Source organism: Bacillus sp. RC252, assembly GCF_044909215.1.
GTDB classification, from domain to species: domain Bacteria; phylum Bacillota; class Bacilli; order Bacillales; family Bacillaceae_G; genus Bacillus_A; species Bacillus_A mycoides.
This window is the reverse complement of sequence record NZ_JBIYDV010000018.1, coordinates 1-112,330: the sequence shown is the minus strand read 5'-3', so window position 1 is coordinate 112,330 and position 112,330 is coordinate 1. Positions and strand designations below refer to the sequence as shown.

Sequence of the window (112,330 nt, the reverse complement as noted above, 5' to 3'; positions counted from 1 at the left end):
TTTAAACTCTATAAAACTCAAATGTATTTTTTTCTAGACATATTGCTTCATCGGAATTTTTGATAATAATATCAAAACATTGACTGTATGGATGCATAAACACTTCGTACTGAATCCGACGTTCTGCATGAGACCGCCTTAAATAATTGATATCGGCTCTCCTTTCAGCAATATCGCGGCTAGACCTTCTCATTAATTCTGTTTCACCATCTGCATAGAAGTAAATTTTTAAATCAAATAAATCGGGATTAATAAATGCGACACTCATTCCTTCTACAATCATTAGTTGAATAACCTAAGGCTGCTTCGGTAGCCATTTTTTTGTACCAACTGGCAGTTTAGTTTTCAATATGTGAAAAGGGATTTCTAAGTGATTAATTGAATATATATTTATTGTTTACTAATTTTTGAGAGGCCCCATTATGGGAGATAAACTTTACTGTATTGCTATCAAGTTCTTAATGAAGAAAGACTAAGAGCTTCGCACGGTTCTGTAATAACTTATAGTAATGCTGTGACGGGATCTCCTGTTAGTGAGATAGGGTGTTTTTTAATTTATTTATCATAATAACGTACCACGAAATTGCAACTCTCGTCCTCAAGAATTATTTCTTTTGGGTGAAAGTTTTTTTATTATATAAGTTTCATTCTGTCATAATTTAAAGTTTTCGAGAGGAGAAATGATATGAATTCTATTTTATTAGATGTTCCGTTACAAATAGAAACAGACAGACTAATTCTTCGAGCACCACTTCAAGCTGGTGACGGGAATGTCGTACACCAAGCTATTAAGGATTCAATTAATGAGTTAAAACAATGGTTGCTTTTATTCCAGTCAATCCCTACTGTTGAAGAAACGGAAATTATCCTGAGAAATGCCCATATAGATTTTTTAAAAAGAGAAAGCTTTCGCTATCTTATCTATCATAAGGATACTAATGATTTTATTGGAACTGCTAGCCTTCACGGAATTAATTGGAAGATTTCTAAATGTGAAATTGGATACTGGATTAACACGTAATTTAGTGGCAATGGATATATGACAGAGGTAGTAAGTGAGTTAACAAACCTTGGATTTCAGTTACTCAAATTTAGAAGGATTGAAATAAGATGTGAATCTACTAACACTAAAAGTCGTATGATCCCTGAAAAATTAGGTTTTGGGCTTGAAGGGATATTACAGAATTTACGATACGTGAAAGCCCACGCAGGACTTTAGTCCGTCTTTAGACGTGGGATGAAAGCATCGTTTTTGCATAGCAAAACATGGTATACTTTATTCATAGTCATGCAAAAGACGTAAAAACATTTGAGAACGAACAATCTGTACGGTATGGTCACAGTACCGTAGCCCACGAACCTATATGGTCTGTTGTGGGAGTGGTGATGGCACACCGCAATCTTGCACGTCAGCGATACCAGAAATGGACTTCGCCTTTGGTAGCAAGAATCCCACTGACGTTAGTCAGCTGGCCCCTTTAGGGGTGGGAGTGTCAAGTAATGAAGATCTTTCAGCTGACAGTAAAAAACTAACTGATACCTGCATCTATGCAAAGATAAATTAGATTAAAAGTTTAATACTCAATTGAGTATGTTTACACAGTTTATTCCCCTTCTAATCCGTTATTATGATTTGTTTAGAACTATAGTACATCAATATGTTTAAAATGAAATGTACTGAACTGGTATATTCTATTAAAACAAGAAGATTTACTTCTCATATTAATAACATCAGTATTATATGCAAATGTTACAATAATTTTATAAATAAATTACTTCATGAAGTTATAAAATTAGGACCGTACATATTAGACATATCTAAAATGTACGGTCCTTTTGTTTACTAGTGGTTCACTTATCTAACCTAAAGATAAGTATGTGGTCCTTTTACAATTTGAATTTCTTTTTAAGCTTCTTATATTTTCTATATGAACGTCGAACAATGTTTAACATGAAATACGGTATTTTAACAGGGAAAGGCAATTTATAAATGAAAGGCAAGTAAAATGTAAAATATGCCTTTTCTAAGTCTCTCCACTTACTATCTTCTTTTGTTTTTAAGAAATCAGATACATCGACTACATATCCCCTTCCATTTTCCATCATCACATTTTTTCCGTGAACATCACAAGGAGTTAATCCTTGCTCCCTTGCATACTCTATAGCTTCATTGATATCAAGGATTACCTGCTTAGGAATTTTAATCCCCTTATGAATAGCATCGTATAAGGTAATTTCTTTTAAACGTTTCAATACTATGAAATTTTCTCCTTTATATATAAGATTCGAATAAGAAGGATGATTTCCGATTCTTCGGTATACTTCTGACTCTTTTTCAATTCCTTCTCCTTCTCGCGCGTAAACTTTCACTACCCAATCTTTGTATTCTTTGTGCATAAATACTGCGGCATAATTACCTGTCCCTAAACACTTCCAAAGTCTAGGAATATCTTTAACTACTATAGGCTCGAATTCATCCTCACTTCTTATGCTTACCTCTTTTAATAATTCGTCCTTTATCAATCTCACAAAACTATTTATACTCATCATTTCCACTCCGGTTTTGCTACAAGGGGTACTACCCCATACCCATCAAGTTAAAAAGTACATTCTTCCCTAATACGAAAAAAATGAGCAGACTTCACTAAGTAACTAACTTTAGCGAAATAAATTTTTCATTTAGGGGGGTACTTCAAAATCTTAAAATGGATATTCTACGCAAATATATATTATTGATACAATAAGTTATGTTAACTTCACATGATTATATTATACAAAAACTCAGCAAATACCGTTACAAAAAGTGTACAAGCCATATCTACTCTCTCTAAATAGTTTATTGCGAATCTATTTTAAGGAGAATTCTTACATCACAATTTCATAAATCTAAGGTTTCAAACTATTCATTACGAAAAAAAGACCGTATTACTACGGTCTTTTTCTCGCTCTTATGCAAACACTATGACTGTGTAACTTTATTAGAAACAAGTAGTTTTTCAATACATATAGGTAACATGTCTAATAACGTTTCAAATGCATAATTTACGTCCAGACGCTCCGTCCATTGATGTGCATCTTTTCCTACTGGTCCCATATTTAATACTGGAACGTCAAACTCTTCTAATTCCTCTAGTGGAATCGAATAACCTTTATCCCATAATGGCATATTGTCTACGAGAGAACTCATTGAATCCAATGGGTTTTGTAAGCCCACATAGCTTAAATCTGAAATTCCGCCAAAATAATTTTGGTTTTCAAATGTAATGCTATGATTATAGTGGGCATACTTTTCCATTTCTACAACTACCTCTTTAATTAAAGGATTGTTGCGTGAACTCACAGCTGGATAGTATGGCGGTGCAAAGAAAAGTACAATCATTGGAGCCTTTTCTTTACATAAGATAGCTAATTTGTCTACTAAATCAATAGTTACCGCACGATCATCTTTATCTTCTCTATTTTTTATAATATCGGATTGAATTTCATCTATTTTTCCTTGCCCATGTTGTTCAATTGCATAAGCAATAAGCTCTTCATACGTTAATACATTTACTTTAAGATTAGGCGGTATGAACGGATTATGCTTAGAAAAATGATACGCTCGCTCCTCATACGATTCTTCAATTTTCTCTGCTACTTTCGTTACTTTTTGGCGTAACAATGAAACTACATCTGTCATCGTTTTTTCTAGTAAAAACAAGTTAAATAACGTGACTGCACGATGAGGAATTTGTACAGAATAATCCTCCTTTAAATCTCTTTGAAGCAAGTTAGTTGGTGGAGGACTCGCTTCACCATCTACAATATCGCAAAGGTCAGTATTCAACTCTAATTCAGCTGTTAATAATGCAGCCATATAACTCCCATTTAATCCTGCAAAAGGTTCGCCTACATGTGTCTCTTTTCCATAGCAAAGGAAACCAGGTAACACCTTACCAATAGAACCAGTATAAATATACTTATTTTGGTCACCAGGATGCCTTGAAAACATAGGCTCTGAATTTAGGACCGTTTTATACTCTAAGTCATGTTCTCTTGCTAAGTCTAATAATCTTGGAACAGCGGCTCTCATCCCTACAGAGTTCACTTCTTCATCTGGAACAGCCAATAAAAGAACATTCCCATCAAATCTTCCTTCACAAGCTTGCTCAACCATCGCCATTTGTAAGGCTAGACCACATTTCATGTCCATCGTTCCTCTACCAAAGAGCCAATCTCCTTGTTCAATATCTTCACGTACATGATCTGGTAGCTCATCTTTATGAGAATAAAACATAGATGTTAATTTTTTAGGGTTAAATGCATCTTCTTTCCACACTCCGTAATCTTGTACATCTACAACATCAAAGTGACTAACAAGAATTACAGTATTTTTTGTACTATCACTTTTCTTTACTAGAGCTGTAACAAAATATCGTCCATCCCCCGTCAGATTTTTTTGCAAATGATGCGGATTTTGTTTGAAATACTGTAAGTCAGATAGTTGTTCTACAACAAAGTCTGGCAATATAACTTCAGCTTCTGAACCTGTAATACTAGGAATTTCAACAAGATTGCTTAATAATTGAACCAATTGTTCTTTAGATTGCCACTTTGACATATAAATCCCCCTATTTTTCCGCATTATGAAATTCATTTCCAATATATGAATAAAAAATGACGACAGCTATCAAAATTATAATTTTGCCGTTTGGCAAGCTTATGGTTCTTTTTGTTTGCGGCAAACATATGCTTCCAGGATTTGAAGAATATTTTTAATATCGCTTTTAAATAAAATCACTGTTTTTATTTAAAAGCGCGATGTTTTGCCCCTTTGGATCTGTTTATCTAAAGAGATGTTTTTATAGTGAAAAGAAGATCTGAACTGAAAGGCGGATTAAGAAACTGCTGAGTAGCAATAAAGTTACTCCACTAAAGGGCCAGATTGTTGAGGAACGTTTTCAGGAAATTAGATTATTCGAGTTTGAATATATCATTGAGATTATGAAGGTTTTTTACTTAAACTGACGGGGCAGTAATACTCAATTAAAAATAATGGTAAAGTTAGCGAAAAGAAGAAGGATTGAAAATCGTATAGATTCATTCATTGTAATACATTTTAAGTTTTTGTGTGGCGAGGTATTTGAGAAGTAAGAATGATTTCATCAAAAAAACATTGAAGCTCCAACGGGTTTTTATATGACTATTTTTCCAGACCCAATTTAACATCACAAATTACAAATAAACATTCTATACTTTTGGTTAGATTTTTTATATAGTTTGATTGACAGCAAAACCTAAGAAAAGGGGTGTTATTCATTGAGAATCACTTGTCACCTTGATCAATCTGATTTACAGGAGTATATGCAAAAAGTCTTTGGTACCAGTTATTTGGTTTCTAGTGTAACGAAAATGCATGGCGGTGCACAAAAGGTAGTCTATAAGATTGACTGCAGCAATGGATTTTCCTGCGTTCTGTATGTTTGGGATCTTACCATGAATTATTTTCAAGAAGAAATAGCAAACCGAGATATACATGAGCACTCCTATAGTAGTGATTTATTTGAATTAAATAACAAGTATTTAATTCAACAAGGAATTCAAACTCCCCTTCTATATGATCTGAATAAGGAAAGAAACCGTCATCCTTATGATTATGCTCTCGTTGAATATGTAAATGGACAAAAGGCAGAAGTTTATTTTCAACATTCCGATTCATATGTTAAAGATAAAGTGTTTCAGCGGATAGGAGATATGCTGGCAGACATGCATGCCAACGAGAGACTTACTCATGGGAAAGTGAATCAAAGTGGGATCAACACGGAAAAATGCCATCACTTGCAAATGAAGAATGCAAAAAGAGATTTAGATTACGCATGCCAACATATTGACAGCATCAGGGCTAGTCATAGCAATCTACTCGATACATTGTACAAGCTTGAATCAAAAATTGAAACAAGAAGTCGTTATGGATTTATACATGGGGAACTCGGCCCTGATCATGTATTAATTAATGACAAACTAGAACCTTATTTGATTGATATCGAAGGAGTCGAGTTCTTTGATATTGAGTATGAGCACAGTTTTTTGCAGTTTCGATTTGGGGATTATTATCGATATTTAAAGAATGATACTCTCGACCCCAACAGGATGTTATTCTATCGATTCCATCATCATATATCCTTAACTTCAGGCGGATTGAGATTGCTTCACAGAGGATTTCCGAATCAACAATTTGCAAAAGATCTAACCGATCACCATTCCCGTTGTGCACTGCGTTTTATTGAAGGTTGAACTTATGTCATTAAAAATTTAAAGATAGACAGGAGTTAAATACAATGATAAAAGGTTTCGGAGGAATATTTTGGAGAACTAAAAATCTTGATGTTATAAAAAAATGGTACAGTGAAGTGTTGAAAATTGAAATAGAAAATTGGAACGGGACTGTGATTAAACCCGAATTAGGAACTGAGACTATCTTTTCTTTCTTCACTGAAAATGACAATTATTTTCCAACAGAACAACAAGTGATGTTGAATTTCCAAGTACATAATCTAAACGAGACTATTCAGCATCTTGAACATATTGGTGTACCTCTTGAAAAGAAAGAAGAGATTAATGAATTTGGAAAGTTTATTTGGATTAAAGATCCTGAAGGGCGATTGATCGAACTTTGGGAGAAATAGCCGGTTGTAATCATTTGCTATTAAGCTAACAGATGCTTTAGTTCAATAAGGTAAATAAAAAAAGTGCATCTCCGTTTATTAGACACAGTCTAACAATCGGAGGTGCACTTTTTTAATCTAAATTAATACTTTTAATAAAATCAAAATGATTTTCATCAGCTAATTTATCGATATAACCTGTTATATACAGATTTGCTTTAGATACTTCTGTATTCTTAAACTCAGAATAAAAATCAGGAGAAAATGATACTTCTAAAACAATACTATCCCCAGGTTTAATATTTAACTTATTACCTTTAGCTAACACTCTAAATGGATTTGTTGTTTGGCCAGAAACAGTAGGTGATTTAGGAAATGAAAACATAACATTATTTTGTACAATAATATAATCGGTATTATTAGTCATTTTTATTTTATAAGATATTTCAGTGTTCATATTAAGATTTTTAGAAATTAATTCATACACTATTCCATTTTCAACATCTGCTTGTTTAAAAGTAATATTATTTTTACTAGAACAAGCACTCAAAATAAAAAACAAAACCAATATGATTATTCCATATTCTTTTTTCATTGATCTATTACCACCTATCAGTAAACACTATATTCTCTTTGGATTGTCATAACATTTGAAACGTACGTAACACTAGTAATACTCTAAAAGCTAGAATTAGAACCGATAATGACAGTAGCGTCCAGTTCCTTGTTTCTAGCGACTTTTGTGCTAAGCCCAGCACCAGCAAAGATTTCAAAGGCCCGGGGTGCCTGAACTTCGCTCGTCTCTATCAAAAGATGTCCATCCAAAGCTAACCAGAGTAAAGCATCTTCTGCTACTCTTCGCAGAATGTTAAGACCATCTTCTCCTCCGTCAAGCGTTACATTTGGTTCATATAGGCGTGCCTTCCGGGGGAGAAACTTTATTATTTCAGTAGGAACGTAAGGTACGTTCGCAACTAGGATATTTACATGGCCCTTAAGTGAGTCTGGTAGAGCTTTATACAAGTCACCTTCAAAAGCACGACCGCCAAAATTCGTTACATTGCGGCTAGCGCATTGTACTGCGATAGGGTCAATGTCAACAGAATACAATTCAACTCGTCCCAAAGCTGCTGCCAGTGCGGCACCCACCGCACCTGATCCACAACATAGATCAACAATGATATCGCTAGAACGCGACAGGACCTCTGTTTGATGAACAAGGAACTCGGTACGTTTACGCGGTACAAAAACGCCTCGATCCACTTCTATTCGTAGACCACAAAACTCCGTGTATCCAACAACGTATTCCAGAGGTAAACCGTTGACTCGCATTTCTACCATTTTCATAAGGTCCTCTGGAGTTAGTGCCTCTGACATAAGTAACCGGGTCTCATCTTCTGCAAAAACACAACCGGCACTTCGAAGCTTGCTAACTATATATTTTTCCATTTTCATATCCAAAAATAAATTTGTTTTATTCTCTATATTATCTCACCACTTTTGATAAAGTTTGTTTGTAATTCAGAGTTCGTTAAAAATAGCTAATATCCTTTTTCAATAATCTGATTCTTACATAAACTGTCATTTGATGGGCATATTCGTTCTATGACCATCTCTTTCCCTTGTATATAGAGCATTCTTTTCAATTTCTGTTTTCGTTTATATCTAATTAACAGAGATATAAACGAAAACACATATTTTTACACTATTTCGATTTATATATACAAACTATATTTTTAACGTTTTGGGCTATTTGCTTTGCTTAAGTTGATTTGCATAGATACTACCCCTCTTTGAAATATTTCAGTTCAAAATGAAATAACATTTCAACATAGACTATTAATCTACCTAGACATTATGACAACTACCTTAGATATCTGAATTTTCTATACATTAAAGGTTATCACCTAAACATCCTCGAATATTGTAATAAACATACATAACATAAGGAGGTTAATCTATTTTGTTTCGTTCATTTACAAATGGATGTGTTGCTCTTATGCAGCGTTTCTTACCAGAACCGTTTATTTTATCATGTTTATTAACTGTTTTCGTTATCTTCTTCGGCATGTTTGCAACGCACCAAACACCGGTCGAAATGATTACACATTGGGGCAATGGAATTTGGGGACTTCTCGCCTTTTCTATGCAAATGGCTCTTGTACTCGTGACAGGATCTGCATTAGCAAACGCTCCTCTTATTAAAAAAGGATTAACGAGAGCAGCGAAATTACCGAAAACAAATGGACAAGGTATTATTGCTATTTCAATCGTAAGTTTACTAGGAGCATACATAAACTGGGGATTTGGTATTGTTGTATCGGTTTTATATGCAAAAGAAGTGGCCAGACAGTTAGAAGGATTAGATTATAGGTTAGCAATTGCTTCTTCCTACTCTGGATTTCTCATTTGGCATGCAGGCCTTTCTGCTTCTATCCCTCTTACGTTAGCAACAGGAGGCGAAACGTTAATCAAAACGACCGCTGGGAGTATTAAAGAAGCGATTCCAATAACAGAAACGTTATTCTCGCCATACGCTCTCGTTCCGGTTATTATCTTTCTCGTTACGATGCCTCTTATTAACCGAGCAATGCATCCAGATGAAAAGCATACAATTACTGTAGACCCTATCGTGTTCCATGAAGAGGCTGCCGCTCAAGAAGTGGAGCAAAATACGTTCGCTGAAAAAATGGAAAATAGCATAATTATTACACTTTGTATTGGATTATTAGGTCTTATTTATATTTTCAACTACTTTTATACGAAAGGCTTTAACCTTACACTTGATATCGTTATTTTCATGTTATTGATTGCGGGTCTTATTTTCCACCGTACTCCGATTCAATATATTCGCGCTTTCTCTGACTCAACTAAGAGTGCTTCAGGCATTTTACTTCAGTTTCCGTTCTATGCTGGAATTATGGGGATGATGATTGGAGTAAATAGTGAAGGGCTTTCGCTTGGAGGAGCTATTTCTACTTTCTTTATTAGCATTTCAAATGAAACCACATTCCCGCTCTTTACATTTTTAAGTGCTGGCATTGTAAATATTTTCGTTCCATCTGGAGGCGGTCAATGGGCAGTGCAAGCACCAATTATGATTCCAGCTGGCGCTGAACTTGGTGTACCTGCCGCGAAAACAGCGATGGCAATTGCATGGGGCGATGCTTGGACAAATTTAATTCAACCTTTCTGGGCATTACCGGCATTAGCGATAGCTGGTTTAGGCGCGCGTGATATTATGGGATTTTGTGTTGTTAACTTACTATATGCAGGATTTATCATTAGTCTATGTTTCTTATTTATTTAAACGAAAAGCTAGTTTTATACTAGCTTTTTTATATAATAAATCATTCGTTATCTATACAGCTTATTACCTTCCTCCACTCTACCTCTGCATTATTTAATGCTTCATATGTAAACAAATCTTCACATACTTTTTCAATCATATGAGGATTGTTCTTAAGGAAATTCCACTGCAATACTTTAGGAAGAAAATATGTTCCATATTCTTTACTTCCCTTTATTACCTCATCAACTTCTCTTTCACAAATCCCTCTTATTAAATAATCATTTCTTAATTGTATCTGAATTTGTTTTAACGTTTCACTACACTTCTTCAATTGGACTAAACACTTAATATACGTACGAAAAAGTTCGTCATCATACTTACAGCACTTTATAATACGATCGATTTCATTCATAATGTACGAGCCGCTTCTTCTATTTGTAACAGCCATTTTTCACGCTTCGTTACTTTACTCGTTTTCACAGATTGAAAAGCAGAACGTTTTATATTGCGAATACCACAAAAACGCAAAACCCCTCTTTTCATCATAATCCAATCCGCTGATCGATATAATAGTGCTACGTACCATAACGGTGAGTCTAACGTATTAATAACCCACGCCTTCTTACCTTTAAATAAGCCTTTCGGTAATGCCCCCTCATATTTATAAGCAAATCCAGCTACAAAAATACGATCGATAAATCCTTTTAAAATAGCAGGCATGCCCCACCACCATATCGGATATATGAAAAGAAGAATATCCGCCTTCTGCACTAATTCTCTATATCGCTTCGTCTCTTCTTCATTTAGTAAATCACGTCTTTTCTTCTCTTCATTAAATACAAGCACTGGATCAAATTGTTCTTTATATAAATCAAGTAGCGTAACAGAATGATTTGTTTCCTCAAGTCCTTTTTGCACATGCTCTAAAATTACCCCATTAAAGCTTGAAGGATTAGGATGAGCGTATATAATTAGTACGTTCACTACAAAACAACTCCCTCTTTAGTTAAAGTTTCCCCTTCTTTAACATCTTCTCTACGATTTGCACATTTTTCGAACTTTGTAACAAACGATTTAATACTGTTAGTAACTCTTCTTTTTCTAAACCGTTCAGTTTCTCTTTAACCGTACTCTCACCAGCACCTTGAATTTCATACACAACTGCCGCCATATGTTTACAATAATTTTCGTACGGACACTCGCAACTACTTTCTGCAAAATCTTCAAGATCAATAACCACTTCATAATTTCCTGCATTACCAGTCACAAAAGCAAATACTTTATTATCATGTACTTCAACATCTTCTACATGTCCCTCTTCATAATATTCATAACCTCTATCAACAATATATTTCGGAATATACCTATGTAGTTCTTTTAATAAATATGCGTACATAACAACACCTCTTCCTTTAATTCCCTTTTGACTTCCAAAATCCTGCATGTTATTCTAATAACTGTCAAGTAGCGAGTCTACGTGACAAAACGACTGACACCTATTCGGCGGAGGTGTCTCTTTTCATTTGCAGCCGATATGAAGTGCCTCTTTCAGGCACATTCAATCTTTGACACTACACACTCAACACCATTCCCTTGTATCAGGCTGCTTTAGCAGTCTTTTACGCTACATACTTCAAAAAAAAGAGAGCTCAGCTCCCTTTTCCCGCCTTATAAAATACCCCTTTTTCAGCATAGCGATATTCATCATCAGCTAAAGTAATTTTCCCATCCAGTTTGAGTTCATCTAATAGTCTTGATAAATAAAATTGATGTAACATTTTTTTAGTGAATTTTCCTTCATGATGCGAAACGATATGTTCTTGAATATCTAACAATGATATTGGCTTATCTTGCTCTATCATATATTCATAAACTGTACTACGCAGTTTTACGTATTTTTCGAGTGTCACAGTACTTCGCAACCCCTTTCTTCTTAATATAAATTTTCGTAATCGGTTTTTTTGCAACAAAAAAACCTCTCCGATAAGAAGAAGTTACGTATATCTTCGTCTTATCTCCCAGAACAAATATGTTCTGCTGGAATTAGCACCTGCATCGCGGTTGCTGGGTTTCATCGGGCCAGTCCCTCCACCTCTCTGGATAAGAAAATATTCACTTTAAATTTAACTATACGTAATTTTATTATAATTGTCAAATAAATATAAAAAATTATATTTTCTTATTTATTGTTCATACTACAAAAAGATGTACAAAAGGAGGCTACTACTTTGAAAAAGAATGCTCGTGGATACGTACAAGATTCTTTTCATTCCTTACAAGAAGCGAAACATTGTTTAGAAGATGCATTACAGACTGTTGAAGAAGATTTTAATCGCGCACGTATTGAACAATCCCTTTACGCTGTAGAGCAAGCTCTTCAACGTTGCGATTACACCGTTCACATTTTAGAACAAGAATGAAAACTTCCCATCAAAAGATGGGAAGTTTTTTTCAAATGGCATACTTCATCATTATTACCGTTATTATTAAAAAATATACAGAATTAACAATTTCTAAAATCCCTACTTTTAATATAGAAATCTTTTTGCCATACAACATAATGGCCCGAATTACACTTGGTACAAATATGAGTGAACACCATGGATTTATAGCAAATACAATTACCGTTAATACAATATGGTATCCCCAAGATATAAAACGATACTTCGGATTGTTTTTTCACGAATCATCGTTTTCACATAAAACGTACTTCCTAAAAAATATAGAAATGAAATAAGCGCAATGAATAATGCTGTTTTATCTATGAATTTCACGGAGAAATAATAACTGATTAAGCCGCCTATACAAAACACTATAATCGCACAAATATCATTTAGTAATGCTCTTTCATTTTTTTGACGAGCGTAATACATATTTACAATAAACAATGGAATCATTAATACTGCGAATAAAAGAATTCGCCATTCATATAATAAAGAAATCATCCCAAATATAAATGCAATGATAAAATAAACAATTGCAGCGTGTAGAAATTCTTTTTTTCGTCTTTGCCTTATGGATAAGTGGCTAGATAGATAAAGGACCAGGCTAAAAACAGTGGGATATGATAAAAAGTAGGTTTACCAAGTAATACACTTAATAGAAATGGTATGACAAGCATCGCCCATGCTCCATGTTGCTTCGGAATAACTAACTTCATTAACTATACACCTCCCTCTTGAAAATAATTCTCACCTACTATTATACAAATAATTTCATATAATAACGGATATATATTGAATCTATTTTTTGACAATAAAAAATGCTTCTTACAATATGTAAGAAGCATGAAAGAGGCAAACGAATATGTAAGTCGCGACCCTACCTTATATGAGTATGCTTTTCTATGTCACGTTATGCTCATCTAATATACCGTATTTCTTTTTAAATCTTGTGAGGATCGTAATCCATGACGTACTAAATAACAGAAGGAAAATAACATTCGATATCGCATGACTAAGATCGAAAGAAAAACTTGCGACATAGTAAGCAATAACTGTTTCCCACGTTGCTTCCTGTATAAAGCCAAGAAGACCCCAAAAATTCATAATCCAGCCAAATAGAAATCCAACGGCAAATCCGTACAACAGTCTTCCCCACAGTTTTTTCATTAAAAATGTATTACGTAATAGTCCAGCTATAAACCCGATCATGCCCCAAGAGAACATTTGCCACGGAGTCCACGGACCTTGTCCTAAAAAAATATTAGATACAATGGCAGCTGTTGCCCCAATCATAAAGCCAGTTTCACTTCCAAAAACAATTGCAGAAACGATAATGACAAAAGAAGTCGGTTGTACACTTGGTAAAATAGAAAATGGTACCCGGCTAACCGCTGCAATCGCCGCTAACACAGCAACGATAACAATTTCACGTGAAACAAACGCCTTCCTTTCAAAACGAATATAGAAAGGTAACATAATGACAGCTAATAAAAACAAACTACTTACCATGTAATACCCGTCCATAATAAAAGTCGTAAAGAGTAGTGTACATATTACAACGGCAAAAATAAATATTATAAATGCAACATATCGTTTGGACACGCTTCGTACACATCCTCCCACGTTAATGCAAACGGCAACTCTCTACGGATGAATCGATTAATAGATGTTGTATAAAAGAAGTTACCACTAAAGAACTCTTTCGGTGCTTCATTCATAATGACTTTCCCGTCAAATAACATCATACATTGATCAACGTATTTCGCTGCAAACTCAATATCGTGCGTTGCCATTACAATAGTTGTACCTTCTTTTTGCAACTGTTTAAATAGCTCTCCAACTCTTTCCTTTTTCCATGGATCTAGTCCCTTTGTCGGCTCATCCAGTAATAATAAAGTTGGCTTTGACAATAAAGTTGTACATAATGCGAGTAGTTGTTGCTCTCCCCCGCTACAATCATGTGGATGGCGCTCTTTAAGTGAATCTAACCAGAACTTTTTCAACATTTCTTCTGCTATTACTTTTCCCTCTTCTCCATATAATTCACGCGCGCGCTCATAAACCTCTTCCCACACTGTATCAAATGTAAAATGATAATACGGGTGTTGTGATACGTACCCTATACTTTTAAATCGTTCTTTCGAATCAATTTTATGTATCATTTTTCCATTCCACTTTACCTTACCTCTTCTAGCTTTTTGTAATCCTACTAAAATCGTTAACAGCGTAGACTTCCCGGTTCCGTTTTTCCCAACTAGAGCTGTCCATTTTCCCTTTTCGATGTTCACTGTTAAATCGCGTAAAATAAGTGGACTACTTTTTTCATATTGAAAAGATATATGTTCTGCACTTAAAATTACTTCTTGCTTTTCACATTGTTCTACTTGCCCATTCCTATATGATATCGCTGAAAAATCATTCATTTTCATTTGTGCTTCTCGCACTGTAAATGGAATCTCTTTCACATTCCACTCTAAAAACAATCTTGGAATTTGCGGAATGAATGGATGGAACTTTTCTACTTCCCACATGTTCGCTATCACACTTTTAGAAGTACCATCATAAATGATTCTGCCATTATCCATACAAACAACGCGTGTTGCGAGCGGTATAACTTCATCTAAACGATGTTCACTTAAAATAATCGTAATTCCAAGTTCTTCATTAATACGCTTTAACAATCCTAAAAACTCTTTCGCAGCAATCGGATCTAGCTGCGCTGTCGGTTCATCCAGTAATAGTAGCTTCGGCTGCATAACTAATACTGCTGCTAAATTTACTAGTTGTTTTTGACCACCAGATAACGTATGAACAGATTGGTGCAATAAATCTTGAAATCCTAAAAAGCTAATGAGTTCCGCTATTCTTTTTTGAATAATATGTGATGGTAGCCCAATATTTTCTAAAGAGAATGCTAGTTCTTGAATAACTGTATCCATTACGAGCTGATTTTCTGGATTTTGAAATACCATACCAATTTCTTGTGCAGATAATAAATCTGGTACATCTTCTAATAAAGCACCATCGTAATATGTATGCCCAGAACGCGTGCCAATTGGAAGTAACTCCTTTTTAAAATGTTTCAATAAAGTTGTCTTCCCAGAGCCGGAACCGCCAGCAAGTACGATAAATTCTCCTTTTTGAATAGAAAGAGAAATATGCTGTAACGCTTCTTCATTTTCATCAGTATATATAAATGATAATTTTTTTATTTCTGCATGCGCCACCATATCCATTCCGATACGATAAACTTAACTAAATCTATACAATTTAATCAAATTTACACAAGTTAGTGCTTCATCGTGTTCTCGCAACCCCGAAGGGACGAGGGGTATAACACTCCACACGAGGCAGTATCATTACCTCCTATTATCAAGCATTTATTTTACCCATCTTGATAAATTTATCGAAGCATTTACATCCCTATCGTGATGGCTATTGCACCCAACACAACACCACTCACGTATTTTTAAACTCCACTGTCCTTCTGGTTGAACTGAATGGTCGTATTTTACTCCACAACTTGAGCAAATCTTGCTTGAGGCGAACCATTTATCAGCTTTTACATACTCAATGCCATACTTCTCGCACTTGTATGATAAACATTGAAAGAAGAAGTTTAATTTTTGAAATGAAAATGCTTTCGATAGTTTTTTGTTTTTTAACAGGTTTGAGATATGTAAGTCTTCCACAACAATCCTCATTGGTTTGTTTTTCACCAATTTAGCTGTTGCTTGATGGATATGGTTATTTCGGATATTCATAATTATCCTAGATAACCGAAGGTGCTCAGTTTTAGCTTTTTCATATCCGGCAGATTGAATTTTCACACCTTTTTTAAATCTCCTAGACATATCTCTTTGTGCTGACTTTTTCCTTTTCAAAAGTTTTTTAACCTTGGCATCTTTGTTTATATTTCGTTCTTTCGTACCATTAGAAGCTACAAACAGCTCTTTTAAACCAACATCCACACCAATCGACTCATTGGTTAGTTCTTGTGATTCAAAGTCTTCTTGGAACCCTACACTAATCCACCAGTGACGACCATCAAATGTAACTCTTGGATTTGATGGTTTTTTGTTTCTTGGTAGTTGTTGGCTTGTTTTCACTTCTCCAATAGACTGAATATCAACTACTTTCTTTCCTATAATCAGTCTTTCATAACTGGCATAAAATCCTTGAATTAAATCTTTTTTGGATTTATAAGAAGTGTGATAACCATTTTTGTACTTTTTGAACGAATGTTTCCTCGCCGTATCAAAATCTTTTGAAGCCTGTTTTGGAACTTGTGCATTGATGTTATTTAACCACTCATATCGCTTTCGCTTCTTGATCTTTGTAAATTGTTTCTGTAAAGCTAACTGTGAAACAGATTTTCCAAATAGCTTATAGTATCTATCACTCATTCTTTTACAATAGTTATAAGCAAATCTTGCAGCACCAGCATGGTTTCTAAGCACTTTTTCTTGTTCAGGCGTTGGAATCAGTCTGACTTTCTTCGCCAATATCATCAGAAGTCAACTCCTTGATTATCTGTTTGGTCTTTTTAGAGCGCTTGCCTTGAAGTTTACAACTAAATACTGTAATGATTTGAACAAGGTCTTCTACGACCTCCTGTTCTTCTGTTTTAGCAGTATTGTCAATTACTTCAATCGCTGTTCCATGTAGTTGACAGATCTTTTCAACCAACTCATAACCGAACCTCACAAGTCTATCTTTGTGCATGACAACAATTTTTTCAACCTCATTGTTCTCAATGCGTTCAATTAACTTGTTAAAGCCTTTTTTCTTATAGTTGATTCCAGAACCAATATCTTCGATAATTTCAAATTGATAACCTCGCGCGTTAAGATAATTGCTTCATTCTATCGACTTGTCTTTCTAGGTCGTTTTTTTGACTCGAAGAACTGACTCTACAATAGCCAATTACTGTGCGATTATTTGGGCGCTCCCCTTTTAGATAATGAAAGATTTGTTCTTCTGAATAGTAGCGTGTTCCACCAGCAGTCACCTTTTCAGGTACTAATTCACCGCTTTTGTGCATTCTCCTAAGACTACTGGGATGCAAACCTGTTAATTCCGATACTTGACTAACTCGTAAAAATTTCATTATTATTCTCACCTCATTGGATTCACCATAGAACATACGTTCAGTAGATTCAACGAGATTTGATAGATTTAATTAAATTTATCTTGTTCAACTAAGAGCGCAAGTCCTTAGCCAGTTCTCTTATGAACTTCTCATGTTTTCACATGAGCGCAGACTATATGTTTATCTCTTTAGAGATAGAGGATTTTTCCATCACCATAGGCTTGTGATGTACTCTCGTCAGTTATACGAGATAGTCGTTGAACGTTCATCTTATCAATTTTAACTTAGATGATTCGATGCGGAAGACCCATTGTTCTAGTGTTTAGGATTTAACCTTGCACCATCTGATTGATTTTTTCTGCTTTCGCAACATTCACGCTCACCATTTCTAGCCACGTTGTAGTTCAATCAGCTTTAGGGATTGCCCGCAGTTAACCCTCACTACTAGCCAATCACTTGACTAGCAGGGCTTACTGCTATATTTAATTAACTTTAGTTATAATTGATTAAATAAATCGTAACAGTTAGTTACCCTTCCTTCCATTACAATCGGTAAACTAATAAACATCATAAATAGGAAAAACATAATTCCATCGTATTGCTGGAACAGTATTGATTCCACTTTCGGATAGATGATCAATTTCCCTCCGCCATAATAACTAAATATGAATGAGGATATAAATAGAATACTTAAATAACTTAGCGTGTACCAATCGCGTCTTTCCATTCTATACCTAATATAAGTCGTACGTTTCGTTACACCAAATCCACGAGCTTGCATAGAATCTGCTGTTTGTAGTGCATCTTCTAACGAACAAACTAATAACACTTGCAGTAATTTCATTCCATTTTTTATACGCTCAATGAGTGAACCTGAATCTAATTGTACACCTTTCGTTTTTTGGACGAGTGTAATTTTCTTTAACCGCCTAATAAACAAAGGAACAAATCGCACTGTAATCATCGTTAACAATGCAACTTTCGGTGAAATTCTTGAAAACAAATATAAAAATTTATGACTCGAAATAATATCGTTATAAGAAGCAAATGTAAACATAATTGCAACTAATAATAATCCCATAACAAGTCCATACATACAAGCCTCAAGCTTAATCCGGCTATCTCCTAAATAAAATAACGTAGTCGCTCCTCTATGTGTTAATAAAGAGTTAAATAAAATAACCATCAAAAAGAATACGATAGTACTAGGTAGCATCTTTCTGATTTTCTCACCATTTCCCTGTACTATATTTAAGATTACTATTAGTATAATCGCTCCAATTAAAAAAAGAGGATGAAGACACATCATACATAGTATCATCACCCCAATATAATAGAAAAAATTCACAAAAGGATGTAAAGAAGAAAAATTTATTTTCATAGTCCTTTACCGAAGATCCTTTCTTAATTTAGTATACATACACCCATTCAACTGTATCTCCTGGTTTAACTGTAACTACACCAGCACTACGGTTCGGAAATGCACCGTTCACACGGTATTTCCAACCACTTGTATCACTTATATCTTTTTCGTATAAATCATTAATCCCTTTTACGTAAACATCACCTTTAGATCCACTCGCATCAACATCTAATCCTGTACTCTTTAGCACACTATATACAGTAGCACCTTCCTGTACATCTACCTTTTTCGCACCTAATAAGTACCCTTCATTTCCTTTTACCGAGATAGTGACTTGTTTCGCTTTAGGTACTGGTACTGGTGTTACTGGATCTGGTGGTGGTACCGGTGTTGGCGGAGCTGGTACATTATTGTTCTCTTCTGGATTTTTCTTTTGCTCCTGCTTTGGTGTTTCTTTTGGCTGATTAACAACCTTTGCTTCTTCTTTTACTTCTGGCGCTTTCGGCGGCTGAGGTTTCTCTTCTTGTACTTTTTGTTGCTCTGGTTGTTTATTTGCAGCAGGCTGTTCCCTTGGTTTCTCTTCTTTCTTTACTTCAGGCTGTTCCTGCGCTTTTTCTTCTTTCGGTTTCTCTTCTACTTTTTGTTCTTGTTTATCTTTCTGCTCTTCTTGTGGTTTTTGTTCCGGTTCAGCTTGCTTCTCTTCCGGTTTCGGTACATCTTTTTGTTCTTCCTGCTTCGCTACTTCTTTTTGCTCTTCTAGCTTCGGTTCTACCTTCTTCTCAGGTTTTACAGCCGTTTCTTCACATCCGGCTAATAATCCCAATGAAAGAATTAAAGAAATGAACCATTTCATCTTACTCATGCTGCCCCTCACCTTTCATAATAAAATTAGGAGCAAATGATTGCTCCTAATTTTTGTTAAGCTGCTTTACGTCTCCATAATACATATGCAGAAGCGATACATAATACACCCATACCTACTTGTGTTGCTGCACTATGAGAAGATGCTCCTGTTTGTGGTAATTGATTCTTATTCTTGTTTGTTTCTTTATTAACTCGTTCGTTATCTACAACAACTTTTAGATTTTCATCTTTTGGTTGTTTTTGTAACTCTTCTTGTTGTTTCGGCTGTTCTACAACTTCTTTTTCTTCTACAGTTGTCTCTGGCTCTACAATTGGTCTCGTATCGATTTCATTCTCTACTACATTTGACCAATCATAAATCGATTTTCCAAGATCTTTAAACTGAAGTAACGCTAAAAATGCTTGCTCTGTAGCCATTCCGCTACCTTTTTGATCACTCGGTAACCATTTGAACTCACCATTTGGAAGCTGGTATGACATTAAATTTTGTACTGCTTTATTAAGACGATCTTGATCTACATCTTTAACTAGCGATAGTCCAATAATTGCTTGTGCAGTACTATTAGAATTCTCTTGTCCATCAGCGGCAAAACCACCATTACCTAGCTGCTGCTTGTATAAATAATCAACAGCTTTTTGAATAGCTGGCTTTACATCTGCTTGATCTTGATAAGGAGCTAATGCTGCTAATACCATACTTGTTACATCAACGTTACTAGCACTTTCTTTACTACTTGAACTATCATATGTCCAGCCACCGTCTGTATGCTGGGCTTGTAAAAGTGCTTGTACTAAAGCAGCTCGATTCCATTTTGCTTCGGCCGGAATCTCATATTTCTTTGTATCTAATGCAAGTAATGTAAATGCGTATCCTGTAACGGAATTCACTTTATCTGATTCAAATAAATTTTGTACTAAATTTTGTCCCTCTACCTTTGTAGGATCTACATTCATTGCATTCATCATAATAATCGTTCTAGCTAAATCTGTTGCTGAAAAACGATTTAAACGCTTCTTAACCTTTTCAGCTACTGGCTTAACATAGTTTATTTTCGTTTCAAGCGGAACATTTACACCTGAACGAGCAAGTCCAATCGCAACCCAATCACTACCAATTCCATCTTGTAACATCTTTTCTGATGTTTTAGAAATCGCTTCGTTTAATTGTGCTGCTGGAATTTCGACTTTCTCTTGCTTTGGTTGTTCTGTTACTTTATCTTCTGGTTTACCATCTGGTTTTTCGGTTTTCGGTTCTTCTGGCTTACCATCTGGTTTTTCGGTTTTCGGTTCTTCTGGCTTACCATCTGGCTTTTCTGTTTTCGGTTCTTCTGGCTTACCATCTGGCTTTTCTGTTTTCGGTTCTTCTGGTTTACCATCTGGCTTTTCTGTTTTCGGTTCCTCTGGTTTACCATCTGGTTTTTCTGTTTTCGGTTCTTCTGGTTTTGGCTCTTCTACAGTTTTACAAGTGCCAAATTTATCTAACGTTTGTTGCAACGTTTGTTGACTCATATTGCTCCAGTCTGCAACGTAACGAAATGCAACAACATCCCCAGACTCTAATTTATAACTATCCGCACTAACTTCTGCAGATTTATCATTTACATCATACAACCAACCGCTCGTTGCTCCGGCCATTAATCCATCGATGCCCTTTATATACGTTCCAAATGACATACTTTCAGATGTTACTTTGTCACCCATAACTTTTTGTAGCAAACTAAAAGCTGTTTCTCCATCTTCAATGGAAACTTCTTTCGGACATAACATAATTCCTTTTTGTGATTCACCAATAATTGCAAGTTTCGCTGTCTTTCCTTCAGCAAACGTAATATGTACTGTATTCGCAAAAGAAACAAATACAAGTGCCACTGCCATTAATGATGTAAGCAGCCATTTCTTTAACATTGCCATCCCAAAATTCCCTCCCTTTACTAACATTCACACAAAAAAAGACCCTTTAAGGGTATGCGGTTGACACTCTCTTTTTGTAAGTGTCGAACAAAAATGTACAACACCTCCTACCCGCATTAACGAGCAGTAAGACCCCCACCTCAAATTCAACGAAAGCAAAGAAGTTAGGTAGGGATCAACTGCCCGTAAATGCCCGATTGGTGAAGGCTAATAATCAGTGGGATGAACAAAATCCCCACTGATTAAAATTTCACTTTATCGTAAATACGATAAACCTATACATTCTACAAATTTTGATTTTCTGTATTATTTTACTATTGACAAAGAATTTTGTCCATGCTTTATCGGATTTATTTTCTAAGAATAATAGCTTAATAGCCTTCCATTATTAGAAGTCATCCCTCACTATGTAAGCTTTTATCACTAACAATAATTCCATCTTCATCTACATAAACATATTCATTCGGTTTCCATTCAACTTCACCAAATTGCACCGGAATATTTCTTTCTCCTTTTCCTTCTTTTACACTTCTATTTGGCATTGTCCCTAACGCTACAATACCAATATTAATATTTTTTAATTCACTAGAATCACGAACATACCCATTTACAATAATTCCTGCTAAGTTTCTTTCTTCCGCAATAGCTGCCAAATTATCACCGAGTAACGCACAATTTTTAGAAGCTCCGCCATCAACAACTAATACTGTACCTTCCGGCAGTGTTTGTAACCCCTCTTTTACTAGTACATTATCATCCTTCACTTTTACCGTTGCGATTTTCCCATAGAATTGTTTTTTCTTCCCGAAAGACCGAAAAGACTGGCGACATATTTGTAATTCCTTTTCAAATTCATCACATAGATCCGTAGTTTTCCACATCTCTTTCCCTCCTTTCTTTTCCTTTTATATTACATATTCTTGGATTTTTTTCGTTTCCCTGTCTAATGCTGCAACAATTTGTATGTGCAGAAAAAGGATAGAAAAACTATTGCCTTAAGAAGCCACCTTTATTATAATCTATTTCACAGATAAATTTCAGAATATTAAAAATTAACCAGGTGAAAAAGGAGGGGTTTTATGCAATTACAGACCGAGGTAAAAAAACAGCCGAGTAAACGAAAGTTTAAAATGCCTGACGCGTACGTACTACTATTTTTTATCGCCTTACTTTGCGCCATTGCTACATATTTCGTTCCTGCTGGAGAATTTAAAAGAGTTACAAACGGTACTGTTACAACGACAATACCAGGAAGTTATCATTCTGTTCCACAATCGCCGGTAGGGTTTGTTTCTTTTTTTACCGCTATTGAAAAAGGGATGACACTTGCTGCTCCGATCATCTTTTTAATTTTATTTACAGGTGGAGCTATTGCGATTCTTGAAAAAACAGGTGCTCTTGACGGTTTAATCTATCATGTAATTAACAAATTTCGGAATCAGCAATTACTTTTCATTTGTATTGTCGCCGCACTCTTTTCTATTCTCGGAACGACTGGTATTATCGTGAACTCAGTTATCGGCTTTATCCCCATCGGCATCATCGTTGCACGCACATTAAAATGGGACGCTATCGTCGGCGTAGCAATTATTTATTTAGGCACTTATGCTGGTTTTAATGCTACTATTTTATCTCCCTCACCTTTAGGCATTTCACAAAAAATCGCAGAACTCCCGATGTTTTCAGGAATTGGTTTACGTACGGCAATTTATATCTCTTTTTTAATTGCTACCGTTTTGTATATTAATTGGTATGTAAAACGCTTAAAAAAATTGAATAAAGGAAGCATACTCGGAGATAACTGGTTTCCAAGTAATGCTCTTTCAAGTGAGAAAGAAACAGAGAAAACAGAAGTTCCTTGGACAATACGTCATAAATTAATTTTACTCGTTTCAGCTTTATCATTAATTGCATTTTTAATAGGCGCTTTTCGTCTACATTGGACGGACGCAGAAATGACCGCTACTTTTATTTTCATAGCAATTGCAGCAGGAATCATAGGTGGCATGAAAGCAAACGATATCGCTTCTACTTTTCTAGCGGGCTGCCAAAATCTCATATACGGTGCTTTGATCGTCGGAATGGCTCGTTGTATTTCAGTCATTTTAGAACAAGGCAAATTACTTGATACAATTGTTAATCAGCTAGCACAGTCTCTCGAAGGACATAGCCCTGTATTTGGCGTTCTCGGCATGTATGTAAGTAGTGCCGCATTACATTTCCTCATTTCATCCGGGACAGGAGAATCTGTTATTTTCATTCCGATATTAGCTCCATTAGCCGATTTCATGCATATTACACGCCAAGTTACAGTACAGGCTGTTATGCTTGGAGAAGGTGTAGTGAACTGCCTCAATCCAACTTCCGGTGTTTTAATGGGCGTTCTCGCAGCGAGCGGCATTTCTTATGGAAAATGGATTCGCTTCATGGCTCCACTTGCATTCATTTGGTTTATCATTGGACTTATTTTTCTTATTGTTGGCGTGAATATTGAGTGGGGACCGTATTAAAAGACTCATATTATACTTAACTTAATAAAATATCTATTCTATTCTCCAATCCTATAAAAATCACTTATTCTAGTATAGATATAAACAGGGATTGATCATAGTGATCAATCCCTTCTCTCAAAGTAAAATACCTTTAAATATTTTAATTCCAAATTTTATTTACCCATTCTGGATGATCAATAAAAGGATTACGATTATGTTGATATTTCGTAAAAATCACTTCATTACGCTTTCGCTCTAAATCATCTACCGGGTCTTGTTCATTCCATTTTAGTAAAACGGATAGTTTACCCATGTACGGATCTTTATTGTTATTCACCTTTTCATTTAATTCTAAGTCTATTTCGCCGTTGTCTCCTTCATAACGAACAGCCATGTAAAATAGCATTCTAGCGATATCTCCTTTTACACTATCACGAGGTTCCCAAGAATCACTATCGTACTTACATTCTGTCGCTTCTGAATGATTCACACCACCATTATCAAAATCCAGATTTCCACGTGAGCTATTTACAGATACATCCGTCGCTCTTAAATGATGCAAATCTGTTCCAGCTCCTGCAGTCGTTCCAAAATCACCGTGAGATTTTGCCCAAACATGCTCTCGGTTCCAATTATCAACTCCTGAACCATTCGTAAGTTTCCCTTGCGAACGCCCAGTATATAAGAGTATCACATTGTTTTTATTATTTGGATCTTCATCAGTATCTCTTAGTGCTTCCCAAACCGCACTGTATGATAACTTTGTATGATCATCAATAATATTATGAAGTTCCTTCTTTAATTCTAAACCCGTTTTTCCTATTGCGTTATTATAATATGTATCATCATAGCTTTTTACAGTAATCTCTTGTGGTGATGCAGAAGCTACTTCACCGTGTATGATATCTGTGAATGATAGAGATGCAGTACCTAAAATAAAAAATGAAGATAGTGTAACCATAGCAAGCTTTGTATTTCGAAACTTCATATACCCATTTCCCCTTTAAAATATAATTTGAAGCTATTAACTAAAAAATGCTTTCTAACCCCCAAAAACTTTTAGAAAGCCATACCCATCCTTTTCTTTTTATTTAATACAAAACTCTATTGATTCTGTATTATTTCCACACTTTTTGTTTATCTACTTTTCACAAGGAATATCCTTCTCTAGTAAAGATTATTAAAATATTCTTTACAATTAAAAAGTAGTTTAATGTTAACTTATAAATTTCAATTTTTTTATGCAATTATGCATATTTGATAAATCGTTCGACTTTTCTTTTTTCTATAACTGTCTTTATTTTTTGGTGTAAAACCCTTCTTCCTCTGAAAAATAAGTACAAAAATAGATTGGATACCATGTAAGGAACCAATCTATTTTAATTAAAGAAATTTTGGTAATTCTGAGTTCACAACACATTGTGCAGTAATGATAACATTTTTATATTGAGACAGAACTACTACTATTTATTTGGTATCGAATCTATATACTTTTTAACTACTTCATATACATATTCTTGATTTGCCGCCGCTGTATTTGGATTGTATTTTCCGCCGTTTGTTTTATTGTTAGATAATACTCGAATCCCTAAAAATGGTACGTCATAAGCTTTTGCAATTTGCGCCGCTGCAGCACCTTCCATTTCTTCTACAGATGTACCGTATTTTGTATGGAACCACTTAATTCTATCAACTTCATTATTCCAAACGTCTGCTGAACCTATAGTACCTTCCACCACTTTACCTTTTGTATATTTATCTTTCACTGCATTAGCTGCTGCAAGTAAATCCTTATCTCCCTCATAGTATCGGATTTTCTCAGCATTTGGATCTTCTCCTGCACTTCCTTCAGAAGCCATTAAGTCCATAGATATCCATTTTGCCGGTTCAATCCCTTGGTTCTCATCCATATTTGTTGTTTTTAATGACCCTATATTCGCGACTTGTTTTCCTAAAACAATATCAAATACGTTTAAATTAGGATCATGTCCACCTGATGTTCCTTGGTTAATAATCGCTATAGGCTTATATTTTTCAATAGCCACTGCTGTAGCGGCTGCTGTATTTTCCATTCCTTTACCTGTTTTCGCAACGATTACAGGATAATTGTCTACAGTTCCTTTATAAAATACGAAACTCCCAGATTTTTCTTCTTTCACATTTTTTAACCTTTTTGCAAATTTTTCAGCTTCTATTGGCATTGGGCCTTGAATTAAAATAGGGTTTTGATTACTTTTTGCCTCAGCTACTTGTTTTGGACTAGCATTACATCCTGCAAGTATTGCGAATGACAATGCGATAGTAGTTGCTAGGGCACCATATTTTTTTAACAGATTTTTCTTCATAAATAATCTCTCCTCTTTCTCTTGTTGTTTTCTATACTCGAGGTTTTGGTCCAAAGAAAAAAGCTCTAGAAATTGTAGAAGAATCTCTACTTTCTAGAACTACGGTAGTCAAAGTTAATTAAGCAAAAGATGAGGCCATTGCTAAATTATAGATCGGTAGCGTCTCAATACACCGAACGACCGAATACTTTAACCCGTAGTCCAGTTCTTTCATTGGGAACTAGGTAGAAACGCTCGGACCATATTACCGAGTATATACGAGTGATGTTATTTAAAATTATTATATTGATAATATAACAAACTATTAGTGTATACGCAATCTGAAAGTTAACATTTTTAATAAAAATAATAAGAATGTTCGCTTTTACAACTTAGATAGTTAGGATTTATCATCCCTAAATGGATAACGACGCTAAAAAACTCATAACCCATATACTAAACTAGATTAACCTACAACAACCGATCTTTTACAGACAATTACTCTCCCTTCCAACTTCCTCACCTTCGCCTAATATTGAGCTGAGAGTCTTACTGCCCGCATATTGCGAGATAAAACGCGCATCTATCCAATTCACAATTATTTCTTCCAACTCTGGATGAAGCAGCTTATCTGCACTTTCCGCATAAATCTTTTTAAATTCTAACGCTTTAAAATCACCTTCAAAATATTTTAACGTATGATCCATATTTTTTATTACATGTACTTCGGAATCACCTTTAACATAATCACCAATTCGCTTCGCTTTTTCAGGATCTGTCTGAAAGTCTTTATCACCAGCAATTGCTAGTACTGGACATTTTACTTTCATTAAATCTTTATAAATGTCATGCTGAAAATGCTCTCTAAGCCATTTTGCATTCATTGGCTTAAAACCAATTTTAACAATATCTTTTTTGGAGTTTATCATTTTCTCTGTTGCTTTTTGCGCCTGCTTTTCTCCCCGTTTCTCAATATTGAGAAGACGCATTAACTTTCCTTTTATTCCTTTTTGCTCTTTTAACTCTTTATAAATAATCTCTCTTTGTCTTTTAGTAGCTTCTTCTAACGATTCCGCAGCTCCTGTAAGAAGTATGAGTCCATTAACTGGTGTTCTTGCGTTTACTACAGTCGCTAACATACACCCTTCACTATGACCAGCTAAAATGATATTTTCCGGATCAACAAATGGTTGCTCTTTCAAATACGCAATAACAGCTTCTATATCGGATACTAAATCCCACATCCCAGCTTTCATAAATTCACCCCTACTTGCTCCAACACCACGTTTATCAAAACGTAATGTAACTACTCCGAGGTTTGTAATTAGATGTGCCAAGTCTTTATACATATTCCCTTTCATATTCAGTGGCACTATCGTTCCATCACGATCAACTTCTCCAGATCCAGCGATAATGACAACAGCAGCATACTTCCCGTCAGCTTTCGGTTTAGTAATCGTACCGCGCAAAGTAAATTCACTATTTATCGCTACTTCATATTCATCAAAAGTCATTATATTTATCCTCCCTCTATTCTTTTATATCCAATTTAAACTTCAAACTCGCTATTATATTTTTGTACTCTCTTACATCTTTCATCGATGCGAAAATCGGGTTCTCTGCAATACCTTGTAGCATGCTTCGCTTTATAATATCCTCATTTCTAACCGTTTTAGCGCCAAGCGGAAATTCTGCAAACCATCCATCAATCGCATCAAAATATGAATCGCCGTGTAAATGCAGGCTATTTACTGTAAAGCTATCCGCACAAACTGCTGCATACTTCCGTAGCATTTCTAATGAACCTTCAAAATTTTCTTGCATGCAATATACTTGTGCAGCAGCATAGTATACTTTTAAAGTCATATTAGGATGTAGTTTTTCTATTTCATACATGTCTATTAACATGAAAGCTCTATTTAAAATTACCTCTACCTTTTCAGCGTTTGAGGCATTTACTACTACATAATTCGGTATTGTCGCAACGAGTTGTATTAAATGTTGATACATACTAATTTGCATCATTTCATTCGCCTTCTCAGTATTTCCAAGCATTTGATACGCCTTCGCGATTAGATCTTCCTCTGGAAAGTTAGGACGTATCGTTTCGCCAAGTAATTGAAGCACCTCATTTGGTCTATTGAGTATAAGATAGCAAGTTGCTTGAAACGATACCGCCTCTTTCACAAGAGAAACATCTTCACTTTCTTCCTGCACTCGGCTAAAGAGATACATTGCCTCTTCTAAAATTTCAGTTCTTTTATCCGTATCCTCTGTTAACATATGGTGGTTAATAAAAAGTAGCCCCATTTGAAGTAATAATGGAAAACAAGAATAATATTTTTTAATCATTTCTCTGCACTCCATCATTACTTCATCAAACGGTTCTTCACTAAAAGCTTCCGCTAGTCTATGATATAAATTTTTAATATCTTCCTGTTCCATTTGTGGTGTATAACAGATTAATTCATCTATACTTATGTTAAAGTACGATGCTAACAGTGGTAAAAATGTAATATCCGGATAACTCTGCCCCGTCTCCCATTTGGAGACAGATGCCTTCGTAATACCGATATACGTCGCTAACTCTTCCTGTGTAATTCCCTTTTCTTTTCTCTTATCCGCAATGATTTTATGAATATGAATCTCTCTCACTGTATCACCTCATACTTTTATTATATGTTCTTTATTCCACATAAAATATGGATTTAGAGTCGACTTTCGTTAACAAAATCAACTGTTAGGAAACATCTCTCTAACATAAAAAGAAGCTCCAAATTTTATTATATTTAGGTCATAGATGTTAAACTTAATAAAATCAAAGGCAGGAACATATTTGATATGTTCCTGCCTTTGATTTGTGAGGTACCGACACATAGCCATCTAGCTAAGATTTTGAAGTGCTTCAAAATCAAAAATTTCATCTCACCACAGTTTTCTATGAGAATCCAGTGAACAGCTTATTTACATAATTTTCGAAAGTGGAAGTTATTTTTCTTAAATAATAATATGTTTTTCTTGAAAATTAGAAGTAAAGCCTCCTACGTGAACATCTGTAATATTATTAAAATCAGTTGATACATTTACAATAATCTCTGAAGGCTGATCCATTACATATCCTTGCTCAAAAGTGAAGGTATTATGTTTTTTAAAATTTTTATTTTGTTTTATTAAATAACATGCTAGTGCTGCATTTGATGTACCAGTGGCACTTTCTTCTGGAACATTAAACAAAGGTGCAAAGTTTCTGCAATGAGCTGTAGAATTATATAGTGTTTCCAGTGTAAATACATGATAACCAATTACATTATATTTCTTACTTATTTCAGCAATCCTCTTCATATCAGGAATAATCTTTAACAAGTCTGAAAGTTTTCTGACAGGTATAATAATATCGTGTAAACCTGTAGATACGATTTGAATAGGCATATCAGGTATTAGTTGTTCTTCATCTAGATTTAAAGATTCAATAATTTCTTTACAAGGAAGTGTTGTAAGAAAATCAGGGAGATTTTGTTGTAAAGATATCATTTTATTTTCGTCAATTTTTACGTTAAGCATCCCCGCTTTAGTCTTTATTGTATACACTTTTGAATTTATTTCTTTCATTTGGGCTAATAAGGAAAAAGTGGCAATTGTAGCATGTCCACATATGGCAACTTCTTCATTTGGTGTAAAATATTTAATTTCGTAATCTGAATTTACAGAAGGAAGTACAAAGGCAGTTTCGGAGAAATTTAGTTTGTTTGCAATAGCTTGCATATCTTTTGTTGTAAGATCCTTTGTGTCTAAAACAACCCCAGCTGGATTCCCACCTTTTGTATTTTTAGTGAAGGCGTTTAACATATATGTTTTAATCTTCAATCCAATCACTTCTTTCCCTTTTTTCCCAGTATATCATGTTGTAGATATAAAAAGTGACATGTACATTCCATACATCCCTAATTAACATAACGTCCTATTATCGGGACTCAATGTATTTAGAAAATTATTAAAAGTCCTTCAGATTGTTTAACTGGAGGACTTAAGTGATTTTGAGTTGCAAGAGGTTTTATTTTTTCTCACTAATTTTAAGCCGTTTTGCATTTATGAAAAATGCGCTTCCAATTGTGAATATAACGGAAGAGATATACATTGTTATCCCTGAGTATTTATTATCAAACATTGTAATATTAAGTAAATTAATGAACATCATCAATATAAGTGATATGTACAATCCATTAATATATTTCACTTATGCCCCTCCTTTACTTTTTTTCTTTTTCATCTCTTTTTTTCGGTAACTTCTATGTGATAAATAGTGGTTTCTAAAGGTATTATTTAGAATACACTTCCCTTATTTTACCATTTAAGAGAGATGATATGTTGTTTGATTTTAGTTGCATATTGTATACATGATCAGTTAACGTAACGTCTCATTATCGGTAGCAAGGAAAAAGGAGAACCCTGCACTCACAAGGGAACCTTCTTTTTTAGTTCTATGAATCTATACATTTTTTTATACATTCCTATCCTGGCACGGTTTTAGGGCTCTTGTTTGTTACTGGATTAGCCAAAAAACTGTATAAAATCTTGCATGATCTTAGTTAGCGTAGGGTTTTTCCAAAATACTGGCATCCCCCAATATGTGCTTTCTTATGGGTATTTCTTGAACCCTCATTAAAACACTCTCCCGTCCTTTGTCTATCTTTAAAAGTAACTCTGCTTGTTTATTTAAAGTCCTTGCAACGAGGCATTGTACTCCTCCTAGAGCCAAACAAATGATTAAAATTACACATCCATATTATACTGATTAAACTAAAAATTCAATCTCTTTTCATTTCATTCATTATGTAAATAAAAAAGGATAATCCGCCCTCATAATGGACTAACTATCCTATAAATTATTATCTGAATTTAATAAAACTAGAACTTCTTCCTCTATGTATATTTACTTCGTTACCTCACCAAACTGCGCTCTCGTCACTTTCGCCAAGTCATCAACTTTCAGCTCAATTTGTATACCGATTTTCCCGCCGCTTACTATCATCGTTTCAAGTATTTGTGCGCTCTCATCAATGCATGTAGAAAATAACTTCTTCATTCCGACCGGTGAACAACCGCCGCGAATATACCCTGAAACTTTCGTAATATCTTTAACAGGAATCATTTCAATCTTCTTTTCACTTACTGCTTTTGCGGCTGCTTTTAAATTTAGTTCCTCATCTACTGGAATGATAAAAACATGATAATTTTTACTATTCCCTTGAGCGATTAACGTTTTATATACTTCTCTCACTTCTCGTCCAATTTTCTCGGCAACTGATACGCCATCAATTTTCCCATCGTCCGGATCATATGACATCATGGAATATTCAATTTTTTCTTTATCTAATATTCGCATCGCATTTGTTTTATCTTTTTTCATGAGCTTCTCCTTTTAATACATAGAAATTTATTTCACATCATTAATTTTCCTTTTATTATACACCTTTTTCAAATTCTCCTACAAAACTTCACATATTGTTCAATTTAAAGTAAAACTTTAATTATTAGGTTTTGACTCTAAACATCCTCAACTTAAAGGTACTAAGAGAGCAAAAAGAAAACCGACTCTCACCTTCAAATAAAAGGCTTGATGTCGGTTTTACATTTAACGTCCAAACTCCTTATTAAATATTTTATCCCTCCCCTCAATAACCTCTGGACCTACTGCATTGATAGCAGTTACTAAAATATGCTCTCCTCCAATAGGTCCACCGACCCTCGTTTCAAATCCATAAGTCCCACCAGCATGCCCCCAATATGATTGTCCGTCCGGTGTTTTTTCTTCATAAATTCCTAGTCCAACCTTACCTATAGGTGAATCTACTGTTTTGAACATCTGATCCATTAGCTCTTGATTTAGAAGCTTTCCACCCAACAGTGCACTGAAGAAGGTAGTCAAATCTTTCACTGTTGAAACCATATCTCCAGCTGCATTCGCCCATGACTGATTTATTTCTGTCAAATCATATAAACGACCCGATCTATCCATACTATATCCTGTAGCATGTTCACCTGGTATGTGCGGACTTGCTTCCATTACGAATGTCTCTTTTAACCCCAGTGGCTCAATGAATCTTTTTCTAATTTGCTCCGCATACGTATCTCCTGTTACCTTTTGAATAATCTTCCCAGCTATAACAGTATTTGTGTTCGAATAGTCCCAGCCCTCCCCTGGTGCAAATACAGGCGGCTTTGCAAGTGCTAAACTGATAAGTTCATCGGTACTATAGTACCGAAATGGGTTTTGGGGCAGTGTAAAATCTCGCATATCCTTATCTATATTGGTTGCAATTCCACTTGTATGATTCAACAACTGACGAATTGTAATTTTATTTCCATCATATCCGTTACCCTGTACGACTCCTGGCAACCATTTTTCGACTGAATCATCAAGGTTTAATTGTTTCTCTTCAGCCAATTGCAGTACAACAGAAGCTGTGAATGCCTTAGTGATACTTCCGATACGGAATGAAAAATTCGGTTCCACTGGGCGTGGTATTTCATAACTTGCCGTCCCTGTAGCATAAGACCACCGCTTTCCATCCTTTAATCCGCCAGCTATAACACTTGGGATTTTTTTATTCGTTACTACTCGATCCATTACGTATTTTACTTCTTCTCTATGCTTACTTTTCTTTTCCTTATCCGCAAGTTCCTTTTTTGATTTTTCTGCAAATTCTGAAGCTAATATATTGTTAATCTGTTTTTCTGCTCCTAATACATTAATGTTTATCGAGATAACATGTTGACCATTTTCCGTTCCACCAGCAAAGTTAGTAAAACCAGGAATACCACCACCATGTCCCCATACTTCAGTACCGTCTGGCAATTTTGTTGCGTGAATGCCAAGCCCATACTTTCCTAATGGGGTATCAACTGTGTTAGTCACCATTTCCTTCTGTATCTCCGGTGTCAGTAGTTTACCACTTAATAAGGCACGGAAGAACGTTGTCATATTTTCTCCTGTCGAAATCATTTCACCACTAGCATTAGCAACTGATGGATTAAACAAAGTAATATCTACTAATTTATCTCCCGTATTCAAGTAGCCACGGGCATTTTTTTTCGGAATATCCATCGAACTTCCAGGAAGGACTGTTTCTTTTAAACTAAGAGGTTCAATAATTCGTTTTTTTATCTGCTCGGTATATGATTCCCCTGTTATCTTCTGAATAATCAATCCTACAATAACCATATTCGTATTCGAGTATGACCAGCCTTTTACCGGTTCTAATTCTAAGGCACGGGAAATTAATTGTTCCGGTCTATAATTCTTACTTGGATTCTCTATTAATTTCGCTTTAAGATTTGGAGTCAAGTAATCTGCAATTCCGCTTGTATGATTTAATAATTGACGAATCGTAATTTTGTTACCATCATAGCCTTTCCCTTTTATAAGTCCCGGCAACCATTTCTCTACCGTATCATCTAGACTTAGTTTCTTCTCTCCAGCAAGCTGCAATGCAACTGTAGCTACAAACGTCTTCGTTGTGCTCCCGATCCTGAAAGCAAAGTCAGCATCTACCTTATGATTCCTCTCAATATTTGCTTCACCAGAAGCATATGACCAACTAGCTTCTCCATTTTTCACAGTAACAATGACTCCTGGAATATTTTTTGTATCGGCAGCTTTATCGACAACTTGCTCAGTTGATATCTTTTTGTTTACCGCATGTATGTTTCCATGAGAAGGTATCGCTAACGCTCCAACCAATATAGTCCCTGTTAAAGTAAGGGCCGTTCCTTTTTTTAAGAAAAATGACTTCATTATACATCGCTCCTATTATTTTGAATTTTTCTGTTGCCTCACTCCCTCACCTTAACTTCAATATTGTTAAATAGGATAGTGACAAAATGCTTTAATTTACTCGTGCCACTATGTGCACCTCTGTCACATAAAACATGTGATAAACTGTCAACTGCTTCATATGACATGCTTTGTTGTCTGTCTTTCTATTGACGATTTAAAAGATATGTTACATGATGAATCTGAATCATTAGATAATTAATCTTAAAATATAAGTAGGTGCATAATTTATGTTATCATTCACAAAAAAATGGTTTTGGTATGATTGGATATTTATATTAGTACGAACGTTTTGGCTATTCATTATCATCGGTACTAATTTTATGTTTCCATCATTCATTCATACGTCAAGTATAATCGTACTTGCTCTCGCTTTTGTCGTTTACCTTGTACCATTAATTATTCGATATAAGAAAACAGAATGGTACCCTGCATTCGATATTATCACCGCAGGTTGTTTTTATCTTTATTTAGCATCCGTAGCCCCAAATTTACTTTGGCCTTTCATTTTACTCGTAATCACTATTGGCCTATGTAGTAATCAAAATAATTATATATGGAGCGGTATTTTTTGTGGATTTGTATTCCCATTATTGAACGCCTTGATTGCCGGGCGGTCGCCATACGAAATGATTGTTAGTTGTAGTATCGGTTTTGCCATTGGCGTTTCTTTTAATATATTAATTCAGTATCATAAACAATCTCGAATTATTGAAGAGCAAAAACTACTATTAGAACAACATATTAAAAGGATTGAAGAGCTTACTCTCATAGAAGAGCGTAATCGATTGTCACATGAGCTACATGACACAATTGGTCATACACTTACTTCTCTCATCGCTGGCGTCACATCACTAAAATCATCAGTACCGAATTCACAGTTTGAAAGAATTGATTCACTTATCAGCATTGCTCAGCATAGTCTAGATGACATTCGAAAGCATCTACACGAGCTATCTCATAATCCACTTAGTAATTCATTAAGTGAATCACTGCAACAATTAACAGAAGAATTTATAAAATCTACAGGTACAACCGTTACTTTTCGTACGATTGGCAATGAAACTCTTGTGATGCAAAAAGTGAATTTTTGCCTATATCGTTGTCTTCAGGAGTCGTTAACAAACGCTGTTCGGCACGGTAAAGCGAGCACCATATCCGTTCAACTGCATTTCGACGGACAACAACTTCGATTGCAAATTGAAGATAACGGTATTGGAATGGAAGAAATTCAATTTGGCTTTGGCCTCAGTGGAATGAAAGAACGACTTGAACAATTTCATGGTACATTATCTGTTCATTCTAGTACTGAGCAAGGAACATTCATCGTTTGTAATATTCCATTACAAACAGAATTTGTACATAACATAATTCGCTTATTGGTCGTTGATGATCAGGAACTTATTACAAATAGTTTAGAGCAAATTTTAGAGCATCACACTGATTTTACTGTTGTTGGTAAAGCACACGATGGAGCTGAAGCTTTAAAATTATGTGAACAATTACAGCCTGGCATTGTACTAATGGACATTCAAATGCCAGAAATGAATGGTATTGAAGCTTTACTAGAAATGAAGCGACGTTGGCCTAATATGAAAATTGTTCTTATGACAACATTTGAAGATTCCTTACAAGCAACAACTGCACTAGAGCATGGAGCTGAAGGTTACATGTTGAAGTCTATTCATCCACAAGAAATGAAGGAAGCCTTGAAGCTTATTTATAATGGTGGGACTTGGATCGATCAATCGGTTGCTACACGAGTTTTCGAGGAAATGAAACTTCAACGTGAGCAATTAGAAAAAATCGGATCGACTAAACAAACTTACCCGTACGGACTTACAAAACGCGAAATGGAAATTTTAGAGCATCTATCAAACGGGCTACGTTACAAGTCAATTGCCGCTAAACTGCTTTTATCGGAGGGAACGATTCGTAATTACTGTTCAAATCTCTACTCAAAGCTTGGTGTCAACAACCGTGAAGAAGCAATTAAAATGGCACGAACAGAAAACATTCTGTAGGTAATGTAAAAGTAATATGTTTCTCTTGAAACTGAAAATATTGATATTTCGAAAATCATTTGTTATACTTTGTAAAAAACTTATTAAGGAGAGATTTGTAATGCGAACTTTTAATACTTCTTTCCAACTTCATCATCATACGTAACGCCGTGTATCCGAAGAAAAATTTTTCTTCGTGGGTACAGGGCTATTCCTGTTGACCCACGAAGCGTTCATAAAGCTATGTGGGTATTTTTATACCTGCATAGCTTTTTTTAATTTAAAAGAGGAGTGATTATAGTGGAAATGAAAAATGTAAAAGGAACAAAAGACTATTTACCAGAGGAACAAGTACTGCGAAATAAAATTAAAAGAGCATGTGAAGATACGTTTGAGCGATATGGATGTAAACCTTTAGAAACTCCAACGTTAAATATGTATGAACTTATGTCATACAAGTACGGCGGTGGTGATGAGATTTTAAAAGAAATATATACGCTTAAGGATCAAGGAAAACGCGACCTTGCCTTACGTTACGATTTAACAATTCCATTCGCAAAAGTTGTCGCGATGAACCCAAATATCCGCCTTCCTTTTAAACGATATGAAATTGGAAAAGTATTTCGAGATGGGCCAATTAAACAAGGAAGATTCCGTGAGTTCATTCAATGTGACGTTGATATAGTCGGTGTAGAATCAGTCATGGCGGAAGCTGAACTCATGAGCATGGCGTTTGAACTATTCCGAACGTTAAACTTAGAAGTAACGATTCAATATAATAATCGAAAATTATTAAATGGTATTCTCCAGTCTATTAACATCCCTACCGAATTAACGAGTGACGTAATTTTATCATTGGATAAAATCGAAAAGATTGGGATTGATGGTGTACGAAAAGATGTATTGGAGCGCGGGATTACTGTAGAAATGGCCGATACCATATGTAATACTGTTTTATCTTGCCTAAAGCTCCCTATTGCCGACTTTAAAGACACTTTCAATAATACACTTGTCGCCGATGGAGTAGAGGAGCTACAACAACTACAGCAATACTTACTCGCTCTCGGAATAAATGAAAATACGATATTCAATCCGTTTTTAGCAAGAGGACTCACAATGTATACAGGCACTGTGTATGAAATCTTTCTAAAAGACGCTAGCATTACATCTAGCATCGGTAGCGGTGGTCGATACGATAATATTATCGGAGCATTCCGTGGTGATAATATGAACTATCCAACAGTCGGTATTTCATTCGGATTAGATGTCATTTATACAGCTCTATCACAGAAAGAAACAACATCATCTACAGCAGATCTTTTTATCATTCCACTCGGGACAGAATTACAATGTTTACAAATCGCCCAGCAATTGCGTTCTACTACTTCCTTAAAAATCGAACTTGAACTAGCCGGACGTAAATTGAAACGTGCCCTTAATTATGCCAATAAAGAAAATATCCCGTATGTACTAATAATTGGTGAAGAGGAACTATCTACAGAAACAGTTGTATTGCGTAATATGAAGGAAGGTACTGAAGTGAAGATTCCCCTCTCTTCCTTGGAAAATAACACATTTAATAACTATATATAATAAGCGCCACCCTCATTTGGGTGGTTTTTCTAGTGAAGAAATAAAGTGAAGGCTTTTACTGCCCACAAATAGCGGGATTAAAAACCATTTAGTTTACATAATATAATTATCGATTGATATAAATATGATTTTCAACCATATAAAAAAAAGAGGGCAAATATGCATCTCCCTCTTTTTGTCTAACTCTTTTTATTATTATTCTTGTTCTTGCTCGTCCATAATCTTCTCGAACGCCGCAGATACTTTTTCAAATTCCTCGTCATTCTCTATGTATGAGAATTCATTATCTTCTTCTATTTTTAAAAAGAAGATATCAATGTCTTCCTCAGTTTCTGTTTGAATGTCTTCTACAAAGGCAACCGCAATGTATTCTGCACCTTCGACATCCATCGCTCCAAGCACTTCAACTTCCTGTTCTTCATTATTCTCATCGGTAAGACTAAAAATTTCGCCTACTTCAATTGCTTCCATATTCATTCTCCTCCTATCATACTCTAAAAAATAAAACGTTCAAATTGCACACTTACTAACATATCTTTCCATAAAAAAGTTGAATTCATACAGAAAGAACAACAAATTCTTGCTGATTCAGCAAAAGTATTCAACTATAAGGATATCATTTATGAATAGGAATGAACATATTTTAAATGAGATAATTGGATTAATTAATTTAAAATCCTTCTTTAGATTTCCGAAAGACCTCCATGTTCCATAATGGTTCTTTCATATAGGCAGCTGGAATGCCACCTTTCAATCTGTAAGTAAATACTAAAATAGCATCTCCTATCCTGATTCCTTTCCGTACGTTTTTAGGATGAGAGATAAATCCTTCTATATAAACTAAAGAGACTTATGCAGCAATTCCAATACATCTTTCATCGCAAAAGGACCGTCTTTTTTTACATGCTCAGCGAATTCAGAAACGAGACGTAACGTTTTCACACTTTCGATTGGATGATCTCCTGACGCACTTTCAGCAGAAAGCATAACAGCATTCGTCCCGTCCAATACAGCTTGAAATACATCTGTCACCTCAGCTCTTGTAGGAATAGAATGATCTACCATAGATTGAAGCATTTGTGTCGCTGTAATGACATATGTATTCGTTCGATTGCACTCACGAATCATCATTTTTTGTAACAGTGGAATAAATTGATACGGCAATTCCACACCTAAATCTCCCCTTGCGATCATAATGCCATCCGCTTCTTTGCATATGTCTTGAAAATTCTCGATTGCTTCCATCGTTTCTATTTTTGCAATTAAATTTGGGGAAGTTTCTTTATGTTCATGTATAAAACTTCGTATTTCCTTTATATGACTAGGTTTTCGAACGAAAGAACACGCAATAAAATCAACTTCCTCTTCTAGAAGAAATTGAATATCTTTTTTATCTTTCTCCGTAATAGCTGGCAAACTAACAATTGTACCTGGTAAGTTCACCCCTTTATGAGAGGAAATATTGCCACCTGTTTTTATTCTTGTTTCTATTTTTTCCGAACTTATCTTTTCAACGATTAACTCAACTTCTCCATCATTAATAAGAATTCTACTTCCAACTTTTACGTCATTCGCAATCCCCACATAATCAACACTTGCTTCTTCTTTATTCCCTTGCACTGGATTGGTATATAAAGTAAATAACTCCCCTGCTTCAAGTGTAATTTGTTCTTCTTTCATTTCACCCAATCTTATTTTAGGACCTTGTACATCCCCTAGAATTTTAATAGAATCGTCTAACGATTTTACTAAACGAATGATGTCTTTATGACTTTCATGCGTACCATGTGATAAATTTAACCGAACAATTTTCATACCATTGTTTATTAACTGCGCTAACGTTTCTTCATTATTACTCGCTGGCCCAATTGTACAAACTCGATCAATTGTCATGTCCCCACCATCCTTTTTTAAATGTTTCCCATAAAATAAAGAGAAGATTCTTTTTATAGGAAAGACCTTGTAACTAAGGGTGCAAAGAGGTTTTATATGAAGAGAATATTTTGCTGAAGAAATAGCTTTAATTTAACTTTTTGTGCCCAACATTTTGACTCAATCGTTATTGTTAGTTTCGTTGCAATGGGGTACTACTAATAATAAATCTTGTTTACATACGAACGTTAGATTGGGATATCGAAAACGACCTATGGAGGAACCACAATGACTACTCTTCGAAAAAAAATAATGGGACTAACATTAGCGGGAACGGTAGCACTATTTACATTAGCAACAGGAATCATAATGAACGATAATGAGGTAAAAGCTGAGGTAAAAAAAGCAGGAAAGCAACCTAAAAATGTGATTTTCATGGTTATAGATGGGACAAGTTCTTCTGCTACAACATTAGCCCGGTGGTACAAAGGTTCACCTCTTGCGCTAGATCAAATTGTATCCGGAGGTGTTCGTACATACTCAGCAGAATCGGCTATTACGGACTCTGCACCAGCAGCCACAGCTTTAGCGACAGGAAATAAATCAAATTCAGGCTACGTGGGCGTATTACCTTCTGTTGTGAATTCACCTGGTTTAGAACCAGTGAAAGAAGAATGCAAGTTTCGTCCAGTTGCCAACGTCTTAGAAGGCGCAAAACGTTCCGGTCGCGCGACAGGAATCATTGCTACATCAGAAATTCAACATGCTACTCCGGCTAGTTTCTCTGCCCACCACGTTAACCGTAAAGATTTCGAAGTACTTGGTGAACAGCAAGTGTATCAAAATATAGAAGTTGTATTAGGTGGTGGAAAAGCAGCACTTCAGCCTACGACAAGCAACGGAATTCGTAAAGACAACGAAGATTTAGTAAAAGTGATTCAAGACAAAGGGTACGACTTTGTCGAAACAAAAGATACGTTATTAAACTCCAAATCAAATAAAATCTGGGGTTCTTTCTCTAATACTGCCCTTGCGTTCGATATGGATCGTGAAGCAAATCATCCTGAGCAGCCCACTCTTTCCCAGATGACGAGAAAAGCCATTCAAACATTATCAAAAGATAAAGATGGTTTTTTCTTATTCGTAGAAGGTAGTAAGGCAGATTGGGCAGCACATGCAAATGACCCAATCGGGATGATTAGCGATATATTGGCGTTTGATGATGCGGTTACAGAAGCATTAGAATTTGCGAAAAAAGATGGTGACACTATGGTCATTGCTTTAGCGGATCATGGTAATAGCGGTATTTCCATTGGCAACAGCAATACTACAAAAGGATATGATACCACACCAGTATCAGCTTACATTGCTCCACTGAAAAAGGCGAAAATGACACTTGAGGGTGCTACAAATAAACTAAAAGATGATTTATCTAATATAAAAGAGGTCGCTGCTCTTTACGGTTTAGACGACCTAACTGAGGATGAAAGAGAAAAGTTAAACGCTGCACATAAGAAAGCTGATGTAGGTCCAATCCTTACTAAATTATTGGCCAACCGTGCGAACATCGGTTTTACAACTGGTGGTCATACGGGTGAAGATGTATTCTTATACTCTTACGGTCCTCAAAAGCCATACGGTTTAGTCCAAAATACAGACGTTGCGAAAATAATGGCCAAAGCAATGGGCTTTCAATTAGGAGAATTATCTAAGAAATTATTCTTAGATGCTGAAACATCCTTTAAACAAATTGGTGCAACTGTAACGATTGACAAAAAAGATGTACGAAACCCGGTGCTTGTAGTAAAACGCAATAATACGGCGGCCAAATTGTTTGTTAATAAAAACATTATCTATATTGGTGGGAAAGATTATGAATTAGGAGGCATCGTTGTAGAAAGCAACGGGAAATTCTATGTCCCTGAAAAAGCAATTCAACTATTCACAAAGCATTCTCGCTAAATTTAAAAACAGACATAAAAAAACGCTATCCTTTCTATAGAAAGGGTAGCGTTTTTTTCGTTATATGGATACAAATTTATCTTATTAAATCCATTCAACAATAGTATCCATAGTTTGTCTTGTTTTATTAAATTTTGGTTCTCCTTTACGGTATCCGAATGCAACCATAACTGACACCTCAAGATTATCATCTTTTAAAATTCCTTCTTGACGAAGTAAAGAATCTACTTTTTCTTTATCGAATCCTTCCATTGGACAAGAATCAATACCGATTTGAGCTGCACTAGTCATCATATTAGCTAAAGCAATATAAGATTGCTTTGATGACCAATCAAATACAGCACGTTCGGAGTCTAACAATTTAAAATCCGATTCTTGGAATTTTTTGAAGAATTCATATCTCATTTGTTGGGCTTCTTCAGGCAATCCAATAATATCTTTCATCATGTGCTGAATATACTCTGCATCATAGTGCATATCTTTGATGTTTCTTGAAAGAACAATGACAAAATGACTTGCTGTTGAAAGTTGCCCACCTGCTCCCCATGAATATGGTAATAGTTTTTCTCTTAATTCTTTATTTTGTACCACAATAAATTTCCAAGGCTCATATCCAAAAGAAGAAGGAGATAATCTTCCTGTTTCTAAAATAAATTTAAAATCATCTTCTGAAATTTTCTTCATAGGATCAAATTCTTTACATGCATGTCTAAAGTTAAAAGCCTCAATAATTTTTTGTTTTGTATTTTGTTTTGTGTTAGTCATAAAAGATCCCCTTTTCATTAAATTATTATTTAACCAAATTATATTTTTAAAGTAACAATGATACAAGTACGCACATTTATGTGCTATAGTATCAAAAAAGATACTATTGTTAAGGGAGAGTCTTTTTATGATTAGTTCAAAAGAAGATGATGTAAATTATCCATTTTTAAATAAATATTCTTGTCCAGTAGAAGCTATGGTCGAGGTTATTGGCGGAAAATGGAAAGGTGTTATTCTTTATCATTTATTAGATGGTAAGAAACGATTTAATGAATTAAAAAGATTAAAACCTAATATCACCCAAAGAATGTTAACACTTCAACTTAGAGAACTTGAAGCAGATGGCATCGTACATCGGGAGGTATATCGTGAAGTACCTCCTAAAGTAGAATATTCGCTAACCGAACTAGGCGAGTCGCTACGTCCAATTATCCTTTTAATGATGGAATGGGCGACTAATAATATGGAGCAGGTTTTGGAAAGTAGAAATAACACTAAATAGTATTTAAAACCTGTAATTAGCCATTACAAACAACTCAAAAAAGATTGCCTCTTAGTATACAGGCGATCTTTTTTTGAGTAAAAGGATTATTTGGGTCAGATTCTGGAAAAGTGTTAATATTCTTCATAAAGGAGGTCTACTGATGAAAAATTTATGGAAGAAAGTTTCTTTAATTGCTTTCATAGTAATTGTCCTTTTAATAATTTTATATTTTTGTGGTATGTCACTTTTCTGGAACCAACCCTAAATTACATTTAAAAATAAGCCCTCCTTGAATAAAATTAAATATTCCGTCAATACTATACATGACATTAGATTTTCTCCTTGTTCCCCCTTGGAGAGTCGGGCAGCTAGCTTTTGTTAGCTGCTTTTTTATTTTCGAATCATTGCCGTCATTACTACTGGTAGTCCATTTGTTCCGTATTTCATAATTTGAGCAATTGATTGTAACTGCTGAATGCCTTCTTCTTCATTATGTTCTCCCTGAACAATTGCTGACGAACAATATAATGGTTGAACAGCCACTGTATGGAGACTCTTCCGCTAAATAAAATTGTGCGACCATTGGAAGTTCTTCTCGTTTACATATTTCTAGGATTTTCTGCGATACTGGTGCAATTTCTTCATCATAAACTTCCTCTTTATCGTACATATCAATCCATTCCCCTTTTCTACAAAATGAAATTTTTGTAGAAAATAATGAACTTTAAAAACTACTAAATTGCAAATATAAATACAAGGGAGCGTTTTATATGACTTCCTATCAAAAAATATCTTTAATAGTTATCACTCTTTTTTATCATTGTGATGTTCCTTTCAAATGAAGTCTTTATTTCTTAACACCCAACGAGAATGTACACCAAACTAAAAAGGCCTACTCACACGAGTAGGCTTTTGAAACTATGAAAGCTTCGTCAATAATTGATTTAAATCCTTTTTCGTTTTCGTCGTTAATGACTTCATCTTATTAACATCTATCTTTTCTTTCTCCGCTCCTACAATTAACGGATACATACTTTGGCCAATTGTTTTATATTCAGTCGGATGTGATGCTTCTAACTCTTTTTCAATGACATCCCACTTCTCATTAATTTGTTTTCCAAGTTTATTAACTGTTTCTAATTTAGGATTTGCAGCTAATTGCTTGTCCAAGCTTTCAATTAATGTAACGACTTCTTTTACATTTGTTTTCACAGCGACGCTTTTCTTCGGATCTTTCGTTGTTTTTCCGTTATTGTTTGTACTTGTACTTTGATCTGTTGTTTTTCCGTTGTTGTTTGTACTTGTACTTTGATCTGTTGTTTTTCCGCTAGTAGTTTGATCATTCGTTTTTCCTGTCGTTTCTTTTTCTTTTGTTGTTTTGCCGTTACTTTCTGTTCCTGATGATTCCTTTGTATTTTTTGCATCCTTATCTGTTTTTTCATTCGAAGAAGTATTTGTGTCTTTTTCAGTATCTTTCGTTGTTTTTGACGCTTCATCTGCACTTGTCGTTTTCGATTGCTCTTCATTTTGTGCAGTTGCCTGATCCTTCTTCGCTGCATCTTTATCTGTGGAGGTACTACAAGCTGCCATTGTAAGCATTGTACCAATTGCTACTGATGCGATAGCGACCTTTTTCATTTTCATAAAAATCCCCCTATGTTTACAATTTTATCCTTCTCTTTACGATTCTATTTCCCCTTAAAAAATCCCTTTTCATACGAATCACCATCTTTCCGACAGTAATCTTCATAATAATACGTACAAAAAACGATAAATTCATTTTAATATTCGAGTTTTTTCTACTACATTTTCCTCCTCTGTAGCAAAAGAAAAAGAGTATGTTGTCACATGAAGATTTACAATCTACAAATGACAACATACTCCCCTATCAATTTTTTATCTTTCTTGACATTTTATTTATACAAAAAACAAAATAATTACTAATTTTTTTATTTCTCAACAATTGTTAACATAATATTTTTATGAATAACCACCGTTCGAATGAATGACTTGCCCAGTAACCCACTTCGCTTCTTCATTTACTAAAAAAGCAATTAAGCGTGCCGCATCCACCGGTTCTCCAACTCTTCCTTGCGGGAATTTCCATACTAAATGATGCTGTAATTCCTCTGTAATCCATCCTGTATTCGTCGGTCCTGGATCAACAGCATTGACTGTAATCCCCTTCTCCATAGCAACTGGTGCAACTGACTTTGTAAATGCTTCTATTGCTCCTTTCGTTGCTACGTATGCTAGTTCATCTGGCATCGGGCCTAATGACTGCCCAGAAGTAAGATTTATAATACTTCCACTCGTTTTAAGTGAAAAATGTTTAATAAATAATGAACTTAATAGCATAGGAGCACGAACATTAACCGTATAATGTTTATCTAGCTGTTCTACATCTAACTCTTCAATTTTCGTAGGAGTAGAATACGCCGCATTATTAATAAGAATAGATGGATCCCCTAAACGTTCTGATACCATATACAATACACGATTAGGCGAATAAGACTGCGATAAGTTTATTTCTGCCATTTCACATCGAACGCCGTAACTTTCAATTTCCTTTTTCAACAAAAAGGGCTCTTGATCATTCATTCTCCATGGCATCGCTTTATCATACCGAGGCCAGTACGTGAAAAAAATGTCTATCCCATTTTGAGCAAGCACCTTGCATACAGCTGCACCAATTCCATTCAGACGAGTTGCCCCTGTTACAATTGCTATTTTCTTCACCTTTTCTCCTCCATCTATGGATAAATCCCCTGCACGAATACAGAGGATCTACCTTTTTAATTAATATTTGACAATATACGCTCAGCGCCTAATTTTAAAATTTTAATAAAGATATAATTTACAATCGTAAACATTACAAATAAAACGATAAACATAATCCAAAGTCCTACTTGAAGGAAGAAGTATAATACACTTACACCCGCTACAATAACTAAAGCTATTAAAATATTAGCTAAAAAATTCCACAAAGTTGTATATCGACTTTTAAATAATTTCTGTTCTGTATCCCAATGAATATCTGCAGTTTGTGCATCCCAGCGTGTACCGATTAAATTAATTAACAATAAACCGTTCGCACTTAGTAAGAACCAAAGTATCATGAAGACTGGCGAAATACCTGCTACAAATGCCATTGTAATACCGAATACTCCTAAAATGACTACATTAATTAACCAGGCCGTTATCGCTTTCGCAAAAAAGATATCCGAAGCCTTTACTGGTAAGTAACGATTCACAAACCAAGAGCTTCCATCTCGTGAGAATGACGTTGTTGCAATAACGTTACTCCCCATTAAAAATAAGGATGCACAAAGGCCCACACCAATTGCGAAACCTGCTGATTCTGGATTATCAATATACCCTGTAATCCATTTTAAATTTCCATCTTGTACAAACAAAACAAAGAACAGCATAATTGGCATAACGAAAGTTTGCACAATACAATTTAAGAAAAATTGTGGCGTACGGAATAACGTTTTAAATTCTTTTTTCACATATGCTTTTAAATGAGAACTTTGTACTGTTGATTTCTGTAAACCTTCTGCTGAAATTACCTCTTTCTTTGCTGTACTCGTTGAAAGTCCAATAACCCCTTTTAAATATGTACGCTCTGCAATGTAATAAAACAAACCGAAAAATGCGATAGAAATAAGAATGTATATTAGTACGTATAATATTCCCTTCCACGATGCATTTTCTACTAATCCCATTGCACCAAAATATGTAGTTGGAAAATAATTTGTCATTTGTATGAAAAGGGAGGATTGATTATTTGTAAGATAATTCGCAACTGAATCTCCAGCTCCAGATACTGCACTTTTATTTCTCCATTGCATAAATACATTGATTCCGACGATAAATAGTATACTTACGATTCCAATAAATATACTTCCTCGATCTTTATTTTTCGCTATATTCGTATACCTCATAATAATTGTCATAATTAACGAAGCTAAAACTAGCGGAATGATCGGGAAGAATAAGTAAATGACAATCATATAAATGTAATATGTAATGAAAGCACCACTCTTTAAACCGTAAGTAATAAAGATAGGCAATAAAATAAACGAGCTCATTACGTATTGTGTAATTAACACTGTAAAGAACTTTGCCGAAATAATTTGCGCTGGTTTTAACGGTAACGGTAGCAACATTTCAACATCATTACTATAGTAAAACACTGTTAAAATGTTCATAATACTCATCAAAAATACCCATATACTAGCAACTGCTAATCCCATCGCAATAACAATTCCTGGATCCTGTCCGAGGTGTATCATTCCTTCATATATTCCATGGGTCATCGAACCGAATATTAAAAAACCTACAAATAAAATGGCTGCAAATGAAAATAAATACGCCCATCTTTTCTTTTTATCTGTTATGAAATCTGCATAATTTAATTTCAATAATACTTTCGTTAACGTCCAAATTTTACTCATTGCCCGTCATCTCCAAGAACATTTTTTCAAGTGATTCATTGGATTCAAAATGATCTCTCATTTCATTTAAATTCCCTTTAAACTGAAGATTTCCCTTATTAATAATCGCGACGCGGTCACATATTTTTTCAGCTACTTCTAATACGTGTGTCGAGAAAAATACAATCTTCCCTTTATCAGCATGTTCTCTCATCATTTCTTTTAAAATATAGGCAGATTTCGGATCAAGACCTGTTAACGGTTCATCTAAAATCCACACATCTGGTTCATGTACGAGCACACCGATAATAACAATCTTTTGTCTCATACCGTGTGAATAACTTTGAATTTGATCAGATAAAGCATTGTACAGATCAAACTTCTTCGCTAATGACTCTATTCGTTCTTGTCTTACTTCCTTCGGTACTTCATACATATCAGCCATAAAGTTTAAATATTCAATCCCTTTTAATCGTAAAAACATATCCGGGCTATCTGGAACATAGCCAAATGTTTTCTTCGCTTCCATCGGATTTTTCATAATATCTTTACCGTTGATTGTAATGGTTCCTTTGTCCACCCCATGAATACCAGTAATCATCTTAATTGTCGTTGATTTACCCGCACCATTCGGTCCTAAAAACCCAAAGATTTCTCCGCTCGGTACAGATAAACTTAAATCTTTTACTGCATAGGTAGATCCATTATAACTTTTTGACACATTCAAAATTTCGATCATTACATCCAATCCTTTCCTTAATTACCAATTAACTATATTAACATTATAGCATACTTATATTTTTAGATTTTTACATTTTTCAGTTTTTTTAACCTTTAAAATAAATATAAACTCCTAATCCAACAATTAAAACAACAGCTAGTATTATATAAATCATCGTAAGTCGTTTAATATTTCCTTTTGTCGCTTTACTATAATTCGCATCACCATTTCGCCCAATTAACACCGTTCCAATTACAGTAATAACTACAAGTAATATAACGATCATTATCCCAGTTAACATTTCGTCCTCCCCCTCCTTACATCCATTTTACGATATTTCCCTTTTTATTTTACAGAATATTTAACCTTTTTTACTATTATTATGAAATAAATCGCAAAACTATTATTACTATGAATTTCCATATGTGATATATTTATAACATATAGTGATTTATCCCGCATTAACTGGCAGTAAGACTCCCACCTCAAAATTCGGCTGGAGCAAAGAAGTTAGGTGGGAGATCAACTGCCCGTAAACGCCCGATTGGTGAAGGCTAATAATCAGTGGGGGATGAACACCCCCCACTGATTAAAGTTTCACTTTATTTCTAACATCGAAAGGAGAATCTATCATGAAAACGACTTGGATTAAATATTTAGGATTTCTCGGTTTCTTTGGGTTTCTCGGATTTTTTTATGAAAAAGGATTGTTTACTCTGTTCTGTTTCTTCTCCTTTTTCACGACGTATAGAACGGTTCAACACGATGAACTGTTTGAACAAATCGTCAATAAATCTTGCCGCAACGCCTTTATCGTTACGTTATTAACTACCGCTATCATTATCTTTATTGAAATGCTATTTCCAAGCCCTACACTACAAGAGATTGATATCGCTCTTATTTTCAGCACACTCATTCTTACGTTCGGTTTCTCTATGTTCTTTTACGATAAACCAGTTGATGAAATGGAAGATGCACCATGGCGTTCGTAACGAAGATAAAAGAATACCGCGCCAAAGTGCATATGACGCAGGAAGATTTAGCGAAAAAGGTTGGTGTACGTCGTGAAACGATTAGCCATCTTGAGAAAGGAAGATATAATCCTTCCTTACAGCTTGCTCACGATATAGCGAAGGCACTTCATAGTACGATTGATGAGGTTTTTATTTTTGAGGATTAATAAAGAGCACCAAGTTTAATATATAAGACTGAATCTACAGTAATAAAAGGTATACTACACGATGACGCATGTTGTTTAACAATGTAGTTTTAAGGTGTATCAACACTTTGCTTGATACGCCTATTTTTATGGTTTTTATCACTACATTCATCAAAGTGACCAGTATGTTGCAACGAAAATACCGTACTTTTTCCAGAACCACATAAAAAATACCAGTATTCTTTCCATGAAGAATACCGGTACTTCTCATTTATCCCACTATTTACGGGCAATAAGACCCCCACTGATTAAAGTTTCACTTTATCACCCATACAAAACAGCATGAAATACACCTAACAGTAAGTATTGATCCTCTATATATTCCTCATCATATACATCCATCTCGATATAATACATATCTTCCTCAAGACGAATATTCCAATCCGCGATTACATAGCCGTTTCGTAATAATTTTCCAAGCCCAATTGAAGTTTTGTGAACAACATATTCTTCTGTCTTATATGTAAAAGTAAATAAGAAATTTGCATCTAATAACTTTCCGTCACATACAAGTATTTCATGCTCTGCATCATTATTATCGATGTACGTTACTAAAATCCTTCTTTGACGCTGCCTACTTACATCCTTTGCAATGACGCGAATATTGTTCTTACTATCCTTTATTTCATAAATGATATTACTACCGACTTTCGGAATGAAGTCTAGCACTTTCATCAACGTATTTTTATAATAGCCCCGTACTGCGCCTACTCCTTCGCTTCCATTGTAAACCTCTATCGAAGTCGTATCCGCTTTACTATCACACAGTCGTTTATAAGAAAGCTGCATCATTCGCTCTCCTCTTAAGTACTGATCAAATGTCACAGGATATCCTATCGCGCGCAGTTCCTTATTTAGCTCATATAAATAGCGTTGAACGGTCTCTACTAATGTTGTAGTTGATATACGCTCTTGAAGTTCAAATTGCTGCCAACTGGAAAAAACTCTCCACTGATCTTCCTCTTCATATACGAATCCGAGAATTACTTCCTCACGGTCACTCGTTTCATAATTCAATTGTTCTTTCTGCCCATGTTGAACTTGTTCCATCCACTGTCCTAAATAAATGCCCAGCTCTGCGACCTTCATGCATGACTTCTGAAGAAGTACTCTGTCACCCACACAAATCGTTAAATCCCCTTCGATAAAGCCATTTGCATAAGCAACATACCGTGGCTCATCCTTCTTTGGAATAGCCTTGTCTAACTCAAATAAAAACGTTAACATCCTTCACTCACCTCTAGTTGTTACACAGCTCATACATGACATCGCATCACTCTGAGAAACTATGTATATATAAACATTTAATTATCGCATTATAACACGTGAATGACCTTAGTATAGTAGCGCTATTTTTGCTTCGCGAACTCCCTCATAATAGAATAACTATCCTTTTATTATTTTTTTCTTGACTTAGAGTTCACTCTAATTATTATAATCAACTCATAGTTCATTCACAATAAAATCAATTGGATAAAATTCAGGAGGGATCGGAAAAGCTAAAATCAAAAGTGGCTGACATTAACGCAGACCTGAATGTTGTCATTCGAACCTTTGATTTATCTGTTAATACAATTGTACATTAAGGTACTAATCAAATAAAAACCTACGATTTCCTGTACGTTAAGAAGTCAGTGATTCTTGCCTTATTTTACTTTCTCTTAATAGTCGTAAAGCTTCTATAATTTATTTAGTACATATAAAAAAGACGGAATCATAAAATCAGCAAATTAGAAAATAAAACAGGATGGGAGTCAGTTATTATGGAGCAATCAAATAAAGCGTTTAGCCAGGCATTAGTAAAATCGTTAAGAGGAGAACGAGGACATCTTCCCATCAAGAATGCTTTATCGGATATAGACGTGGCGCTTGCGGGAAAACGCAGAGAGGAACTGCCTTATTCTATTTATCAATTAGTGAAACACATGACCTATTGGCAAGATTTTCTCTTATTATCCGCTCAGGGGAAGAAGCCTACATTGCCTGCCCATGTAAAAGAGAGCTGGCCTGAAGAAGAATGCCCTGGCAGTGAGGAAGAGTGGCAACAGATTATTCAGTATTTTCTTCAAGGGATTGAACAGGCATGCACGATCGCCCAAACTGTTCAATTGGACAAAACATTGGAGGAATGGCCTGGTGAAACCCCTGGCGGTGTTCTACGGAATATTGCATCTCATAACTCCTACCATTTAGGAGAAATTGTGCTGATTCGCAGATTATTTAGTGCTTGGCCACCGCCAACAGGCGGATATCCGGTCTAAACAAGGAAAGGGTTCCACTCCATGCCCATTAACTTAAGATTTTGAATTACACCCAAAACGAAATTTTTACCACTTTACAGTTATTTATGAGAATTAAATTCATTTTTTTCATTACTGGGGAACAAACATTTTTTAAACTTGATGGAGATAGGGTATAAAAATACAAATTTCATCTCCGAAAAAAATAAAAAAACGATTGCTTGGATCCTAAGAGGCAATCGTTTTTTTTTAGCTGTTTGTAATGACCAATTACAAACAGCTAAATATATTATTTAGTGTTATTTCTGTTTTTTTTCAGTAAAATTTTTTTGACTTGATACCATCTTTTTTTGTTCCATATCATAGTATATGAACTTATATGAACGATTTTTCAAATATATCTACCGTAACTTAATATATATCAACTAATCGAAAAATCTTAACTCTATTAAAATGAAACTACCTTTTCTTCCGCCACTTCCGCAATTTCTAAAATTTGTAGCAGGTTCTCCACTTCATAGATCGGCTTAACGCCTGCCGTATTTTCTTTCAGACTCGGATTATACCAACACGTATCAATACCGTAATCTTCTCCGCCTTTCATATCAGAAGTTAGCGAGTCTCCAACCATTAGTACACTTGATTTATCAGTAATCCCAAGCTTTTCAAACGCATAATCAAAAATCTCACGCACTGGTTTTTGATGGCCGACTTCTTCAGAAATAATAATATAATCAAAGAAGTTACATAAAGGCGAATTTCCAATTCTAGATTGTTGCACTTTTGTATATCCATTCGTAATGATACCTAACTTGCAGTCTTGAAGGTTCTCACATAATTGCACTGCACCATCTATAAGATGTACTTCTTTTCCTAAGTTTTCAAGGTATACGTCACTAAAATGCTGCGCGTCTACTTCTATATTATGAAGAGCAAATAATTGTCTAAATCGATCTACCGCTAATTCACTTAGCGTAATCATTTTATTCTCTAAATCTCTCCATAATCCATTACTAATCTCTTTATAACTTGCAAGATAATTATTATACCCTGTAGGCATGCCAAATTGTACAAACGCGTTATGTAATGCGTTTCTTTCTGTTTCAGGGAAATCTAATAATGTATCGTCTACGTCGAATAGTATTACTTTGTATTTCATGATGTTCGCCTCAATTCCTAATTTAAAAACTTCATTCTCATAGCTTAATTATAAGCTTATATATATTTCATTATAAAGTGCTTTAACCCGCTCTTTATAGAATACACCTTTATCTTCTATTTTCAAATGTGCTACAAATAAGTTTGCAAGCATGACTGCTGTATCTAACCTATAAAATAAACTAACAATATGCGGGGTAGCGTTAAAGATACTATCATTCTTATATCCCTCTTCAAATTCTTCCCAATCCACCTCATTCGTTTCAGCTATTCTCATAAGCTCCAATAACGGATGACCAATTAGAGCGTTATCCCAATCCACTATCGCTTTAATTTCTCCATTATATCCAATTAAATTGGCTGGTCGAATGTCCATATGCAATAAACTCTTTACATGATCAGCTGTACTAAGAATATGTTCAATTGTTTTTGTCTCTGGAAGTTTAATTCCACAGTTCGTAATTGTATTAAAACCTTCTATCCGTTTCACAATACGTTCCGCTATATACTTACTAATCGGCTCTCTAATGTTCTGCTCATATTGCAAACCATCGATTGGTATACTATGAAGCTCACTAACTAACTTCCCTATTTTACATGCAGAAATTGGCATATGATCAGTAGATACATAATCCGATATTAAAAAATCAAGTTCGGCAGAAAGATGCAATCCATGTATCTTTGGCACTGGAATACCTTTTGAATAACAAAACTTAGAAAGCTCTGTTTCCTTTTGCAATGAAATCCGACTATTAAATAAATCTTCATTTATATTTTCTACTTCTCTTTCCCACGGCACTCGAAAAGCTAAAGCTCCCTTTTCTGAATCTCCGCGAAAAACAATATTTTGCACTCCCGTTCCAATCACCTTTAAATCCTGAACAGCTAGTTCCTTATAATCTTGACTTAGTATTGTTGCTAGCTTTCCTCTTATCCCCTCTGCTTTTAAACGTGTATGAATCATTTTATCCCCCGATTCGTAAGTTCTTTTCATCCATTTTCTCCCCGGTGCACAACAATCCTCATAAACAAAATTATAGCAACAATAATAAAAGGAGCCTAATCCAATCAGCCTCCCTCCTCATTATTTATCCCGCATTAACGCCCGATTGGTGAAGGCTAATAATCAGTGGGGATGCCCCCCCACTGATTAAAGTTTCACTTTATCTTCTAGCAATAACACTTTCATTTCCTCTAACGATTCTTTCGTAAAGCCAAGAGCTTTTTCAGCGTATGCTTCCACTGATCCATATTGCTTTTTAACTTCATCAATCGCAGCTTGTAAATACTCAGCACGTGCTTCAAACATTGCACCTAATATTGCTCTACTTTCGTCGTTCTGTAATTTCGCACCTAAAAAGGCCATCATTTTTTCATTTAACTTTTCACGGAAACCGTTACTTAGTAAGTAGTCTTCCATTACTGTTTTTTCCGGTACACCTAGTAAAAGTAATAATAATGCTGAGCCAAATCCTGTACGGTCTTTTCCAGCTGTACAGTGGTTTACTAACGGTAAGTTTTCCGGGTTTTGCGCCAGTTTTAAGAAGCTCACGAATGCTTCATTACCACTTACGAAATCTTGATTCATTTTCACAAGATACTCGCCTGGTTTCCCTAACATAGAAAGGTCACCAACTTGGAAAAATTCATTTATATTCAAGTCTTTCGCCAAGTCTTGCATAACTGGTAAGCACACTTGACGAGCACCTGTAACACTTGGGTTCGGCTTATGCTTCACTTCAAAATCTGTACGGTAGTCACAAATTAATTTTAAGCTAGACTTCTGTAAATACTCGATATCCCATTCTGTTAATCCTGCTAATTCTTCAGAACGATACAATTTACCCCATTTTACTTTACGGCCTTCAGTCGTTTCATATCCTCCCATATCACGGAAGTTAAACGCACCTTGTAATGGTAATCTACGCTCAGCTACTGTCACTGCTTGTCCATTACTTCCTACTAACCTAAAATATGGACGCTCATTTTCACTCGGGTTTTCAATTGTACATGCTGAATCCCCACTTACTGTTACAAGTAATTCTCCATTTTCTTCAATATGATTTGGTGAAGTACTCCAATAAATACGAACTTCTTCTATATTATTTTCCCACTTTATATGTAACGTATTATCTTCATTTCGTTCTACAGTTGCTTGTAGCCAATTTCTTTGTTGCTTCATACTTTCACCAACGCTTTCTTCGTATAGTCTAATCCTTCTCTATTGTATTATAGGAACGCTTACTTTGTCGTTTCGATTTTTCTTTTTATCTTACAAACATGCAAAAAGTTCTTTTACTTGTTCATAAGTTGTACACGGATTCCCGCTAAATGAGTTCGAGAGAGTAAGCCATCCATCCTTCTAAAACCTTCTCACATATCGCTCAGTAGAGCTCAGCTGCTGACATCCGTTCTTTTCAAAGACATCCTTCATCCACTCGTTTTGTACATTTGTCTCGCCAATATAATAAGATGCGCCTATTTCTTTTAAGACAAACATTGCCCCTGTAAAGAATGCTGCTTCATACCCTTTATTTCGCATATTTGGAGCAACTGCGAAATACATAAGTTTTCCTTCTTCTAACGTACCTCTTTCAATATGCGGGATTACAATTCCTATTGGCTCTTCATCGATACTTGCTGTTAAACAATGTTCTTTCCATTGCCCACCTATTTCTTGTAGCATCGTATTTACAAATTGATCATAATCGATTTGTTCTCCCGTCACTTCATTCCACAGTGAATAAAAAGCGTCTTCGCCTATCTCTTCAATAAGCTTAAAATCAATATCACTTTCTATATCTTCCACTTCATATATATCCTTAAATACAATCATGTTTTCAGTAATATATTCAAATGAATACGTTTCGAAACATTTCTTATACACATCATAATTTGGGCTTTTTGAAGAAATCTCAAATTGCAATTCTTCTATTCCATCTTTTTCAGCTTCAGCAACGCAATATTGCATTATCTCTTCTAATTGCTCTTCTGTAAAAACCTCTGCATCATTTTCTTTTATCATTATAGAAGAAGCATTTCTTCTTATTTTAAAATGTTTTTCTAACTGTTCTATAGTCATCATATACTTCCCTCATCTATGTCATACTCGAATTTCTACTTGTTCTCCTTGCATGAGCAGGATTGTCCTTGAATATATAGAATACTAGAAAACATTGCATCTTTAAAGTGCGGAGGAGGTTCTCCATTGGATATTACAGCATTGCAACAACAGTTAGAGCTTATACAACAAAATGACTATACGCAACTGCAACATATAGATATTAATGAGTTAACGCTCAATATGCTTCAGTATATCGGAACAACTGATAGTTACGTTCGCTACCAACTTATATATAAATGTTTTGCACATTTCATTCATCATGAATTCCTTATGGATGATCAGTTGAAATTACTTCTACAAACTTGTTTAAGTGATGAGTATTTATATTGTGACATTCACTCCCCACTTACAGATGGGGTTTTCACACGTTCTTATACTGTTTCGTTACTTGCATTAATACTCCAATTCGCTAACTCGCACTACTTTTTTACAGAGGAGGATATCGAAGAAATAAAAAACAAACTCATTACATACACAAACTTAGAAATGGATTTTCGAGGCTATATTGAAAATAAAGGATGGGCTCATTGTCTTGCCCACGTATCTGATGCCTTTTCTGAAATTGTTCACAATTCCTATACGACCTTTGAATGGTACGAGGAATTAATTCATTGTTTATTAAATAAAATTTTCATCCCATCGGATCTTTTTCATAATAATGAAGATGAACGAATTGTTACACCGTTACTATCTATGCTATATCATGACTTTCCGCAAGATGAGTTAATTTCAATTATTTATAAAAAAATAAAAAGGCTTCCTCAAATTAGAAAACGTCTTTCCCTTAATGAGTATTGTATTTTATGCGCAAACATTAAAATCTTTTTACGCACATTATTTTTTAGAACAAAAGATGATCATAACTTAGCATTTACAGCACGTAAAACAGAAAAAATGTTAAAAGAACTGCCTAATTATTATTAAATATAAGGAGAAGAATTATGGGCTATATTGAAGACATGAGAAATCTAGTAGGAAATCATCCACTCATTTTAATCGGATCACACGCCATTATATTAAATGAGAAAAATGAAATATTACTGCAGCTCCGTACAGATTTTAATCGCTGGGGCATTATTGGTGGCTCCTTAGAATATAACGAAACGTTAGAAGACGCTTTACAACGAGAAGTATATGAAGAAACTGGACTTATCATTAAAAATCCAGAACTATTCCGTACATACTCAGGACCTGATTTCTTTCAAATCTATCCAAACGGCGATCAAGTACACGGTGTACTCGTTGTTTATATTTGCCGCGAATTCAATGGTGAACTTGTATGCGACCAAACGGAATCGAAAGAACTACGCTTCTTTCCGCTAGATGAGTTACCTAGTAATCTTCCTCCTGTTATTGAGAAGATTATTACTGACTTTCGGAAGTCGAATTGAACTATTAATATAGCCAAGATGGAATTCATCTTGACTATATTTTTATTTATTATCCTTATTTAACTCTTGTACAATATCCCTTTTTCCTATTTTATTAGCAAAAGGGATAAAAATAATAAGGACTATTCCGAACATCCCCGCTATTACCGTTACGATAAGTTTGAAATCAAAAAATAAAGGTGTACGATCTATTATACTTACCATATAGGTTAATAATATTCCTATAACAACCCCTAGTATGATTCCAATAAGTACATATAAATTAACTTGCGTCAAAATAATTTGTACAATACCCTTTTTATTAACTGTTATTGCTCGTAAAATAGCAAACTCTTTTCTTTTAGATTGAATATTATTTATAAGTGTATTACACACCCCTAATGTTACACTAAGCAAAATTACTACAATAACAACGATGAAGATGGACCACCTTTGCTGAAACATTAAATTAGATTGTTTTAACGATTGAGTATAACTATTTATTTTTAATTGTGGATATTGACCTTTCAATTTCTTTAATTGTTCCAACGTCTCTCTCTCATTATTTGAGCTAATAAATGCACGCTCAAAAACTGTATAATCTTGTTTATATGTTACATTACTCCAATCCATGAGTACCGAAGGAGAATTCGGTAGCTCGTTAACAATTAACCCAACTTCTACCTTACTAGTCGCTCTAACTTTTTGTTCCTGTTCTGAAAATAGACCTAATTGAACGATATCGCCTACATGAAGTTTATACCGTCCCGCTAACTCTTCTGTAACAATTATACTATTCTCCAAATTTGCAGGTACTTCTGGCAGTAATCCTTGCTTTTCCATTTCCTTTAAATCACCTAAATTATAGTCAAAAGTAATATAATTTTTACCTTGCTTTAATTCTGCCAGTGAGTTCGTACTAATTGTACTAGCTCCTTTTATACTACTTATTTCTTTAAATATATTTTGTATATGAGGTGAGGTAATGGTTAAATCATTATTCAAACGATTTTCCACAACAATATGTGTTGGAAATTCTCGTTTTAAATATCTTTCATTATTTTTCTGCATTGTTTTAAAAATAGTGGAACCAAAGACAACTATCACCATCATCGTACTTATCATTAAGATAACAAATGTATTTTTCCTTACTTGCGGAATTACATTTTTAATAGCAACAAATGTGTTCCTTCCAAATATTTTTTTCATCATAGGTAGGCATAATTCTAATATCGAAGAAAGATAAATAGGAAATAAAACATACACTCCTAAAACAAGAAATATAGATCCTATTACTATCACTATCGCCTGCATATCTCCAGTATTTGCTACAAATCCAACTAAAACAGTTAAAAATATGCTACTAATTAAAAGGAATTTCCCCATAATACTGCGTGTTTTTTTATTAGAAAAGTCGGATTCTTCATTTTCACGCATAAGCTTTACTGGCAATATTGTCGAACTTCTGTATGACGGATATAACATAAACAGTTCGATGAAAAAGATACTACAAATCATTGTTACAATTGCTATTTTAAAGTCAAAACTCATCGAATTAATTTGAAAATCAAATAAATGCTCTAGCCAACTTTGTAAAAAACGGGTACTTATTACAGCTAGTAACAAACCAAATATTCCACCAAAGAAATTAATTACACTACATTGAATAAATATAACTTTAAACATTTGTTTCGTTGTTGCTCCCATTGATCGCATAATAGCAAATTGGCTTTTATATTTATATAAAAACACTTCAAAATTAGACATTAATAATAACGAAGTAATAATAAGTATTAATACAGATAAAACAACTATAAAAATATGTAATGACGCTAAGTTACTTTTTAAAAACTCGTCTTCCTCCGCAATATCGATTCTTAATTCTTTGTCTATTTTATGAATTTGACTAGACAATGCTAGCACATCTGCATTCGCTTTTGCTTTTATCAACACATAAGTAGCCTCATTGTATTTACCCGTTTTTTCATATACGTGCTGTTTCACTGCACCTTCCGATAAAACAAGTATATCTGGAGCTGAACCTCCAGCTTCTATATCAGGTAAAACTTCTTTTACTACATAAGATTTATTTTCTATTTCAATCTTTTCTCCAACTTTTACTTGTAAAGTTTCCGCTAATCCATGATTTAATGTTACTTCCTCATTCGATAGATTTTTAGAGAAGTGATATCGACTTTTAGATAACGAATCATTTTGAACACCTACTGTATAAATAGCTGTATTCAATTTATTCACTTGCAAATGATTTACTAATACTTTTGACATGTATTCAATATTTTCTTGTTCCTTAATATTTTGTAGTAAAGATTTATCCATCAATTTATTTTGATCAGGGTTATATCCAACAGATAAATCCATATCTCCATATAATTTTTTAACTTCATTTATAACAGACTGTTTCGCATGGCTCGAAAATACAATCATCGTAACAATTAGAGAAACAGTCAACATAACGCTAACTATAGAGGAGATAGCAGTAAATTTATTCGTCTTAAAAAAGCGTAAACCTAATCCTCGTACTGATTTTATCATTTTGATTTCTCCATTAATCTTTTAAATTTATCTAAAATGATATTTATATCATTTACTCCATGAGAACACGTATAATCATCAACAACTTCTCCATCATGAAAGAAAAGAACCCGATCTGCATACGTAGCAATGTGAGGATCATGAGTAACAAGAATCATACTTTGATTGAATCTTTGTTTCATATCGACCAGTACTCGTAAAATATCATTAGACGTATTGAAATCTAAATTTCCCGTAGGCTCATCTGCAAGAACAATTGGAGGAGATGTTATTAACGCCCTACCAATTGCAACACGTTGTTGTTGCCCCCCAGAAAGCTGAACTGGTCGATGATTTCTCCAATTTACTAAACCAAGAACATCTAATATTTTATTTGTTTTTTCTCGTATCTCCTCTTCTGAATCAGCTGATAATATGAGGGGTAACGCAATATTCTCTTCTACAGATAAATCCTTTAATAAATGAAATGCCTGAAATATGAATCCTATGTTATCCCGCCTGTACTCCGTCGCATATGGTTCAACAAACATATTTTTAGGACCTTCACCATTTACATATACGACTCCCTCATCAGGCTTGTCTAAAGCACCAAGTATATTAAGTAATGTACTCTTCCCAGACCCACTCGTCCCCATTACGGCAAGAAGTTCTCCTTTATTTAACTCCAAAGATACATTTTGTAAGGCTCTAACATTTGTATCTACACTCTCATAAGTCTTACTTAAACCTTGAACTGCTAACACAATTTCACTCATCTTTATTCACCTCAACATTATTAAATGCTATTTCCTCCATTAGATTAACTTGAATTAAAATTTTTTCTTTTAGATTACTAGGTGGTATAATTTCTGTTCCTATTTGAAATAACAACATTTTTAATTCGAGAATTGCATCCATTTCTATCCCTCCCTTAATCTATATTGGTAACAAATTTAAATTTCGTTCGATTTTTTTATAAAAAAATAAGGGAACGCTTAACGTTCCCTCTCAAATCCAATCCGTTTTTTTATTTCTGCTAAATTTACCTTCGCGATTTCTCTTGCCCGCTCAGCACCTTTTTCTAACGCTTCGTATAATAAATTTGGCTCATTCATATACATCTCATATTTTTCCCGAGGTCCGGCTAATTCACGGTCTACAACGCGAAACAACTCTTTTTTCACATCGCCCCATCCAATGCCAGTTTCATACTTTTCACGCATTGACTGCATTTCATCTTCTGCCGCAAACTCTTTATAAATCATAAATAACGTTTCCAATTCTTTCGGTTCATTTGGAAGTGAAGAATCGGTTTTGATTTTAAATATTAACTTTCGTAGCTTTTCTTGCTCTGCAAATAACGGGATCACATTTCCGTAACTTTTACTCATTTTTCTTCCATCAAGACCAGGTAATATTGCACCTTCTTCTTGTATGACATACTCCGGAAGTGTAAATGTCGTGCCGAATGTATGATTAAAATACGTCGCAATATCACGCGCAATTTCAATATGCTGAATTTGATCTTTTCCAACTGGTACATGAGTAGCTTGAAATAGTAATATGTCAGCTGCCATTAAAATCGGATACGTATATAATCCCATATTCACACCTGCATCAATTTCTAATCCCGTTTCTTTATTTTGTTCTACCTTCGCCTTATAAGCATGGGCACGGTTCATAAGCCCTTTCGGAGTTAGACAAGCTAATATCCAAGCTAATTCTAGAATTTCCGGCACTTCCGTTTGTCGGTAAAAAATAACATCTTCTCCAAGCCCAAGTGATAACCAAGTAGCAGCTACCTCTTTCGTATAACTACTGAACTTCTCTGGATCATGCACTGCATTTAACGCATGATAATCAGCTATAAAGTACAATGCTTTTCCTTCATTATTTTTTGACATTTGCAATGCAGGTTTAATTGCACCAATATAATTTCCTAAATGCGGATAACCTGTCGGCTTAATTCGTGTTAACATAATTTTCTCGCTCATCCTAACTCCTCCTTTCTCAAAATAAAAAGAGCCCCTCATCCTAAAAAAAGGACGAGAGACTCCCGCGGTACCACCTTAATTAGCTATATTATAGCTCACTTCAACTTCTTAACGTGAAGTAACCGTCTTCGCCTACTCATTTCAGCTAGAAGCTCCAGAGCCCATTCCATATTCATCACTTACTGATTCCCACCAAATATCAGCTCTCTGAAAAGTTGTGAATATGTACTCTTCTCTTTCATTGCTTTTTAGTTATTTTTTACAGTTTATCACATTACCTTTCCAATTAAACCCTAATTTTCTGTTTTATATAGCAGGAATTTTCACCTTGATTGTCTAATAATATATAGGTTTGCAGAAATACTCGAAACAACTTTGGAGGTTTTTTCATGGTAAAATATATATCCATTTTAGGTTCAACAGGATCCATTGGCACATCTGCATTAGATGTCGTTTCCGCTCATCCTGAACATTTTAAAATCGTCGGTTTAACCGCAAATTATAATATCGATCTTCTCGAAAAGCAAATCGAATCGTTTCAGCCTCGTATTGTAAGCGTAGCGACAAAAGAATTAGCGGACACATTACGTTCTCGTATTTCAACAAATACAAAAATTACATATGGAACTGATGGTTTAATTGAAGTATCTACCCATCCTGATACAAATCTTGTATTAAGTTCAGTTGTCGGTGTTTCAGGTTTACTCCCAACAATTGAAGCATTAAAGGCGAAGAAAGATATCGCTATCGCTAACAAAGAAACTTTAGTTGCAGCTGGACATATCGTCACCGAACTAGCGAAACAAAACGGATGCCGCCTAATTCCAGTTGATAGTGAACATTCAGCCATTTTCCAATGTTTAAATGGGGAAAATAATAAGGAAATCGAAAAATTAATTGTTACAGCTTCTGGCGGCGCTTTTCGTGATAAAACACGTGAAGAAATGAAAATATTACAAGCGAAGGATGCTTTAAAACACCCAAACTGGTTAATGGGCGCAAAACTAACGATAGATTCTGCCACGTTAATGAATAAAGGGTTTGAAGTGATGGAAGCTAAGTGGCTATTCGATATTCCTTATGAAAAAATTGATGTTATGATTCATAAAGAAAGTATCATTCACTCTTTAGTGGAATTTATTGATGGATCAGTCATGGCACAGCTCGGTGCTCCTGATATGAGAATGCCGATTCAATATGCGTTTCACTACCCTACTCGACTACCTTCATCCTATGAAAAATTAAATTTATTAGAAATTGGTAGTTTGCATTTTGAAAAACCAAATTTAGAGAAGTTCCCCTGTCTACAATATGCATTTGAATGTGGAAAAATTGGCGGTACAACTCCAGCCGTATTAAATGCAGCGAACGAAATTGCAAATGCACTATTTCTTAAAAATGAAATTGCATTTTTCGATATCGAAAAAACAATTTACAATACAGTTGAAGCTCATCATAACGTAAAAGATCCTTCACTCGATGCTATATTAGAAGCTGATCAATGGGCACGCCAATACGCAAATCAATTATTAATAAAAAAGAGCTAAAACAGGTTTCTCTGTTTTAGCTCTTTTTTTTACGTATTCAACTTCACAAATCTATAACCATGTGTAACTAACACTTTTAATATCGCATACCCTGGAATTGCTAAAACTATCCCCATAATACCGAATAAGTTTCCAGCAGTTAAAATGATAAATATAATTGTAATCGGATGGATATCTAGCTTTTTCCCCATTACTTGCGGGGAGATAAACTTACCTTCTGCTAATTGCACAACCATCATAACTATAATTACCTTTAAAACCATTCCTGGCGAGTCAATAAATGCGATAATTAACGCTGGAGTTATTGCGATAACTGGGCCTACGTACGGAACGATATTTACAATCATCGCTAAAATAGCAAGTAATACCGCATATTTAATACCAATAATAAGGTAACCAATTAATAGCATGATACCGATAAACAAGCTAACGATAATTTGTCCTCTTATATACGAACTAATCGCATAATGCATATCATCTAGTATTCTCTTTGCTGCCGGTTGTCTTTGCTCTGAAATAAACTTCAAAAAGTGATTCGGTAATTGCTCACCATCTTTTAAAAGATAGAACAATATAAACGGAACCATGACAAATGTTAAAACAACTTCTGTAAGTGTACTTAAAAATCCAGTTACATTTCCAGTTACTGATGATAATGACTTTGTAAAATCAACTGTGTAGTCTTTTACTATATTCGCTACATCAATATTTAAATTCTCCTGAATTTTACCGAGTAAATTACTTTCCCCAAATCTACGTGCTGCTCGTTCGATTTCATGACCGAAATACGGTAAGTTATCTATTAATGCATCAATTTGATCTTTAATAATAGGGATAACCGTTACAACTAAAAACACAAATAATCCTAGTACTATTAAATATATCGAGGCTATCGATACGATTCTTGAAACACCTTTCTTTTCTAAAAGTGAAACGAATGGGTGCAAGATATAAAATAGTACTCCAGCTAATAATACCGGGAAGAAGATTGTTTTTAAAAAGACGATAAACGGAGTAAAAACAAAAGAAATTTTTGTTAGCAATAATATGTTAATGAACAATAATGCAAATCCAAGTAACACTGCTAAATAATTTTGTTCTCTAAAAAACTTTTTTAACTTGTCTCTTTTTCTTATATTTACTTTCTCCAATGAAATCACCTCTTTGAATGATGAAAAGCCCTTCCTCAGGGCTTTTCATCATTATCTATATCTTTATTTCCTTGCAGCTTTCACTACAAATGATACAATAAGAATTAATACGATTGCTCCTAATAATGCTGGCACGACATGAATCCCACCAAATGATGGCCCAAAAGATCCAAATAATCTACTACCTAACGAAGCACCTAATAAACCTGCGATAATATTTCCGAACATACCACCTGGGAAATTTTTACCCGTTATAGAACTAGCAATTGCACCTATAATAGCACCAACTATTAATGTGATAATCCATCCCATTTCTAGTCCTCCATTTCTATTATAGTTTGTATGATCAAATACAAGAGTAGCAAAACTCTTATATAAGATTTCAAATTCGTTTACACTAACCATATCCTACTATAGAAATAAACGTAAGAATAATATATGTATGGAGATACATATATTATATGCAAAAAAGAAAAATATTGTCAAACTTACCCAAAAATCAATTATGTTAATATACCATATTCAAAGGAGGCTTCCTTATCTATGATTCATAAGTTACTTTCCAGTTCTCATGAGGTAGCAGTATCTATTTTACAAGTTCAAATTCCAGCTTATAAAGTTGAAGCAGACTACTTAAATAGTACTGCCATACCCCGTTTATATGATACTGTAAACGATATTCAAAGTTGCGCTGAAACATTCTATGGATATTTTTCTGAAAATAGACTTGTCGGTTTTATTTCTTTTGTACAAGAAGAACAACTAATGGATATCCACAGGCTAGTTGTATCGCCCGATTTTTTTCAAAAAGGAATTGCAACGAAACTCCTAAGTTATATATTTAACATGTTCCCTTCTTCCATGACATACATTGTACAAACGGGTAAAGCGAATACCCCTGCTATTGCATTATATAAAAAACACGGATTCATTGAAGTAACAAATACAGAACTCCCTGATGGTCTAGTTCTTACAAAACTTAAAAAACAGAAAAAATAAAACAGTTTGACTTATCTGTTTATTTATGTTATTTTTTACTTTATAAAATCTTTTGCTGAGTCCAAATTTTGGAGCGGGGGAACCATTTTTGTAGCAATGCTACTTGGGGCGAATCTTTTTTAAGTAGGGGAACTCTCACTTCCCGAGTCCGACAGCTAACCTCGTAAGCGTAATGGGAGAGGAAGGTGCTTTTTGCCTATGTTACACAGTATGCCTCCTTAACTATAAAATGTGGAATCGATATCATTTTATAGACCTATATTTATAGAAAAGGAGAGATGTATTATGTTACGTTTATCTGATCACGCAATAAAAATGATGGAGCAAAGACTTCGACTCGAACAACATCGCACATATCAAGCAAATAAAGTTGTAGATAACTTACATCACAAATACTTTTTCCAACATATTTTTCAACCAAAAAGATAAAGAAATTGTTCATTTAACATCCAAAACACAAGGTGTGTCTAAAAAGACATCCCTTGTGTTTTTATATTTCCTGTGCTTTTTATAATATCCTCACTACATTTAAACTTGCCGTAATTGTCCCTGCTATAGTGGTCACATGCCCAACAGCTAATGGGCCATTTTGTAATACAAACGTTGAATTTGCACTCGCTACATTCACAAGAAGTGTATTTGAAATGGCTGGCTCTAGTACTACAGTTGATGTCGTTACATTTTGTATAAAACTCCCTGTTACTTGTGTTCCATTTAATAGTAATCTTACAGATGCTACTTCATTCCCACCATTTGCACCTCCTTGAAAATAGTAGCTTACTAAATAGATTCCTGGCGTCGATACTGTAACAGTTGTAGCACTAGTTAAAGATACGCCAGCTCCATATACAGTTGATCCCGAATTAATTGGAATGTTGGCATTTGCCGCAATTGTGCTTGTTGATGTAGAAAAGAAGTACCCACCACCTGTTGATATAGCAGATGATCCAGTTGCTCCAGTTATCCCTTGTATTCCTTGGATTCCAGTCGGTCCAGTTGCACCAGTCACTCCCGTCGGACCGGTTGCTCCTGTTGATCCGCTCACCCCTTGTGGACCTTGGATTCCTTGGATTCCTTGAGGACCGGTTGCTCCTGTTGGACCAGTTATCCCTTGTGGACCTTGGATTCCTTGGGGGCCTTGAAGACCCGTTTCTCCCGCCTGGCCGGTTGCTCCGGTTGGACCGGTTACTCCTTGTGGACCTTGAATTCCTTGTGGACCTTAAGGACCAGTTGCTCCCGTCGGACCGGTTTGACCTGTTGAACCACTATTACCAGTAGGACCCGTTTCTCCTATAAGCGGAAGAGGCAGTGCCACTCCAAATTTTTTGCACTTTCTATGATGACGCACAACAATCCCCCTTCCCCAAAATAATTACACCTTTTATATGAAATGCATTTTCATATGAAAAGTACACATCTGACCTCAATTTTTAAAAAATAAAGAAGCCTATCATTTCATCTGTTTGAAATGATAGGCTTCTTTTTATAAAACACTTTACTTTCTCACCTTAATAATAAAAGTAGTTGGCACTATTCTAGCTTTATATAAAGAATAATATTTCGTAGAAGGTTCAGCTATTTCTTCATCAAATGCACGAGACGGTTCAGGCTCTTCTATTCTCTCAATTGTAAATCCCGCTCTATTTAACTCATTTATGTATGTACTTATTTTTCTCTTATATAATGTCGCTTGCACATTTTCTCCTTTAAATGTTTCAAACGTAATAGGCGTTTCCTCATGATAAGAAGACTTTAAAGCAATTTCTTCTGTACCATACTGTAAGTTTGAATATACGGGATGCTCCCAGCTAAAAATAAAACTTCCTCCTGGCTTTAAGTATGAATAAATCAATTCCAACGTTTTTCCTAAATCTGAAGTCCAACCTAATGCATAAATGGAATATGCAATATCAAAATACCCTTTCGGAATATCTCCTTCTTCTTCCATTGCTCCGCATATTAACTTTGGATTCCAACTCTTTAACGTTTCTTTCGCTGTTTTAATTTGTTCACTTGAAAGATCAAGACCCCATACTTCCTCTGCCCCATGTTCTGCCATATATTGCAACGAATGCCCACTTCCACATCCAATATCAAGAACCTTTTTATTTCTGATTGAATCAAACAAATGAATCTCATCTTCAGACGCTGTATACGGACCATATTCCGGTAAACAATCCACTTGAAAGAAATAAGGTGCAACTGTATCCCAACACTTTTTATTTAAAGCTAACATTTGTGTACCTTTCATATTCTACATCCCCCCATCCAATTTTCTTCCCCTAATATAAATTACACATTATAACTTGATCTCCCTTTTCTTTTCGCTCGGTAGTTTTTCACTTTTGCGATCGTTCCGCACGCTCTTCCTCCTTCTTCTCCAGCATACATACCGCACCATCTTTTACTTCCATTACGCGAATGATCATAAAAGACCCAGTGGCAATCCGGACATGCTTTTAACCTTCCCCACAAATTTTCTTGAATCGCTATTAAAACAACGCTTAATATTTTTGTATACACATTCTCTTCGTGTATTGGTTCATATGTAATACCTTTCATATCTTCCTTTACATGTACTTGAAATGGGTATTTTTCTAACCACTTTTGCAACGATCCTTCCCCTTCAATTGTTAGCCGAATGTCTTCTCGAAAACGTTTCAATTCATCTATCGTATGAAAAAGAAACTCTTTATGAAAATGTTTTTTCATAAATTGCTTTATATCACCTTCTGTTTGCAACAAATCAATTGGCTCTCTCGTATCATTTGGTATTCTCCATGTATTTAAAAATCCCCGAATATATTCTAATTCATTTGGTGCGTTCTGATTCAATTCCATTCACCTTTTTCTTAAAATTTACTTTTTTCTAACTTTATGTATAATTATAATATAAAATCGTTAACCACTAATTAATTTTACTGGTTACAAAATTAGGAGGAGTTCTATGAAAATTTTCTCAATACCGATACGTTTCATGCTTATTGCTTCATTTTTCATGTCTTTTGGTTATTTTGCGGTATATGCCTTTTTAGCTATTTATCTATTAAATTTTCTCCACTTTTCAGCGATGCAAGTAGGAACAGTTTTAACAGTTATGACAATCACATCTCGAATTATCCCTTTATTCTCAGGGCTAATCGCGGATAAAACAGGTTATATCATTATGATGATAGCCGGATTATTTTTAAGAGGAATCGGATTTATAGCCTTAGGAATATGCTCTGATTTCTATACAATTTCTATTTCTTCCGCACTTATCGGTTTTGGGACTGCATTTTATGAACCTGCTGCTCGCGCCATATTCGGCTCACAACCAGCTCATATGAGAAAAAGTTTATTTACATACTTAAACCTTAGTTTTAATTGCGGTGCGATAATCGGACCAATTGCAGGAGGTTTCTTACTCTTACTCAATCCGATATATGCTTTCTCTCTAACAGGATCTCTTATGCTGTTATTCTCTCTTATCTTTTACTTGCTTAAAAATCACTTCCAAGTCTCTACTGAAAACACGTCTATTACATTAGGAATACAGGCAATCTTTCAAAATAAAACCTTTCTTTTATTTTCATTTATTATGATTTTCTTCTACATTATGTTTACTCAGCTTACTGTCGCACTTCCACTTCATATGAAAAACATTAGTCATAGCAACCAGCTCGCTACACTAGTTATTACGATAAATGCAATAACAGGCGTCATATTTATGGTATTATTCCGGAAACTCTTTCATAAATACAACACACTTTCTATTATTAAATACGGTGTTTTATTAATGGGTATTTCCTTTTTACTCATTCCTTTATTCCAACATCCATATTGGCTATTTATTTGTGTAATTTTATTTACAATCGGTGAAACGCTCGTATTACCTAACGCTGATATCGCTATTGCAAATTACAGTAACGAATCGTATACAGCTACTTATTTCGGATTTTATCAACTATCACTCGCATTTGGTTTTATCGTTGGTAATTATACCGGTACATCGTTTACATCGAACTTAAACGGAATGTATGCACCTTGGCTTATTTTCGGTACATTTGGACTTATCGGCTTTATTGCATTACATATTTTAAATACTAAAAAACTTATTTCTAAAGAACATGAATCCCTATGTAAAGATACAAAACACCTTTAAAAAATTACAATTTTCAAGAATTAGGAAATGCGAATTTACAATAATAAACGTATCTTTCAATACGATAAAAAACATAAAATCCTGAAGCTATCCCTTAAAGTAAATATACACCTGTTACATTTTACATATTATGGTATAATATTGTCAGATTAATAGCTATTTATCTCTGTTCCACACTATCGGTCTAGGAATGACAAATCAAAAGGTTTTTAAATTAGGGGGGATCTTGTGAAAAAGATAAAAGGATTTAGCCTTCTTCTATTCATCCTAATCACATTATACGGATGTTCAACTATAGTAGAACAGTCTTTAGAAACTGGAAACGGCAGTATTGAATTATTAACACCCACGATTACAACAAAAGATAATAAATTAGAAATTAAGACCGAGGGCATTGATGAAAATAAAGTGACTTTTATTTATGTAGCCAATAAAAAAGTATTGGAACAAAAAATAAATAATGGTGAATCCTACAGACTTAACATTAAAGATATCGAACACGCTCATAGGACGGACTACAAGCCAAGAGTTCAACTTTTGCAAACGAAAGATGATAACGAAGATGGAGACATGGCAACCTTTAAACAAGTTAGATATACAGTTGAAAAAAATTAATTTTATAATTATTTCATTTAAATGTAACGAACGCAAATATACTTTTAACAGAGGGTAAATATAAGAGGTGCTAATATGAAAAGACGATGGATTTTTTGGTGGATTGGTAACATATTTTGTATTACCATTTTTGGGATATTGGCAGCTATCATTTGGCTAAGAGAGGTTGATGGTACTGGTGTTACTCAAACACCCGAGCTGAAATTAGTAGCATTTATCGTTTTATTAATTGCATTTATATTACCGATAATTATTCAAGCTATATGGCTAATTGTTAATTTGAGAAAGAGCAATAAAAAATAATCATACATAACTTTAAATTTTTTTAGAATTATACGAGAAATTATTTTTTAAAAAAAGAGAGGAATCTTTTTTAAAATAGATTCCTCTCTTTTACATTTTCGTATTCATATAGGATTATGGTTATAAACTTATTTTAAGCCATACTACTCCCTTTTTCTTACGATGCATGTTCATCTTTCTTCTTCTTCAACAACGCTCTCTTCTTCATCGCCTTCGTTAAGTATCCACCTTTAAACGAACGAATTTCATAAGAAGACATAAACGCTTTCGGTGCGATTTCATTAATAATTTCCAAAAGTTCTTTCTCTCTAGAGCGCTTTGCAACGATATCTAAGCGATAACGTATAGAATTTATTCCTTCACCTTCAAATACCGTAACACCGAATCCAGAGTGACGTAATTCATCTACTAATTCATTACAACGGTCTAGTAAACTAACTTGATACGTAATATAACCAATTGCTAATTTATTCTCTATATAACCGCCTAATAAAAGTCCCGTACTAAAGCCAATGACATAGGCAACGATGTTCATCCAATTTGATAAATCTTGAAACACAATACCTAAACTGACAATGTAAATAGCTCCTTCTAACAATCCAACACCAGCAGCGGATCTTGTTTGATTCTTTACAAGCAAAATCGTACGGATTGTTAAAATTGGAACATAAATAATTTGAAGCACAAAAATAAGTAACGCTTGTAACATTGGTATCCACCTCTTTCAAAAAGTCTTTTGTCATGATAACATACATAAGCTTTAGAAATCGATGGGTTTTTAAATTTTTTTTAATTTTTTTTCATACTATTGAAATGCCTCAAAAATAAGCGTATTATGTTTGGCGTAAATTCGATAAGTACCAGTAATTCACTCGTATTATATCATTTATTTTTAAACCCAAAAAAGGAACCTGATTAGGTCCCTTTCCTCATAACCCTATGTTTTTCGAAGCTTGTTCTCTTTGCTTCTCTTCTTCTTTTACTAACTGCATATTTGCATAGGCTAAATTCGCAATCATTAAAAAGTGTCCACCTAATATTCCAGTACCAAATGCCCACATTTCCATTTCATGCTCAATTTCATACATAATGATAGCCCCTAATATTGCGGCTGCAAATCGGTTTAAAACTCCTAATCCAGGAGCCTTTTCTTTCATCACGATACTTCTTCCTAATTTCTCCACTCTGCGAGCTAATAGCCAAAGACAATATGCGCTAACTGCTAAACCAATACCGAATCCTGTCACTTGTTTCCCAAACGGAGTAACCGCCCACATTAGTAGTAAACCACTAAAGATCGTATACAATTGTAATCGATATACACGTAAGGCTACTTGAATCAAAATATCCGCTCCTAATTTCACATTTTATTATGTGTCAGAAGAAAAGCAGCAACTTACACAGTTGCTGCTTTCTCTTGTTCTTGTTCCATTTTTTGAATTTCAACACGTTTAATTTGATAAGCATCTTTTTCTAACACTTTAAATTCATAGCCTTCTGCTTCAACGTATTGTCCTTCTTCGATTTCATGATTTTGCATCATAATCCATCCACCGATTGTATCCACATCGTCTTCTTCAATGTGTAATCCAAACAAATCTTTTACTTCTGAGATAAGCACTTTTCCATCAACAATTTTATGATACTCGTTCACATGTTGAATTGGTGGTGCTTCATCTTCATCATATTCATCACGAATTTCGCCGACGATTTCCTCCAATATATCTTCAAGCGTTACAATTCCAGCTGTTCCTCCGTACTCATCATATAAAACAGCCATTGGAATTCGCTTCTTCTGCATTTGCAGTAATAAATCATGAATTGGAGTCGTTTCCATAACTTCAATAATCGGACGCATATACGTGCGAATCGATGATAAATCTTCTTGATCGTTGTTCATATATCGAATAAAGAAATCTTTTACGTTGACCATACCGATAATATCATCTTTATCTTCTCCAAAAATCGGATAACGTGTGTATCGTTCATTTTGGATTACTTTCATGTGTTCTTCTACTGAATCTTCAAGATAGAAACCAACGATTTCTGTACGCGGTACCATTATCTCTTTCGCGATGCGATTATCAAATTCAAAGATATTATTTACATACTTGTATTCAGCTTGATTAATTTCGCCACTTTCATAGCTATCCGAAAGAATAAGACGTAATTCTTCTTCTGTATGAGCTACTTCATGTTCAGAAGCTGGTTTCAAACCGAATAAACCAGTTATAACACGAGCTGAACCGTTCAATACCCAAATAAATGGATACATGATTTTATAGAACATCATTAACGGAGTTGCCAATAACAACGTTACTTTTTCAGCCTTTTGAATTGCCAGCGTTTTCGGAGCTAATTCCCCTACTACAACGTGTAAATATGTCATTAGCATAAAAGCAAGACCAAAAGTTAATACTGATGAAATAGAAGGATTTATGTTCCATTTCTCAAATAACGGGTGTAATAACTTTTCGATTGTCGGTTCACCTAACCAACCTAATCCCATCGCTGTAACTGTAATACCTAATTGACAAGCAGATAAATATTCATCTAAATTTGTTGTTACCTTTTTCGCTGCTAATGCGCCGCGTTTCCCTTCCGCAACAAGCTGATCAATGCGACTTGAACGTACCTTAACAATCGCAAACTCTGCTGCTACGAAAAATCCAGTAAATGCGATTAAAATCGCAACCATGACTAAATTAAATATTTCCAATGAATCCCCTTAGTTAAAAAACTAAGGTGTCCACCTCCTGTATACTATAATGTTTTCTTATTTGTTCGTTAGAAAACATAGCCCGATACAAAAATTAAAGAGGTCGGATTTCACTTATTCTATAATAATAGAGCAAGTGTCTGTATTAAAGCTGTCGTTTGACCAGATAAAGATTTCGATATTTTTTCACGTTGTGAATCAGTCAATTCATCTAAAAGAGGCTTTAACTCTGTTAGTTCTGCTTCTAATCTATGAATATGGTCTGTCACTTCATTCACATGTTTCGAAACGTGTTCATTGATACCGAGCAGCTTCTTCTCCTCGATCTTCTCTTTAATCTCACAAAGCGGCATATGCATTTCTTTGCACTTCTCAATAAATTGTAATGTCTCAAATGCTGTTTCGTCGTAATAGCGATAATTAGATTGAGATCGCTCCGCTTTTAAGATTCCTAGATTCGTATAATAATCAATCGTTCGTTTCGACACGTGAGCCATGAGAGCCAACTGTCCGATTCGATACACCTTCCCAACGATCTTCCCCCCTTGTTTATATTACTACCATCATACAATACATAAACTGTACAGTCAAACGTGACGGTTTATCATTCATAATTTATACAAAATTTATCGTCTCATCTTATACAATCTAATCTATTAATTTAATTATATAATAAAATACTTAAATTCAAAAAACCAAAACGAACGAAATATAACTATGAAATTTCCCGTTCCTTTCTAATTTAAGTACATATCATAATAACATCGATATCAAATTTTTTTTATAATTAGGAGGAAAAAATGAAAGCTGTTATTCTTGCAGGTGGATACGGAACAAGGATTGGGGAAGAAACTCATTTAAAACCAAAACCTATGATTGAAATTGGAACAAAGCCTATTCTATGGCACATTATGAGTTTGTATAGTCATTACGACATTACTGAGTTTATTATTTGCTTAGGCTATAAAGGATATGCAATTAAAGAATTCTTTCTAAATTACAACTTACACATGTCCGATTTCACGATACATTTAAGCGACAATACAATTACTAACCATTCTCATCGTATAGAACCATGGACAATTACACTGATTGATACCGGTCTAAATACCGAAACAGGTGGACGAGTTAAGAAAATACAAAATTTCGTCGGGGACGAACCTTTCTGCCTCACTTATGGCGATGGATTAAGTAATATAAATATAAAAGAACTGATGGCATTTCATAAAAAACACAGCAAAATAGCTACTGTTACTGCCGTACAACCTCCAGGCAGATTTGGTTCTCTCGTATTAGATAAACAGTCTGTAACATCCTTTCAAGAGAAACCATTAGGTGATGGCGGATGGGTTAACGGTGGATTTTTCGTTTTAAATCCTGATATTTTCAATTACATTAGTGGAGATAAGTCTGTTTTTGAAACAGACACTTTAGTTCAGTTAGTAAACAAAAACGAATTGGCCGCATATCAACATACTGGTTTTTGGCATCCAATGGATACATTGCGCGATAAAAATAAATTAGTCGAGCTATGGGAAAGTAATAACGCTCCGTGGAAGGTTTGGTAATATGGCTTCATCATCTTTTTGGAATAAGAAAAAAGTATTTATTACAGGACATACTGGCTTTAAAGGCTCATGGCTTACTCTTTTTTTAACTTCATTAGGTGCAGAAGTAGTTGGCTATTCTTCTCACCCCCCATCCACCCCTAACCTTTTTGAACAATGTAACGTATCAAAAGAGTGCATAACAATTAAAGGCGATATTACAGATTACGATTCTTTATTCCATGCCCTGAAACAACATAACCCTGACATACTATTTCATTTAGCAGCTCAGCCAATCGTCACCACTTCATACAAAAATCCTATCGAAACATTTAAAACGAATGTTTTAGGTACTGTTCACGTATTAGAAGCGGCAAAGCATATAGAAAGTATACGTGGCATCATTAATGTTACAAGTGATAAATGCTATGAAAATGATGGGAGCGGTAACCGGGCATTCGTGGAAACTGACCGACTAGGAGGTTTCGACCCTTATAGTGCTAGTAAAGCTTGTGCTGAACTAGTTGCAACATCATATCAAAAATCATTCTTCCACACTAACACTCTGAAACTTGCCTCAGTAAGAGCAGGTAATGTCATCGGCGGCGGTGATTGGGCAGAAGACCGATTATTCCCAGATATCATTCGTGCATATTTACAAGATAATACATTAAATATTAGAAACAAAAACGCTATTCGTCCGTGGCAACACGTATTAGATCCTTTACATGGCTATATTCTTTTAGCTGAAAACCTTTCGAAAGACGCCGAATATGCAGCAGCTTGGAATTTCGGCCCGATGAATGAACTTAACAGAACCGTTCATGATGTCATTCAATCTATAATAAAATTATGGAATCAACCACTAACAATCCTTTCCCCTCATACAAATACTCTTTATGAATCACCTATTTTAACACTTGATAGTACAAAAGCAGTAAATAAACTCGGTTGGACTCCTAAATTATCAACAGATCATTCTATCGCTTGGACTGTTGATTGGTACAAAAAATATGCATCTGGTCAAAATATGGAATCTTTCACGCGACAACAAATCGATGCATTCAAAAATTTATAAGGGGGCTATAAAATGGAACAGAAAAAATGCCGTTTTTGCCACTCATTACTCACAAATACTTTTTTAGATTTAGGCGTTTCTCCTCTCGCTAACTCATTTGTAGCTCCAGAACACTCATATAAAATGGAGCCATTTTATCCGCTGCACACGTTTGTTTGTAACTCATGTTTACTTGTACAATTAGATGAATTTGAATCTCCGCACAATATTTTTCATGACTATTTATACTTTAGCTCTTATTCCTCCAGTTGGCTACTACACGCTAAGCAATATGTAGAAATGGCGATTAAGCGTTTCAACTTAACAAACCATTCGAAAGTGATTGAAATCGCAAGTAACGACGGGTACTTATTACAATACTTTCAACAAGAAAATATCAAAACGTTAGGAATTGAACCAGCAAAAAATGTAGCAGAAATCGCTATCCAAAAAGGAATTCCTACTGAAGTGAATTTTTTCAGCAATGACTTAGCAAAAAAGTTACCACAAGCTGATTTAATCGTCGCAAATAACGTATTAGCACATGTTCCGAACTTGCATGATTTTGTTGCCGGTTTAAAAACATTATTAAAACACGATGGCACGATAACAATTGAATTCCCGCACTTATTAAACCTCATATCCTTTAAACAGTTTGACACAATCTATCATGAGCATTTCTCCTACTTCTCACTTATAAGTCTTCAAAAAGTTTTAGCTCATCATCATTTACAAATTGTCGATGTAGAAGAACTTGCAACGCACGGTGGTTCATTGCGTATTTTTGTAAACCATCACAGTGACTCATCCACTATCCATTCCAGTGTTACAAATATAATCCAAAAAGAAGTAGATCACGGGCTAGATACATTAGATTGCTATCTCCTTTTTTCTGAACGCATAGAACAATTGAAAATAAGTATTTTAAAGTTTTTTATCGAAGCAAAAGCTTTAAACAAACAAATTATCGGTTACGGCGCTCCTGCTAAAGGAAACACCCTTTTAAATTATTGCGGGATAGGAAAAGAGTTTCTAAATTATACAGTAGATAAAAACCCTCACAAACAAAATCTCCTTCTACCAGGAACCCGCATTCCAATACAATCTCCTGAAGAAATAAAACGTACAAAACCTGATTACATTCTCATACTTCCTTGGAATTTGAAAGACGAAATTATGAAAGAATGCTCTTTCATTCGTGAATGGGGCGGCAAATTTTTAGTAACGATTCCAGAAGTTGAGGTGATTGAGCCATGAAAAAAATCCTTGTAACAGGCGGTAGTGGATGGATTGGTAAATATGTTGTAAATTCCCTTATACAAAAGGGCTATGAAGTGCACGCCACCTACAATACAAATAAGCCTTCTCACCTTTCTTGCCATTGGCATGAAGTAAACTTACTTTGCGATGAAGAAGTAAAAAAACTCATTTACGACATGAAGCCTAGTCATCTCATTCATTTAGCTTGGGAAGCAGTGCCACCAGCGTGTTATGTATCTATTAATAATTACTATTGGCTTACATCCAGTATCTCATTAATTCAACACTTCACAACGTGCGGCGGAAAGCGAGTCATCGTTGCCGGTACTGGCGCAGAATATGAATGGTTTAACGGCGTATTATTTGAAGATTCACCGCTTCTTTCCTATAAAACCCCGTATTCATTATGTAAAAACGCACTACATTCCTGGCTACAATCATACGCTGGGCAAACCGGCCTCAGCATGTGTTGGAGCCGCATTTTTCATATGTATGGCCCTCACGAACAAGGGAATCGACTCGTTTCTAACATTATCACGTCCTTATTAAAAAATGAGGAAGCACTATGTACACATGGAAAACAATTAAGAGATTTCCTCCATGTGAGTGACGTCGCTGATGCTCTCGTAACAGTATTAGAACGCAATGTTACAGGCACAATCAATATCGCTTCTGGTCAATCTGTACAAATTAAAGAATTAGCTTCTATCATTGCTAAAAAAATAGGAAAAGAAAATTTAATTAAACTAGGTGCGATTCCTTTCTCTAAAGATGAACCTTTATTCGTCGGTGTTAATGTAGAACGTTTAAAAACTGAAGTAAACTGGAAACCGACGTACAATCTAAATACTGGAATCGAAGAAACAATTTTATGGTGGGAATCATTTATAAAAAAGCATAACGATACGCAGCACTAAAACGTAAATCCTTCGTCTCTCTCGCTAATTCCTTATACCATTCTTCTAATCTTTCAGGTGTAATAATGTGATGTGTCCCCATTCCTGCATGCTTACTACCTTCAGAAAGAGTCGGACCAATTTGTAATTTCCTCTTCCTCATCGCATCGTTCCACGGACTAAATCCAAACCATGCAATACAAGCAAGAGGTGGGTAATTCATAAATTCATGTGCAGTTAAATGCCTTCCAACAGTGTAGCTTCCATGTTCATTATTATGAATGAATCTACCTCTTCTCCATAATCTCCAATCTTCCGGTAAGTAACCGTGAAATCGCTGTTTCATTAAAGGTATTCCAAAGTTAAGTTCCGGATAATTATAGTTAAGATCATCGACCATAATAAGCCCTTCCAGCCAATACATCCTCTCTCCCAATTCATTTAGTGATTTCCAAAACTGATTTTTATCTTGCACACAAAGAAACTCAGTCGTATTTAAAATCATTTTCCAACCTTCTACTTCTTGTTCCACCCTCATCACTTCATGGTCTGTCGCTAATGCATCAAACTCTGGATTTGTAGAATCTCGCACTTCCCAATGCGGTGCGAATTTTTTGCAAATTTCGACTGAACGATCTGTAGAACCTTTATTAATTAAAATACCATGATCAAACAGTTTCGTATGATGCATAAGCCACCACGGTAATAAATACTCTTCATTGTAAAAATGAGAAATAACGGTTGTAGTTATAATAATCTCCTCCTCTTTCTCTATTAATCTACTTTTTCATCCTACTCTTAATATACTTATCAGTTATGTAATTGGTTTCTTTTATTTTTAAAATATGTTTTTCTACCATATACTATGCTTTCTTCGACAACCACCATTTTCTAAAGAATCAACTCCGTACAATTAACATCCCAATAAACTGAAAATTAAGTTATAATATCATTATAAAATTATGAAGGAGGAATGCGCTCATGTACTACAACACTTCATTCGAAAACGATCAACCTGTAGTCCGTCTATAATCTAAGACGGGCATTCATATAACAAGTGCACTATGCCTCGTCTTAGGGAATAAATCATAACCCTAAAAATAGACGGAGGTAATTCAAATGAAACAAACAATTTTAGGAGCTATATGTTTATCTCTAGCAGCAAGTATATGGGGCGGTATGTACGTCGTTAGTAAATACGTACTCGACTTTATCCCGCCACTTACACTCGTTTGGCTACGTTTTATTATCGCTTTTGTTGTTTTATATGTGATTTTGAAAATAACTGAAAAAAAGCAAAAGAAAAAAGTACCCATCCACAAAAAAGATTGGCTATTATTTGCTTGGATTGGATTCATCGGGTATTTCATTTCAATCACATGTCAATTTATCGGAACGAAATTATCCGATGCTCATACAGGCTCCTTAGTGACATCAGCTACACCTGCATTTATGGTTATATTTGCAGCGTTCATTTTAAAAGAGAAACTAACTACTCGTAGACTTTTATCAACTATAATAGCGACAATCGGTGTCATTATCGTTATCGGATGGGATATTGAAATCGGCTCCTATTTTATCGGTACAATCATTTTAGTTGGAGCCGCTATTACGTGGGCTTTACTGTCCATTTATGTAAAAATCGCTTCCGCTCGATTTTCATCTTTAATTATTACAACGTACGCAATATTCTTTTCACTCTTTTTCATTACACCTTTTATGGTATGGGAACTCCAATCAAGTCCTATTGAACATATAAACATGTACGTATTATTAGGCGTACTCTATTTAGGAATTGTCTCAACCGCAGGTGCATTTTTTCTTTGGAATAAAGGGTTAGAATTAATGGATGCTAGCATTGGCTCATTATTTTTCTTCTTTCAACCTATCGTCGGTTCAATACTTGGCTGGCTCCTATTAAATGAGACGTTAAGTAGTAACTTTTTCATTGGTGGTATCCTTATTATATGTAGCGTTATAATTACTACTTTTGAAAAGAGAACGTAGTATAAAAAACAGGCAGAGACTTAGTCTCTGCCTGTTCGCATAATTGGGTCTTGGTCGTGAAAACCAATGCAAATTGGTATATTACTTTGCAAACCACTACGTGCATTGATAAAACTACACACTGTTCTTGCGATTAAATATAGAGTAATACCTACAGCCTTTTTATCTGAATCAAAGCCATTTTCACCATAAATATCAGCTAGCTCTCCTAAAGATGGTCCTTCTATTTCATCCGTCCAATCACTGGCCCAATCATCATCCTCTACTTCAAGAAACATGTAATCGTCACAAACATAGAACTGACTATCCCACTCATTATCAAGATCATATTCAAAATAAATTGCCTTCGCTTCTTCATTTTCAGCGACTTTTAATGCTTCTTTCAAACCTATCCTCATACTTTCCTTGTATGAATCTAACGGAATCAATTTAACGCGCTCCGCATCCTCACTTGACGCTAGTGTGCTACAAATATCATAATACTTCGATTCTATTTGAGATACTGATAACGAAAATACGTCTTCCTGCATTCCCTCTAAATACTGAAAAATATCCAAACTATTTCACTCCCTACACTTTACGTAGTCCAATGTGCTGGACGAGACAACACTTTCGGTAATTTCGTATGTTTGTCCCCTTTCGCCGCATTAATTTGGACTTGCGTAAGAAAAATACTATTCGTAAAATCTGCCCCTCTAATATCTGCATCACGCAAATCTGCTCCAATGAGATCCGCTCCGCGTAAGTCTGTACCATTAAGGTTAGCCGCAATTAAATACGCCCCTCTTAAATTGGCTCCTTGTAAATCTCTCTTTTTTAGATTCGCTCCCATTAGGTCTGCCCCTCGGTGACTGATCCTTTTCTTACTTTTAAAATTCATTTCCTTCCAGACTAGTTCACTCGTTTCCAGAAGGAGAACATTCACTTCCGCTCGGTGTAATGGCACATTTACTTCCATTAACTCATCTGGACTTAAATTAGAAAGACGCTCTGTCTCTTCAATTGCTTCCTTCAGCTCTTTATGAATTGTCTGCGTCGACTTTAATAGAATAGCCTCATTCAAATACCACAGCATTTCATGAAGCTGATGTATAACTGGAAAAGCATCATACATTTTTCTCGCATGCTCGGCATCTTTCCGCCAATCAATTCCTTTAAACGTAACTTGAGAAATCTTTTGTCCAGCGCCGAAACATTCAAATACTGTACAACCTTTATACCCTTTTCCTCTAAGACTTTTATGTATACTACATTTATAATCTGATTGTAAATTTGTACAAGGTTTACCACCATCTTTATTCACCGCAAAATCTACTGATGCCGCAAACGGTAATGCCACACAACATAATCCAAAACATTTTTCACAATCCGCTTTTAAACTATTGTGATTTACATCCTCTTCTACATGGAAATAATCGTTATGATTAGTCAAAATATATACCCCCTGTTGTCTTTTGACTATTTCATAATATTCCAACTGCACTAAATAATCAATTTTAAAACAAATGGACCTATTTCATTTCAAACAACAGCATAATCCATCTATTTCTTTTCATTTAAAAAGGACACCCACTACAATATTAATTATAATTAAATTACGAACTTTCAAATAATAAGGAGGATTACGATGGCATTAGAAATGAAAACAAACTGTCAAATTTGCGACCATTCCCTTCAGCCTGATTCTGAAGCATACATATGCGTGTATGAATGTACATTTTGTGCACCATGTACAGAGGAAAGACAAAATGTTTGCCCGAATTGTGGCGGAGAGTTAGTACGTAGGCCGAAGAAGAAATAGAAAAAAGCAAAGCGATATCGCTTTGCTTTTTTCTGTTTTTGGGGTATATAGAAATTCTACCAATCACAAATTAAACGTTTAAACACTTAACACAAACAGGCTCTGGTACAACAACATCAGATTGTAACAGTGTTAACTTCCCTGTCGTTTCATTTCTTGAAAATAGCACAAGATTATGTGACTTTTCATTTATAGCAATAAGAAATTTTCCAGTAGGATCTAACACAAAGTCCCTCGGCCAATTTCCTTCTGTAGATGTATGTTCCACAAATGTAAGCTGACCTGAATTTTGATCCACACTGAAAACAGCAATACTATTATGACCACGATTCGCTACATATACAAAACGGCCATCAGAAGAAATATGAATAGCACTTCCTTGACTATTTCCATCAAACTCTTCTGGAACAGTAGAAATATACTGCAACTCTGTAAAAGACCCTTCTTCCGGATAATATGTTAACACAATGACTTCCGAACTAAGTTCAGTCATCACATAAGCGTACTTTCCGTCCGGGTGAAAAGTAATATGCCTTGGACCGCTTCCTGGGTTCACAGACAAGCTATTCACTTCTTTTAATGTACTATCTTTTATTCCATACGTAATTATTTTATCAATCCCTAAATCAACACCTACCACATATTTTTCATCAGGAGTATACCCCGCGTAATGTGCATGTGGTTTTTCTTGTCTTTCTTTATTTGGACCTGAACCTTCATGTGCCATAATAGATGAAGCAGGATTTACAGTTCCATTTTCTTCATCTACTTCAAAAGACTCAATCGTTCCTTTATGGTAATTCGCTGTAACTACCGTTTGATTTTCACTATCCACACTAATATGACAAGGCGAAGCCCCTTCTACTACTTGTCTATTTTGTTCCTCTAGCTCTCCAGTATGACTATTAATCGAATAAACAGCTACACCACCAGCTTCTCCTTCCTTTACAACAGAATAGAGATATTGATTACTTTTGCTAATCGTTACATATGTAGGGTTATCTAGCTTAGCCACCAATGTTACATTACTAACTTTTTGCGCTTCCGTATTTAAAGTAAAAGTATATATTCCTTCACTATTTTCTTTCGTGTAAGTTCCAACATATCCAATAAACTCTTTGTTATCCGTCATTTTCGTACCCCTCTCCCTATAGTTTTTGTTCATCACACTTCTTACTAAGCAACCTAAACTATTATTCATTGAAAGAATATCCTAAAAAATCGGAGTACCTCTTTATACGTTACCATATTTTTCTGCCAAATAGCCTCTAAACCCACTTTTTCTGAAAAGCTGCTATACTTTCATATTCTTCTTCCAAGTGACGGGCCAAACGAATATAGATCGGTGTTAAATCTTTATATTTCTCCACACTTTCCATGTTTGGCTCATGATAAAAATTGGCACCTACCATGTTAGAAACTACATGTAATGTATCTACTTCACCTAAGCTATATAAACCGAGGATTGCCGCTCCTAGGCAAGAACTTTCGAAACTTTCAGGAACGTATACGTCTTGATGAAAAATATCCGCCATCATCTGTCTCCAAAGTTCTGACCTTGCAAAATTACCTGTCGCTTGAATTTTTTTCGGTTCGCCAATTAGTTCTTTTAACGCAAGAAGAACTGTATACAAGTTATAAATGATCCCCTCTAAAACAGCACGTATAAGATGCTCTTTCTTATGATGTAGTCCAAGCCCAAAGAAAGATCCCCGCGCATTCGCATTCCATAAAGGAGCTCTTTCGCCTGCTAAATATGGATGAAATAATAAACCGTCAGATCCAGGATTCACTTTTGCCGCTATTTCCGTAAGCACTTCATATGGATCTTTTCCTAAACGCTTCCCATGCTCAACTTCTAACGTACATAATTGGTCGCGAACCCACCTAAAAATCATACCACCATTATTAACCGGTCCACCAATTACCCAAAGATCCTCAGTTAACGCATAACAAAAAGTCCTACCTTTCGGATCCGTTACAGGATGATTTGTGACAACTCGCACTGCACCGCTCGTACCAATTGTAATAGCAACTACTCCAGGTTCTATTGCATTTACACCTAAATTCGATAGTACCCCATCACTCGCACCGATTATAAAAGGAGTAGTAACAAGTACATTCAGCTCTCTTGCAAGTTCTTCATTTATCCCTATTAAACTGTGCGTCGTTGGAACAACTGTAGATAGCTTTTCATCGGTAATTCCTGCAACACGAAGAGCTTCCTCATCCCATTTTAAAGATTTCAAATTGAACATTCCTGTTGCTGATGCAATAGAATAATCAATTACATATTCCTTAAATAACTTATAGAAAACATACTCTTTAATAGAGATGAATTTATGACTTTTTGCAAACAACTCATCATGTTCATTCTTAAGCCAAACTAATTTCGAAAGTGGTGACATAGGATGGATTGGTGTTCCAGTACGAAGGTAAATTTCATGACCATTCATATCATTCTTTATTTTTTCTGCCCAGCTTGCGCTTCTATTATCTGCCCAAGTGATACATCTCGTTAACGGCTTCCCTGCTTCGTCTACAGCAATGACACTATGCATTACCGAACTAAAAGAAACACAAAGAATATCAACTGGCTGCACATTACTTGATTGTATAGTTTCTTTAATCGTATGTATGACCGCTTGAAAAATCTCTTCTGGATCTTGTTCTGCTGTTTCTGGTGCGGGAGAATATAAAGGATATTCAATCCCATGACTTGCAATAACTGATCCATCAATCGAAAACAAAACTGATTTTGTACTAGTTGTCCCAATATCTACACCAATCATATATTTCGAGCTCACTATGTAACCCCTTTCGAATTATTCCTATAACAAAAGAGCACCATGATGTATACAAAAAAGACGCTCCCTTATGAGAGCTACGTTTTAATAAACTTCTCTCTCATAAGGAGGTCCTTTTCATAACTATAGTGCTATTTTGAAAAGTGAAATCTTCATTTCATTATAACTTAGGCGCCTTCGCCCAATCCGCAGCAAACTTTTCAATACCTTGATCTGTTAATGGGTGCATAGCAAGTTGTTCAATGACTTTGTAAGGAATTGTTGCAATGTGAGCACCTGCCATCGCTACACGAGTGACATGGTCTGGGTGTCTGACAGAAGCCGCAATAATTTGTGTATCTAATTGATGAACATCGAATAATTCAGCAATTTTAGCAACTAATAATACGCCATCTTCAGAAATATCATCTAAGCGTCCTAAAAATGGAGAGACGTACGTTGCACCTGCTCGAGCAGCTAAAAGAGCTTGGTTCACAGTGAAAATAAGTGTAACGTTCGTTTTCACACCTTTTTCAGTAAGGTAGCGGCAAGCTTCTAATCCTGCTAGTGTCATCGGAAGTTTTATCGTGATGTTTTTATCACCACCGTTAATTTTAATTAGTTCTTCTGCTTGAGAGATCATTTCTTCAGCTGCAACAACATCTGGAGTTACTTCTGCCGAAACAGATTCAACGTTAGGTACTGCCTGACAAATTTCTGCAATACGGTCTTCAAACTTAATGCCATCTTTCGCTACTAAAGAAGGATTCGTTGTAACGCCAGCTAAAACCCCTAGTTTATATGCCTTTTTTATGTCCTCAAGATTTGCAGTATCAATAAAAAACTTCATGATTCATTCCCTCCATTTTTTAAACGCTAACGAGTTATAATTTTAAAATTTTTATTTCTTTTCTACTGCATGTCCGCCAAATTCATTGCGCAGTGCTGCTACAACTTTTCCTGTAAATGTATCATTGTCTAATGAGCGGTAGCGCATTAATAGAGACATTGCGATAACAGGAGTTGCTGTTTGAAGGTCTAATGCTGTTTCTACTGTCCATTTTCCTTCACCAGAAGAATGCATAACGCCCTTAATTTCATCCAGTTTTGCATCTTTAGAAAATGCATTTTCAGTTAATTCCATTAACCATGAACGAATGACTGAACCGTTGTTCCATACTCTTGATACTTTTTCATAATCGTAGTCAAATTCACTCTTCTCTAAAACCTCAAATCCTTCACCAATAGCAGCCATCATTCCGTATTCAATTCCGTTGTGAATCATTTTTAAAAAGTGACCACTACCAGCTTTTCCTGCATATAAGAATCCATTTTCTACAGCTGTATCCCGGAAAAGAGGTTCAACGATGTCCCAAGCTTCTTGATCTCCTCCGATCATGTAACAAGCACCATTACGAGCACCTTCCATTCCGCCAGAAGTTCCTGCATCCATAAAGTGAATGCCATCTGTCTTTAGTTGCTCATATCGGCGAATAGACTCTTTATAATGTGAATTCCCAGCTTCAATTAAAATATCTCCTTTTGATAACAGCGGTGTAACCTCATTAATAACAGAATCAACAACAGCGTGCGGAACCATAACCCATAGAATTCTTGGTGATTCTAATGATTGAACAAGTTCGTTTAAACTAGACGTACCTGTAGCCCCATACGCTTTCATTTCTTCCACTGCACTCGTATTTAAATCGAATGCAGCTACTTCATGTTTATGATCAATTAAATTCTTCCCTAAATTTAATCCCATTTTACCTAAACCAATTAATCCTACTCTCATAATACAATTCCTCCTTGAATTACCTTTCATCATAAATACATGTTAATAAAATGATAAATATCTTTTGTCATATTGCTTTACTTATAAGAATGTACTTATTTTTTCAATCCCTCATCTAACCACCATTTAAATTCACTTTCTTGTAATAGAGCATGAGCAGCATCCGGACCATACGAGCCAGACTCATATTCATGAAGAGGTAACAAGTTTTCTTCGAACGCTTCAAGGATTGGCTGCACCCATTCCCATGACAATTCAACTTCTCTCCAGTGTGCAAAGAATGTAGAATCTCCACATACAGCATCATAGATAAGCCTTTCGTAGGCTTCAGGTATTCCCACTCCTGTTTGCTCACAAGTAAAATGAATACGGATCGGTTCTAGCTCTCCATTGTTCAATGGATTTTTACTATTTAATTGGAGTGAAACATTTTCATTTGGGCTAATTTCAATGATTAACAAATTAGGCTCTGCATTTGGATTACTATCTTGATATTGCTGTTTTAATGTATTTTTAAACTCAATTACAATACGAGTAGACTTTTCTTTCATTCTTTTTCCTGTTCGTATGTAAAAAGGAACATCAGTCCAAAATGGGTTATCAATCCATAAGCGAGCCGCAACATATGTATCTGTTTGAGAAGAAGGATTTACTCCTGGTTCCTCTCTATACGCTACAACTTGTTGTCCTTTTATCTCCCCTGAAGCATACTGTCCGCGAATGATATGGTTCTGAACGTCTTCTTTTTTCACTTTACGAAGAGTTTCCATTACCTTTCGTTTTTCCTCACGAATTTCACATGCATTTATCTTTTCCGGCAGATTCATAGCAGTCATCATTAATATTTGCAACATATGATTTTGAACCATATCGCGAATGGCTCCTGCATAATCATAATATGCTGCCCTTTCTTCTACCCCAACCGTTTCACTAGCTGTTATTTGTACATTCGCAATATGTTCTTTATTCCAAATCGATTGAAGAACAGGGTTTGCAAATTCAAGTGCTTCAATGTTTTGAATCATCGGTTTACCTAAATAATGATCAATACGGTATATTTCGTCTTCTTCAAACGTTCGACTAAGCCTATCATTCAGCTCTCGGGCAGATGTAAGATCATGACCAAACGGTTTCTCAATCATCAGGCGCTTCCATCCATCAGTTTTATCCAGTCCACTTTCTTTAATATTTAAAGCAATTGTATCAAAGAAGTCAGGAGTAACTGAAAGGTAGAACATTCTATTCCCTTGTATATTTTGTTCTTCCTCCCTTTCACGAACTACTTGTAATAACCTTTTATAATCTTCTGGCTTATTCACATCTAACGGACAATAACGAAAATACTCTAAAAAATCTTCTATTTTCGGAGTACCTTCATCTTTGCGACGAGAAAAAGTTTCTATTGATTCTTTTACTCTTTTTTGAAAATCTACATGAGATACTTCACGTCTTCCAAGCCCAATAACGGATATTTGCTTTGGAAGCTTTTGATCTCTATATAAGTTATATAGCGCAGGGTAAATTTTCCTTTTAGCTAAATCCCCTGTTGCTCCAAATAAAACAAAGGTCATTGATTCCAATTTCAGTCCCCCTCGTGATGTATAGTCATTGTCACCTTAGTAAAAATGCATTGTCCAGAAGCTACTATTATTGTTGATCCAATCTTACTTCTTAACTTCTAATTTTTTATATTTGTCGCTTTCTAATTGTCCCCAATATTAATAGTGGCAATTCAAAGCATTTTCCCCAAATCCTACTTACTCATTATAACTTACATAAAATAACTTAATTATTAAAAGTAATTAAGTTGTTTTATGTCTATCATATTAACTACATAGATTATTATCGTCAAGAAAAGTGTCTCGAATTGAAGATTTTAATTCCGTAACATCTTATTAGAAATATGTTCATGAACTGAATAATAAAAAGGCAAGACCGAACATATTCTTGTTCGATTTTGCCTTTTTACTATTGTTTCAAATGATTTTTAACTGCCCTTATAACTAATTCATGATCCTCTTCTGGTGGTAATCCTGAAACTGTTATCATTCCAATAACTCCTACATCTTTTATTTGGACAGGAACACAGCCACCAAACGCAGCATAATCCGACCTATCTAAAAGATACTTTTCATTATATGGAACGCCCGTTATTTCACTTTGTATCTGCATATAATACGAGCTATGATTATGCAAAGAAACAACTCGTTTTTTACGCTCAATCCATTGCGTATTTTCCGCAGTTGTCCCTGTCATCTTGAAATGAAATAGTTGCACACCATTTTTCGCTATATCAACAGCAATCAATTTCCCTTCTTGCCTCGCCGTTTCAACGATAAATAAACCTATTTGCAGTGCATCTTCATTTGTAAAAGAGGAAAATTGAAGTGTTTCCTCCTCTATTAAAATTTGCTTACTTATTTCATTCAAATTTGAAGCGCTCATATGTTTATCCCCCTTACTCACTTTATGCCACATTGATATTTTTGAATTTCTGTGACTCTATCGTACGGCCTTTCCATATAACTAATACCGTAAAGCGTATTCTTTTCTTCTTGGTGCTATTATGAATTATATTTAACGCCTTAAAAAAGTATGTCCTTTCGTACTAAACATCTCGTATAGAAGTTTTCTTCCGGATATTTCTTACAAGCATAAAAAAACCAGTTACTTAGGCAACTGGTTCGCTAACAATTTCATATGGGATATCCATTCAACCAAACTAATGCTTGTTCATAATCATCAAAAAATTTCACAGATTCTTTTGTATTGGACTGTTGTAAATAATTCAGTATCTCCCCTTCTTCAAGGAGAAAAGCAATTGCCTTACTGTGATTCAAAATCGTTTCATTGAAAAACTTATCTTTCCATGCTTTTTGAACAGAAAAATGATCTGGCATGTACCCTTTTCTATCTACCAGCAATTTGTATTTCCGACCCTCGGAAATGAATTGCTGACAAACCTGCTCGAAGCCATTAAACCATTCATAAACATCATCTGTTTTAATCTTGCCAATAAGATGGGTAACAATTATATCTCCTGAAACTGTTGTGCTTATATTCAGCTTACTCAACTTGGAATCATCTCCCTTAGTTACAATTATGCGGAAATATCTCATAAAATCAATAAGATAAAATTGTTACGCATTAAAAAAGGACAAACTCTCCAAACGGAGAAGTCTGTCCCAAAATCGTTCTATTTTATTTTGCATTAGAACTAACAATCGTGAATTAGAATAATGATTTAATACTTGCTAAAACAGTAAGTACACCTACAATAATAACAAATACGTTACTCATTTTCCCTTTGTATTTAGCTAGTACTGGTACTTTATTGATTGCATACATCGGTAATAGACATAAGATAGCAGCAACTAATGGACCGCTTAGAGAATCAATAAGTCCAAGAATACTTGGATTTGTATAAGCAACAAACCAGCATGACAATACAACAAAAGTAAGGACGATTGTCTTAATTGTTTTTTCTTCAATAACTTTCCCACGTGATTTACCGAACTTAATAATCATGTCACGCATTACTTCAAATGCTCCGATATAATGGCCAAGGAAAGATTTTGTAATAGCCACAAAAGCAATGATTGGAGCTGCAATCGTGATTACAGGTGAATTAAGCTCATTAGCAAGATATGAAAGGATTGATAAGTTTTGCTCTTTTGCCATTTTTAAATCCTCTGGAGTCAAGCTTAATGTACTACTCCAAACGAAGAACATAACTACAGCGAATGTCATGATATAACAAACTTTTTGTATTTGCGCACATTTAGCATCAGTAGCTTCTATTCCATACGTAGCTCTCTGTTTTACAACAAATGATGAAATCATAGGTGAATGATTAAATGAGAATACGATGATCGGTAGAATCAACAGTATCGTTCCAAAATATCCTGTTCCTGTTGAAGCAGTAGAAACAGCTGAAAAGCTAAGCATTGACGTATTCCACTGTGGAATTAAAGATATTGCGATAAAAAGTAGAGAAGCTATGAAAGGATACACTAGCATACTCATGATCTTTACAGTAATATCTTGACCAAAATTCAGTATAGCGATAAGACCAAGAACTAATACAAGTGATAAAATAGCCCTTGGAGGCTCTGGCATGTGCAATTGATGCACGATAAAACTACTTGCAGTATTTGTAAGCGCAACCGAATACATTAGCACGATTGTATAAATTGAACCGAAATATACGATGTTAAAAATGATACTTGCTTTATTTCCGAAATACTCTCTAATTGTACCTGTGATCCCCTCATCAGCAGAATTAGAAGCGTATATCATTTTAGCCAGTGCCCTATGTGAGTAATACATAACTGGATATGCAAGCAATGTAATTAGTAGTAATGATAATAAACCACCTGAACCTGCATTAATCGGTAAAAAGAGCACCCCTGCTCCAATTGCAGTTCCAAATAGGCTCAATGCCCATGTAGTATCCTGCTTATGCCACTTTTTCGGATCTGCATATTGCTCATTTTCTAGTGCGATATTTTCAGCTTGAATTTCTATTTTCTTTGCAGTATTCCCGTTCATATAATAACTCCCCCTTGTATCCTATTCTTGCGTATCTCTTTATAGCTAACGAACATTCCCTTTTTTCGGAAAATAAATTCCTTACAAGTTGCCCCACATTGTATGTCCTTCATCATAATGAATCCAAATTGAAACATTCGCTAGTTAGCGTCCTAACATAAATGTTAGCGTTCACAAAAAAGTTTACTCGTACTATCCGCTCTTTATATAAAGACCGCTTAAGAAAACAATATTGAATAGACTTCATAAATACGTTGCAACATTTCTAATAACAGTGTGTTACTTTAATGGTTTCTCTTACTTACTTGTAACAGTAATTTTAGATAAACCGGCCTCTCTTCATTTATGAGGCATTTCTTTCTCAATTCTATACATCACTTTCATAACTTCGGCAGCATTTATGGTATTGATTACACAAGCCACTGAAGCACTTTACATACATTTCGCCTCTAATCAAACGCCTTTCTTTCTATTAATCGCATTTTTTATATTTTCTCCAGAGATCATAAAATTTCTCTCGACGCCCTCATTATAACGTGTATATTTATAAAATTAATATTTTTATATTTCCAGAAATATTTAATGGATATAATTTTACATGGATAATAATTTACAGTTAGCATGCAACCCTTGTTCCTATCGCTTATAACGGAATTAATCAGCAAAAAACACAGTAAAATATTGTTTATTCAAGCTACTCATTTTAAAAATATTTATATTCTTCTTTATCTAAAAATTTTATTTTGACTTAAAAAAGATATTCTAATAAATAATTAACGTAGTTAAAAAGAAATTTCTTTTTAAATACATAAACCAATTTTTAGGTTATATATTATCAACATTGCATTCATATACATTTTTAGGAAAATACATATTTTAACTTGATGACAATAAGAGAACCGCTAACATTTTGCAAAAATCTTCGCTAAACGAAAAAATAAAATAAGCTGCCCATATGGACAGCTTATTTACATCATTATCATTGTTAGGAGTGGGCAAACGAATCACTTCAATGTCATCTTAATTTTAGTTTTTTCAACTCTTCTTCAGGGATATTTCTATGTTTGTATTGAATGGGTTTTATTTCATTTCCTTTTAGATGATATTATTGCTTATTGCACGATCCAACCTATTAAAAACGAATAATGTAATCTTTAAAACCCCTCATTAACTAGCTCTTTTATCAAGTTTAATTTTGCAGAGAGCTCAATAAACCATTCTTCATCCCCTGTTAATAATGCAAGGTCTATAAGATAAAGGATTTGCTCCTTATTTATTACCTTTGATTCAGGGAGTTTGTTAACATGTTTACTAAAGAGTAAAATCGCTTCGTTCATTGTGTACTTGTCGTCACGTTTCACAATGCTAACTGTAACTACACCTTCCACTTCATCAAGTGATACAATGTAACCAACTATGAATTCACCCTCATTTGATATTCCACGAACCCAATCTCCCACTTTTAAAACATGATTATTATTTGACATCATACTTTTTCACCTGCTTATAAATATTTTTTGTAACGATAAAAAAGATATAAAAACCAATTTAAACTGTAATGTTTTTTATTACATTTATTTTTTTAGAACTCACGGCTACATAATAATTAAGCCGCTTAACGTTCTTGATTAATAAGATCAACAACTTCTTTCATTGTATAATTCTTTAAATATTCACCTAGATGTTCTTCCGCACCTAAGAAAATAGCAAAAAGAATTTTCCGCATGTTCGAACCTACAATACACTGATCATTTGATTCTGGACACTTCGGCTGCAATGCCCCTTCAGAGGTTATTTGATACATATTCCAAAGATTAATTTCACTTAAATCACGGGCAAAAATAAAACCTCCACCCGTTCCCTCTTTTGATTGTATAAACTTATGTTTTTTTAACAAACTTAGCACTTTGCGAATGCGTACTGGATGAACACCTGCACTTTCGGAAATAGCATTACTTGTTGACATCCGATCTGGCTGTAAAGCTAAATAAGTTAAACTGTGAATGGCCAAGGTAAAGTCGCTGTTCATTGTTGTCCTCCTACGATAAAAAATATGATTTCTCGTTTAGTAACATACTGTAGCCATAAATATTACAGATAGGTTAGTCAAACGTTAAAATATATAAGAAGCATGCTTAGCATGAAAAAATAAATTCCTTTATATTCTATCAGAACTCCCCTATATCTCCTAACTTCATTTAGCTTTTTAAGTTGCAAATAAATTTAAACAGTCCACTGTTTCTTAACTTGTTCTTCTGCCAATTGTTTAATTTTTGTCCAAATCGTATCTTTACTCACAATAACATTTGTGTGATAGTTTCTATCTTTATAATTAACTGTAACACATACTTCAATCACTTCTGTTTCCTCCTTTCAAAATATTACTTATTAATTAGCCATTTTTTGCAATTCTATATTCAAAAATGTTCGAACGCTACGCGGTAAAAATTTGCGAATTTCTTCCTCATTAAAACCAACCTGTAATCTTTTTTCATCCAGCATAATTGGACGACGTAACATTTGAGGATACTCAATTATTAATTTATAAAACTCATTAAGCGAAAGCGCCTCAATATTTATATTTAATTCCTGAAAAGTTTTAGATCTAGTTGAAATAATTTCAGTAGCACCATCTTCAGTTAAACGAAGAATGGATTTAAGTTCATCGACTGTAAGAGAATTTGATACGATATTTTTTTCGGTATAATCAATTTGATGTTCTTCAAGCCATGCTTTTGCTTTTCGGCATGAACTACAGCTTGCTGTCGTATATAAAATCACCATATTTTAAACACTCCTTTACTTTTTAAATTATTATATAGATTATTGAAATGTATTAAAAAAAATTACAGTTCAGAATGAAATACACGTTATATTATTCATTCGAGAATATTTAATTTATCTGTTTTTCACAAAAAATAGCAACTCACTTCTAAAAACTATACTGTAATTTTAAACTTTACAGTTCAATTAATCAACTGTTAAGTCTTGGATACATTCCATTAGCGGAACAAATCATTTTCTTTTGTACGAATGTCTCATAGTGTTACGGCTAACCACCTCTTTAAAGTACATTTTATCCCGCTATTTGAGTGCACCGCCTCAAAATTTGGCAAGAGCAAAAAAGTTAGGTCGAAGTCGGGCTCCCCTTAATAACCCAATTGGTAAGGTCTAATTATATTTCACTTTATTCATTTCATTCTTACATGTGCTACTATGAAATATAATTAGCATAATAAAAGCTACTGCATTGTAGGAGGAAATACGCGAACAAAAAAGCAAAGCGCCCACGCTTTGCTTCCTACAAAATCCCTTTTAACTTTTCACAAATTAACTTCGCTAAATATTCATAACCTTGTGGTCCGAAGTGTAAACCGTCCTTTTCATCATCTTCTACAAATCTCTTATAATCCTTTTCTTGAATCATTTCAGCGTACAAATTTAGAAAATGACTTCCTGTTTCTTTCGCCACTTCCTCAACCACATTTGCATATTGACCGAGTACTTCATTCGTTCTATTATGTTGCCTTGCTTCATCAACTGGTGCAGGACTAATAAGTAATACTTTTTCTGATGAAATCGCACTTACAATTTTCTCTAAATTTTCTTTGTAAGATTGTAATGGCACTGGATCAAATAACACCGAATCATTCGTACCAAGAAAAACTGTTACAAAGTCTGGTTTATATGATACTACATCGTCTTCAATCCTATGTAACGCATCGAACGTATTATCACCTGGAACACCCGCATTAACCACTTTCCAATTTGGAAACATCTCTTGCAAACGTGGTGTTAACCTCGGCGTTCCACCAAAAAATGTTTCATCAGCTGTAATACTATCACCAAAACATACTAACGTTTTCATTAATTTAGCACTCCTTTTACGTATGAAACAACTTTCCTTCTACCGCTTTCACATATCTTTCCGCAGAACGTTCAACTGCCTCATTTGCATTTTCTTTTACTACTCGGTGAAAGGCGTTATATAGACGATTAAATTGTAACGGTTTCACTCGATTTGCCATCTCTTCCACTTTCCTTGCTGGTAGTGGAATTAAGTTCGGATAGCTGTACATGAAGCTCACCCACCGCTCATCCGCTACAACTTGAATAATATCACCTGTTAATAAAATACCTTTCCCATCATTACCTTCTTCCCAATGTAATACAGAACCGCCACTAAAATGCCCCCCGAGACGATGTACAGTAATCCCATCCGCTAATTGTAAAGACTCACCAGACCAATAAATAATACGACTACTCGGACGCATCACCCACTCTTTATCGTCTTCATGTATATAAATTGGTACATCGAATGTCTCTGCCCATTCTACTTGGGTTGAATAATAATGCGGATGAGATAGTGCAATCGCATCTAATCCGCCCCACTCTTTTATCTTCTCAATTGTCGTGTCATCTAAATAAGTAATACAATCCCATAACAAACGATATGACTCTGTTTTTACTACAAATGCCGTTTGACCGATCGCAAATCCTGGTTTTGTCGTAATACTATACAGTCCATTTTCTTCTTCTATAATTTCATTTTTATACGTATCACTCGTTCTCAAGTTTTCTAAAGTTGTCCATGACTGCCCTTTCGGATTAACATATTGTCTCTCCTCATCACAAATAACACAACTTACCGGTTCTTCCACACTCGCTGCATACTGCACGCCACACGTTGTACAAACGAAATTATTCATAGTTATTCCCCTATCCCTTTAATTTTTTATTAAGCTGATATTTGTTGATCATTTTCTGCTTTTTTATTTTCAAGTGATATGCTTATAAGAGTAATAAAGTAGACAACTGTAACTGCCATCGGAATTACAATAAATCCTTTTTCCGCAAAAAGAATCCCACATACTGACGTTACTAATACAGTTCCTACTGATAAAAAACCATAACTTTTACTTTCATAAATCCATACATATGGTAAAAAATGAACACCTATTAACATCGCTACTACAAAAGGTAACCACTCCGGAAATTGAAAATATGCAAGTAATACAAACGGAATATTCAATACATTTATCCCACCAATTACTCCAGCTAAAGTCCCTAGCGGATTTCCTTTCGCAAACATATCAATTTTTAATAAAGCAGCTATCATTAAGCCGAAAGGAAACACACAGCCCATACCAATTAAATATACCCACACAACTTGCTTTTCTGAAAGAAGAACACCAGTTACGCTCGCTACAATCCACAATAAAAGACCAGCTATTATAACAGGAAATCCCTTCTTCGTTTTTTGTGCTAAATCTCTTTTTGCTTCTGAAATGTTCATTTCACTATCTCCCCAAAAATATTTGTGCTATAAAGCTAGCTCAATTTCACCTATCCAATAACGCCAAGCTACTAAGTAATCTTCTAAATCTTTCGGGTGGTGTCTTATACATGTATCTATACGTAAATATAAACCTATAACTATTTCCTCATATAAATCTCGTTCGTTTTTATGAAATACACATTGTTTCATCACATAATCAATCGTTTCTTTTGTTACATCTTCTGGAGTTGAACAGAACGCGTAAATTAAATCATATATAGGATCTCCTAGCACTGGTAATGGATCAATTACTCCATACAGCTCATTCTCTTGGAATATAAAATTATGAAACCCGAAATCACCATGTAATAAAAATGGCTGATTTATTCCAGTCCCTCTATTTGGACTATTCGCTAGTTTAAGAACAATTCTATACTCTTCCTCACTTATGTAACGTCTTACATTTTCATAAGCTTCCATCACATTTGCCGTTAAAAATTCATTCCAAGATTGAACCAGACTTTCTTTCCATCCCCAGCCATCTGCACCTGGAACAAATTTATACTTATTGATAACTTCTTTTACAAGTGTAATAAGCGTACTTCGTTTATGTCCTTGTTCGCACGAAGTACTACCTTCAAGGAAAGAATACACGAAATATGTATGTAAAGGTTCTTTATACAAAAGCTTTGAAAATAACGCATTCCCCTCATAAAAAGAAAGAAAATTAGCTTCTTCACGTATTACTTCCGATCCATTTGACTTCACAACATATTTTCCATCCAACAAATATACAGTACTTGTCGTTCCTCCGCTCAACACTTTTATGCTATTTGGATAATGTGAAATAACCTTCTCATTAACTAGTTGTTCAGCGATTACTGAAATGTTCATTCACTCACCCTCACATCTGAAGATTCCCTCAATTCAAAAGACAGCTTCACTATTATTTGACAATCGCAAGAGAATCCCTTCTAACATCTTAATATTGCAGAAATTAATTTTTATTTTATTAAAACGGCTTCCTTCAAGATTTCATCATATAATTCATTCCATTTATAATGATGCGCTGCACTCTCTTCTACTCTAACAAACATCCTTTTATCGGATTCATACTCACCGTCAAACTTATGCACTTCATTAATCTCCATCTGGTAGAACGGCTGATACCCTACTTTTGGATACGGACTATTTTCATTCCAATTTGGATTATCACTATGGTCAACGATAATATATCCAAATAAAGTACATTCTCCTTTTACATAACCTTCTTCCCACGCTTCTCTTTTAAAACATTCTTCTGGTAGTTCCCCTTCTTCTATATGCCCACCAGGAAAGTCCCAACCACGCTGCTCATGGGCTATTAGTAAAACCTTATTATTATGAAAACAAAAACCGTGAACACTCGTGATTCTTTCGTATTCTGGCAATATACAATCTTTTTTCCACGTTAACTTCACTTTTGATTCCCCATAATTTGCGTATATCGTTACCACTTCCCTCACTCCAAATGATCTTCATTTAATCTAGTAATTTCTATTGAATTATCTCTTTCTTTTAACTTACGAGCCAAACTTTCTACACCAAACACTTCTGTAAATGTGTGACTACCTACAATTAAATTTATCCTTTTAAATTTTGCATGTTGCACCGTATATAATGTTTTTTCTCCTGTTATGTATGTATCACAACCTTTTTCTAGCGCACGCTCAATCAAATTTGTATTGTTCCCTGCACCCGTTAAAATCGCAATCCGTTTCACTGGCCTGTCATGATTTTTCCAGCTCTTCACTTTCTCTTCCATTCTCTCTTCAAGTTTTTCAACTAAATTTGAAAAGGGAATCGCTTCTTTATATTCTCCTATTCCCGGTAGCTCTTCTTTCTCATACGTGGAATACTCCAGTATTGTATCTATCTCAATTTCATTAAACAACGACGTACACGTGCCAAACTTTACGAAATCTAATGGCAAATGAATCCAAAAATGATTCATTTCATATTCTTTTAATTTCTCAATACAAGCCTCTTCCATACCGAATAAAAAACTCCACGGCGCATGATGTGTAACTATCATATCGACACCATTTCTATATGCTTCTTCAATTGTCTCTAGCGTCAAATTTGTCGTGTAACCTATTTTGTGAAATTCCTCTTTACTAATGTGAGTGAAGCCATACTCGTCATCACCGTATTTATTAAGGTGCTCTTCAAAAAGTGATGTAATATGTTCTTTAAACTGCGTTATATTCATTTTCATTTCTCCTTTCATTTACTTTTATATTTCAAAAATAAGGAAATACTATTTAACGACGTTACATACATATAGGAGGACAATATGAAACCTGAATTTTTAAAAGCTATACATGAAGCGATTGGAAATGTTGCGCATATTCATATAGAAGAAAGTGGTGCAGATAGTTTACTCATTCATCATGATGATGCACAGCAATTAAAACAAGTTGCTGAAACGTTAGAAAACAATAATTTCCGCTCTACTATTAGAACAGCTGGGGATGCTTCGTATATTGAAGTGTTGAACAGGTAAGAAGAAGTCCCGGTTATATACTGGGCTTCATTCTTTTATATTGAAATTTCAAACTCTTTTACATACACCGCTGTTCCAGCAATATCAATTTGTAAGTTATCATTTTCTACATCTTTCGTTACATAAACCATTACACGACCATCTTTATTTATTTCCTGTCCTTGCTCAACGATTAACTCCAGTTCATGGTCAAAATCTTTCTCCAAATACGTCGCATAGTAGGCTCCCATTACACCTGAAGCTGTTCCTGTCACTGGATCTTCAATCGTTCCAGAATAAGGTGATGAAATACGTTTATGTTCTTCATTTACCTATCTCCTAACCCTTTTTAAATAATTTATAATAACTCTCTATCTCCGTTTTCACCGAACAATTATTTCTCCAAAATATCCTCTGCATCTTTTCATTTGAAGTATGTGTGCTTCCGATGTAATAAGTAGCCCCCATTTCCTTTAACATATGTAAAGATTGAAGATGCAGTTGGGAAGCAATTCCTTTCCCGCGATAATAAGGCATTACCCCAAAGTAAAATAAACGTCCTTCACTTTCTGTTCCAGGCTCTATATGCGGTATGGACAAACCAATCGGCTCATTTTTATCATAAAAAACAATGCATGACTTTTCCCAACCTTTACCTAACTCTGTTTGCACTGAATGCAGATGTTCATCGACATTCAGAATTGACGGTCGATTTCCTGATTCCAACATACATTGCTCCCAAATGCATGTGAATTCTCTTTCCGATAATGTCCCTTCTTCTATCGAGCGATATGTATATTGTTTTTCAAGCGCCTCTATATTGTTCAACTCTCTACACACTTCTATCTTTGCCGCGTACAAATCAAAGCCCTCATCAAGTAACACTTTTACACTTGCGTTATAACTACTAAACCTTTTGTTTAATACAATACTCGCTCTTTTTAACTCCCAGTTAAAACAAACTTCTTCAAATCTACTTACCTTTTCTTTGTAAGTTTGTGCGCTATAAAAAACATCTTCTTCTATTTCTTCAATCGTTACTGCATTTGGTAAACCATTTAATACTTTTCTCGAAGGACCAAATAAATTTTGGACAACTGTAAGATCGTACTTCACCACTTTATTTCACCTACACCCGGCTCAATAAACTTCCCTGAAACCTTCTCATTTGAATCTATTACCCAATCATATATATTTTGTGCTCCTTCAGCCGGAGTCATATTCGCATCAAAGGCACCAATGTCAGTCTTTAATTTTCCAGGGTGAATTGCGGTTACACGAATTCCTTTATTCTCAAACTCTTGTTGTAAGCAGAGCGTTAACATATTTTGTGCGGCTTTAGCAATTCGATATGAATATGAGAACTTACCTTGTGGAAAATCTTTGTTCGCCATTTTATGCAATGAGCCTAATCGAGAGGACACATTTATTATTCTTGGTTGATTCGACTTAGTTAAAGCCACATATGTACCTTTTACAGCTCGAATAACCCCTAAGCAATGAACATTAAATAGTTCCATTAACTCTTCAGAATTTGTACGTAAAATCTCGGTTTCCTTACCAGTAATTCCAGCGTTATTTATAACTAGATCAATATACTTTGTATATTCCTCCAGCTGGTTTTTAATTTGCTCCGTACTCTCATCAATCGATAAGTCTGCTAATATAGGAAAACATCTAGAACTAAACATTTTCTTCAATTGAGTTACCGCAACCTCACTTCTAGCTAACGGATAAACAATATGCCCATTTTCATGAAACACTTTCACTAACTGTAACCCTAATCCACGATTTCCACCTGTAATAAGTACCCTCATATATCCGTCTCCTTATTTTTATAATAAATAAGAAAATCTGCCCACTTACCATTCCCCATAGAAAATGCCTCCCTCATACATTCAAATGAAAAACCAGCTCTTTCTGCAAGACGAACGGATGGCTCATTATCGATGTGTATATGTAATTCGATTCTATGAAATTGAAGGCCATTAAAAAATAACGGCAGCGCAGCTATTACACTTTCTACTCCGTATCCATTTTTCCAATGTTGATTATGAATAGAGTAACCCATCATTGCCCATTGATAGTCCATACGTAAAATTTTTATAAGTTCTAGCTTTCCAATATTAGCGCCATCTTCTTTCTGAAAAATACCTAGCACATACATTTCATCCCGTCGTGCCGCCTCATCAAATCCTCTTATCCATTCCGTGAACCATTCTTGCGTTGAAGACGACATGTCATGATAGCCATCATCGTATTTATATTGAGATGGTAACCTCTTATTGAATCCATCTAACCAACTTTCATAATCCTCTTTTTGAAATGGACGAATAATCAGTCTCTCTGTCTCTACTTGTAATAGTGGCAGCTTCATTTATATCTCTTCCTTTAATTGTTAATTGAATATTCTTTATTATCTTACACAAAATACAAAATCTAGTAAATCATTATGTTTTTTATAAACAAAAATCCAGTTATGCTTTTTACATAACTGGATTCTTCATTATTTAATAACCTTTTATTTTACAAGAAAAACATCCCTTAATTCCCTCTTCAACACTTTCCCTAAAGCGTTTTTCGGTAATTCGTCCATAAATACAACTTCTGGTATTTTATAGCTTGCTAGTTTTTCTTTACAATGCTGAATAATCTCTTCTTCTGTTAAAGACGTTTGAATGTCCTTTACAATGTAAGCTGTTGGAACCTCCCCCCAAAAGTCATTTGGAATCCCAACTACTGCAACTTCTAAAACGCCATTTATTTCATGAATTACATCTTCTACTTGATCTGGATATACGTTGTCACCACCGCGTACGATAACGTCTTTATATCTTCCCATAATATGTAGAAATCCATCATCATCTATCATACCGGCATCACCCATGTTAAACCAATTATCTTTTACTACCTTCTTTGTTGCCTCTTCATTATTCCAATATCCTTTAAACATGTACGGGCTTTTCACGTGAATTTCTCCAACTTCATTTGTTGTTAGCTCATCACCTGTTTCTGGATGAACAATTTTCAACTCTACATGTTTCAGAGTCTTCCCTACAGAAGACATTTTTTCTTTTCCCATATTTGGATGCCAAGAAGTTACTACCCAACCTTCTGTACTCCCATAACCTTGCACCATATAAATGCCTTTTTCCATATATTTTTGAATGAGTGTTTCTGGCACTTTTGTACCACCACTTTGCGCTACTTTAAAGGCCGAAATGTTGCGCTCTTTTTTATCTAATTCATCAAGCATGTAACTATAAACAGCTGGGAACGCAAGCATCGTAGTAATTTTCTCTTCTTCAATCTTATCCCAAATAAGAGTAGGATTCGAATCAGCTAAAAAGACCATCGTAACGCCATGATAAATACAATTTAAAATAGAAAGCACACCACTCATATGAAACAATGGGTGCACTGATAAAAAGCGTTCACCTGCTGGAATTTCTCTTTGCCCCGCAATTTCAGTAAAATAATGGTGTAAGTTTTTATGACCAATTACACATGCTTTTGCCTGTCCAGTCGTTCCTGAAGTAAATAAGTAAATAGCATCATCATCTTCATGAACTTCCACATTCGGCTCTGTTATTGGCTGTTCCTTTAATTTTAATTCAAATAAGCCAAACCCTTCTTTTGTCGTCTCAATTACATAAGGAATTTCTTTAACTCCATTAATCTTTAATACAACTTCACTAAATTCATCATCAATAACTAATACTTTTAATCTCGCTTCTTTTACAATCGATTCTAATTCATAAGCAGTAAGCTGATGATTAAGCGGAATAAATACCGCTCCAATTTTTAAGCTTGCCATCATAACGCTTGGAAACGGATGATTATTTTTGCATAGAATTCCTATACGATCCCCTCTTTTCACACCGGTATGTAACAAATAATGTGCAAGCTGATTTACTCGTTCATTATACTGCTGAAACGAATACCTTTTCTCTCCACCGATAAGCGCTTCCAAATTTGGTGACTGCATTGCTCTTTTTTGTAATAATTGTCGCATCGTTCTCAAGTAAAACTCCCCTTTATATATGTTAGGATTTTATTTTACCAGATTAACTATTAATTTACTAAAGATTAAACTTAGTGAATTTAAATGAAGTGAATCTTTAGTCGATGTGAGGTGTTCATCCCGACTGATTATTAGTCCACACCTTACGGGCGGTTAATGCGGGATAAACAAAAATAGCCATCTACTTAACAAGTAAATGGCTATTTCTCCTTATATATTAGAATACTCCTTATTCATCACATATTTCACATACTCAGGTGCACTTTTGTCAATCTCTTCATCACTGATTTCATATTCCGCACCATATAAATAAAATGATGGTATAAATTCCATTCCTGTATATAAGCTCGTAGCGTGGAATGGTTTCGTTAATTCATCCATTGTAATTCCGCTATTTTTATAATCTTTTTCTAACCCACCTATAGAAATAGCTACACCAAATTCTTTCCCCTTCACTTTATCCCCTTTTGATCCGTAGGCAAATCCATATGTTAATACATCATCGAACCATTTTTTTAATAATGGTGGTGAGCTATACCAGTAGAGTGGAAATTGGAATATATATCGGTCGTGCTCTACTAACAGCTTTTGTTCTTCTTCAATATTAAATTCCCAATTTGGTGCCACTTTATATAATTCATGCACCGTTATTTCATCTGGATATTTCTCAAGTTCTTCTACCCATCTTTTATTAATTCGAGACTTTTCAATATCAGGATGTGCTACAATTACAAGTGTTTTCATATATTTTCTTCCCCCTTATAAATAATTCAAACGCTTTAGTATTAGTATGAATGAGTCACATATAATTGAAAAGTACGTACTTTAAAGTGCTATAGGAACCTTAAAGTACCTTTGGAGGTGTTATATGAATCAAAATGATAATTGCCCAATCGCAACGACACTCGACGTGATCGGTGGAAAATGGAAAATTCATATTTTATGTGTTTTGGCGGATGGAAAAATGCGAACAAATGAAATAAAACGAGAAATTCCAAACATTACACAAAAAGTTCTCACACAGCAACTTCGGCAACTTGAGGCTGATGGGATTATCCATCGTACTGTATATCAAGAAGTACCACCAAAGGTTGAGTACACAATAAGCGAACATGGAAAATCTTTAATGCAAATTATGGATGAACTATTTGAATGGGGAAAAGACCATCAGATCAAAAGATTACATGACTAAAAAACTACCAAATTCTTTACATACTAGTGGGAATGGCACATCACTATCAAGCTAACAAAAAGACCCTAATAAGAAAACTTTCATTTTTATAATCCATTTAAACTTTAGCTTGATAGTGATACGGCAAGACCCTAATAAAGAAATGTATTAAACAAATTAAAAACAACAACACATACGACTAATGTTAATAAGAAAATTATAGTCGCTGAATTGCTTACTTAATTTTGAAATCTAAACAGTTACCCTTTAAGCCAAGCTTAATAATATCGCTTTTGTACGATTATCTGTTACTTCATAATAAATTTCTAATCCTTTCCGAGTACCTGTAACGACTTTAGTAGCTTTTAGTTTAGATAAATGTTGACTAATTGTACTTTGAGGCATTTGTAATGTTTCATACATTGTCGTTACGTTAATAGGACCTTTTGCAAGCATTATTTTTACTAATGATAAACGGACAGGATGCGCCAACACCTTTAATACTTCAGTGATTTCTTCATACATTTCTTTCATATTTTTTCTCTCCTTTTATATAACTATTAATGATATCCATATATATAATTCGAAAGGATATACGATTTTATGTCCGTCATTTTAAAAAATATTAAGAAATTCCTTCAGATGGAAGGAATCCCTCTGTTCAATATTCTATAGATTTTTCTTTCACTCGATATTATGTGGTAGGAGCTTTCCTTACTGAGAGCCTCTACCATTGTTCCCTTGCTGATTCCCATTATTTCCTTGTGATCCTCTACCGTTGTTCTCTTGCTGATTTCCATTATTCCCTTGAGACCCTCTGCCGTTGTTCCCTTGCTGATTCCCATTATTCCCTTGCGATTCTCTTCCGTTGTTCCCTTGACCATTCCCATTATTCCCTTGCGATTCTCTTCCGTTGTTCCCTTGACCATTCCCATTATTCCCTTGCGATTCTCTTCCGTTGTTCCCTTGCCCATTTCCATTATTCCCTTGCGATTCTCTTCCGTTGTTCTCTTGGGACCCTCTTCCGTTGTTTCCTTGCCCATTTCTATTATTTCCTTGTGACTCTCTTCCGTTGTTTCCTTGCCCATTTCCATTATTTCCTTGTGACCCTCTTCCGTTGTTTCCTTGCCCATTTCCATTATTTCCTTGTGATTCTCTTCCGTTGTTTCCTTGCCCATTTCCATTATTTCCTTGGGACCCTCTGCCGTTGTTTCCTTGCCCATTTCCATTATTCCCTTGTGATCCTCTTCCATTGTTCTCTTGCTGATTCCCATTATTTTCTTTTATTTGCTTCGGTTGTTGTTCCTTAGATTGCTTTTGTTCTATATGCTCTTTCTTCTCGTTGCTTTCTTCTTTTACAGGAGATGCGTCCGATGATGCATCAGAAGATTGCTTTTGTTGTTCTTGATTAGAAGGAGGTGCAGGTGGAGTAAGCGATTTTTGCTTCTCATTCTCTTGTTTTATATAAACGCCCGTTCCAACCCCTGCTTTCTTGGCATCCTCCCGCATTTGCATCGTACTGCTTTGATATTCGACTGTAACATGTTTTATCTCATACTCTTTCTTTAATTCCTGCATAGCCTTTTCCAACTGTGGTTCTAGCGACTTGTCCTTTGTAACAGCTGTTAGCATAACTTGCTTATCATTCGTTAAGTACTTATCATTTTGACTCTGCTTTATAATAGTGCGTATCACATCTTGCAGATGCTTATTTTCCCACCCTTTCATTTCTTTTAAAATACGCCTTCCGTCATCATTACAAGCCCGCAAATCTATAACACGAAGATCTTCCGTTACGCTCGCCTCTAAACTTGGATTTATATCAACTGAGACATAAGCAAACACTTTTTCTTCTGGTTGATTGTAGAAAAACAGCAATACGCATAGAAAACCAGCAACAATTACTGTTGTAGGCTTTAAGAAAGGTGGCATTGAAAAACGCGGTGCTCTTTGCTCTTGTTCGTTAAACGAGATTTCCTCTCCAATCATGTAAGAGTGTACTTTTCTTTTAAACGTAATAAACTCTCCATTTGGAGTTAAAACAACTACGTTATGTTTCTTTATATCCATCACAATTCCTTTATTCATCATGCTTCTCCCCTCTTATGTAATCCAGAATATATGTATAGTTGTTTGCAAAGATAATACACATCGCAATAATGTATTTTCGATGTCGCTCCAACGTTTTACGACTTACCCTAACACGTGGTTCAATATGTTTAAGGGGTAACTTTTTCTTTCGGAACAGCTCTTCCATCATTTTCTCGTCTTTTATAATAATCTTTACAATTTCTATTAAGTGCTCACGCGTATCACGATGCTTAGGAGATTCCTTAGCAAGCTCTGAAAATGTGATTTTAAACTCAGCTAGTACACTTTGAAAATGAAGAATTTCCTCCTTACGGTTACTATTTTCCATCTCTTTCATATACTCCGTAAGCGACACTTGCATTTCTAACATTTCCTCTTGCTTATCTTCTTTTAAAAAGACAAGATTATGCTTAGACTCCTTGCGTATATAGTCAATTACATCTCTTTTTATAAGAAGATCAGCAAACGCTAGAAAAGATTTTCCTTTTTTATATGAATACTGTTCAATTGCTTCGTTAAATGCAAATAATCCAATGCTATATTCATCATCCTGCTCTGTAATGTACCTGCGGCAGACAGACGATATTGATTTTCTAATAAACGGCTGATACTGTACGATAAAAGCTTCCTTATCTCCACCGTTGTTTTGTATGTTAAATACGATATCTTCTATTTTCGTTTTTTTTAAGATTTTCATTACTAAACTCAACACTAGTAATCTCCCTGCCTCCTTCTGCTTCAAATAGCAAAATGGTCACTAAACAAGTGACCATTTAACCACATTTTCTTAGTACTTTTCTTTGGGGTTGTCTACTTGCTATTGCTCATATTTTTCGAGGCCGATTTTTTTATATGACTATTTTTTCCACTTGTACTAAAGTGAAGTCTGTATTTTGTATTACTTTCTTGTTTTCTTTTGCAATACCACTTGCTCTTTTCTATTTTAGCTGCAATCTTTGAATAACTCTTCGCTATATTTTTGGTAATTTTAGCTTTTTCTTTCATTTATTTTCTTCTACTTATATATATTCGAAGGAATAAATAATTTTATGGGGGTCAAAAAAATATTTTTTATAAAATAGTTATTTTTTCAAAAATAAAAACCATCAATTGGAAGAAACTCGTTATAACTCCTCCTTATGGTAATTCCTTTGTAAACCTTTTTATTTAAATGTATAATTGTATTAAAAGTCTAAAATTTCAGAATCAGAGGGCAGCGTCATGAAAAGTTTTGGTACGTTAGTAATCTCTACCGTCATTTCAGCAGGCTTAGTGTATTATAATATCGATTCCTTTTATAATAAATTTACATCCGGGAATACATATTACTGGGTAAAAGGTATCCTAGCTGCTGGATTCCTTATATCCTTAATTATCAACATAAAAGATATCATCAAGAAAAACTACACAACTTCTGAATCAAATTAAGGAGCCTATTATGGTTCCTTTTTCTATGCAAAATAAAAAAGCAGCTGTTAAGCTACTTTGAATTCTTCTTATCCCCAAATGAAATGATATATATATTCTCCCGTTACGCGTTCATTAATTCCAGCGATCCTACCGAATCTCATTAAGTCCACCCCTTGAAGAAAATACACCGAGATCGTAACTGGTACTTGTGACCACATGAATTGATAAAGCTCATTCACTCTCTGATTCGTCGAAACGATTAAATCATTTACAGGTCCATGATTCCATGCAGAGGTTTGAACTGAAGCGAACGGAAGGTCTTTCCCATTAACCACTATTCTTACCACACTTTGAGTTATGTCCATAACAATCCCCTCCACCATTACAGAATTTAGACCTGTTTCTATACTCATATTCTTGATTAATAATAAATGTTTAAGGCAAACCCCTATTTTCATTTCTACTCAAGAACAATTTATTTGATAAAATAAAAAAGCAGCGCATTCGCTACTTTAAAATCTACATACTTCCCTTTTCTTTTGCTCTCTCATAAAGAACCGTGCGGCTTACACCTGTAACTTCACATATCTTCTTTACTGTAAACTTGTTTTCCTTTCGGTTTGCAAGCAGATCTAAAGCATGTTCCATATTAGGATTATCATCATCGTACTTCTTAGGGCGCCCTTTATAAACACCACGCTCTTTAGCTAGTTCAATACCTTCTCGTTGCCGCATTCGAATTAGGTCACGTTCTAACCGATTAACACCAGCCATTACAGTGAGTAGGAAAGTGCTGTATGGATTATCGCTTGTAGTATCAAGCCAATTGTCTTTTAACGACTTAATAGAAGCGCCTTTTTCTTTAATTGTTTCTATAAGTTTAAATAAGTCTTGTGTACTTCTGGTAATACGTGCTAATTCAGTTACTACAATCACATCACCTTCACGCAGATTGTCTAACATGCGTAATAACTCAGGTCTGTCTGTTGTAGCCCCGCTAACTTTTTCTTCAAACACATAATCACATCCATAATCACTCAATTGTTTGAGTTGCCTTGCTAAGTTCTGATCTTGTGTCGATACACGAGCATATCCAAGAATCATTCTATTTCTCCCCTTTGTCCGTAAATTAACTATAGCTTAATAACAGCATTTAATTTCCGAACATGAAGAGAGTTGTAAAATAAGATAAGTATTTTAAATATGTCTAAATTATGAACGTATGCAATTCTAAATAAGTACACCCATAGCGGACGTTTCATTCTTTATTTTCATTCGATGTGTTCATTTGTTTTGTTATCTTTCCTTAACAAGAAATCAGACCAGAAAATCCATGTACCAAAAAAGAGCGCTTTTCTTCAAAGCACTCTCCAATAGGAATTTACCATTCTCGACGCTTATCACAATCACAGTCACGATCATGATTACGTTTACGACGACATTCATCACAATCACAGTCGCGGTCACGTCTACAACGACGGTCATCACAATCTCTGCGTCTGCAGAACATTAAATCATCCCAAAATCTATCACAATCTCGGGAACGTCTGAAATTACAATTACATCCCATAAATATAATTACCTCCTCTTAACTCTAGGATTCATCATATTCTATGCTAAAAAACAAAAACAGCTTGTTTACTAGTCTACTTTCTGCATTTTAAAGTAATAATGTTATTATCTAATCTTTAAGTTTCAAATCTATTTTCCCCCTTATCTTTCCTTAACAGCAAACAAGACGCCACCCAGATCACGGCAGTGCCTACGAAAATTGCTATACACTTAATCAAACTCATTTATCCTCACATTATTTATTTCTTTGCTTCCATACCCCATTCTCTTTACGATAAGTATTCTTTCCATTCATGAAGTCAGCTGCATTACCAGGAATACTATATTTCTTATTTTTAGCCTTCTTCTCCAGCCTTTTTTCTTCTTGAATAGCTTGCAAATCCGCCTTCCATTGTTTCAACAAATCCTTTTCACGTCGCATCGAATTTGTACCCCTTGGATTAAAATGTGAACCAAATAATTAGATTCTTCCTATTTATATACTTATTTAAACCAAATGTCCATTTTGTTCAAATTCACGTTTAATGTGTACTAATTTATGTTTTTTCTTCTAAATAGACCAACGATATATTATAATCCTCTATATACCCAAGGAGGTTTACCATGCTTAATTTTCATAAAACATTCCCGATCTTAGGATTCTTTTGGTTTTTATACGGTTTCATTGGCCTCATCTTTTTATTACTATTCCTTAGCGTGTCGTAACAGCGCTTATAAATATATGTTTAATGTATAATTTCTATATAGCAAAGAAAAAAGCATCCATATTGGATGCTTAATGTATACTAATATTAATATTGAATAGCTTCATTGATAGACTTTCTAGAACAATAAATATACTAGCTGAAACTGATCTATATCCGATTTTCTTTCCTGTAACATTAATAGTAATCTCCGCCAAATGGGTTGGTACATCATCTTTTTTCAAAAATTTTATCTTCAACCTTTTCAACTATTGCTACATTATCCACTTCTTTAAAAGTTTTCAGCAATTTTGTTTCTAATAAAGTAAAATCAAAATTTTCATCTTTAATCACATCAAATATAATCTTCATTTTTCTTTCCCCATTCTTAACTAGTTAATATACTAACATCAATCCAAGTTTCCGTAAGGTAACGAAAAAAGGCGCTTTCCCGAACGAAAACGCCTTACTCAAGGTTCTGTATTTACGTGTAAAAGAACTCCAAAACAAATGGAATGGCGGTCATATCCGTAATTGGTCAATGGTGTTGAATCAACTTATGGTTAACGATAAATTCGCCAAACGTATTGAAAAATATAGTATTTACCTACCGTAATTTAAATGCTTCGTTTGTTCGATAAGATAATTTGATATATCTATGTTGGTGCCATTTCGCAAGAGGAATTCCACTAAATCTTGCTTTTGAAGAACAGGATTAATAACGGCTCCATCTAGCTGACTTAGAATCTCAACGATGCCATGATGTGAAAAACTCTTGATTGCTTTAAAAAGTTCTGCATCACGTTTCTTTCGTTCGGCGGATTCTTCAGGATACCCAGTATTGAACGGTTCTTCAAATAGTTTCTCAAGCGTGAAGCGAAGATTTAATTCGCCCGCCCAACCGAAGTTCAATCCAAGTGGCAGTGATGCACAGTTTCCGTTATTTACCCTACCAAATAGGAACGCATCTGTTGGAGTTGGCAGATAACCGCTAATGACATTCGGAAGTGTATTACAGGCAATCGACATACCAACACCGCTACTACATCCAGTGACGACAAAATCAACTGCACCTGAATTTAGAAGTAGACCAACAGCTAAGGACACTTGGATATAGCTTAACTCGGATTCTTCAACTGTAACACCAAAATTGAGTACTTCATATCCATGCCTCGCCACAGCCCTTTTTGTCTCTTCAAAAATCAGTTTATTTTTGCTAATCTGGGTACTTGCTTGTATCACGGCTATCTTCATTCTTCCACGACCTTTCGATTTAATTATCACACAAACCGAAAGTCAAAAGAAGATAAAAAAGACAGAAGCGATCTTGCCTTAATATTTGCTATTCTATGTATTCGTTTCAAAAACTTACACAGATTTCTTGACAATCCCTCCTTGTTTTTTTAAATAATCCGTAAGGCTGTTGCAATTGCCATAATTGCATTATTTTTCCGGCAATAATACCAATCATTAGCTAATATCATTTAAGCCTTTATCGCCTTATCACTCATTACACCACTCTTTAGATATTTCCGCTCGATCATCTCCCTTTGCTCTATATCCAATGAATGTTCTATTTCTCTTCTAATCTGTAAGTATTTGTAATCATTAATCTTCTTCGTATCACGTAATTCTGGGAATAACTGAATACTTTCACATTCGCTTTGGTTCATCATACGGACTGATGGAGCCTTTTAATCTCGCAATACCTTCACTACTGCTTTTTGTATTAACTTATATTCCTCGTTATTTATTTTTGGAAAGAATGATAATTGCTCCATCTGTAATCCCCCTATTTCGAATTTTGGTTTTTATATTCACATCAGGCGTGTGAAATTTTACTATCTCTTTGTTGAATAAAGGAAACGTGCATAGAGAGTAGCCCCCACCATCCACTCTGCATGGTTTCGCTATCCATTAAGCCTTTAATGATTTACGTTTCTTGCTGGCCATCTTCTCTTTTACTGCTTCAATGTTATTTGCTACCTTTTGATGGTCCTAATCAAATTGAATCATGCCATCAAACATAACTGGAGCTACTGCTTCATCGACATATTGTAAGCAATTCACTGGCGCTCGTTCCGTCTGTTCTACTAAGTACCCGTAAATATTAAAAGCTGCTCTTGGTATCGACTTCTTGCCTTTTGACTGCTGTGACATCCTTACGTAAGATTGGATGACTGATAGTGGTACAACAAATACTGACTTGTCCTTATTGAACTCAATAAGAAAGAAACAAATCGCTCCCATATTCTCCGCTTTCTCCAGGTAATCCAATTGGTGCTGCGCAATGTTCTTTAAATCAAATCGTGTAGGATTTTCTGTAGACTTCGCTTCAAATGCTATAGTCCGTCCCTTATACACGCCGTCATAGTCTACTGTACTCTTAGCTTCATAGAATCCATTTAGCACACGGCCACCTTTACTCTTTAACACCTTCACAGGAGTCGGACGTTTGTTTATAAGCACCACTCCCCCTCTTTGATACATTTCATTCGCTAGATTGATAAGCATTTCAAATGCCATCCCACGGTTTCCGAGTCCCATTGTTATTCCTCTCTTTCTATTAGTTGCGATAGGTAAGACTTTGAAGTTATCTCCATCTTTTCCCCCGCTTAGCACTGTACGTGCGACTTTCATCGCATACAGCGCCCCATCTTATC

The 112,330-nt window shown here is 34.9% G+C and carries 115 protein-coding genes, 9 pseudogenes, 3 riboswitches and 1 other annotated feature; of the genes and pseudogenes, 31 read left to right on the top strand and 93 right to left on the bottom strand.

What is annotated here, in order from left to right:
* Window position 1 precedes the first annotated feature (1 nt).
* Window positions 2-289, bottom strand: a pseudogene (locus ABH960_RS22825) (uridine kinase); the annotation flags it as partial.
* Between the two features lie 396 nt (window positions 290-685).
* Between ABH960_RS22825 and ABH960_RS22820 the strand changes: the two are divergent.
* Window positions 686-1,219, top strand: a pseudogene (locus ABH960_RS22820) (GNAT family N-acetyltransferase).
* Between the two features lie 668 nt (window positions 1,220-1,887).
* On the opposite strand, the gene ABH960_RS22815 reads toward ABH960_RS22820, so the two are convergent.
* A complete protein-coding gene (locus ABH960_RS22815; RefSeq protein ID WP_003190427.1) occupies window positions 1,888-2,556 on the bottom strand; it encodes a protein kinase family protein in 669 nt (222 codons plus the stop codon).
* Window positions 2,557-2,959: 403 nt separating this feature from the next.
* A complete protein-coding gene (locus ABH960_RS22810; RefSeq protein ID WP_404448585.1) occupies window positions 2,960-4,600 on the bottom strand; it encodes a M20/M25/M40 family metallo-hydrolase in 1,641 nt (546 codons plus the stop codon).
* A 743-nt stretch (window positions 4,601-5,343) separates the two neighbouring features.
* Here ABH960_RS22810 and ABH960_RS22805 point away from each other — a divergent pair.
* Both ABH960_RS22805 and ABH960_RS22800 read left to right on the top strand, forming a co-directional pair.
* Entirely contained in the window at window positions 5,344-6,273 is a 930-nt protein-coding gene (locus ABH960_RS22805; RefSeq protein WP_404448596.1) for a phosphotransferase, read from the top strand.
* 44 nt (window positions 6,274-6,317) lie between these two features.
* Window positions 6,318-6,665, top strand: a complete 348-nt coding sequence (locus ABH960_RS22800; RefSeq protein WP_404448583.1) for a VOC family protein — start codon at window positions 6,318-6,320, stop codon at window positions 6,663-6,665.
* Between the two features lie 112 nt (window positions 6,666-6,777).
* Here the strand turns inward: ABH960_RS22800 and ABH960_RS22795 are convergent, their stop codons facing one another.
* Entirely contained in the window at window positions 6,778-7,239 is a 462-nt protein-coding gene (locus ABH960_RS22795; RefSeq protein ID WP_002084458.1) for a hypothetical protein, read from the bottom strand.
* A gap of 83 nt (window positions 7,240-7,322) precedes the next feature.
* Window positions 7,323-8,093: a putative protein N(5)-glutamine methyltransferase gene (locus ABH960_RS22790; protein WP_404448594.1), complete on the bottom strand. Its 771-nt coding sequence runs from the start codon at window positions 8,091-8,093 to the stop codon at window positions 7,323-7,325.
* Window positions 8,094-8,607: 514 nt separating this feature from the next.
* On the opposite strand from ABH960_RS22790, the gene ABH960_RS22785 reads away from it, so the two are divergent.
* Window positions 8,608-9,954 (top strand): short-chain fatty acid transporter, encoded by a 1,347-nt coding sequence (locus ABH960_RS22785; protein ID WP_404448581.1) that lies wholly within the window; start codon window positions 8,608-8,610, stop codon window positions 9,952-9,954.
* 40 nt (window positions 9,955-9,994) lie between these two features.
* On the opposite strand, the gene ABH960_RS22780 is transcribed toward ABH960_RS22785, so the two are convergent.
* From ABH960_RS22780 to ABH960_RS22765, 4 genes are all read right to left on the bottom strand, one after another.
* Window positions 9,995-10,348 carry a group-specific protein gene (locus tag ABH960_RS22780; RefSeq protein WP_404448579.1) on the bottom strand — a complete coding sequence of 118 codons (354 nt, stop codon included), beginning with the start codon at window positions 10,346-10,348 and terminating at the stop codon, window positions 9,995-9,997.
* A complete protein-coding gene (locus tag ABH960_RS22775; RefSeq protein WP_404448577.1) occupies window positions 10,345-10,920 on the bottom strand; it encodes an NAD(P)H-dependent oxidoreductase in 576 nt (191 codons plus the stop codon). Before ABH960_RS22775 ends, ABH960_RS22780 begins: the two co-directional genes overlap by 4 nt.
* A 22-nt stretch (window positions 10,921-10,942) precedes the next feature.
* Window positions 10,943-11,332, bottom strand: a complete 390-nt coding sequence (locus tag ABH960_RS22770) for an SWIM zinc finger family protein (protein ID WP_002165383.1) — start codon at window positions 11,330-11,332, stop codon at window positions 10,943-10,945.
* A gap of 253 nt (window positions 11,333-11,585) precedes the next feature.
* On the bottom strand, window positions 11,586-11,906 hold the full coding sequence (locus ABH960_RS22765) for a hypothetical protein (RefSeq protein ID WP_002084449.1): 321 nt from the start codon (window positions 11,904-11,906) through the stop codon (window positions 11,586-11,588).
* A 38-nt stretch (window positions 11,907-11,944) separates the two neighbouring features.
* A riboswitch (SAM riboswitch) is annotated at window positions 11,945-12,043 on the bottom strand.
* A 121-nt stretch (window positions 12,044-12,164) separates the two neighbouring features.
* On the opposite strand from ABH960_RS22765, the gene ABH960_RS22760 reads away from it, so the two are divergent.
* On the top strand, window positions 12,165-12,356 hold the full coding sequence (locus tag ABH960_RS22760; RefSeq protein WP_002084448.1) for a hypothetical protein: 192 nt from the start codon (window positions 12,165-12,167) through the stop codon (window positions 12,354-12,356).
* Between the two features lie 207 nt (window positions 12,357-12,563).
* On the opposite strand, the pseudogene ABH960_RS22755 reads toward ABH960_RS22760, so the two are convergent.
* The 9 genes and pseudogenes from ABH960_RS22755 to rraA all read right to left on the bottom strand — a co-directional run bounded on the left by ABH960_RS22755 (window position 12,564) and on the right by rraA (window position 22,491).
* Window positions 12,564-13,057: pseudogene (locus ABH960_RS22755) on the bottom strand (YwiC-like family protein).
* Window positions 13,058-13,280: 223 nt separating this feature from the next.
* Window positions 13,281-13,982 carry an ECF transporter S component gene (locus ABH960_RS22750; RefSeq protein ID WP_002165382.1) on the bottom strand — a complete coding sequence of 234 codons (702 nt, stop codon included), beginning with the start codon at window positions 13,980-13,982 and terminating at the stop codon, window positions 13,281-13,283.
* The gene (locus ABH960_RS22745) at window positions 13,955-15,616 is read right to left on the bottom strand and encodes an ABC transporter ATP-binding protein (RefSeq protein WP_404448574.1); all 1,662 of its coding nucleotides are present in this window, start codon (window positions 15,614-15,616) and stop codon (window positions 13,955-13,957) included. Before ABH960_RS22745 ends, ABH960_RS22750 begins: the two co-directional genes overlap by 28 nt.
* A 144-nt stretch (window positions 15,617-15,760) precedes the next feature.
* Window positions 15,761-16,891 carry an RNA-guided endonuclease InsQ/TnpB family protein gene (locus tag ABH960_RS22740; protein ID WP_404448572.1) on the bottom strand — a complete coding sequence of 377 codons (1,131 nt, stop codon included), beginning with the start codon at window positions 16,889-16,891 and terminating at the stop codon, window positions 15,761-15,763.
* Window positions 16,851-17,490: pseudogene (locus tag ABH960_RS22735) on the bottom strand (IS607 family transposase). The gene ABH960_RS22740 and the pseudogene ABH960_RS22735 overlap by 41 nt, the downstream one beginning before the upstream one ends.
* 478 nt (window positions 17,491-17,968) lie before the next feature.
* A complete protein-coding gene (locus tag ABH960_RS22730; protein WP_404448570.1) occupies window positions 17,969-18,853 on the bottom strand; it encodes an energy-coupling factor transporter transmembrane component T in 885 nt (294 codons plus the stop codon).
* A gap of 28 nt (window positions 18,854-18,881) precedes the next feature.
* Window positions 18,882-19,697, bottom strand: a complete 816-nt coding sequence (locus ABH960_RS22725) for a DUF4430 domain-containing protein (RefSeq protein WP_404448568.1) — start codon at window positions 19,695-19,697, stop codon at window positions 18,882-18,884.
* Window positions 19,698-19,753: 56 nt separating this feature from the next.
* Window positions 19,754-21,610 (bottom strand): DUF4430 domain-containing protein, encoded by a 1,857-nt coding sequence (locus ABH960_RS22720; protein ID WP_404448566.1) that lies wholly within the window; start codon window positions 21,608-21,610, stop codon window positions 19,754-19,756.
* A 395-nt stretch (window positions 21,611-22,005) separates the two neighbouring features.
* On the bottom strand, window positions 22,006-22,491 hold the full coding sequence (gene rraA, locus ABH960_RS22715) for a ribonuclease E activity regulator RraA (RefSeq protein WP_002013954.1): 486 nt from the start codon (window positions 22,489-22,491) through the stop codon (window positions 22,006-22,008).
* 198 nt (window positions 22,492-22,689) lie between these two features.
* On the opposite strand from rraA, the gene ABH960_RS22710 reads away from it, so the two are divergent.
* Entirely contained in the window at window positions 22,690-24,120 is a 1,431-nt protein-coding gene (locus ABH960_RS22710) for a YfcC family protein (RefSeq protein WP_404448563.1), read from the top strand.
* 142 nt (window positions 24,121-24,262) lie between these two features.
* Here the strand turns inward: ABH960_RS22710 and ABH960_RS22705 are convergent, their stop codons facing one another.
* The 8 genes from ABH960_RS22705 to ABH960_RS22670 form a co-directional block, all read right to left on the bottom strand.
* Window positions 24,263-25,090, bottom strand: a complete 828-nt coding sequence (locus ABH960_RS22705; RefSeq protein ID WP_016135002.1) for an endonuclease I family protein — start codon at window positions 25,088-25,090, stop codon at window positions 24,263-24,265.
* Between the two features lie 475 nt (window positions 25,091-25,565).
* Window positions 25,566-26,447 (bottom strand): 5'-methylthioadenosine/S-adenosylhomocysteine nucleosidase, encoded by an 882-nt coding sequence (locus tag ABH960_RS22700; protein WP_002084433.1) that lies wholly within the window; start codon window positions 26,445-26,447, stop codon window positions 25,566-25,568.
* 177 nt (window positions 26,448-26,624) lie between these two features.
* A riboswitch (purine riboswitch) is annotated at window positions 26,625-26,728 on the bottom strand.
* A 186-nt stretch (window positions 26,729-26,914) separates the two neighbouring features.
* On the bottom strand, window positions 26,915-27,940 hold the full coding sequence (locus ABH960_RS22695; RefSeq protein ID WP_404448561.1) for an alpha/beta hydrolase family protein: 1,026 nt from the start codon (window positions 27,938-27,940) through the stop codon (window positions 26,915-26,917).
* Between the two features lie 16 nt (window positions 27,941-27,956).
* Window positions 27,957-29,081 (bottom strand): helix-turn-helix domain-containing protein, encoded by a 1,125-nt coding sequence (locus tag ABH960_RS22690; protein ID WP_404448559.1) that lies wholly within the window; start codon window positions 29,079-29,081, stop codon window positions 27,957-27,959.
* Between the two features lie 342 nt (window positions 29,082-29,423).
* Complete coding sequence (locus ABH960_RS22685; protein WP_404448557.1) at window positions 29,424-30,299, bottom strand: PhzF family phenazine biosynthesis protein; 876 nt, start codon at window positions 30,297-30,299, stop codon at window positions 29,424-29,426.
* Between the two features lie 178 nt (window positions 30,300-30,477).
* Window positions 30,478-30,660: a hypothetical protein gene (locus tag ABH960_RS22680; protein WP_000875167.1), complete on the bottom strand. Its 183-nt coding sequence runs from the start codon at window positions 30,658-30,660 to the stop codon at window positions 30,478-30,480.
* 696 nt (window positions 30,661-31,356) lie between these two features.
* Complete coding sequence (gene ybaK, locus ABH960_RS22675; RefSeq protein WP_097833175.1) at window positions 31,357-31,833, bottom strand: Cys-tRNA(Pro) deacylase; 477 nt, start codon at window positions 31,831-31,833, stop codon at window positions 31,357-31,359.
* Window positions 31,834-32,058: 225 nt separating this feature from the next.
* Entirely contained in the window at window positions 32,059-34,221 is a 2,163-nt protein-coding gene (locus tag ABH960_RS22670) for a serine hydrolase domain-containing protein (protein ID WP_404448554.1), read from the bottom strand.
* Window positions 34,222-34,490: 269 nt separating this feature from the next.
* On the opposite strand from ABH960_RS22670, the gene ABH960_RS22665 reads away from it, so the two are divergent.
* Window positions 34,491-36,284, top strand: coding sequence for a response regulator (locus ABH960_RS22665; protein WP_404448552.1), 1,794 nt, complete (start codon window positions 34,491-34,493; stop codon window positions 36,282-36,284).
* Window positions 36,285-36,560: 276 nt separating this feature from the next.
* Window positions 36,561-37,856: a histidine--tRNA ligase gene (locus ABH960_RS22660; protein WP_404448592.1), complete on the top strand. Its 1,296-nt coding sequence runs from the start codon at window positions 36,561-36,563 to the stop codon at window positions 37,854-37,856.
* A gap of 195 nt (window positions 37,857-38,051) precedes the next feature.
* Here ABH960_RS22660 and ABH960_RS22655 read toward each other — a convergent pair whose 3' ends face one another.
* Entirely contained in the window at window positions 38,052-38,333 is a 282-nt protein-coding gene (locus tag ABH960_RS22655) for a DUF1292 domain-containing protein (protein ID WP_003190466.1), read from the bottom strand.
* 363 nt (window positions 38,334-38,696) lie between these two features.
* Window positions 38,697-39,749, bottom strand: coding sequence for a pyruvate kinase (locus ABH960_RS22650; protein WP_078203903.1), 1,053 nt, complete (start codon window positions 39,747-39,749; stop codon window positions 38,697-38,699).
* A gap of 267 nt (window positions 39,750-40,016) precedes the next feature.
* Between ABH960_RS22650 and ABH960_RS22645 the strand changes: the two genes are divergently transcribed.
* Window positions 40,017-41,690: an alkaline phosphatase gene (locus ABH960_RS22645; RefSeq protein ID WP_404448549.1), complete on the top strand. Its 1,674-nt coding sequence runs from the start codon at window positions 40,017-40,019 to the stop codon at window positions 41,688-41,690.
* Window positions 41,691-41,774: 84 nt separating this feature from the next.
* Here the strand turns inward: ABH960_RS22645 and ABH960_RS22640 are convergent, their stop codons facing one another.
* The gene (locus ABH960_RS22640) at window positions 41,775-42,455 is read right to left on the bottom strand and encodes an NAD(P)H-dependent oxidoreductase (protein WP_002167961.1); all 681 of its coding nucleotides are present in this window, start codon (window positions 42,453-42,455) and stop codon (window positions 41,775-41,777) included.
* A 127-nt stretch (window positions 42,456-42,582) separates the two neighbouring features.
* Between ABH960_RS22640 and ABH960_RS22635 the strand changes: the two genes are divergently transcribed.
* A complete protein-coding gene (locus tag ABH960_RS22635) occupies window positions 42,583-42,957 on the top strand; it encodes a winged helix-turn-helix transcriptional regulator (RefSeq protein WP_002013973.1) in 375 nt (124 codons plus the stop codon).
* Between the two features lie 372 nt (window positions 42,958-43,329).
* Here ABH960_RS22635 and ABH960_RS22630 read toward each other — a convergent pair whose 3' ends face one another.
* The 6 genes from ABH960_RS22630 to ABH960_RS22605 all read right to left on the bottom strand — a co-directional run bounded on the left by ABH960_RS22630 (window position 43,330) and on the right by ABH960_RS22605 (window position 48,400).
* Window positions 43,330-43,482 carry a hypothetical protein gene (locus ABH960_RS22630; protein WP_002033270.1) on the bottom strand — a complete coding sequence of 51 codons (153 nt, stop codon included), beginning with the start codon at window positions 43,480-43,482 and terminating at the stop codon, window positions 43,330-43,332.
* A 375-nt stretch (window positions 43,483-43,857) separates the two neighbouring features.
* On the bottom strand, window positions 43,858-44,583 hold the full coding sequence (locus ABH960_RS22625; protein WP_404448547.1) for a hypothetical protein: 726 nt from the start codon (window positions 44,581-44,583) through the stop codon (window positions 43,858-43,860).
* A 336-nt stretch (window positions 44,584-44,919) separates the two neighbouring features.
* Complete coding sequence (locus tag ABH960_RS22620; RefSeq protein WP_404448545.1) at window positions 44,920-45,678, bottom strand: SDR family oxidoreductase; 759 nt, start codon at window positions 45,676-45,678, stop codon at window positions 44,920-44,922.
* Between the two features lie 56 nt (window positions 45,679-45,734).
* Window positions 45,735-47,399: a putative ABC transporter permease subunit gene (locus ABH960_RS22615; RefSeq protein ID WP_002167957.1), complete on the bottom strand. Its 1,665-nt coding sequence runs from the start codon at window positions 47,397-47,399 to the stop codon at window positions 45,735-45,737.
* Window positions 47,392-48,117, bottom strand: a complete 726-nt coding sequence (locus ABH960_RS22610) for an ABC transporter ATP-binding protein (RefSeq protein WP_002033261.1) — start codon at window positions 48,115-48,117, stop codon at window positions 47,392-47,394. The genes ABH960_RS22615 and ABH960_RS22610 overlap by 8 nt, the downstream gene beginning before the upstream one ends.
* An 88-nt stretch (window positions 48,118-48,205) precedes the next feature.
* Window positions 48,206-48,400, bottom strand: a complete 195-nt coding sequence (locus ABH960_RS22605; RefSeq protein WP_002142517.1) for a hypothetical protein — start codon at window positions 48,398-48,400, stop codon at window positions 48,206-48,208.
* Window positions 48,401-48,731: 331 nt separating this feature from the next.
* Here ABH960_RS22605 and ABH960_RS22600 point away from each other — a divergent pair, with 331 nt between their 5' ends.
* Both ABH960_RS22600 and ABH960_RS22595 read left to right on the top strand, forming a co-directional pair.
* A complete protein-coding gene (locus tag ABH960_RS22600; protein WP_002013983.1) occupies window positions 48,732-49,091 on the top strand; it encodes a DUF3796 domain-containing protein in 360 nt (119 codons plus the stop codon).
* Window positions 49,079-49,279, top strand: a complete 201-nt coding sequence (locus ABH960_RS22595; protein WP_404448542.1) for a helix-turn-helix transcriptional regulator — start codon at window positions 49,079-49,081, stop codon at window positions 49,277-49,279. Before ABH960_RS22600 ends, ABH960_RS22595 begins: the two co-directional genes overlap by 13 nt.
* A gap of 89 nt (window positions 49,280-49,368) precedes the next feature.
* Here ABH960_RS22595 and ABH960_RS22590 read toward each other — a convergent pair whose 3' ends face one another.
* Both ABH960_RS22590 and ABH960_RS22585 read right to left on the bottom strand, forming a co-directional pair.
* The gene (locus ABH960_RS22590) at window positions 49,369-49,551 is read right to left on the bottom strand and encodes a hypothetical protein (RefSeq protein ID WP_404448540.1); all 183 of its coding nucleotides are present in this window, start codon (window positions 49,549-49,551) and stop codon (window positions 49,369-49,371) included.
* Between the two features lie 31 nt (window positions 49,552-49,582).
* Window positions 49,583-50,545: a tubby C-terminal domain-like protein gene (locus ABH960_RS22585; protein ID WP_404448538.1), complete on the bottom strand. Its 963-nt coding sequence runs from the start codon at window positions 50,543-50,545 to the stop codon at window positions 49,583-49,585.
* A gap of 536 nt (window positions 50,546-51,081) precedes the next feature.
* Here ABH960_RS22585 and ABH960_RS22580 point away from each other — a divergent pair.
* On the top strand, window positions 51,082-51,579 hold the full coding sequence (locus ABH960_RS22580) for a DinB family protein (RefSeq protein WP_002128293.1): 498 nt from the start codon (window positions 51,082-51,084) through the stop codon (window positions 51,577-51,579).
* A gap of 427 nt (window positions 51,580-52,006) precedes the next feature.
* Here the strand turns inward: ABH960_RS22580 and ABH960_RS22575 are convergent, their stop codons facing one another.
* The 4 genes from ABH960_RS22575 to ABH960_RS22560 all read right to left on the bottom strand — a co-directional run bounded on the left by ABH960_RS22575 (window position 52,007) and on the right by ABH960_RS22560 (window position 55,801).
* Window positions 52,007-52,717 carry a YjjG family noncanonical pyrimidine nucleotidase gene (locus tag ABH960_RS22575; protein ID WP_404448536.1) on the bottom strand — a complete coding sequence of 237 codons (711 nt, stop codon included), beginning with the start codon at window positions 52,715-52,717 and terminating at the stop codon, window positions 52,007-52,009.
* A 48-nt stretch (window positions 52,718-52,765) separates the two neighbouring features.
* The gene (locus ABH960_RS22570; RefSeq protein WP_002137327.1) at window positions 52,766-53,710 is read right to left on the bottom strand and encodes a phosphotransferase family protein; all 945 of its coding nucleotides are present in this window, start codon (window positions 53,708-53,710) and stop codon (window positions 52,766-52,768) included.
* A gap of 156 nt (window positions 53,711-53,866) precedes the next feature.
* Window positions 53,867-54,898 (bottom strand): tyrosine-protein phosphatase, encoded by a 1,032-nt coding sequence (locus tag ABH960_RS22565; protein WP_002128296.1) that lies wholly within the window; start codon window positions 54,896-54,898, stop codon window positions 53,867-53,869.
* A 180-nt stretch (window positions 54,899-55,078) separates the two neighbouring features.
* Entirely contained in the window at window positions 55,079-55,801 is a 723-nt protein-coding gene (locus ABH960_RS22560) for a GNAT family N-acetyltransferase (RefSeq protein WP_404448533.1), read from the bottom strand.
* Window positions 55,802-55,924: 123 nt separating this feature from the next.
* Between ABH960_RS22560 and ABH960_RS22555 the strand changes: the two genes are divergently transcribed.
* Window positions 55,925-56,764: a DUF2785 domain-containing protein gene (locus tag ABH960_RS22555; RefSeq protein WP_002013997.1), complete on the top strand. Its 840-nt coding sequence runs from the start codon at window positions 55,925-55,927 to the stop codon at window positions 56,762-56,764.
* 17 nt (window positions 56,765-56,781) lie between these two features.
* Window positions 56,782-57,231 carry an NUDIX hydrolase gene (locus ABH960_RS22550; RefSeq protein ID WP_404448531.1) on the top strand — a complete coding sequence of 150 codons (450 nt, stop codon included), beginning with the start codon at window positions 56,782-56,784 and terminating at the stop codon, window positions 57,229-57,231.
* A 42-nt stretch (window positions 57,232-57,273) separates the two neighbouring features.
* Here the strand turns inward: ABH960_RS22550 and ABH960_RS22545 are convergent, their stop codons facing one another.
* The 4 genes from ABH960_RS22545 to ABH960_RS22530 form a co-directional block, all read right to left on the bottom strand.
* Window positions 57,274-59,763: an FtsX-like permease family protein gene (locus ABH960_RS22545; protein WP_404448529.1), complete on the bottom strand. Its 2,490-nt coding sequence runs from the start codon at window positions 59,761-59,763 to the stop codon at window positions 57,274-57,276.
* Complete coding sequence (locus tag ABH960_RS22540; protein WP_016100977.1) at window positions 59,760-60,518, bottom strand: ABC transporter ATP-binding protein; 759 nt, start codon at window positions 60,516-60,518, stop codon at window positions 59,760-59,762. Before ABH960_RS22540 ends, ABH960_RS22545 begins: the two co-directional genes overlap by 4 nt.
* The gene (locus ABH960_RS22535; RefSeq protein ID WP_002014003.1) at window positions 60,511-60,660 is read right to left on the bottom strand and encodes a hypothetical protein; all 150 of its coding nucleotides are present in this window, start codon (window positions 60,658-60,660) and stop codon (window positions 60,511-60,513) included. Before ABH960_RS22535 ends, ABH960_RS22540 begins: the two co-directional genes overlap by 8 nt.
* A gap of 77 nt (window positions 60,661-60,737) precedes the next feature.
* Complete coding sequence (locus ABH960_RS22530; RefSeq protein ID WP_404448526.1) at window positions 60,738-61,775, bottom strand: tryptophan--tRNA ligase; 1,038 nt, start codon at window positions 61,773-61,775, stop codon at window positions 60,738-60,740.
* 5 nt (window positions 61,776-61,780) lie between these two features.
* Window positions 61,781-61,987, bottom strand: a binding site (T-box leader).
* Window positions 61,988-62,125: 138 nt separating this feature from the next.
* Here ABH960_RS22530 and ABH960_RS22525 point away from each other — a divergent pair.
* Window positions 62,126-63,283, top strand: coding sequence for a 1-deoxy-D-xylulose-5-phosphate reductoisomerase (locus ABH960_RS22525; protein ID WP_404448524.1), 1,158 nt, complete (start codon window positions 62,126-62,128; stop codon window positions 63,281-63,283).
* 29 nt (window positions 63,284-63,312) lie between these two features.
* On the opposite strand, the gene ABH960_RS22520 is transcribed toward ABH960_RS22525, so the two are convergent.
* Window positions 63,313-64,434, bottom strand: coding sequence for an AI-2E family transporter (locus ABH960_RS22520; RefSeq protein WP_078176821.1), 1,122 nt, complete (start codon window positions 64,432-64,434; stop codon window positions 63,313-63,315).
* Window positions 64,435-64,497: 63 nt separating this feature from the next.
* On the bottom strand, window positions 64,498-64,746 hold the full coding sequence (locus ABH960_RS22515; protein ID WP_000539737.1) for a GlsB/YeaQ/YmgE family stress response membrane protein: 249 nt from the start codon (window positions 64,744-64,746) through the stop codon (window positions 64,498-64,500).
* Window positions 64,747-64,977: 231 nt separating this feature from the next.
* On the opposite strand from ABH960_RS22515, the gene ABH960_RS22510 reads away from it, so the two are divergent.
* Both ABH960_RS22510 and ABH960_RS22505 read left to right on the top strand, forming a co-directional pair.
* Window positions 64,978-65,433, top strand: coding sequence for a GNAT family N-acetyltransferase (locus ABH960_RS22510; protein WP_404448521.1), 456 nt, complete (start codon window positions 64,978-64,980; stop codon window positions 65,431-65,433).
* A gap of 43 nt (window positions 65,434-65,476) precedes the next feature.
* Window positions 65,477-65,619: riboswitch (cyclic di-AMP (ydaO/yuaA leader) on the top strand.
* A 99-nt stretch (window positions 65,620-65,718) separates the two neighbouring features.
* Window positions 65,719-65,862 carry a hypothetical protein gene (locus ABH960_RS22505; protein ID WP_000945246.1) on the top strand — a complete coding sequence of 48 codons (144 nt, stop codon included), beginning with the start codon at window positions 65,719-65,721 and terminating at the stop codon, window positions 65,860-65,862.
* Window positions 65,863-65,941: 79 nt separating this feature from the next.
* Here ABH960_RS22505 and ABH960_RS22500 read toward each other — a convergent pair.
* From ABH960_RS22500 to ABH960_RS22490, 3 genes and pseudogenes are all read right to left on the bottom strand, one after another.
* Window positions 65,942-66,751: pseudogene (locus tag ABH960_RS22500) on the bottom strand (collagen-like protein); the annotation flags it as partial.
* A gap of 177 nt (window positions 66,752-66,928) precedes the next feature.
* Window positions 66,929-67,684, bottom strand: a complete 756-nt coding sequence (locus tag ABH960_RS22495; RefSeq protein WP_404448519.1) for a class I SAM-dependent methyltransferase — start codon at window positions 67,682-67,684, stop codon at window positions 66,929-66,931.
* A 41-nt stretch (window positions 67,685-67,725) separates the two neighbouring features.
* A complete protein-coding gene (locus ABH960_RS22490; protein ID WP_078176842.1) occupies window positions 67,726-68,268 on the bottom strand; it encodes a CGNR zinc finger domain-containing protein in 543 nt (180 codons plus the stop codon).
* A gap of 112 nt (window positions 68,269-68,380) precedes the next feature.
* On the opposite strand from ABH960_RS22490, the gene ABH960_RS22485 reads away from it, so the two are divergent.
* The 3 genes from ABH960_RS22485 to ABH960_RS22475 all read left to right on the top strand — a co-directional run bounded on the left by ABH960_RS22485 (window position 68,381) and on the right by ABH960_RS22475 (window position 70,495).
* Window positions 68,381-69,577 (top strand): MDR family MFS transporter, encoded by a 1,197-nt coding sequence (locus ABH960_RS22485; protein WP_404448517.1) that lies wholly within the window; start codon window positions 68,381-68,383, stop codon window positions 69,575-69,577.
* Window positions 69,578-69,805: 228 nt separating this feature from the next.
* The gene (locus ABH960_RS22480) at window positions 69,806-70,192 is read left to right on the top strand and encodes a hypothetical protein (protein WP_404448515.1); all 387 of its coding nucleotides are present in this window, start codon (window positions 69,806-69,808) and stop codon (window positions 70,190-70,192) included.
* A gap of 75 nt (window positions 70,193-70,267) precedes the next feature.
* Entirely contained in the window at window positions 70,268-70,495 is a 228-nt protein-coding gene (locus ABH960_RS22475) for a DUF3923 family protein (RefSeq protein WP_404448513.1), read from the top strand.
* A gap of 157 nt (window positions 70,496-70,652) precedes the next feature.
* Here the strand turns inward: ABH960_RS22475 and ABH960_RS22470 are convergent, their stop codons facing one another.
* The 4 genes from ABH960_RS22470 to ABH960_RS22455 all read right to left on the bottom strand — a co-directional run bounded on the left by ABH960_RS22470 (window position 70,653) and on the right by ABH960_RS22455 (window position 73,711).
* The gene (locus ABH960_RS22470; RefSeq protein WP_002190204.1) at window positions 70,653-71,204 is read right to left on the bottom strand and encodes a DUF2179 domain-containing protein; all 552 of its coding nucleotides are present in this window, start codon (window positions 71,202-71,204) and stop codon (window positions 70,653-70,655) included.
* Window positions 71,205-71,424: 220 nt separating this feature from the next.
* The gene (locus tag ABH960_RS22465; protein WP_002190205.1) at window positions 71,425-71,838 is read right to left on the bottom strand and encodes an ATP synthase subunit I; all 414 of its coding nucleotides are present in this window, start codon (window positions 71,836-71,838) and stop codon (window positions 71,425-71,427) included.
* Window positions 71,839-71,891: 53 nt separating this feature from the next.
* Window positions 71,892-73,214: a hemolysin family protein gene (locus ABH960_RS22460; protein ID WP_002137356.1), complete on the bottom strand. Its 1,323-nt coding sequence runs from the start codon at window positions 73,212-73,214 to the stop codon at window positions 71,892-71,894.
* A gap of 119 nt (window positions 73,215-73,333) precedes the next feature.
* The gene (locus ABH960_RS22455; protein WP_002014021.1) at window positions 73,334-73,711 is read right to left on the bottom strand and encodes a MerR family transcriptional regulator; all 378 of its coding nucleotides are present in this window, start codon (window positions 73,709-73,711) and stop codon (window positions 73,334-73,336) included.
* A gap of 303 nt (window positions 73,712-74,014) precedes the next feature.
* On the opposite strand from ABH960_RS22455, the gene rfbF reads away from it, so the two are divergent.
* Genes rfbF through ABH960_RS22435 form a run of 4 tightly spaced genes read left to right on the top strand, consistent with a single transcriptional unit; the run spans window position 74,015 to window position 77,995 of the window.
* Entirely contained in the window at window positions 74,015-74,782 is a 768-nt protein-coding gene (gene rfbF, locus ABH960_RS22450) for a glucose-1-phosphate cytidylyltransferase (protein ID WP_404448510.1), read from the top strand.
* A gap of 1 nt (window position 74,783) precedes the next feature.
* Complete coding sequence (gene rfbG, locus ABH960_RS22445) at window positions 74,784-75,839, top strand: CDP-glucose 4,6-dehydratase (protein WP_404448508.1); 1,056 nt, start codon at window positions 74,784-74,786, stop codon at window positions 75,837-75,839.
* 12 nt (window positions 75,840-75,851) lie between these two features.
* Window positions 75,852-77,075: a methyltransferase domain-containing protein gene (locus tag ABH960_RS22440; protein ID WP_404448506.1), complete on the top strand. Its 1,224-nt coding sequence runs from the start codon at window positions 75,852-75,854 to the stop codon at window positions 77,073-77,075.
* On the top strand, window positions 77,072-77,995 hold the full coding sequence (locus ABH960_RS22435; protein ID WP_404448504.1) for an NAD-dependent epimerase/dehydratase family protein: 924 nt from the start codon (window positions 77,072-77,074) through the stop codon (window positions 77,993-77,995). Before ABH960_RS22440 ends, ABH960_RS22435 begins: the two co-directional genes overlap by 4 nt.
* On the opposite strand, the gene ABH960_RS22430 is transcribed toward ABH960_RS22435, so the two are convergent.
* Window positions 77,964-78,749 carry a glycosyltransferase family 2 protein gene (locus ABH960_RS22430; protein WP_404448590.1) on the bottom strand — a complete coding sequence of 262 codons (786 nt, stop codon included), beginning with the start codon at window positions 78,747-78,749 and terminating at the stop codon, window positions 77,964-77,966. The genes ABH960_RS22435 and ABH960_RS22430 overlap by 32 nt on opposite strands.
* A 344-nt stretch (window positions 78,750-79,093) precedes the next feature.
* Between ABH960_RS22430 and ABH960_RS22425 the strand changes: the two genes are divergently transcribed.
* Window positions 79,094-79,981: a DMT family transporter gene (locus ABH960_RS22425; RefSeq protein ID WP_404448502.1), complete on the top strand. Its 888-nt coding sequence runs from the start codon at window positions 79,094-79,096 to the stop codon at window positions 79,979-79,981.
* Window positions 79,982-80,001: 20 nt separating this feature from the next.
* Here the strand turns inward: ABH960_RS22425 and ABH960_RS22420 are convergent, their stop codons facing one another.
* Together ABH960_RS22420 and ABH960_RS22415 are read right to left on the bottom strand one after the other, a co-directional pair.
* Entirely contained in the window at window positions 80,002-80,538 is a 537-nt protein-coding gene (locus ABH960_RS22420; RefSeq protein WP_404448500.1) for a hypothetical protein, read from the bottom strand.
* 20 nt (window positions 80,539-80,558) lie between these two features.
* Window positions 80,559-81,413: a pentapeptide repeat-containing protein gene (locus tag ABH960_RS22415; RefSeq protein ID WP_404448498.1), complete on the bottom strand. Its 855-nt coding sequence runs from the start codon at window positions 81,411-81,413 to the stop codon at window positions 80,559-80,561.
* Window positions 81,414-81,608: 195 nt separating this feature from the next.
* Between ABH960_RS22415 and ABH960_RS22410 the strand changes: the two genes are divergently transcribed.
* On the top strand, window positions 81,609-81,782 hold the full coding sequence (locus ABH960_RS22410; RefSeq protein ID WP_001162783.1) for a DUF1272 domain-containing protein: 174 nt from the start codon (window positions 81,609-81,611) through the stop codon (window positions 81,780-81,782).
* Between the two features lie 70 nt (window positions 81,783-81,852).
* Here the strand turns inward: ABH960_RS22410 and ABH960_RS22405 are convergent, their stop codons facing one another.
* The 18 genes from ABH960_RS22405 to ABH960_RS22320 form a co-directional block, all read right to left on the bottom strand.
* Window positions 81,853-82,914, bottom strand: coding sequence for a lactonase family protein (locus tag ABH960_RS22405; RefSeq protein WP_404448496.1), 1,062 nt, complete (start codon window positions 82,912-82,914; stop codon window positions 81,853-81,855).
* 136 nt (window positions 82,915-83,050) lie between these two features.
* Window positions 83,051-84,592 carry a gluconokinase gene (gntK, locus tag ABH960_RS22400; RefSeq protein WP_404448588.1) on the bottom strand — a complete coding sequence of 514 codons (1,542 nt, stop codon included), beginning with the start codon at window positions 84,590-84,592 and terminating at the stop codon, window positions 83,051-83,053.
* A 157-nt stretch (window positions 84,593-84,749) separates the two neighbouring features.
* Window positions 84,750-85,418, bottom strand: coding sequence for a fructose-6-phosphate aldolase (fsa, locus tag ABH960_RS22395; RefSeq protein WP_404448494.1), 669 nt, complete (start codon window positions 85,416-85,418; stop codon window positions 84,750-84,752).
* Window positions 85,419-85,469: 51 nt separating this feature from the next.
* The gene (gnd, locus tag ABH960_RS22390; RefSeq protein ID WP_001263669.1) at window positions 85,470-86,363 is read right to left on the bottom strand and encodes a phosphogluconate dehydrogenase (NAD(+)-dependent, decarboxylating); all 894 of its coding nucleotides are present in this window, start codon (window positions 86,361-86,363) and stop codon (window positions 85,470-85,472) included.
* Window positions 86,364-86,458: 95 nt separating this feature from the next.
* Entirely contained in the window at window positions 86,459-87,943 is a 1,485-nt protein-coding gene (gene zwf, locus ABH960_RS22385; protein ID WP_404448491.1) for a glucose-6-phosphate dehydrogenase, read from the bottom strand.
* 388 nt (window positions 87,944-88,331) lie between these two features.
* Complete coding sequence (locus ABH960_RS22380; RefSeq protein WP_002014036.1) at window positions 88,332-88,841, bottom strand: heme-degrading domain-containing protein; 510 nt, start codon at window positions 88,839-88,841, stop codon at window positions 88,332-88,334.
* A 218-nt stretch (window positions 88,842-89,059) separates the two neighbouring features.
* Window positions 89,060-89,482 (bottom strand): SpoIIAA family protein, encoded by a 423-nt coding sequence (locus tag ABH960_RS22375; protein WP_404448489.1) that lies wholly within the window; start codon window positions 89,480-89,482, stop codon window positions 89,060-89,062.
* A gap of 112 nt (window positions 89,483-89,594) precedes the next feature.
* Complete coding sequence (locus ABH960_RS22370) at window positions 89,595-90,914, bottom strand: aromatic amino acid transport family protein (RefSeq protein WP_098167800.1); 1,320 nt, start codon at window positions 90,912-90,914, stop codon at window positions 89,595-89,597.
* A 1,154-nt stretch (window positions 90,915-92,068) separates the two neighbouring features.
* Entirely contained in the window at window positions 92,069-92,404 is a 336-nt protein-coding gene (locus tag ABH960_RS22365) for an IDEAL domain-containing protein (RefSeq protein ID WP_000987460.1), read from the bottom strand.
* A 125-nt stretch (window positions 92,405-92,529) separates the two neighbouring features.
* Window positions 92,530-92,943, bottom strand: coding sequence for an Rrf2-family transcriptional regulator SaiR (saiR, locus tag ABH960_RS22360; RefSeq protein ID WP_404448486.1), 414 nt, complete (start codon window positions 92,941-92,943; stop codon window positions 92,530-92,532).
* A 194-nt stretch (window positions 92,944-93,137) separates the two neighbouring features.
* The gene (locus ABH960_RS22355) at window positions 93,138-93,272 is read right to left on the bottom strand and encodes a BA3454 family stress response protein (protein WP_000573513.1); all 135 of its coding nucleotides are present in this window, start codon (window positions 93,270-93,272) and stop codon (window positions 93,138-93,140) included.
* A 30-nt stretch (window positions 93,273-93,302) separates the two neighbouring features.
* On the bottom strand, window positions 93,303-93,698 hold the full coding sequence (gene spxA, locus ABH960_RS22350) for a transcriptional regulator SpxA (protein WP_000236196.1): 396 nt from the start codon (window positions 93,696-93,698) through the stop codon (window positions 93,303-93,305).
* A gap of 517 nt (window positions 93,699-94,215) precedes the next feature.
* The gene (locus ABH960_RS22345) at window positions 94,216-94,782 is read right to left on the bottom strand and encodes an SGNH/GDSL hydrolase family protein (RefSeq protein ID WP_000855215.1); all 567 of its coding nucleotides are present in this window, start codon (window positions 94,780-94,782) and stop codon (window positions 94,216-94,218) included.
* A 16-nt stretch (window positions 94,783-94,798) separates the two neighbouring features.
* Entirely contained in the window at window positions 94,799-95,623 is an 825-nt protein-coding gene (locus ABH960_RS22340) for an MBL fold metallo-hydrolase (RefSeq protein ID WP_001058929.1), read from the bottom strand.
* A gap of 29 nt (window positions 95,624-95,652) precedes the next feature.
* A complete protein-coding gene (locus ABH960_RS22335) occupies window positions 95,653-96,210 on the bottom strand; it encodes a DUF7010 family protein (protein WP_404448483.1) in 558 nt (185 codons plus the stop codon).
* A 27-nt stretch (window positions 96,211-96,237) separates the two neighbouring features.
* A complete protein-coding gene (locus ABH960_RS22330; RefSeq protein WP_097811016.1) occupies window positions 96,238-97,086 on the bottom strand; it encodes a phosphotransferase family protein in 849 nt (282 codons plus the stop codon).
* Between the two features lie 110 nt (window positions 97,087-97,196).
* The gene (locus ABH960_RS22325) at window positions 97,197-97,688 is read right to left on the bottom strand and encodes an NUDIX hydrolase (protein WP_000256577.1); all 492 of its coding nucleotides are present in this window, start codon (window positions 97,686-97,688) and stop codon (window positions 97,197-97,199) included.
* A gap of 5 nt (window positions 97,689-97,693) precedes the next feature.
* Entirely contained in the window at window positions 97,694-98,443 is a 750-nt protein-coding gene (locus tag ABH960_RS22320; RefSeq protein WP_001027983.1) for a Nif3-like dinuclear metal center hexameric protein, read from the bottom strand.
* A gap of 84 nt (window positions 98,444-98,527) precedes the next feature.
* Between ABH960_RS22320 and ABH960_RS22315 the strand changes: the two genes are divergently transcribed.
* Window positions 98,528-98,737 (top strand): hypothetical protein, encoded by a 210-nt coding sequence (locus tag ABH960_RS22315; RefSeq protein WP_404448480.1) that lies wholly within the window; start codon window positions 98,528-98,530, stop codon window positions 98,735-98,737.
* 35 nt (window positions 98,738-98,772) lie between these two features.
* Here the strand turns inward: ABH960_RS22315 and ABH960_RS22310 are convergent.
* From ABH960_RS22310 to ABH960_RS22285, 6 genes and pseudogenes are all read right to left on the bottom strand, one after another.
* Window positions 98,773-99,033, bottom strand: a pseudogene (locus ABH960_RS22310) (PhzF family phenazine biosynthesis protein); the annotation flags it as partial.
* A gap of 22 nt (window positions 99,034-99,055) precedes the next feature.
* Window positions 99,056-99,832 (bottom strand): GNAT family N-acetyltransferase, encoded by a 777-nt coding sequence (locus tag ABH960_RS22305; RefSeq protein WP_262449137.1) that lies wholly within the window; start codon window positions 99,830-99,832, stop codon window positions 99,056-99,058.
* Complete coding sequence (locus ABH960_RS22300; RefSeq protein WP_404448478.1) at window positions 99,829-100,533, bottom strand: SDR family NAD(P)-dependent oxidoreductase; 705 nt, start codon at window positions 100,531-100,533, stop codon at window positions 99,829-99,831. Before ABH960_RS22300 ends, ABH960_RS22305 begins: the two co-directional genes overlap by 4 nt.
* On the bottom strand, window positions 100,530-101,093 hold the full coding sequence (locus tag ABH960_RS22295) for a GNAT family N-acetyltransferase (RefSeq protein WP_404448476.1): 564 nt from the start codon (window positions 101,091-101,093) through the stop codon (window positions 100,530-100,532). Before ABH960_RS22295 ends, ABH960_RS22300 begins: the two co-directional genes overlap by 4 nt.
* A 144-nt stretch (window positions 101,094-101,237) precedes the next feature.
* Window positions 101,238-102,740: a class I adenylate-forming enzyme family protein gene (locus ABH960_RS22290; RefSeq protein ID WP_098636505.1), complete on the bottom strand. Its 1,503-nt coding sequence runs from the start codon at window positions 102,738-102,740 to the stop codon at window positions 101,238-101,240.
* Between the two features lie 210 nt (window positions 102,741-102,950).
* Window positions 102,951-103,484 carry an NAD(P)H-dependent oxidoreductase gene (locus ABH960_RS22285; RefSeq protein ID WP_242310998.1) on the bottom strand — a complete coding sequence of 178 codons (534 nt, stop codon included), beginning with the start codon at window positions 103,482-103,484 and terminating at the stop codon, window positions 102,951-102,953.
* 124 nt (window positions 103,485-103,608) lie between these two features.
* Here ABH960_RS22285 and ABH960_RS22280 point away from each other — a divergent pair, with 124 nt between their 5' ends.
* Window positions 103,609-103,932 (top strand): winged helix-turn-helix transcriptional regulator, encoded by a 324-nt coding sequence (locus ABH960_RS22280; RefSeq protein ID WP_002033301.1) that lies wholly within the window; start codon window positions 103,609-103,611, stop codon window positions 103,930-103,932.
* Window positions 103,933-104,178: 246 nt separating this feature from the next.
* Here the strand turns inward: ABH960_RS22280 and ABH960_RS22275 are convergent, their stop codons facing one another.
* The 4 genes from ABH960_RS22275 to ABH960_RS22260 form a co-directional block, all read right to left on the bottom strand.
* Entirely contained in the window at window positions 104,179-104,445 is a 267-nt protein-coding gene (locus ABH960_RS22275) for an ArsR/SmtB family transcription factor (RefSeq protein ID WP_000661861.1), read from the bottom strand.
* A 180-nt stretch (window positions 104,446-104,625) separates the two neighbouring features.
* On the bottom strand, window positions 104,626-105,999 hold the full coding sequence (locus ABH960_RS22270; RefSeq protein ID WP_404448472.1) for an anti-sigma factor domain-containing protein: 1,374 nt from the start codon (window positions 105,997-105,999) through the stop codon (window positions 104,626-104,628).
* Window positions 105,992-106,714 (bottom strand): RNA polymerase sigma factor SigI, encoded by a 723-nt coding sequence (sigI, locus tag ABH960_RS22265; RefSeq protein ID WP_002099727.1) that lies wholly within the window; start codon window positions 106,712-106,714, stop codon window positions 105,992-105,994. The genes ABH960_RS22270 and sigI overlap by 8 nt, the downstream gene beginning before the upstream one ends.
* A gap of 98 nt (window positions 106,715-106,812) precedes the next feature.
* A complete protein-coding gene (locus ABH960_RS22260; protein WP_033708374.1) occupies window positions 106,813-107,007 on the bottom strand; it encodes a hypothetical protein in 195 nt (64 codons plus the stop codon).
* Window positions 107,008-107,223: 216 nt separating this feature from the next.
* Here ABH960_RS22260 and ABH960_RS22255 point away from each other — a divergent pair, with 216 nt between their 5' ends.
* Window positions 107,224-107,430 carry a hypothetical protein gene (locus ABH960_RS22255; protein WP_404448470.1) on the top strand — a complete coding sequence of 69 codons (207 nt, stop codon included), beginning with the start codon at window positions 107,224-107,226 and terminating at the stop codon, window positions 107,428-107,430.
* Window positions 107,431-107,498: 68 nt separating this feature from the next.
* Here ABH960_RS22255 and ABH960_RS22250 read toward each other — a convergent pair whose 3' ends face one another.
* The 5 genes and pseudogenes from ABH960_RS22250 to ABH960_RS22230 all read right to left on the bottom strand — a co-directional run bounded on the left by ABH960_RS22250 (window position 107,499) and on the right by ABH960_RS22230 (window position 110,039).
* A complete protein-coding gene (locus ABH960_RS22250) occupies window positions 107,499-107,777 on the bottom strand; it encodes a hypothetical protein (protein ID WP_404448468.1) in 279 nt (92 codons plus the stop codon).
* A gap of 154 nt (window positions 107,778-107,931) precedes the next feature.
* Window positions 107,932-108,516, bottom strand: a complete 585-nt coding sequence (locus ABH960_RS22245) for a recombinase family protein (RefSeq protein WP_404448466.1) — start codon at window positions 108,514-108,516, stop codon at window positions 107,932-107,934.
* Between the two features lie 277 nt (window positions 108,517-108,793).
* On the bottom strand, window positions 108,794-108,982 hold the full coding sequence (locus ABH960_RS22240) for a hypothetical protein (RefSeq protein WP_002137395.1): 189 nt from the start codon (window positions 108,980-108,982) through the stop codon (window positions 108,794-108,796).
* A gap of 237 nt (window positions 108,983-109,219) precedes the next feature.
* Window positions 109,220-109,405: a hypothetical protein gene (locus tag ABH960_RS22235; RefSeq protein ID WP_404448464.1), complete on the bottom strand. Its 186-nt coding sequence runs from the start codon at window positions 109,403-109,405 to the stop codon at window positions 109,220-109,222.
* A gap of 354 nt (window positions 109,406-109,759) precedes the next feature.
* Window positions 109,760-110,039, bottom strand: a pseudogene (locus ABH960_RS22230) (hypothetical protein).
* A 34-nt stretch (window positions 110,040-110,073) separates the two neighbouring features.
* Here ABH960_RS22230 and ABH960_RS22225 point away from each other — a divergent pair.
* Window positions 110,074-110,283 (top strand): annotated as a pseudogene (locus ABH960_RS22225) (IS256 family transposase); the annotation flags it as partial.
* On the opposite strand, the gene ABH960_RS22220 reads toward ABH960_RS22225, so the two are convergent.
* The 3 genes and pseudogenes from ABH960_RS22220 to ABH960_RS22210 form a co-directional block, all read right to left on the bottom strand.
* Entirely contained in the window at window positions 110,271-110,921 is a 651-nt protein-coding gene (locus ABH960_RS22220; protein ID WP_404448462.1) for an RpiB/LacA/LacB family sugar-phosphate isomerase, read from the bottom strand. The pseudogene ABH960_RS22225 and the gene ABH960_RS22220 sit on opposite strands and share 13 nt — an antisense overlap.
* A gap of 230 nt (window positions 110,922-111,151) precedes the next feature.
* Entirely contained in the window at window positions 111,152-111,340 is a 189-nt protein-coding gene (locus ABH960_RS22215) for a hypothetical protein (RefSeq protein ID WP_404448460.1), read from the bottom strand.
* A gap of 244 nt (window positions 111,341-111,584) precedes the next feature.
* A pseudogene (locus tag ABH960_RS22210) lies at window positions 111,585-112,214 on the bottom strand (Holliday junction resolvase RecU).
* Window positions 112,215-112,330: the final 116 nt, after the last annotated feature.

What these genes read in the sequence shown, in the direction of transcription:
- ABH960_RS22810 (WP_404448585.1), bottom strand. Translation starts at nt 4,600, where the DNA reads ATGTCAAAGTGGCAATCTAAAGAACAATTGGTTCAATTATTAAGCAAT.
- ABH960_RS22805 (WP_404448596.1), top strand. Translation starts at nt 5,344, where the DNA reads ATGCAAAAAGTCTTTGGTACCAGTTATTTGGTTTCTAGTGTAACGAAA.
- ABH960_RS22800 (WP_404448583.1), top strand. Translation starts at nt 6,318, where the DNA reads ATGATAAAAGGTTTCGGAGGAATATTTTGGAGAACTAAAAATCTTGAT.
- ABH960_RS22795 (WP_002084458.1), bottom strand. Translation starts at nt 7,239, where the DNA reads ATGAAAAAAGAATATGGAATAATCATATTGGTTTTGTTTTTTATTTTG.
- ABH960_RS22790 (WP_404448594.1), bottom strand. Translation starts at nt 8,093, where the DNA reads ATGGAAAAATATATAGTTAGCAAGCTTCGAAGTGCCGGTTGTGTTTTT.
- ABH960_RS22780 (WP_404448579.1), bottom strand. Translation starts at nt 10,348, where the DNA reads ATGAATGAAATCGATCGTATTATAAAGTGCTGTAAGTATGATGACGAA.
- ABH960_RS22770 (WP_002165383.1), bottom strand. Translation starts at nt 11,332, where the DNA reads ATGTACGCATATTTATTAAAAGAACTACATAGGTATATTCCGAAATAT.
- ABH960_RS22745 (WP_404448574.1), bottom strand. Translation starts at nt 15,616, where the DNA reads ATGGATATGGTGGCGCATGCAGAAATAAAAAAATTATCATTTATATAT.
- ABH960_RS22740 (WP_404448572.1), bottom strand. Translation starts at nt 16,891, where the DNA reads ATGATATTGGCGAAGAAAGTCAGACTGATTCCAACGCCTGAACAAGAA.
- ABH960_RS22730 (WP_404448570.1), bottom strand. Translation starts at nt 18,853, where the DNA reads ATGAAAATAAATTTTTCTTCTTTACATCCTTTTGTGAATTTTTTCTAT.
- ABH960_RS22725 (WP_404448568.1), bottom strand. Translation starts at nt 19,697, where the DNA reads ATGAGTAAGATGAAATGGTTCATTTCTTTAATTCTTTCATTGGGATTA.
- ABH960_RS22720 (WP_404448566.1), bottom strand. Translation starts at nt 21,610, where the DNA reads ATGGCAATGTTAAAGAAATGGCTGCTTACATCATTAATGGCAGTGGCA.
- rraA (WP_002013954.1), bottom strand. Translation starts at nt 22,491, where the DNA reads ATGTGGAAAACTACGGATCTATGTGATGAATTTGAAAAGGAATTACAA.
- ABH960_RS22710 (WP_404448563.1), top strand. Translation starts at nt 22,690, where the DNA reads ATGCAATTACAGACCGAGGTAAAAAAACAGCCGAGTAAACGAAAGTTT.
- ABH960_RS22705 (WP_016135002.1), bottom strand. Translation starts at nt 25,090, where the DNA reads ATGAAGTTTCGAAATACAAAGCTTGCTATGGTTACACTATCTTCATTT.
- ABH960_RS22700 (WP_002084433.1), bottom strand. Translation starts at nt 26,447, where the DNA reads ATGAAGAAAAATCTGTTAAAAAAATATGGTGCCCTAGCAACTACTATC.
- ABH960_RS22695 (WP_404448561.1), bottom strand. Translation starts at nt 27,940, where the DNA reads ATGACTTTTGATGAATATGAAGTAGCGATAAATAGTGAATTTACTTTG.
- ybaK (WP_097833175.1), bottom strand. Translation starts at nt 31,833, where the DNA reads ATGAAAAAAGATAAAACAAATGCGATGCGAATATTAGATAAAGAAAAA.
- ABH960_RS22670 (WP_404448554.1), bottom strand. Translation starts at nt 34,221, where the DNA reads ATGAAGTCATTTTTCTTAAAAAAAGGAACGGCCCTTACTTTAACAGGG.
- ABH960_RS22665 (WP_404448552.1), top strand. Translation starts at nt 34,491, where the DNA reads ATGTTATCATTCACAAAAAAATGGTTTTGGTATGATTGGATATTTATA.
- ABH960_RS22655 (WP_003190466.1), bottom strand. Translation starts at nt 38,333, where the DNA reads ATGAATATGGAAGCAATTGAAGTAGGCGAAATTTTTAGTCTTACCGAT.
- ABH960_RS22650 (WP_078203903.1), bottom strand. Translation starts at nt 39,749, where the DNA reads ATGACAATTGATCGAGTTTGTACAATTGGGCCAGCGAGTAATAATGAA.
- ABH960_RS22645 (WP_404448549.1), top strand. Translation starts at nt 40,017, where the DNA reads ATGACTACTCTTCGAAAAAAAATAATGGGACTAACATTAGCGGGAACG.
- ABH960_RS22640 (WP_002167961.1), bottom strand. Translation starts at nt 42,455, where the DNA reads ATGACTAACACAAAACAAAATACAAAACAAAAAATTATTGAGGCTTTT.
- ABH960_RS22635 (WP_002013973.1), top strand. Translation starts at nt 42,583, where the DNA reads ATGATTAGTTCAAAAGAAGATGATGTAAATTATCCATTTTTAAATAAA.
- ABH960_RS22625 (WP_404448547.1), bottom strand. Translation starts at nt 44,583, where the DNA reads ATGAAAATGAAAAAGGTCGCTATCGCATCAGTAGCAATTGGTACAATG.
- ABH960_RS22615 (WP_002167957.1), bottom strand. Translation starts at nt 47,399, where the DNA reads ATGAGTAAAATTTGGACGTTAACGAAAGTATTATTGAAATTAAATTAT.
- ABH960_RS22610 (WP_002033261.1), bottom strand. Translation starts at nt 48,117, where the DNA reads ATGATCGAAATTTTGAATGTGTCAAAAAGTTATAATGGATCTACCTAT.
- ABH960_RS22605 (WP_002142517.1), bottom strand. Translation starts at nt 48,400, where the DNA reads ATGTTAACTGGGATAATGATCGTTATATTACTTGTAGTTATTACTGTA.
- ABH960_RS22600 (WP_002013983.1), top strand. Translation starts at nt 48,732, where the DNA reads ATGAAAACGACTTGGATTAAATATTTAGGATTTCTCGGTTTCTTTGGG.
- ABH960_RS22595 (WP_404448542.1), top strand. Translation starts at nt 49,079, where the DNA reads ATGGCGTTCGTAACGAAGATAAAAGAATACCGCGCCAAAGTGCATATG.
- ABH960_RS22585 (WP_404448538.1), bottom strand. Translation starts at nt 50,545, where the DNA reads ATGTTAACGTTTTTATTTGAGTTAGACAAGGCTATTCCAAAGAAGGAT.
- ABH960_RS22580 (WP_002128293.1), top strand. Translation starts at nt 51,082, where the DNA reads ATGGAGCAATCAAATAAAGCGTTTAGCCAGGCATTAGTAAAATCGTTA.
- ABH960_RS22575 (WP_404448536.1), bottom strand. Translation starts at nt 52,717, where the DNA reads ATGAAATACAAAGTAATACTATTCGACGTAGACGATACATTATTAGAT.
- ABH960_RS22570 (WP_002137327.1), bottom strand. Translation starts at nt 53,710, where the DNA reads ATGAAAAGAACTTACGAATCGGGGGATAAAATGATTCATACACGTTTA.
- ABH960_RS22565 (WP_002128296.1), bottom strand. Translation starts at nt 54,898, where the DNA reads ATGAAGCAACAAAGAAATTGGCTACAAGCAACTGTAGAACGAAATGAA.
- ABH960_RS22560 (WP_404448533.1), bottom strand. Translation starts at nt 55,801, where the DNA reads ATGATGACTATAGAACAGTTAGAAAAACATTTTAAAATAAGAAGAAAT.
- ABH960_RS22550 (WP_404448531.1), top strand. Translation starts at nt 56,782, where the DNA reads ATGGGCTATATTGAAGACATGAGAAATCTAGTAGGAAATCATCCACTC.
- ABH960_RS22545 (WP_404448529.1), bottom strand. Translation starts at nt 59,763, where the DNA reads ATGATAAAATCAGTACGAGGATTAGGTTTACGCTTTTTTAAGACGAAT.
- ABH960_RS22540 (WP_016100977.1), bottom strand. Translation starts at nt 60,518, where the DNA reads ATGAGTGAAATTGTGTTAGCAGTTCAAGGTTTAAGTAAGACTTATGAG.
- ABH960_RS22535 (WP_002014003.1), bottom strand. Translation starts at nt 60,660, where the DNA reads ATGGATGCAATTCTCGAATTAAAAATGTTGTTATTTCAAATAGGAACA.
- ABH960_RS22530 (WP_404448526.1), bottom strand. Translation starts at nt 61,775, where the DNA reads ATGAGGGGCTCTTTTTATTTTGAGAAAGGAGGAGTTAGGATGAGCGAG.
- ABH960_RS22525 (WP_404448524.1), top strand. Translation starts at nt 62,126, where the DNA reads ATGGTAAAATATATATCCATTTTAGGTTCAACAGGATCCATTGGCACA.
- ABH960_RS22515 (WP_000539737.1), bottom strand. Translation starts at nt 64,746, where the DNA reads ATGGGATGGATTATCACATTAATAGTTGGTGCTATTATAGGTGCAATT.
- ABH960_RS22510 (WP_404448521.1), top strand. Translation starts at nt 64,978, where the DNA reads ATGATTCATAAGTTACTTTCCAGTTCTCATGAGGTAGCAGTATCTATT.
- ABH960_RS22505 (WP_000945246.1), top strand. Translation starts at nt 65,719, where the DNA reads ATGTTACGTTTATCTGATCACGCAATAAAAATGATGGAGCAAAGACTT.
- ABH960_RS22495 (WP_404448519.1), bottom strand. Translation starts at nt 67,684, where the DNA reads ATGAAAGGTACACAAATGTTAGCTTTAAATAAAAAGTGTTGGGATACA.
- ABH960_RS22485 (WP_404448517.1), top strand. Translation starts at nt 68,381, where the DNA reads ATGAAAATTTTCTCAATACCGATACGTTTCATGCTTATTGCTTCATTT.
- ABH960_RS22475 (WP_404448513.1), top strand. Translation starts at nt 70,268, where the DNA reads ATGAAAAGACGATGGATTTTTTGGTGGATTGGTAACATATTTTGTATT.
- ABH960_RS22470 (WP_002190204.1), bottom strand. Translation starts at nt 71,204, where the DNA reads ATGTTACAAGCGTTACTTATTTTTGTGCTTCAAATTATTTATGTTCCA.
- ABH960_RS22455 (WP_002014021.1), bottom strand. Translation starts at nt 73,711, where the DNA reads ATGGCTCACGTGTCGAAACGAACGATTGATTATTATACGAATCTAGGA.
- rfbF (WP_404448510.1), top strand. Translation starts at nt 74,015, where the DNA reads ATGAAAGCTGTTATTCTTGCAGGTGGATACGGAACAAGGATTGGGGAA.
- rfbG (WP_404448508.1), top strand. Translation starts at nt 74,784, where the DNA reads ATGGCTTCATCATCTTTTTGGAATAAGAAAAAAGTATTTATTACAGGA.
- ABH960_RS22440 (WP_404448506.1), top strand. Translation starts at nt 75,852, where the DNA reads ATGGAACAGAAAAAATGCCGTTTTTGCCACTCATTACTCACAAATACT.
- ABH960_RS22435 (WP_404448504.1), top strand. Translation starts at nt 77,072, where the DNA reads ATGAAAAAAATCCTTGTAACAGGCGGTAGTGGATGGATTGGTAAATAT.
- ABH960_RS22425 (WP_404448502.1), top strand. Translation starts at nt 79,094, where the DNA reads ATGAAACAAACAATTTTAGGAGCTATATGTTTATCTCTAGCAGCAAGT.
- ABH960_RS22410 (WP_001162783.1), top strand. Translation starts at nt 81,609, where the DNA reads ATGGCATTAGAAATGAAAACAAACTGTCAAATTTGCGACCATTCCCTT.
- ABH960_RS22405 (WP_404448496.1), bottom strand. Translation starts at nt 82,914, where the DNA reads ATGACGGATAACAAAGAGTTTATTGGATATGTTGGAACTTACACGAAA.
- fsa (WP_404448494.1), bottom strand. Translation starts at nt 85,418, where the DNA reads ATGAAGTTTTTTATTGATACTGCAAATCTTGAGGACATAAAAAAGGCA.
- gnd (WP_001263669.1), bottom strand. Translation starts at nt 86,363, where the DNA reads ATGAGAGTAGGATTAATTGGTTTAGGTAAAATGGGATTAAATTTAGGG.
- ABH960_RS22380 (WP_002014036.1), bottom strand. Translation starts at nt 88,841, where the DNA reads ATGTGGCATAAAGTGAGTAAGGGGGATAAACATATGAGCGCTTCAAAT.
- ABH960_RS22375 (WP_404448489.1), bottom strand. Translation starts at nt 89,482, where the DNA reads ATGAGATATTTCCGCATAATTGTAACTAAGGGAGATGATTCCAAGTTG.
- ABH960_RS22370 (WP_098167800.1), bottom strand. Translation starts at nt 90,914, where the DNA reads ATGAACGGGAATACTGCAAAGAAAATAGAAATTCAAGCTGAAAATATC.
- ABH960_RS22365 (WP_000987460.1), bottom strand. Translation starts at nt 92,404, where the DNA reads ATGATGTCAAATAATAATCATGTTTTAAAAGTGGGAGATTGGGTTCGT.
- saiR (WP_404448486.1), bottom strand. Translation starts at nt 92,943, where the DNA reads ATGAACAGCGACTTTACCTTGGCCATTCACAGTTTAACTTATTTAGCT.
- spxA (WP_000236196.1), bottom strand. Translation starts at nt 93,698, where the DNA reads ATGGTGATTTTATATACGACAGCAAGCTGTAGTTCATGCCGAAAAGCA.
- ABH960_RS22345 (WP_000855215.1), bottom strand. Translation starts at nt 94,782, where the DNA reads ATGAAAACGTTAGTATGTTTTGGTGATAGTATTACAGCTGATGAAACA.
- ABH960_RS22340 (WP_001058929.1), bottom strand. Translation starts at nt 95,623, where the DNA reads ATGAATAATTTCGTTTGTACAACGTGTGGCGTGCAGTATGCAGCGAGT.
- ABH960_RS22335 (WP_404448483.1), bottom strand. Translation starts at nt 96,210, where the DNA reads ATGAACATTTCAGAAGCAAAAAGAGATTTAGCACAAAAAACGAAGAAG.
- ABH960_RS22330 (WP_097811016.1), bottom strand. Translation starts at nt 97,086, where the DNA reads ATGAACATTTCAGTAATCGCTGAACAACTAGTTAATGAGAAGGTTATT.
- ABH960_RS22320 (WP_001027983.1), bottom strand. Translation starts at nt 98,443, where the DNA reads ATGAATATAACGCAGTTTAAAGAACATATTACATCACTTTTTGAAGAG.
- ABH960_RS22315 (WP_404448480.1), top strand. Translation starts at nt 98,528, where the DNA reads ATGAAACCTGAATTTTTAAAAGCTATACATGAAGCGATTGGAAATGTT.
- ABH960_RS22300 (WP_404448478.1), bottom strand. Translation starts at nt 100,533, where the DNA reads ATGAGGGTACTTATTACAGGTGGAAATCGTGGATTAGGGTTACAGTTA.
- ABH960_RS22295 (WP_404448476.1), bottom strand. Translation starts at nt 101,093, where the DNA reads ATGAAGCTGCCACTATTACAAGTAGAGACAGAGAGACTGATTATTCGT.
- ABH960_RS22285 (WP_242310998.1), bottom strand. Translation starts at nt 103,484, where the DNA reads ATGAAAACACTTGTAATTGTAGCACATCCTGATATTGAAAAGTCTCGA.
- ABH960_RS22280 (WP_002033301.1), top strand. Translation starts at nt 103,609, where the DNA reads ATGAATCAAAATGATAATTGCCCAATCGCAACGACACTCGACGTGATC.
- ABH960_RS22275 (WP_000661861.1), bottom strand. Translation starts at nt 104,445, where the DNA reads ATGAAAGAAATGTATGAAGAAATCACTGAAGTATTAAAGGTGTTGGCG.
- ABH960_RS22270 (WP_404448472.1), bottom strand. Translation starts at nt 105,999, where the DNA reads ATGAATAAAGGAATTGTGATGGATATAAAGAAACATAACGTAGTTGTT.
- ABH960_RS22260 (WP_033708374.1), bottom strand. Translation starts at nt 107,007, where the DNA reads ATGAAAGAAAAAGCTAAAATTACCAAAAATATAGCGAAGAGTTATTCA.
- ABH960_RS22255 (WP_404448470.1), top strand. Translation starts at nt 107,224, where the DNA reads ATGAAAAGTTTTGGTACGTTAGTAATCTCTACCGTCATTTCAGCAGGC.
- ABH960_RS22250 (WP_404448468.1), bottom strand. Translation starts at nt 107,777, where the DNA reads ATGGACATAACTCAAAGTGTGGTAAGAATAGTGGTTAATGGGAAAGAC.
- ABH960_RS22245 (WP_404448466.1), bottom strand. Translation starts at nt 108,516, where the DNA reads ATGATTCTTGGATATGCTCGTGTATCGACACAAGATCAGAACTTAGCA.
- ABH960_RS22240 (WP_002137395.1), bottom strand. Translation starts at nt 108,982, where the DNA reads ATGGGATGTAATTGTAATTTCAGACGTTCCCGAGATTGTGATAGATTT.
- ABH960_RS22235 (WP_404448464.1), bottom strand. Translation starts at nt 109,405, where the DNA reads ATGCGACGTGAAAAGGATTTGTTGAAACAATGGAAGGCGGATTTGCAA.
- ABH960_RS22220 (WP_404448462.1), bottom strand. Translation starts at nt 110,921, where the DNA reads ATGAAGATAGCCGTGATACAAGCAAGTACCCAGATTAGCAAAAATAAA.
- ABH960_RS22215 (WP_404448460.1), bottom strand. Translation starts at nt 111,340, where the DNA reads ATGAACCAAAGCGAATGTGAAAGTATTCAGTTATTCCCAGAATTACGT.